This is a genomic window from Halorubellus salinus (assembly GCF_020567525.1).
In the GTDB taxonomy this organism is placed as follows: domain Archaea; phylum Halobacteriota; class Halobacteria; order Halobacteriales; family Natrialbaceae; genus Halorubellus; species Halorubellus salinus.
Map to the genome: position 1 here is coordinate 285123 of NZ_JAJCVI010000003.1, position 112261 is coordinate 397383.

114 protein-coding genes and 1 pseudogene (1 of these 115 running past the window's edge) are annotated in these 112261 nt (G+C 69.9%); 60 read left to right on the top strand and 55 right to left on the bottom strand.

Features of this window, described 5'->3' with window-relative positions; genetic code table 11:
• The 3 genes in view from LI336_RS09670 to LI336_RS09680 are tightly spaced (at most 3 nt apart) and all read left to right on the top strand, a layout consistent with a single transcriptional unit that may run on beyond the window.
• Window positions 1-783 carry the 3' portion of a methyl-accepting chemotaxis protein gene (locus tag LI336_RS09670; RefSeq protein ID WP_227132920.1) on the top strand. 543 nt of this gene lie to the left of the window's left edge, so only the last 783 of its 1326 coding nucleotides appear in the window; its start codon lies off the left edge, out of view; the stop codon is at window positions 781-783.
• Between the two features lie 3 nt (window positions 784-786).
• Window positions 787-1500 (top strand): bacteriorhodopsin, encoded by a 714-nt coding sequence (locus tag LI336_RS09675; protein WP_227132921.1) that lies wholly within the window; start codon window positions 787-789, stop codon window positions 1498-1500.
• A 3-nt stretch (window positions 1501-1503) separates the two neighbouring features.
• Window positions 1504-2352, top strand: coding sequence for an SHOCT domain-containing protein (locus tag LI336_RS09680; protein WP_227132922.1), 849 nt, complete (start codon window positions 1504-1506; stop codon window positions 2350-2352).
• Here the strand turns inward: LI336_RS09680 and gvpJ (LI336_RS09685) are convergent.
• From gvpJ (LI336_RS09685) to LI336_RS09720, 8 genes are read right to left on the bottom strand one after another with little or no spacing between them, the layout of a single operon-like run.
• Window positions 2349-2585: a gas vesicle protein GvpJ gene (gene gvpJ, locus LI336_RS09685; protein ID WP_227132923.1), complete on the bottom strand. Its 237-nt coding sequence runs from the start codon at window positions 2583-2585 to the stop codon at window positions 2349-2351. The two genes, LI336_RS09680 and gvpJ (LI336_RS09685), sit on opposite strands and share 4 nt — an antisense overlap.
• Window positions 2582-3397 (bottom strand): gas vesicle protein GvpL, encoded by an 816-nt coding sequence (gene gvpL, locus LI336_RS09690; RefSeq protein ID WP_227132924.1) that lies wholly within the window; start codon window positions 3395-3397, stop codon window positions 2582-2584. The genes gvpJ (LI336_RS09685) and gvpL overlap by 4 nt, the downstream gene beginning before the upstream one ends.
• Window positions 3390-3773: a gas vesicle protein K gene (locus LI336_RS09695; protein WP_227132925.1), complete on the bottom strand. Its 384-nt coding sequence runs from the start codon at window positions 3771-3773 to the stop codon at window positions 3390-3392. Before LI336_RS09695 ends, gvpL begins: the two co-directional genes overlap by 8 nt.
• Entirely contained in the window at window positions 3770-4165 is a 396-nt protein-coding gene (gvpJ, locus tag LI336_RS09700; protein ID WP_227132926.1) for a gas vesicle protein GvpJ, read from the bottom strand. Before gvpJ (LI336_RS09700) ends, LI336_RS09695 begins: the two co-directional genes overlap by 4 nt.
• Window positions 4162-4515, bottom strand: coding sequence for a hypothetical protein (locus LI336_RS09705; protein ID WP_227132927.1), 354 nt, complete (start codon window positions 4513-4515; stop codon window positions 4162-4164). Before LI336_RS09705 ends, gvpJ (LI336_RS09700) begins: the two co-directional genes overlap by 4 nt.
• A complete protein-coding gene (locus tag LI336_RS09710; protein WP_227132928.1) occupies window positions 4512-5027 on the bottom strand; it encodes a gas vesicle protein GvpH in 516 nt (171 codons plus the stop codon). The genes LI336_RS09705 and LI336_RS09710 overlap by 4 nt, the downstream gene beginning before the upstream one ends.
• Window positions 5024-5275 (bottom strand): gas vesicle protein GvpF, encoded by a 252-nt coding sequence (gene gvpF, locus LI336_RS09715; RefSeq protein WP_227132929.1) that lies wholly within the window; start codon window positions 5273-5275, stop codon window positions 5024-5026. Before gvpF ends, LI336_RS09710 begins: the two co-directional genes overlap by 4 nt.
• Entirely contained in the window at window positions 5275-5895 is a 621-nt protein-coding gene (locus LI336_RS09720) for a GvpL/GvpF family gas vesicle protein (protein WP_227132930.1), read from the bottom strand. Before LI336_RS09720 ends, gvpF begins: the two co-directional genes overlap by 1 nt.
• Before the next feature lie 389 nt (window positions 5896-6284).
• Between LI336_RS09720 and gvpA the strand changes: the two genes are divergently transcribed.
• The 4 genes from gvpA to gvpO are packed head-to-tail and all read left to right on the top strand — an operon-like array spanning window position 6285 to window position 9200.
• Window positions 6285-6515 carry a gas vesicle protein GvpA gene (gene gvpA, locus LI336_RS09725; RefSeq protein ID WP_227132931.1) on the top strand — a complete coding sequence of 77 codons (231 nt, stop codon included), beginning with the start codon at window positions 6285-6287 and terminating at the stop codon, window positions 6513-6515.
• Window positions 6516-6560: 45 nt separating this feature from the next.
• Window positions 6561-7811, top strand: coding sequence for a hypothetical protein (locus LI336_RS09730; RefSeq protein WP_227132932.1), 1251 nt, complete (start codon window positions 6561-6563; stop codon window positions 7809-7811).
• Window positions 7812-8846 (top strand): gas vesicle protein GvpN, encoded by a 1035-nt coding sequence (gvpN, locus tag LI336_RS09735; protein ID WP_227132933.1) that lies wholly within the window; start codon window positions 7812-7814, stop codon window positions 8844-8846.
• 6 nt (window positions 8847-8852) lie between these two features.
• Window positions 8853-9200, top strand: a complete 348-nt coding sequence (gene gvpO / locus LI336_RS09740; protein ID WP_227132934.1) for a gas vesicle protein GvpO — start codon at window positions 8853-8855, stop codon at window positions 9198-9200.
• 59 nt (window positions 9201-9259) lie between these two features.
• Here gvpO and LI336_RS09745 read toward each other — a convergent pair whose 3' ends face one another.
• The 3 genes from LI336_RS09745 to LI336_RS09755 all read right to left on the bottom strand — a co-directional run bounded on the left by LI336_RS09745 (window position 9260) and on the right by LI336_RS09755 (window position 12961).
• Window positions 9260-11086 (bottom strand): helicase HerA domain-containing protein, encoded by a 1827-nt coding sequence (locus LI336_RS09745; protein ID WP_227132935.1) that lies wholly within the window; start codon window positions 11084-11086, stop codon window positions 9260-9262.
• Between the two features lie 106 nt (window positions 11087-11192).
• Complete coding sequence (locus tag LI336_RS09750; RefSeq protein ID WP_227132936.1) at window positions 11193-12572, bottom strand: hypothetical protein; 1380 nt, start codon at window positions 12570-12572, stop codon at window positions 11193-11195.
• A 131-nt stretch (window positions 12573-12703) separates the two neighbouring features.
• A complete protein-coding gene (locus LI336_RS09755; RefSeq protein WP_227132937.1) occupies window positions 12704-12961 on the bottom strand; it encodes a hypothetical protein in 258 nt (85 codons plus the stop codon).
• A gap of 267 nt (window positions 12962-13228) precedes the next feature.
• Between LI336_RS09755 and LI336_RS09760 the strand changes: the two genes are divergently transcribed.
• Window positions 13229-13771 carry a hypothetical protein gene (locus tag LI336_RS09760; protein ID WP_227132938.1) on the top strand — a complete coding sequence of 181 codons (543 nt, stop codon included), beginning with the start codon at window positions 13229-13231 and terminating at the stop codon, window positions 13769-13771.
• 157 nt (window positions 13772-13928) lie between these two features.
• A complete protein-coding gene (locus tag LI336_RS09765) occupies window positions 13929-14597 on the top strand; it encodes an AIM24 family protein (protein WP_227132939.1) in 669 nt (222 codons plus the stop codon).
• An 11-nt stretch (window positions 14598-14608) separates the two neighbouring features.
• Here the strand turns inward: LI336_RS09765 and LI336_RS09770 are convergent, their stop codons facing one another.
• Window positions 14609-15619, bottom strand: coding sequence for a BtrH N-terminal domain-containing protein (locus tag LI336_RS09770; RefSeq protein ID WP_227132940.1), 1011 nt, complete (start codon window positions 15617-15619; stop codon window positions 14609-14611).
• A gap of 141 nt (window positions 15620-15760) precedes the next feature.
• Between LI336_RS09770 and LI336_RS09775 the strand changes: the two genes are divergently transcribed.
• The 3 genes from LI336_RS09775 (at window position 15761) to LI336_RS09785 (ending at window position 18912) form a co-directional block, all read left to right on the top strand.
• On the top strand, window positions 15761-16780 hold the full coding sequence (locus tag LI336_RS09775; protein WP_227132941.1) for a HEAT repeat domain-containing protein: 1020 nt from the start codon (window positions 15761-15763) through the stop codon (window positions 16778-16780).
• A 197-nt stretch (window positions 16781-16977) separates the two neighbouring features.
• Complete coding sequence (locus tag LI336_RS09780) at window positions 16978-18171, top strand: ABC transporter substrate-binding protein (protein ID WP_227132942.1); 1194 nt, start codon at window positions 16978-16980, stop codon at window positions 18169-18171.
• 3 nt (window positions 18172-18174) lie between these two features.
• Entirely contained in the window at window positions 18175-18912 is a 738-nt protein-coding gene (locus LI336_RS09785; protein WP_227132943.1) for an NAD(P)/FAD-dependent oxidoreductase, read from the top strand.
• 34 nt (window positions 18913-18946) lie between these two features.
• On the opposite strand, the gene LI336_RS09790 is transcribed toward LI336_RS09785, so the two are convergent.
• Genes LI336_RS09790 through LI336_RS09805 form a run of 4 tightly spaced genes read right to left on the bottom strand, consistent with a single transcriptional unit; the run spans window position 18947 to window position 21996 of the window.
• On the bottom strand, window positions 18947-19510 hold the full coding sequence (locus tag LI336_RS09790) for a COG1361 family protein (RefSeq protein ID WP_227132944.1): 564 nt from the start codon (window positions 19508-19510) through the stop codon (window positions 18947-18949).
• Window positions 19507-21237, bottom strand: a complete 1731-nt coding sequence (locus LI336_RS09795) for a b(o/a)3-type cytochrome-c oxidase subunit 1 (RefSeq protein WP_227132945.1) — start codon at window positions 21235-21237, stop codon at window positions 19507-19509. The genes LI336_RS09790 and LI336_RS09795 overlap by 4 nt, the downstream gene beginning before the upstream one ends.
• Window positions 21234-21836, bottom strand: a complete 603-nt coding sequence (locus LI336_RS09800) for a cytochrome c oxidase subunit II (RefSeq protein WP_227132946.1) — start codon at window positions 21834-21836, stop codon at window positions 21234-21236. Before LI336_RS09800 ends, LI336_RS09795 begins: the two co-directional genes overlap by 4 nt.
• Before the next feature lie 7 nt (window positions 21837-21843).
• Entirely contained in the window at window positions 21844-21996 is a 153-nt protein-coding gene (locus LI336_RS09805; RefSeq protein WP_227132947.1) for a cytochrome oxidase, read from the bottom strand.
• A gap of 143 nt (window positions 21997-22139) precedes the next feature.
• Here LI336_RS09805 and LI336_RS09810 point away from each other — a divergent pair, with 143 nt between their 5' ends.
• The 6 genes from LI336_RS09810 to LI336_RS09835 all read left to right on the top strand — a co-directional run bounded on the left by LI336_RS09810 (window position 22140) and on the right by LI336_RS09835 (window position 29051).
• Window positions 22140-22325, top strand: coding sequence for a hypothetical protein (locus tag LI336_RS09810; protein WP_227132948.1), 186 nt, complete (start codon window positions 22140-22142; stop codon window positions 22323-22325).
• Between the two features lie 6 nt (window positions 22326-22331).
• Complete coding sequence (locus tag LI336_RS09815) at window positions 22332-23072, top strand: sulfite exporter TauE/SafE family protein (RefSeq protein ID WP_227132949.1); 741 nt, start codon at window positions 22332-22334, stop codon at window positions 23070-23072.
• A complete protein-coding gene (locus tag LI336_RS09820; RefSeq protein ID WP_227132950.1) occupies window positions 23069-25606 on the top strand; it encodes a heavy metal translocating P-type ATPase in 2538 nt (845 codons plus the stop codon). Before LI336_RS09815 ends, LI336_RS09820 begins: the two co-directional genes overlap by 4 nt.
• Window positions 25603-26289, top strand: a complete 687-nt coding sequence (locus LI336_RS09825) for a DUF7546 family protein (RefSeq protein ID WP_227132951.1) — start codon at window positions 25603-25605, stop codon at window positions 26287-26289. Before LI336_RS09820 ends, LI336_RS09825 begins: the two co-directional genes overlap by 4 nt.
• A gap of 107 nt (window positions 26290-26396) precedes the next feature.
• On the top strand, window positions 26397-27314 hold the full coding sequence (locus LI336_RS09830) for a sodium:calcium antiporter (RefSeq protein ID WP_227132952.1): 918 nt from the start codon (window positions 26397-26399) through the stop codon (window positions 27312-27314).
• 183 nt (window positions 27315-27497) lie between these two features.
• Window positions 27498-29051, top strand: coding sequence for an SLC13 family permease (locus LI336_RS09835; RefSeq protein WP_227132953.1), 1554 nt, complete (start codon window positions 27498-27500; stop codon window positions 29049-29051).
• A 147-nt stretch (window positions 29052-29198) separates the two neighbouring features.
• Here LI336_RS09835 and LI336_RS09840 read toward each other — a convergent pair whose 3' ends face one another.
• A complete protein-coding gene (locus LI336_RS09840; RefSeq protein ID WP_227132954.1) occupies window positions 29199-29483 on the bottom strand; it encodes a hypothetical protein in 285 nt (94 codons plus the stop codon).
• A 132-nt stretch (window positions 29484-29615) separates the two neighbouring features.
• Between LI336_RS09840 and LI336_RS09845 the strand changes: the two genes are divergently transcribed.
• The 4 genes from LI336_RS09845 (at window position 29616) to LI336_RS09860 (ending at window position 35393) form a co-directional block, all read left to right on the top strand.
• Complete coding sequence (locus LI336_RS09845) at window positions 29616-30833, top strand: alpha-hydroxy-acid oxidizing protein (RefSeq protein ID WP_227132955.1); 1218 nt, start codon at window positions 29616-29618, stop codon at window positions 30831-30833.
• A gap of 180 nt (window positions 30834-31013) precedes the next feature.
• Entirely contained in the window at window positions 31014-31841 is an 828-nt protein-coding gene (locus LI336_RS09850) for a rhodanese-like domain-containing protein (RefSeq protein ID WP_227132956.1), read from the top strand.
• Between the two features lie 230 nt (window positions 31842-32071).
• Window positions 32072-34858 (top strand): lamin tail domain-containing protein, encoded by a 2787-nt coding sequence (locus LI336_RS09855; protein WP_227132957.1) that lies wholly within the window; start codon window positions 32072-32074, stop codon window positions 34856-34858.
• 88 nt (window positions 34859-34946) lie between these two features.
• Window positions 34947-35393, top strand: coding sequence for a universal stress protein (locus LI336_RS09860; protein ID WP_227132958.1), 447 nt, complete (start codon window positions 34947-34949; stop codon window positions 35391-35393).
• Between the two features lie 98 nt (window positions 35394-35491).
• Here LI336_RS09860 and LI336_RS09865 read toward each other — a convergent pair whose 3' ends face one another.
• From LI336_RS09865 to LI336_RS09890, 6 genes are all read right to left on the bottom strand, one after another.
• On the bottom strand, window positions 35492-36238 hold the full coding sequence (locus LI336_RS09865; RefSeq protein ID WP_227132959.1) for an NAD-dependent protein deacylase: 747 nt from the start codon (window positions 36236-36238) through the stop codon (window positions 35492-35494).
• A gap of 73 nt (window positions 36239-36311) precedes the next feature.
• A complete protein-coding gene (locus LI336_RS09870) occupies window positions 36312-36536 on the bottom strand; it encodes a hypothetical protein (RefSeq protein WP_227132960.1) in 225 nt (74 codons plus the stop codon).
• 125 nt (window positions 36537-36661) lie between these two features.
• A complete protein-coding gene (locus tag LI336_RS09875) occupies window positions 36662-36886 on the bottom strand; it encodes a hypothetical protein (RefSeq protein ID WP_227132961.1) in 225 nt (74 codons plus the stop codon).
• Between the two features lie 75 nt (window positions 36887-36961).
• Window positions 36962-37321 (bottom strand): DUF7964 domain-containing protein, encoded by a 360-nt coding sequence (locus LI336_RS09880; protein ID WP_227132962.1) that lies wholly within the window; start codon window positions 37319-37321, stop codon window positions 36962-36964.
• Window positions 37322-37371: 50 nt separating this feature from the next.
• Window positions 37372-37602 (bottom strand): DUF6199 family natural product biosynthesis protein, encoded by a 231-nt coding sequence (locus tag LI336_RS09885; RefSeq protein WP_227132963.1) that lies wholly within the window; start codon window positions 37600-37602, stop codon window positions 37372-37374.
• 87 nt (window positions 37603-37689) lie between these two features.
• On the bottom strand, window positions 37690-38886 hold the full coding sequence (locus LI336_RS09890) for a thiolase family protein (protein WP_227132964.1): 1197 nt from the start codon (window positions 38884-38886) through the stop codon (window positions 37690-37692).
• 138 nt (window positions 38887-39024) lie between these two features.
• Here LI336_RS09890 and LI336_RS09895 point away from each other — a divergent pair, with 138 nt between their 5' ends.
• Window positions 39025-41640 carry a heavy metal translocating P-type ATPase gene (locus tag LI336_RS09895; RefSeq protein WP_227132965.1) on the top strand — a complete coding sequence of 872 codons (2616 nt, stop codon included), beginning with the start codon at window positions 39025-39027 and terminating at the stop codon, window positions 41638-41640.
• A 449-nt stretch (window positions 41641-42089) separates the two neighbouring features.
• Entirely contained in the window at window positions 42090-42857 is a 768-nt protein-coding gene (locus LI336_RS09900; RefSeq protein WP_227132966.1) for a hypothetical protein, read from the top strand.
• Between the two features lie 297 nt (window positions 42858-43154).
• Here the strand turns inward: LI336_RS09900 and LI336_RS09905 are convergent, their stop codons facing one another.
• Both LI336_RS09905 and LI336_RS09910 read right to left on the bottom strand, forming a co-directional pair.
• Window positions 43155-45344 carry a hypothetical protein gene (locus LI336_RS09905; RefSeq protein WP_227132967.1) on the bottom strand — a complete coding sequence of 730 codons (2190 nt, stop codon included), beginning with the start codon at window positions 45342-45344 and terminating at the stop codon, window positions 43155-43157.
• A 280-nt stretch (window positions 45345-45624) separates the two neighbouring features.
• Entirely contained in the window at window positions 45625-46944 is a 1320-nt protein-coding gene (locus LI336_RS09910) for an MFS transporter (protein WP_227132968.1), read from the bottom strand.
• 179 nt (window positions 46945-47123) lie between these two features.
• Between LI336_RS09910 and LI336_RS09915 the strand changes: the two genes are divergently transcribed.
• Window positions 47124-47813: an SDR family NAD(P)-dependent oxidoreductase gene (locus LI336_RS09915; RefSeq protein ID WP_227132969.1), complete on the top strand. Its 690-nt coding sequence runs from the start codon at window positions 47124-47126 to the stop codon at window positions 47811-47813.
• Between the two features lie 156 nt (window positions 47814-47969).
• Here LI336_RS09915 and LI336_RS09920 read toward each other — a convergent pair whose 3' ends face one another.
• On the bottom strand, window positions 47970-48248 hold the full coding sequence (locus LI336_RS09920) for a DUF378 domain-containing protein (RefSeq protein WP_227132970.1): 279 nt from the start codon (window positions 48246-48248) through the stop codon (window positions 47970-47972).
• A 170-nt stretch (window positions 48249-48418) separates the two neighbouring features.
• Between LI336_RS09920 and LI336_RS09925 the strand changes: the two genes are divergently transcribed.
• A complete protein-coding gene (locus LI336_RS09925) occupies window positions 48419-49210 on the top strand; it encodes an alpha/beta hydrolase (protein WP_227132971.1) in 792 nt (263 codons plus the stop codon).
• Between the two features lie 80 nt (window positions 49211-49290).
• On the opposite strand, the pseudogene LI336_RS09930 reads toward LI336_RS09925, so the two are convergent.
• Window positions 49291-49815, bottom strand: a pseudogene (locus LI336_RS09930) (NUDIX hydrolase); the annotation flags it as partial.
• A 98-nt stretch (window positions 49816-49913) separates the two neighbouring features.
• Between LI336_RS09930 and LI336_RS09935 the strand changes: the two are divergent.
• The gene (locus tag LI336_RS09935) at window positions 49914-50321 is read left to right on the top strand and encodes an NUDIX domain-containing protein (protein WP_227132972.1); all 408 of its coding nucleotides are present in this window, start codon (window positions 49914-49916) and stop codon (window positions 50319-50321) included.
• 32 nt (window positions 50322-50353) lie between these two features.
• Here LI336_RS09935 and LI336_RS09940 read toward each other — a convergent pair whose 3' ends face one another.
• Window positions 50354-50677: an antibiotic biosynthesis monooxygenase family protein gene (locus LI336_RS09940; protein WP_227132973.1), complete on the bottom strand. Its 324-nt coding sequence runs from the start codon at window positions 50675-50677 to the stop codon at window positions 50354-50356.
• Window positions 50678-50800: 123 nt separating this feature from the next.
• Between LI336_RS09940 and LI336_RS09945 the strand changes: the two genes are divergently transcribed.
• Window positions 50801-51565 carry a helix-turn-helix transcriptional regulator gene (locus LI336_RS09945; protein WP_227132974.1) on the top strand — a complete coding sequence of 255 codons (765 nt, stop codon included), beginning with the start codon at window positions 50801-50803 and terminating at the stop codon, window positions 51563-51565.
• Window positions 51566-51892: 327 nt separating this feature from the next.
• Here the strand turns inward: LI336_RS09945 and LI336_RS09950 are convergent, their stop codons facing one another.
• Together LI336_RS09950 and LI336_RS09955 are read right to left on the bottom strand one after the other, a co-directional pair.
• Window positions 51893-52132 carry a DUF6199 family natural product biosynthesis protein gene (locus tag LI336_RS09950; RefSeq protein ID WP_227132975.1) on the bottom strand — a complete coding sequence of 80 codons (240 nt, stop codon included), beginning with the start codon at window positions 52130-52132 and terminating at the stop codon, window positions 51893-51895.
• Complete coding sequence (locus LI336_RS09955) at window positions 52132-52935, bottom strand: M48 family metallopeptidase (protein WP_368408370.1); 804 nt, start codon at window positions 52933-52935, stop codon at window positions 52132-52134. The genes LI336_RS09950 and LI336_RS09955 overlap by 1 nt, the downstream gene beginning before the upstream one ends.
• Window positions 52936-53012: 77 nt before the next feature.
• Here LI336_RS09955 and LI336_RS09960 point away from each other — a divergent pair, with 77 nt between their 5' ends.
• The 6 genes from LI336_RS09960 to LI336_RS09985 all read left to right on the top strand — a co-directional run bounded on the left by LI336_RS09960 (window position 53013) and on the right by LI336_RS09985 (window position 60291).
• A complete protein-coding gene (locus LI336_RS09960) occupies window positions 53013-53231 on the top strand; it encodes a hypothetical protein (RefSeq protein ID WP_227132977.1) in 219 nt (72 codons plus the stop codon).
• A gap of 58 nt (window positions 53232-53289) precedes the next feature.
• Window positions 53290-54540 (top strand): molybdopterin molybdotransferase MoeA, encoded by a 1251-nt coding sequence (locus tag LI336_RS09965; protein WP_227132978.1) that lies wholly within the window; start codon window positions 53290-53292, stop codon window positions 54538-54540.
• Window positions 54537-56423: a molybdopterin biosynthesis protein gene (locus LI336_RS09970; protein WP_227132979.1), complete on the top strand. Its 1887-nt coding sequence runs from the start codon at window positions 54537-54539 to the stop codon at window positions 56421-56423. The genes LI336_RS09965 and LI336_RS09970 overlap by 4 nt, the downstream gene beginning before the upstream one ends.
• A gap of 277 nt (window positions 56424-56700) precedes the next feature.
• Window positions 56701-57531, top strand: coding sequence for a molybdopterin synthase (locus LI336_RS09975; RefSeq protein WP_227132980.1), 831 nt, complete (start codon window positions 56701-56703; stop codon window positions 57529-57531).
• Between the two features lie 90 nt (window positions 57532-57621).
• Window positions 57622-58542 carry an arylamine N-acetyltransferase family protein gene (locus LI336_RS09980; RefSeq protein ID WP_227132981.1) on the top strand — a complete coding sequence of 307 codons (921 nt, stop codon included), beginning with the start codon at window positions 57622-57624 and terminating at the stop codon, window positions 58540-58542.
• A 69-nt stretch (window positions 58543-58611) separates the two neighbouring features.
• Window positions 58612-60291, top strand: coding sequence for a histidine kinase N-terminal 7TM domain-containing protein (locus LI336_RS09985; RefSeq protein ID WP_227132982.1), 1680 nt, complete (start codon window positions 58612-58614; stop codon window positions 60289-60291).
• 68 nt (window positions 60292-60359) lie between these two features.
• Here the strand turns inward: LI336_RS09985 and moaA are convergent, their stop codons facing one another.
• Window positions 60360-61334, bottom strand: coding sequence for a GTP 3',8-cyclase MoaA (gene moaA / locus LI336_RS09990; RefSeq protein ID WP_227132983.1), 975 nt, complete (start codon window positions 61332-61334; stop codon window positions 60360-60362).
• A gap of 134 nt (window positions 61335-61468) precedes the next feature.
• Here moaA and LI336_RS09995 point away from each other — a divergent pair, with 134 nt between their 5' ends.
• Window positions 61469-62128 carry a hypothetical protein gene (locus tag LI336_RS09995; RefSeq protein WP_227132984.1) on the top strand — a complete coding sequence of 220 codons (660 nt, stop codon included), beginning with the start codon at window positions 61469-61471 and terminating at the stop codon, window positions 62126-62128.
• Window positions 62125-63450, top strand: coding sequence for a hypothetical protein (locus LI336_RS10000; RefSeq protein WP_227132985.1), 1326 nt, complete (start codon window positions 62125-62127; stop codon window positions 63448-63450). Before LI336_RS09995 ends, LI336_RS10000 begins: the two co-directional genes overlap by 4 nt.
• Window positions 63451-63466: 16 nt before the next feature.
• Here LI336_RS10000 and LI336_RS10005 read toward each other — a convergent pair whose 3' ends face one another.
• Window positions 63467-64150, bottom strand: a complete 684-nt coding sequence (locus LI336_RS10005) for a TOBE domain-containing protein (RefSeq protein ID WP_227132986.1) — start codon at window positions 64148-64150, stop codon at window positions 63467-63469.
• Between the two features lie 51 nt (window positions 64151-64201).
• Here LI336_RS10005 and LI336_RS10010 point away from each other — a divergent pair, with 51 nt between their 5' ends.
• Genes LI336_RS10010 through LI336_RS10025 form a run of 4 tightly spaced genes read left to right on the top strand, consistent with a single transcriptional unit; the run spans window position 64202 to window position 67017 of the window.
• Window positions 64202-65119 (top strand): substrate-binding domain-containing protein, encoded by a 918-nt coding sequence (locus LI336_RS10010; RefSeq protein ID WP_227132987.1) that lies wholly within the window; start codon window positions 64202-64204, stop codon window positions 65117-65119.
• A complete protein-coding gene (locus LI336_RS10015) occupies window positions 65116-65928 on the top strand; it encodes an ABC transporter permease (protein WP_227132988.1) in 813 nt (270 codons plus the stop codon). Before LI336_RS10010 ends, LI336_RS10015 begins: the two co-directional genes overlap by 4 nt.
• Before the next feature lie 48 nt (window positions 65929-65976).
• Window positions 65977-66774, top strand: coding sequence for a GNAT family N-acetyltransferase (locus LI336_RS10020; RefSeq protein ID WP_227132989.1), 798 nt, complete (start codon window positions 65977-65979; stop codon window positions 66772-66774).
• 54 nt (window positions 66775-66828) lie between these two features.
• Window positions 66829-67017 carry a DUF7129 domain-containing putative zinc-binding protein gene (locus LI336_RS10025; protein ID WP_227132990.1) on the top strand — a complete coding sequence of 63 codons (189 nt, stop codon included), beginning with the start codon at window positions 66829-66831 and terminating at the stop codon, window positions 67015-67017.
• Between the two features lie 5 nt (window positions 67018-67022).
• On the opposite strand, the gene mobA is transcribed toward LI336_RS10025, so the two are convergent.
• Window positions 67023-67718 (bottom strand): molybdenum cofactor guanylyltransferase, encoded by a 696-nt coding sequence (gene mobA / locus LI336_RS10030; RefSeq protein WP_227132991.1) that lies wholly within the window; start codon window positions 67716-67718, stop codon window positions 67023-67025.
• Window positions 67719-67894: 176 nt separating this feature from the next.
• Here mobA and LI336_RS10035 point away from each other — a divergent pair, with 176 nt between their 5' ends.
• Together LI336_RS10035 and LI336_RS10040 are read left to right on the top strand one after the other, a co-directional pair.
• Window positions 67895-68395 carry a hypothetical protein gene (locus LI336_RS10035; protein ID WP_227132992.1) on the top strand — a complete coding sequence of 167 codons (501 nt, stop codon included), beginning with the start codon at window positions 67895-67897 and terminating at the stop codon, window positions 68393-68395.
• Between the two features lie 132 nt (window positions 68396-68527).
• Window positions 68528-69184 carry a GNAT family N-acetyltransferase gene (locus LI336_RS10040; RefSeq protein ID WP_227132993.1) on the top strand — a complete coding sequence of 219 codons (657 nt, stop codon included), beginning with the start codon at window positions 68528-68530 and terminating at the stop codon, window positions 69182-69184.
• 93 nt (window positions 69185-69277) lie between these two features.
• On the opposite strand, the gene LI336_RS10045 is transcribed toward LI336_RS10040, so the two are convergent.
• A complete protein-coding gene (locus tag LI336_RS10045; protein ID WP_227132994.1) occupies window positions 69278-69676 on the bottom strand; it encodes a universal stress protein in 399 nt (132 codons plus the stop codon).
• Window positions 69677-69770: 94 nt separating this feature from the next.
• Here LI336_RS10045 and LI336_RS10050 point away from each other — a divergent pair, with 94 nt between their 5' ends.
• Together LI336_RS10050 and LI336_RS10055 are read left to right on the top strand one after the other, a co-directional pair.
• The gene (locus LI336_RS10050) at window positions 69771-71213 is read left to right on the top strand and encodes a S8 family serine peptidase (protein ID WP_227132995.1); all 1443 of its coding nucleotides are present in this window, start codon (window positions 69771-69773) and stop codon (window positions 71211-71213) included.
• Window positions 71214-71259: 46 nt separating this feature from the next.
• Complete coding sequence (locus LI336_RS10055) at window positions 71260-71868, top strand: ArsR/SmtB family transcription factor (protein ID WP_227132996.1); 609 nt, start codon at window positions 71260-71262, stop codon at window positions 71866-71868.
• Window positions 71869-71930: 62 nt separating this feature from the next.
• On the opposite strand, the gene LI336_RS10060 is transcribed toward LI336_RS10055, so the two are convergent.
• The gene (locus tag LI336_RS10060) at window positions 71931-74198 is read right to left on the bottom strand and encodes a GAF domain-containing sensor histidine kinase (protein ID WP_227132997.1); all 2268 of its coding nucleotides are present in this window, start codon (window positions 74196-74198) and stop codon (window positions 71931-71933) included.
• A 148-nt stretch (window positions 74199-74346) separates the two neighbouring features.
• On the opposite strand from LI336_RS10060, the gene LI336_RS10065 reads away from it, so the two are divergent.
• Window positions 74347-75006, top strand: a complete 660-nt coding sequence (locus tag LI336_RS10065; RefSeq protein WP_227132998.1) for a DsbA family oxidoreductase — start codon at window positions 74347-74349, stop codon at window positions 75004-75006.
• A gap of 35 nt (window positions 75007-75041) precedes the next feature.
• Here the strand turns inward: LI336_RS10065 and LI336_RS10070 are convergent, their stop codons facing one another.
• A complete protein-coding gene (locus LI336_RS10070; protein ID WP_227132999.1) occupies window positions 75042-76067 on the bottom strand; it encodes a BGTF surface domain-containing protein in 1026 nt (341 codons plus the stop codon).
• A gap of 242 nt (window positions 76068-76309) precedes the next feature.
• Here LI336_RS10070 and LI336_RS10075 point away from each other — a divergent pair, with 242 nt between their 5' ends.
• A complete protein-coding gene (locus LI336_RS10075) occupies window positions 76310-76486 on the top strand; it encodes a DUF7501 family protein (protein WP_227133000.1) in 177 nt (58 codons plus the stop codon).
• Between the two features lie 53 nt (window positions 76487-76539).
• Here LI336_RS10075 and LI336_RS10080 read toward each other — a convergent pair whose 3' ends face one another.
• The 3 genes from LI336_RS10080 to LI336_RS10090 form a co-directional block, all read right to left on the bottom strand.
• Complete coding sequence (locus tag LI336_RS10080; RefSeq protein WP_227133001.1) at window positions 76540-77427, bottom strand: universal stress protein; 888 nt, start codon at window positions 77425-77427, stop codon at window positions 76540-76542.
• Window positions 77428-77489: 62 nt separating this feature from the next.
• On the bottom strand, window positions 77490-77942 hold the full coding sequence (locus LI336_RS10085; protein WP_227133002.1) for an Hsp20/alpha crystallin family protein: 453 nt from the start codon (window positions 77940-77942) through the stop codon (window positions 77490-77492).
• Between the two features lie 272 nt (window positions 77943-78214).
• Window positions 78215-78442, bottom strand: a complete 228-nt coding sequence (locus LI336_RS10090) for a hypothetical protein (protein ID WP_227133216.1) — start codon at window positions 78440-78442, stop codon at window positions 78215-78217.
• Between LI336_RS10090 and LI336_RS10095 the strand changes: the two genes are divergently transcribed.
• On the top strand, window positions 78383-79861 hold the full coding sequence (locus LI336_RS10095; protein ID WP_368408371.1) for an MBL fold metallo-hydrolase: 1479 nt from the start codon (window positions 78383-78385) through the stop codon (window positions 79859-79861). The two genes, LI336_RS10090 and LI336_RS10095, sit on opposite strands and share 60 nt — an antisense overlap.
• 236 nt (window positions 79862-80097) lie before the next feature.
• On the opposite strand, the gene LI336_RS10100 is transcribed toward LI336_RS10095, so the two are convergent.
• The 9 genes from LI336_RS10100 to LI336_RS10140 all read right to left on the bottom strand — a co-directional run bounded on the left by LI336_RS10100 (window position 80098) and on the right by LI336_RS10140 (window position 92521).
• Window positions 80098-80634 carry an NUDIX hydrolase gene (locus tag LI336_RS10100; protein WP_368408366.1) on the bottom strand — a complete coding sequence of 179 codons (537 nt, stop codon included), beginning with the start codon at window positions 80632-80634 and terminating at the stop codon, window positions 80098-80100.
• Between the two features lie 127 nt (window positions 80635-80761).
• Complete coding sequence (locus LI336_RS10105; protein WP_227133004.1) at window positions 80762-82000, bottom strand: outer membrane protein assembly factor BamB family protein; 1239 nt, start codon at window positions 81998-82000, stop codon at window positions 80762-80764.
• Window positions 82001-82105: 105 nt separating this feature from the next.
• Window positions 82106-83539 carry a hypothetical protein gene (locus LI336_RS10110; RefSeq protein ID WP_227133005.1) on the bottom strand — a complete coding sequence of 478 codons (1434 nt, stop codon included), beginning with the start codon at window positions 83537-83539 and terminating at the stop codon, window positions 82106-82108.
• Window positions 83536-84282: an ABC transporter ATP-binding protein gene (locus tag LI336_RS10115; protein ID WP_227133006.1), complete on the bottom strand. Its 747-nt coding sequence runs from the start codon at window positions 84280-84282 to the stop codon at window positions 83536-83538. The genes LI336_RS10110 and LI336_RS10115 overlap by 4 nt, the downstream gene beginning before the upstream one ends.
• A gap of 99 nt (window positions 84283-84381) precedes the next feature.
• Window positions 84382-85011: a DUF7344 domain-containing protein gene (locus LI336_RS10120; protein ID WP_227133007.1), complete on the bottom strand. Its 630-nt coding sequence runs from the start codon at window positions 85009-85011 to the stop codon at window positions 84382-84384.
• Between the two features lie 180 nt (window positions 85012-85191).
• The gene (locus LI336_RS10125; protein WP_227133008.1) at window positions 85192-86763 is read right to left on the bottom strand and encodes a hypothetical protein; all 1572 of its coding nucleotides are present in this window, start codon (window positions 86761-86763) and stop codon (window positions 85192-85194) included.
• Complete coding sequence (locus LI336_RS20395) at window positions 86764-88158, bottom strand: DUF58 domain-containing protein (protein WP_227133009.1); 1395 nt, start codon at window positions 88156-88158, stop codon at window positions 86764-86766.
• Between the two features lie 2 nt (window positions 88159-88160).
• On the bottom strand, window positions 88161-89000 hold the full coding sequence (locus tag LI336_RS10135; protein ID WP_227133010.1) for a DUF7269 family protein: 840 nt from the start codon (window positions 88998-89000) through the stop codon (window positions 88161-88163).
• Window positions 88997-92521: a transglutaminase TgpA family protein gene (locus tag LI336_RS10140; RefSeq protein ID WP_227133011.1), complete on the bottom strand. Its 3525-nt coding sequence runs from the start codon at window positions 92519-92521 to the stop codon at window positions 88997-88999. The genes LI336_RS10135 and LI336_RS10140 overlap by 4 nt, the downstream gene beginning before the upstream one ends.
• 327 nt (window positions 92522-92848) lie before the next feature.
• Here LI336_RS10140 and LI336_RS10145 point away from each other — a divergent pair, with 327 nt between their 5' ends.
• The 6 genes from LI336_RS10145 (at window position 92849) to LI336_RS10170 (ending at window position 98323) form a co-directional block, all read left to right on the top strand.
• Window positions 92849-93142, top strand: coding sequence for a PadR family transcriptional regulator (locus LI336_RS10145; RefSeq protein ID WP_227133012.1), 294 nt, complete (start codon window positions 92849-92851; stop codon window positions 93140-93142).
• A 122-nt stretch (window positions 93143-93264) separates the two neighbouring features.
• Complete coding sequence (locus LI336_RS10150; protein ID WP_227133013.1) at window positions 93265-93912, top strand: class I SAM-dependent methyltransferase; 648 nt, start codon at window positions 93265-93267, stop codon at window positions 93910-93912.
• Window positions 93913-94118: 206 nt separating this feature from the next.
• On the top strand, window positions 94119-94640 hold the full coding sequence (locus LI336_RS10155; protein ID WP_227133014.1) for a P-loop nucleotide/nucleoside kinase family protein: 522 nt from the start codon (window positions 94119-94121) through the stop codon (window positions 94638-94640).
• A gap of 170 nt (window positions 94641-94810) precedes the next feature.
• Window positions 94811-95689: a lipase family alpha/beta hydrolase gene (locus LI336_RS10160; protein WP_227133015.1), complete on the top strand. Its 879-nt coding sequence runs from the start codon at window positions 94811-94813 to the stop codon at window positions 95687-95689.
• A gap of 124 nt (window positions 95690-95813) precedes the next feature.
• Window positions 95814-96617, top strand: coding sequence for an ABC transporter ATP-binding protein (locus LI336_RS10165; protein WP_227133016.1), 804 nt, complete (start codon window positions 95814-95816; stop codon window positions 96615-96617).
• Window positions 96614-98323: a hypothetical protein gene (locus LI336_RS10170; RefSeq protein WP_227133017.1), complete on the top strand. Its 1710-nt coding sequence runs from the start codon at window positions 96614-96616 to the stop codon at window positions 98321-98323. The genes LI336_RS10165 and LI336_RS10170 overlap by 4 nt, the downstream gene beginning before the upstream one ends.
• A gap of 25 nt (window positions 98324-98348) precedes the next feature.
• Here LI336_RS10170 and LI336_RS10175 read toward each other — a convergent pair whose 3' ends face one another.
• Window positions 98349-99557, bottom strand: coding sequence for a hypothetical protein (locus tag LI336_RS10175; protein WP_227133018.1), 1209 nt, complete (start codon window positions 99555-99557; stop codon window positions 98349-98351).
• 181 nt (window positions 99558-99738) lie between these two features.
• On the opposite strand from LI336_RS10175, the gene LI336_RS10180 reads away from it, so the two are divergent.
• The 3 genes from LI336_RS10180 to LI336_RS10190 all read left to right on the top strand — a co-directional run bounded on the left by LI336_RS10180 (window position 99739) and on the right by LI336_RS10190 (window position 102632).
• Entirely contained in the window at window positions 99739-100548 is an 810-nt protein-coding gene (locus tag LI336_RS10180) for a cytochrome b family protein (RefSeq protein WP_227133019.1), read from the top strand.
• A gap of 65 nt (window positions 100549-100613) precedes the next feature.
• The gene (locus tag LI336_RS10185) at window positions 100614-101483 is read left to right on the top strand and encodes a universal stress protein (protein ID WP_227133020.1); all 870 of its coding nucleotides are present in this window, start codon (window positions 100614-100616) and stop codon (window positions 101481-101483) included.
• A 177-nt stretch (window positions 101484-101660) separates the two neighbouring features.
• Entirely contained in the window at window positions 101661-102632 is a 972-nt protein-coding gene (locus LI336_RS10190; protein ID WP_227133021.1) for an AAA family ATPase, read from the top strand.
• 57 nt (window positions 102633-102689) lie between these two features.
• On the opposite strand, the gene LI336_RS10195 is transcribed toward LI336_RS10190, so the two are convergent.
• From LI336_RS10195 to LI336_RS20505, 6 genes are all read right to left on the bottom strand, one after another.
• On the bottom strand, window positions 102690-103115 hold the full coding sequence (locus LI336_RS10195; RefSeq protein ID WP_227133022.1) for a universal stress protein: 426 nt from the start codon (window positions 103113-103115) through the stop codon (window positions 102690-102692).
• 92 nt (window positions 103116-103207) lie between these two features.
• A complete protein-coding gene (locus LI336_RS10200) occupies window positions 103208-103645 on the bottom strand; it encodes a DUF2267 domain-containing protein (RefSeq protein WP_227133023.1) in 438 nt (145 codons plus the stop codon).
• A gap of 188 nt (window positions 103646-103833) precedes the next feature.
• The gene (locus LI336_RS10205) at window positions 103834-104112 is read right to left on the bottom strand and encodes a hypothetical protein (protein WP_227133024.1); all 279 of its coding nucleotides are present in this window, start codon (window positions 104110-104112) and stop codon (window positions 103834-103836) included.
• A gap of 35 nt (window positions 104113-104147) precedes the next feature.
• Entirely contained in the window at window positions 104148-104273 is a 126-nt protein-coding gene (locus tag LI336_RS20155; protein WP_264475361.1) for a hypothetical protein, read from the bottom strand.
• A gap of 1 nt (window position 104274) precedes the next feature.
• Window positions 104275-105006 carry a meso-2,3-butanediol dehydrogenase gene (budC, locus tag LI336_RS10210; protein WP_227133025.1) on the bottom strand — a complete coding sequence of 244 codons (732 nt, stop codon included), beginning with the start codon at window positions 105004-105006 and terminating at the stop codon, window positions 104275-104277.
• A gap of 99 nt (window positions 105007-105105) precedes the next feature.
• Window positions 105106-105375: a hypothetical protein gene (locus LI336_RS20505; RefSeq protein ID WP_438267276.1), complete on the bottom strand. Its 270-nt coding sequence runs from the start codon at window positions 105373-105375 to the stop codon at window positions 105106-105108.
• A gap of 103 nt (window positions 105376-105478) precedes the next feature.
• Between LI336_RS20505 and LI336_RS10220 the strand changes: the two genes are divergently transcribed.
• From LI336_RS10220 to LI336_RS10235, 4 genes are all read left to right on the top strand, one after another.
• Entirely contained in the window at window positions 105479-106123 is a 645-nt protein-coding gene (locus tag LI336_RS10220; RefSeq protein WP_227133026.1) for a phosphoribosyltransferase, read from the top strand.
• Window positions 106124-106309: 186 nt separating this feature from the next.
• Window positions 106310-107527 (top strand): CBS domain-containing protein, encoded by a 1218-nt coding sequence (locus tag LI336_RS10225; RefSeq protein ID WP_227133027.1) that lies wholly within the window; start codon window positions 106310-106312, stop codon window positions 107525-107527.
• 150 nt (window positions 107528-107677) lie between these two features.
• Window positions 107678-110425: a cation-translocating P-type ATPase gene (locus LI336_RS10230; RefSeq protein ID WP_227133028.1), complete on the top strand. Its 2748-nt coding sequence runs from the start codon at window positions 107678-107680 to the stop codon at window positions 110423-110425.
• Between the two features lie 133 nt (window positions 110426-110558).
• Window positions 110559-111086, top strand: coding sequence for a phosphopantetheine adenylyltransferase (locus LI336_RS10235; protein WP_227133029.1), 528 nt, complete (start codon window positions 110559-110561; stop codon window positions 111084-111086).
• Window positions 111087-112261 lie beyond the last annotated feature (1175 nt).

Genomic DNA, 112261 nt, shown 5'->3' on the forward strand with positions numbered 1-112261 from the left:
GGTGAGGCGATCAACCTCACAGCGGCCACCCTCGAGGATGCGACCGAGAACATCTCGACGCAGATGGAGCAGCTCTCGGCGAACGCCGAGGAGGTCGCGGCGTCGACTCAAGAGCTCGGGGCGACCTCCGAGCGCGCCGCGACCGTCGGCCAAGACGGGCGGTCGGCCGCCCGCGAGGCGATCGCGGAGATGGACGAGGTCGAGTCCGAGACGGACGCGGTCGTGCGCCGCATCGAAGCACTCGAGGACGAGATGGAGGACATCAACGACATCCTCCAGCTCATCGGACAGGTCGCTCAGAAGACGAACATCCTCGCGGTGAACGCCCGCATCGAATCGTCCCGTGGCGGCGACTCGGGCGAGGGCTACAGCGTCGTCGCGGAGGAGATCCGCGAGCTCGCCGAGGAGACCAAGGCCGCCGCGGAGGAGGTCGAGGGACGGCTGACGTCGCTCCGGGAACAGATCGAGGACACGGGCGTGGACGTCCGCGAGACCCAGCAGCGCGTCGACAGGGCGTCGGAGGCCGTCGAACGGACGGTGGCTGCGCTCGACGACGTGGCGTCGCTGGCGGACGACGTCGACGAGAACGTCAAGAACATCGGGCAGGCGACAGACGACCAGGCGCAGTCCGTCCAGGAGGTCGCCGACCAGGTCGACTCGCTGATGGAGATCGACGGCGACGACCCTGGCGTCGAGCAGGCTACAGGGGTTGTGGGGGGCACAGGGGAGGCGTCGGAAGCGACGTTCGACGCTCCGAATCAGGAACCGGTCACGCGGAACTGACACATGGACGTAATCACGATATACTACCTCGTCGGGTTGGCAGGGATGACGATCGGGACGCTCGCGTTCTCGCGAGCGTTCCTGAACGACGCACGGAACCGAACGTATCACGCACTCCTGGTGGGTATCGCGGGCATCGCCGCGGTGATGTACGCACTCATGGCGGTCGGCGTCGGCCGCATCACGGTCGACGGCGTGCCCGTCGAGCTCGCGCGGTACGCGCAATGGTTGCTCGCGACGCCACTCATCGTCGTCTACCTGGGGTTGCTCGCCGGACTCACTCGCCGGTACATCGCGACGCTCGTCGGCCTCGACGTCCTGGTGATGGCGTCAGGGCTGGCCGCGGCGCTGTCGGACGGCCTGGCGACGTGGGCGTTCTTCGGCGTCGGGAGCGTCGCCTACCTCCCACTCATCTACGGGCTCACGATCGGGTTGACGGACTCGGTCGCGACGCGGCCGTCGCCGGTCGTCGGGCTCTTCCGGAAGCTCCGGAACCTCACCATCATCATCTGGACGTTCTACCCGATACTGTGGGTGCTCGCGCCGACCGGTGTCGGCCTCATCAGTCGCGAAGTGGAGATACTGCTCATCACGTACGCGGACGTCATCGCGAAGGTCGTGTTCGGGTTCATCGCGCTCCGCAGCCAGGCGAGCCTGGCGCGGCTCCCGAACCTCGACGCGGTGAGTGCGCTCGAGTTCGGGAACTCCGAGGGGTGACCGATGGGCGACAGTACGGACCGTGCCGAGCGTCTCGTCGCGAGCGCACGCACGGAGACGGTCACGACGCGCCTGCTCGTCGGCGGCGACGAGTACACCGGCGAGTTCTTCCTGTACGGTGACCCCCCGATAACGCGGCTCGAGGACGGCGAGCAACCCCATGCGACCCTCTTCAACGACATGAAGGGCGTCGGCATCGGCTCGAAGCGCGACACGGTCACGCCCGACGGCGGCGCGCGCTCGGTGTTCGTCGTGACCGACGAGCGCCTCCTCTTGCTCGTCGGCAAGCAGGACGGGGACTGGGAGCGTGCGGTTCCGCTCGCGGACGTGACCGGCGCCGCGTACCACACTGGGTTCATGAAGCACCGCGTGGTCGTCGACACGATCGATTCCCGCTACCACCTCTGGGTGGACGCGTCCTACGAGGAACGGGACCTCGCGGCCACCGTCGAACTCCTGACCGCTGCGGTCGATCGCGCCACCGAGGGCGACCCCGCACGAACTGGCGCTCCCGGTACCGCGACCCCCCGGAGCGACACATCCACTGGGACGGACGCGACGGCCGACGCGGGCGACCGCAGCGACGCTGGGACGATTGGGGGCGCAGGCGCCGTCGACGCCGACGAGAGCGACGCTGGGACCGTCGAGGCCGACGGTTCGGGCAGCGGAAGCGCCGACGGCGATGGGTCCGGGAGCGGTGGTCCCGACGGCGATGGGTCCGAAAGCAATGGCTCGGCGGACGGTCCCGACCCGCTCGACCAGCTCGAGCGGCTGAAGGAACTGCACGACCAGGACGTCCTCACCGACGAGGAGTTCGAGCGGAAGAAAGCGGACCTGCTCGACCAGATCTAGTCGTCCGCGGCGCCGGTCGACCGGTCGGCGCGGTTCCGGATCTCTTCGTCCCAGGCTTCGAAGATGCCTTCCTCGGAGAGGCGAGTCATGCCCGCGAGGAGGACGCGCGCCTGCACGCCGACCAGCGGGACGTCGGCGACGGTGATGACGACGTCCGCTGCGAGGACGGCGCCGTCGGCGAGCAGGACGTCCACCAGGTCGACGACGGCCGTGGCGTCCTTCGTCGGCTTCACGCGTCCGCACCTCCGTCGTCGAGTTCCGGTGCGAACGAGTACGGCGCCCACGGCCCGGTGAACTTCACCGTCACGCCCTCGCGGTCGGCGACCCCATCGAGCGCCTCGCCCAGCGCGTCCTCGTCCTCCAGCGCGGTGAGCGCGGCGAGGCGCGTCACCGCGTCCGCGTCTCCGGCCGCGAACGAGACGCCGTCCGTGGTCGCGCGGTCGACGACCGACCGGGCCACGCTGGCGACGTACTCTCGGGTCTCGGCAGCCAGCGTCGCCTCTCGGTCGGCGACGGCGTCCGCGAGCGCGGACTCGTACTGCTTCTCGCGGAGGTACGCCTCGCCAGGGCTCGCCGCCTCGACGGTCGCCTCGAGCGCGTCGAGTTCGTCGTCGGCCTCGTGCGCCGCGGCCGCCGCGGCCTCGTCGGCCCACTCCACCGTGACGTGGTACTCGCGGTGCCCGGCCAGGTCGTCGAGTCCCGCGCGGACGTCGTCGGCGCGAGCGGCGAGCCACTCGCGGACCGCCGCGCCGTCGCCCTCGATGGCGGTCGTCGCCTGCACGGGAAGGGGTGCACCGTAGGCGTCCATCGCCGCGTCGACGACGCGCTGGTGGGCGACCAGAAGGCGCTTGACCGCCAGCTCCGAGTCCGTCTCGACCGCCGCCGGCGCCGGCGACGTGACCGCGCCCACGCCGTCGGTCGAGACCACCGACACCGTCGCTCCCTCGACGCCCTCGACGTCCAGGGTCGCGTCGGACTCGGCCGTCACCAGACAGTACACGTACTGGCTCTCCGCGTGGTCGCTCTCAGCAGTCGGCTCACTCATCCACGGGCTCACCTCCACCGTCACCGGTGGCGTCGACGTCCGCGTCGAGCGTGGTCGTCGCGCCAGGTTCCTGCTCGAGCCCGGTGAGCGCGTCGTCGACCACGCCGTCGAGTTGCCCGCGGAGTTCCGCGACGGCGTCCTCGACGTTCTCCCGTCGTTGGAGCGCCGTTATCTCCTCGTCGAGCGTCGCCAGGTGCTTGCCGAGCCGCTCTATCTCTTCGGGGTCGAGCTCGCCCGACTCCATCCGGCGGACCGCCTCGCGCTCGAGCGCCTCGTCGACGATCTCGACGAGCGACAACACGAGCGTCACCAGTCCGGACCGGAGTTCCGCCGCCTCGGGGTCCTCGTCGCCACCGATCTCGATGCGTTCGCTCATTGCTGGTCGTCGCGCTCCGTCCGTCCCGTCGACTGCTCTCGGTCGTCCGTCGGCACCGAGTCACCCGTCTCGACCGCGTCGCTCGTCGTCCGGCTCGAGAGTGCGTCGCTGTCCTCCAGGAGGACCTCGCTGACGTTCTCGTCGTCCGCCGGAATCCGGTCGACATCGGCCGCGCGCGCCACGCGATCCATGTCGGTCCCGCCCGGGAACTCGAGGCCGTACTCGGCGGCGGTCTCGAAGCTGGCGACGGCCGCGCGGAGCTTCACGCCGAGCAATTCCGTGTCCCCGACCGACACCGCGATGTCGGCGTTGATGACGACGCCCTTGTCGAGGAGGGTCTCGAGCATCTCCGCGAGGTCTCCCTGGTCGCGCGTCGGTTTCGGGCCGCTCATCGCGTTCCCTCCGCGTCCTCGTCCTCGGCCGCTCGCTTCGCTGCACGACGTAACCGCTGGCCGTACAGGCGAGTCGGCGGGTCGTCCTCGCCCCCGCGAACGCGTCGCGGGACCGTGGAGTGCCGTGGCCCCGTCGCGGCCTCGTCCTCCGTGTCGGTCGACGGCACCGTCGAGTGCGGGCCGTCCTCGCAGTCCTCGTCCGCGTCGGCGGTCCGCCGTCGGTTCTGCGCGCGCGAAGCGGCGAGCTTCCGGTGCTGGACGAGGAGCTTCGCCCGCGCATCGTCGCGGTTCCGGCGCGCCTGCTCGACTGCCCGTCGACGCTTCAGACGACGCTCGCGCTGGTCGCTCACGTCCCGTCACCCCCGCTGTCGTCGTCGCGGCCGTCACCGTCGACGGTCACGACCATGACGCCGTTGTTCTCCGATCGGTCCGCGACGCGCCCGCCCTCGAACGGGAGCGGGACGCGCTCGACGGTCTCGCCGTCGCGACCCAGACGGAGCTCGCCGTTCGCGACCGCCGCTGTCGGCACCGGGGCCGACGTTCCGCCGAGGTCGACCGTGACCGTCGCACCGTCAGCCCGCCCGCGCACCGCGACGGTGTAGTCGACCGTCGGCCGGTCCCGCTCGCTTCGTTCCGGTCGACCGCGCCGGGGACGACGGCTCGCTCGCGACCACCCACTCGGTCGGTCGAGCGCGTCCTCGAGCGTACCGAACTCCACGTCGACGTCGACGTTCACGCCGCTGCCCTCGCCATCCACGCTCCAGCGTTCGCCCCCATCGTCGAGCTCGTCGAGCGCTTCCAGTAGTCGTCGGAGTCTGTCGGCCAATCCGTCGTCGCTGTCGTATGAATCCCTCTCAGTCATCCTTTCACCTCGACGCGGCCACTGAGCTGGGACTGGACCTCCTCGGCCAGCTCCAGCTGGGCCTCGATCTCTTCCTTCCGTTCCTCGTACTCCGCCTCCGAGCGCTCGCCGAGCTCGTACAGGAGCTGGTTCTCCTTGAGTTGGTCGCGGAGCTCGCTCCGGTCGAACAGCTCGTTGAGCGCCATCGCCTGGAGCAACCCGACGAGCGAGAACAGCGGCCGTACGAGCAGGTCGTCCAGAACGAACATCAGCGCCCTTCCGCCCCGATCTGGATGTCCACGAAGCTGTACGGCGCGAACGGCCCCGTGTACTTCACCACGACGTCGTCCCCGTACTCGGCTTCGATGTCGTCGATGACGGCGCCGAACTCGTCCCGGTCCTCGCGGTCGACGAGGTACGACCGGTTGAGGAGCAAGCGGTCCGAGAACAGGTCGTCGTCGGTCTCGTTCATCGCCATCGCCGACAGGGCCTCGCGGATGCCAGCGAGGTCCGCGGGCTCCTCACCGGTCGAGACGAGCTTGACGCCGAGTTCGACCGTGCCCTCGATGTCGTTCAGCGCCTTCCGGAACGCGCGGCGAGCACCCCTGACGACGCCCTTGAGCGTGCGAGCGTTCTTGAACGCCATCCCGAAGCTCATCGGGACGACGGTCCGGCCGCCGTCGTGGTCGAGGATGGTCTGCAGGACGTCGTCGTGCGCTTGGACGTTCTCGTCGGTACGCTCGACGTCGTTGGTGTCGATGTCCGTGACGGCGACGGAGAGCCCCTTGTAGTCGATGGTGTAGAGGTCGGTCGCCCCTTCGACGCCGTCGACCGTCAGCGAGAGCTCCTGTTGTTCGAGGACCCCGTACGCGTACACGTGCTCGCTCACCCCTCGGTCACCCCACGCGAGACGGTACTGCAAGCCCCTTGCATACCTGAGATTACGATGCTGGATGTATAAGGACATAGGCCGCGGCGAGGGGTGTGAGCGACCGAAAATCCGCGGTTGCGATGCGTACGATTCGACGCCAGGTTGAATTATCTCGTGGCGAACGGTCATCGACCGAGTCCCGCGCGACGTCCGCGTCGACCGTCACTACCGGTGCCAGCCTCCCGCGATAGCCGATAACGGATGAACAAAACTCTACTGGCCGTTACCTGTCATCTGCGCCCGATTTCCACCGATATTTTCTAAATATATAAACTCAACCAACGACGAGGTTCGTTCCTGCTGTGAGTCATTTACGTACCGGTAACCCTCCCCTCCGCTCGTAGCACATGGCACAACCCGACTCTTCAAGTCTGGCAGAGGTACTCGACCGCGTTCTCGACAAGGGCATCGTCGTCGATGCGTTCGCCCGCATCTCCCTGGTTGGCATCGAGATCCTGACGGTGGAGGCCCGCGTCGTGGTGGCGTCGGTCGACACCTTCCTGCACTACGCGGAGGAGATAGCGAAGATAGAACAGGCGGAGCTGACGGCACGCGCGACCCCCGAAGCCGAGGTCTGACCCGGCTCGCGGTCCCGTGCGCACTGCGGTTTTTGACATACATGCATGAAAGACGATACTGACATCGAGACCGAGTTCGAGACGACCGCCGCATCGTTCGAGGCGTACGCGGCGGCGTTCCAGCGAGCCGTACAGGACCGACGGGCGGAGGTCGAGTCGTTCGACGACCGCGTCGACGCACAGCACGAAGCGACCCAGGAGACGGCCGACCACTTCCAGACGTTCGCCGCGACGTTCCTCGAGGACGTCGCCGCGAAGCGCCACGCGTTCGAGCGCGCCAGCGACGACGTCACCGAGTACGTCACCGCGTTCGAGAACGACGTCGACGACCGGCGCGATACCGCCGGGTTCGACGACGACGTCGACGCGCTCCGCGCGGAGTTCGCCGCAGCCGTCGACGCGTTCGAGTCGTACGCCGCCGCGTTCGAGGACGCGGACCCGGTGACGCTCGACGCGAGCGCGTTCGAGGCCGCGGTCGCCGAGACGCGCACCGAGTTCGCCGACGCCGCGTCGGCGTTCGCGGCCGACGTCGACCGCATCGGCGCGGACGCCGCCGCGATGACGCCGGCCGCAGCGGCCGAATCGGCTCGCGCGACGACCCCGGACGCGGCCACGACGCCACCAGCGACCACGTCGACCGACGGGACAGCGGGGACGGCGGGGGGCGACGGTTCGACGACCAGTTCCGATCCGACGAGCGCCGGCTCGCCGGCGGAGGCCGGCGCGACGAGGACCGCGAGCGCGACCCCCACCGGCAGCGGGGCGCGCAACGACGGTGCCGACACGGACGAGGCTGGGTCGAGCGACGCGACGGAACTGGACTTCGACGACGACACCGACGACGCCGAGACGACCGCAGCCGGTGACGTGGGTGACCTTGCGGACGGCGCTAACGACGACGACGTCGACGCCGCCAGCGAGGCCGGGTCGCTGGACGGCAAGAGCAAGGACGCCAGCGAGGCCGGGTCGGCGAACGGTGAGAGCAAGGACGCCAGCGAGGCCGGGTCGGCGGACGGCGAGAGCAAGGACGCCAGCGAGGCCGGGTCGGCGGACGGCGAGAGCAAGGACGCCAGCGAGGCCGGGTCGGCGGACGGCGAGAGCAAGGACGCCAGCGACCTGGACCGCGAGGAACTCGTGGCACGCCTCATGGACGTCCAGTACGCGAAACTGAAGAAAGCCGCCAACGGCATCGGGTACGACGGCAACCTCAACGCAGCGACCAAGGACGAACTCGTGGAATTCATCGCGGACAACGGCGACCGTCTCCAGGACGCCTTCGACAGCGAGGACGGATAGATGACGGGAGGGAACCGCCGCGAACGGAAGGTCCGCGGCTCGCAGATCCGGTCCTCGCGCGAGGAACCCACGACGACGCCCGCGGGTCGACGACACGCGACCGACCGGGCGACAGACCGCGACACCGCCGAACGCAGCGACCGCTTCGTGCCGGACGACGACGCGTTCGTCGAGACGTCCGCAGTCCGAGCCCTGAAATCGCGCATCGACCGGTGGCTCGAAGCCGACCGTCCCGTCCACCTCGTCGGCCCGACGGGGTGTGGGAAGACCGCACTCGCGATGGCGGTCGCGCGCGAACGCGACCGACCAGTCGTGTTCATCAACGGCGACGCGGACCTCGAGACGAGCGACCTCGTCGGCGAGTTCGCCGAGTCAGAGCGCCACACGGTCAACGACAAGTACGTCCACAACGTCCAGAAGCAGACCGAGGTGGTGCGCGACCGCTGGGTCGACAACCCACTGACGACCGCGGTCGAGGACGGTGCGACGCTCGTCTACAACGAGTTCTCGCGGACGAAACCCGTCGCCAACAACGTCCTGCTGTCGGTGTTCGAAGAAGGTGTCCTGGAACTCCCCGGGCAGCGCGGCGAATCCCGGTACGTCGACGTCCACCCGGAGTTCCGGGCGGTCCTCACCTCGAACTCCGCGGAGTACGCCGGCGTCCACAGGCCACAGGACGCACTGCTCGACCGGCTCGTCGGCATCCACATGGACTTCTACGACGCCGACACCGAGCGCGCCATCGTCCGGGAAGCGGTCGACGACGCCGACCCAGCGGTCGTCGCAGACGTCGTCTCGACCCTGCGAGCGCTCCGCGACGAGGTCGACCTCACGGTCGGCACGCGCCAGATGGTGATGACCGCGGAAGGCCTGTCGACGGTCGACGCGGTCGACGCCGACACCGTCGCCGACGTCGTCGTCGACGTCCTCGGGTCGAAGGTCGCGACACGCGACGAAGCCCGCGCCCTCCGCGAGACCGTGCTCTCGGTACTCGCCGCGGGAACCACGGGACTTACCAGTGACTCAGCCGAGTAAGAGACAATGAGTCCAGACACCAACAACCCGGGCGACGGCAGCGACGACAGTCCCCCGGCGGAGACCGACGCGACGGCCGACGGCGACACCGAACCCATCGGGCTCGCCGCCGCGAAGGACGAGGCGCTGGCGGCCGCAGAGGAACTCATCGACCACCCGATAGACAGCGTCATCCGGATCGAGCGCAGCGGCGACGCCTGGCGAACGCTCGTCGAGGTCGTCGAGCGCAGCGCCATCCCGGACACGCAGGACATCCTCGGGCGCTACGAGATCGTCGTCGACGACAGCGGCCAACTCACCGAGTACGGACTCGAGGAGCGGTACCGGCGCGGCGAATCACGCGAGGAACTGTAGACCCGCGGTCCGCCGACGCGGCCCCGCCGGTGGTGCAGAACGCGGTCCGGGTCGAGGGGTCACTGCCGCGACCGGTTCTTCAACGCGGCGAGCCCTTCGCGTTCGGCCTTCGTCTCGAGGATCCCCTCGACGTACCGGCGGTTGATCTCGTGGCGGCCCTTCTCGTCGCGTTCGAGGACGTTCACCTTCCGGAGTTCGATGATCGCGCTCGAGATACGGTGGCCGCTCGCGTCCACGAGCGGTTCGACGTCCCGCGTCCGGATGGGGCCGCGGTCGGCGAGCACGGCGAGGACGTCCCACGCGTGCTCGCGGCGACAGTTCGACTCGCGGATGGCGGCCTCGACCTTCTCCTCGATGGGGTCCTCGTGCAGGAGGTCGATCGTCGACACGGACTCGAGGCTCCCGCCGACGCCGCTCTGGTCGTCCGACAACCGGCGCTGGAGCTGTTCGAGCGCCATCTCGAGGAACGCGATGCGGTCGGCCTGGTTCGAGATGACCTCGCCCTCGTCGGTCTCGGACTCGAGCTGTTCGGCCTTCTGGCGTTCGTCCCCCAGCTCCGCGTGCATCGACTCCACCTCCGCCTCCAGTTCGTCCACGCGCGTCGCCAGCTCGTCGCGTTCCGCGCGCAACTCGTCGCGTTCGTCGGCGAGCTCGCTCTTCTCGGCCGCGAGCGCCTCCACGCGGTCCTCGAGGTCCGCCTTCGTCGTCGCCAGGTCGTCGAGTCGCTCCTCGAGTTCGCGAGCGCGCTTCCGGAACTCGTTGCGTTCGTGCTCGATCTCCGCGTTCGACTTCTCGTGGTCGGACTTGTCGCCCTCGACCTCGTCGAGCGTCTGCTGGTCGTCCTCGGTCGGCGCCGTGATGCCGGTGTTCCCCGCGATGGCGTCCGCCATCTTGGTCGCCGCCTGCGAGATGTCCCTGGCGTCGTCGAGTTCGTCCTCGAGCGTCTCGATTCGTTTCTCCTTCTTCTCTATCTCCGCCTCGAGTTCCGCGATGCGGTTCTCGTGCTCCTCCTTGTCCTCCGTGATGGACTGGAGGTCGCCGACGAGGTTGTCGCTCACCGACTTCAACTCCGGGCGCTCGAAGTCGTCGAGCCCCGGCGTCGCGCCCGCGTCGAACGTCCGCTTCCGGCGGAACTGCACGGTCCGCAGGTCCGCCTCCGCCCAGTCAGTCTGCATGAACGCCTGCCCGTCGTCGAGGTCTGTCACGCGGTCGGCGTACTCGCTCCCGATGATGCGCCCGACGACGTTCGTGTCGTTCTCCCACGTCAACCGATGCCAGACGAGCCAATTCGCCTGCGTGATGAAGTCCTTCTTGACGTCCGCGGGCCGCTGACTGATGCCGACGATGCCCAGGCCGTGCTTGCGGCCGCGCTTCCCGATCTTGATGAGCATCTTCCCCGTCTCGTCCATCCCGCCGCCCTCCGGGATGTACTCGTGGACCTCCTCGCAGACGAGCAGGAACGGCTTCTTCAGTTTCTTCTCCTTCGCGAACAGGTGCCTGGCGGTCTGCAGGATGAGTTCGTTCGAGGTATCCTCGTCGAGGTACCCGGAGACGTCCAGGATGACGGGGATGTTCTCGTTCAGCGCCATGTCCGCGACCTTCTCCGCGTGCTCGGGCGCGACCTGGATGTCGCACTCCTCGTCCGCCCCGACGTGTAAGAGCTCGTACTCCTCCTTCAGCCCGTAGTACTCGCCCTCGCAGTCGATGATGAGCATCGGGAATCCCGCGTCCAGGAGTTCCTCGCAGACGACGCTCGCCGTGTTCGACTTCCCGCTCCCGGACTTCCCGGTGACGAACCCACGACCGGTCAACAGCTCCACGACCGGTAGCTCGACGGCGTCCCCGTCGACCGTCTCCCCGACGCGAATCGTCCGCGTCTCACTCATCGACGTTCACCCCAGCACCCGGATTCATTACGCGCAGACAGACACCCCCACAGGTTGTATCTTTCCCTACACGAGACTCGCCGCGAAGAAGATTCCGCGTCGACGGTCAGACGTCGTAGACGCTCGCCTTCGACTCGCGGTACTGGTCGGGGATCTGCCCGATGCCCCAGCCCTCCGTCGTCGTCTCCACGTAGTAGTACTTGCGCTCGTCGTAGATGTACGCGAACCCGTCGAAGTCCTTCTGCATCAACAGACCGACTGCCATGTGCCCCGGCGGCTCCAGGAGCACGGCGTCGTAGTTGAACGGCTCGGACTCCAGGATGGACGCGAACAGGATGCTCGTGTCCTCGCAGTCCCCGGAGAGCATCGTGAGCGTCTCCATGATGAACTGCGTGTAGTCGTCGTATCCGCTCGACACCGAATCCTCGACGTACGGCAGGCGCTGCACGAAACTCAACGCGAACTGGATGCGCTCGAACTCGCCCGTGAACCCGTTGTTCTCCGCGGCCTCGTAGAGGAACTCCGCGATCTCGTTCGCCGCCCCCTCCAGGAGTTCGAAGGAGACGTACTCCGCTCGCGCCCGCCCCCGAGACCGCAGCGACGCCGCCGCGTACGCACTCTCCAGGGCCAGGTAACTCACCGCCCACGACCGACCGTTCGTCCGTCCACGCAGCGTCTGCACGTACCCGCCCTCGACGGGTTCGCGCTCGAACGCGCTCCCCGAGGCCGCGTCCAGGGGCCCCTGGCGGTCCGTCCGCTCGATGTGGCCGTCCGTGACGACGAACGGGTCGGTCTCCATGAACGCGTACAGGTCGCCCTGGTCGACGTCAGTTCGGTCGACGCTCTCGGGGACGACCGCAGCCGTGTACTGTAACGGCACGCCCTCCGGCGCCGCGGAGAGGTCCATCGGGACCGTCACCTGCTCGGCCGACGACTCCGGGCGAACCGGGTCGCTCGACGCGCTATCGACCAATCCACCGCGTGGATACACCGACGCGGCGACGACCACCTTCACGGGCGTATCGGTCGCCGGTTCCGTCGGGAACACCGTCGTCGTCACCTCGTCGAGCGCGTACCGGTGAACGTGGGTGCGGTACCGCCAGAAGTCGTCGGTGACGTAGAGACCTTGCTCCCCGAAGTCGCGGTCCGGGGCGTCCTCGGTCGCCCGAACCGGCGGCGCACTCGTCGACTCGTTCCCGGTCGTGGCCGCTGTCGGTTCGGCGTCGACCGACTCGTTCCCCGGCGTCGGTGCGACGCGAGAGTTCTCGCCGTCCGGGTCACTGGCGGCAGTCGAGACCGGAAGGAGCGAGATGTTCGGCACCACGGCGTCTCGCTGTGCGTTCTCGTCGTCGGTGACGAAGTCCTCGCGAGCGAGCGGCGGCCTGGTCTCCTTGCCGCGGAACGACGGGGTCTCCACGGTACTGAGGCATCCGCTGGTCGCGACCAGGCTCGCGGAGATGGCCCCCAGAAGCCGCCGTCGCCTCATGTTGAACTTCGATAGTTTCCCGACCAATATAAAAGGTGCTGTTATTCGTTCTCACACGAACGCCCGAACGAGCCGTAGACGTCGCTTACTCCGGAACGAGCGGCCTGTCCGGGACGCGGTCGCCCGTGTACTTATGAGGTGATCTCCTGGGACTGCTCGACGAGCCGTTCGAGGTCGTCGAAGCGATCGGTCTCCTCGACGACGTCGTCCAGGTCGAAGCCGGCGTCCTCCGCGCGCTCGACGAGTTCACGCAGCTCGTGCGGTGTGACGTCGTGTTCCTGCATCACGTCCCGGATCGCTTCGCGGTAGAGCCCGGACGCGTTGATGTGGGAGTTCCACTTCAGGAAGAGGAGGTCCATCTTCTCGACGGTGACCGTCGTCGACTTCATCGTCGCTCACCGACGATTCCGGGTTGTCGAACCAGACACATATCTACTAACTATTCAGTAATGTGTATCCATAAAATTAACTCCTCGCGCCCGCGGGCTCGTCGCACCAGTCGGTTGTCGAGCGCGTCGACGGGCCGACTGCGAGGGCTGGGTGTGGTGGGGTGTCGACTGCGAGGGCCGGGTGTGGTGCCCGGCCGCGTATCGAACGGTGAGTTCGAACGAACGCTTTAGCGGTCGGCGGGCGAGGTTCCGACCTGACACGGCGTGATGTTTCCCGTATTCGTCGCCGAGAACCTGCCGCAGTGGGTTGGCGCGCCACTCCTCCAGCTCTCGCTCCTCGTCGTCGGCGTCCTCCTCGAACGAACGTACGTCAACCGCCTGACGACCATCGCCGGCGCGCTCGCGCTGCTCAGTCACGTCCTGTTCGCGGAGGAAAGCGCGCTCTGGGTGGGGCTCTACCTCGACGTCGGCTTGCTCCTCGGCGCGTACGGGGTGTACTGTTACGTCGAGGCGCTCCCGGTGGTGTCCTCGCCGGTGAAGCTCGTGTCGTACTTCGCGTACGCGCCGCTGTCGGTCCTGCTCGTCATCGTCCTCCCGCACTGGCTGTTCCCCGTCGCGCTCCTCGTCGGGGCCGCACTCAACTACAAGCTCGTCGAGGAGCTCGCGCCCGCGAAACCGTACTTCTGGGGGACTGGGGAGCGCGACCCTGAGGACGGCGTCGACCTGGAGGACGTCCAGGCGTACGCCGCCGTGGCGCGAGCGTTCGTCGAGGCGCAACTGGACGACGCCGGTGGCGACACCGCCCGGTGACGGTGGTCGCGCGACCGCCCGGTGGTTCCCGTGACCGTCGCTGGACGTCGCTCGACACCGCTCGACGAAGAACCTGTCAGATGGCCGCAACGGGAGTTATGATACCGGTGGGCGAACGGAGCCAGTGAGCCGCAGTGACGTGGCTCGTGACACCATCATGGACGTCCAACGATTCGTCAGCGAGAACGCGCCCGAGGAGAGTACAGAGACGTTCGAACTCGAGAACAGCAAGCTACTGGACATCGACGTCGACGGGTCGGTGATGACAAAAGCTGGTGCGATGGTCGCGTACGACGGCGACCTCACGTTCACGGGCACGTCCAACGCCGAAGGTGGCCTCACCGGCTTCATCAAGCAGAAGGCGACCGGCGAAGGCAGTCCCGTGATGGAGGTCGAGGGGAACGGCCACCTCTACGTCGCCGACCAGGGCAAACGCATCCAGCTCCTGCAACTCGAAAGCGGCGAGTCAATCTCCGTGAACGGCCCGGACGTCCTCGCGTGGGAGGACGGCGTCGACTACGAGATCAAGACCGTCGGGAGCATCGGCGGCGCCGCCGCCGGCGGGCTGACGAACGTCTTCCTCACGGGGCCCGGGATGGTCGCCATCACGACCCACGGCGACCCGCTCGTCCTCTCACCGCCCGTGAACACGGACCCGCAGGCGACGGTCGCCTGGAGCAGCGACCTCTCGCCGAGCATCTCGCGGAACCGGAGCCTCGGCGACGCCATCGGGACGTCGAGCGACGAGACCTACCAGATGAGCTTCGAGGGGTCGAGCGGGTTCGTGGTCGTGCAACCCTACGAGGAGGCGCCCGGCGAGGAGTAGTTCCGTCGCGTTCAGACGCGTTCGAGCAGTCCCGAGAACAGCGCTTCCTCGTCGTCGGCGACCGCGAGGAGTCGGTCGCTGGCGTCCTCGTACGCGGCCCGTGCCTCGCTCGAGTCGTCCGCGAGCCCGGCGCGCTTCAGGGCGTCGCCGACGGCGTGCCACTGGTCCTCGACGTCGCGCATCGCCTCGACGTCCCCGTCCGTGACGCCGTCGACGACGTCGCTCGCGGTCTCGAGGAACGGCCGGAACAGGCCGCGGAACGCCGCCCCGCCCGTACCGCGCTTCTCGACGTTCTGGTACGCGAACCGCGTACACCAGTCGGCGTCCTCGAGCGACGACCACTCCGGGAGCTCTCGGGCCATCGCGCGCATCCCGTCGAGGCCGTTCGCGCCGTCGCCGGCGTCCGGGATGCCGTCGTACGCGTCGTCCGGCGAGAGCAAGCCGTCGGCGGTCGCGCGGATGCCGGCGCGCATCGCCGCGGCCTTCGTCGCGTCCGGTTCACCGCGAGCGACCATCCGCCGTCGGTCCAGTGGCCCGAAGAACCCGACGTCGCTGCTCCACGCCGCGTCGAAGTCCTCGCGCGACACCCGCTGGAGGTCGCCGAACTCGCTGTCCGCGATCGAGACGCCGTCCTCGTCGGCGTCCACGACGACCACCACGTGCGGACTGAAGTGCACGTCCGAGTCGAAGTACGGCAGGTAGAAGATGTCGACGAACGCGACGACGGGACGCCCGCCGTCGACGTACGCTCGCAGGTCCGCGAACGCGGTCTCGGCGTCGTCGCCCCGCCCTTCGTCCACGTCGACCCCGAGGTGATCGAAGAACGCGGACTCCAGCCACGGCGTCCGCCCGACGAACTCGCGGCTCGGCGACCGATTGCGCTCGTAGTAACTGAACCCGAGGCCGCCACCGATACCGAAACACACCGGTTCGGGGAGGTCCCACGCGCCGTACGTCGCGACGTCGTGCAGCGACGTCGACCCGCAGTGCGCGCCCTTCGCGTGCGAGAACGCATCCAGCATACCCCAACGCACTCCCGCGACCGATAAGACCCTAGCGGTTCCACACCCCGATGCTGGGTGGGGGAGGTGACGCGGTCGCCTGCGAGCGTCGACCACGTACGTATTTGTCGAGCGCACTGGTTGGTCGATTCGAGAACGCCGATGACTGGTCCCGACGAGACGCCGTCGACCGCCAACGTGACCGACCTCCTGAAAGCGGGGGACCTCGACGCGGCGAGTGCACGTCTGTCGGCGCTCCTGGACGAGGACGAGGCGACGCGGAAGCGAGCACTCCAGGAGCTCCGAGACGTGGCGACTGCCAACCCCGGTGGCTTCGAGGCGCTCGCTGACCCGCTCGCGGCGTTCCTGACGGACGAGGCGCGAGCGGTCAGGCTCACGACCGCGAAGGCGTTCGTCGCGCTCGCGAGTGAGGCCCCGGCGGTCGTTCGTCCCGTGGTGGAATCGCTCGCTGCACGGGTGAGCGACGACGACGAGTTCTACTACGTTCGAGCGCGGTGCGCGGAGGCGCTCGGGTACGTCGGGCTCGACCACCCGGAGGCGGTGAGCGACCCGGAGACGCTGGCGGAGTTCCGCGTCGGCCTGTCGTTCGACGAACCCGAGGTCCGGGAGAAGCTGGCGAAAGCGCTCGCGTACGTCGCGCTCGGCGACCCGAGTCGACTCAAGCAGCAGGTCGCGTCGCTCGCCGAGCACCTCGACGACGAACGCGAACTCGTCCGGTACCACCTCTGTACGGCGCTCGTCGTCGTCGGCTGCGAGCACCCCGAGCGCCTCGCGCCCGCGGTGCCCGCGCTCGCCGAGCGCGCGACCGACGAGGACCTCTACGTCAGGGGTCGCGCGGCCGAAGCGCTCGGGCTGTACGCGGCGACGGACGCCGAGGAGACCGTTGACGTCCATGCAGACGACTTCGCGCCGCCGGGAGACGACGACGTGCCCGGATTCCTATCCGAGCGCCTCGCCTTCCTCCGGGCTCGGCTCGACGACGGGATTGCTGCCGCGCCGACGCCGGACGGGGTCGGGTCCGTCGAGTCGGTCCGCGAGGGAACGGCGGACGCGGTCGAGGCGATGACGTCGCCCGACAGCGACGAGGCGTGTCCGGCGTGCGGGCTCGAACTACCCGAAGACGGACCGCCGATGTGTCCTCGATGTGGCGCCCCGCACTGAACGCGACCTCCCGTGGTTCGGGCTGCCGTCACTTCGTGATTCCGCGTCTCTGGCCGGCAACGATCCGACGCTCGTTCGTACCGTCCTCCCCGGCGTAACGCATACTTTCACCGGTGCGAGCTCGTTGCATGAACTCCGAATTTAGGCCTGCCTAATAATCCGAAGGCCTTATGAGTTGTTAGGCTGGCCTAAAACGTATGGAAGAAGACTCCACCAATCGCGGGACATCGACCCGACGAGACCTCGTGAAGTACGGCACGGGCGTCCTCGGCGCCAGCCTGCTCGCGGGCTGTGCCAGTCAGTCCGAACCCGAGACGACCGGGGACGCGCCGGACGGCGAGTCCGCGACCGACAGCCAGGCGACCACGACGGCCGGCGACGACTCCTACACCGTCGAGATGGCGCCCGTCGGCGAGGTCGAGTTCGACGCGCCCCCCGAAGCTGTCACGCACTACTTCCCGGACTACGCCGACATGGCGGTCGCGCTCGGGAAATCGGACACCATCCTCTCGATGGGGCTCCCCTCGCGGTTCCACACGAGTCACTACGACGAACTCGTCGGCGTGAGCGTCGACACGGACTCGATCACGAAATTGAACGGCGACAGCGGCATCGACAAGGAGACCTTCTACGAACTCGACGCCGACGTCCACCTCATCGACCCGCAGTGGCTCGTCAACAACAGCTTCTTCGGCCTGAACGAGAGCGACGTCGACGAACTCACGGACAACGTCGCGCCGTTCGTCGGGAACACGGTCTTCCGCCGGACCGATGGCTGGCACGACTACCGGTACTACGACCTCTACGGCGCGTTCGAGAAGGTCGCGCAGGTCCACCAGGAGGAAGAGACGTTCCAGGCGCTCAAGTCGCTCCACGACGAGTTCATCGCCGACGTCCAGGCGAAGCTCCCCGGCGCGGACAGCCGCCCGAACGCGCTCCTCACGTTCGCGGCCGGCGACGAACCGGAGGCGTTCTACCCGTACCGCGTGAGCGACCAGGGCACGAACAAGAAGCACTTCCACGACCTCGGGCTCACGGACGCGCTCGCCGGCACCGGCATCGAGGGCCTGTCGACGACCGACCGCGGCCAGATCGACTACGAGACGATGCTCGAGGTCGACCCGGACTCCATCCTCGTCCGCGGCCACGAGGGCAAGAGCCGCGAGGAGTTCGAGAACACCGTCCTGGCGTTCATGAAGGACCACGGGACGGCGTCCGAGCTGACCGCGGTCCAGAACGACATGGTGTTCCGCGGCGGCCCCATCTACTCGGGGCCGCTCCACAACCTCTTCCTCACCGAGCGGTACGCGAAGCTCTACTTCCCGGACACGTACAGCGGCGAGCTGTTCGACCGGAGCCGCGTTGCGGACATCGTCACGGGGGAGAACTGAGCGATGTCGAGTACGGTCCCGAGGGACGTGGTCGTCGTCGGCGGTGGCGTCGCGGGGCTCTCCGCGGCGACGTTCACCGCTCGCCACGGGCTGGACACGCTCGTCGTCGATTCGGGCGAGTCCATCCTCCGGCGGAACGCGCACCTGGAGAACTTCCCGGGGTTCCCCGCGGGCGTGAACGCCCGCCAACTCCTCGACCTGCTGGAGGAGCAGGCGACCGAGGCGGGTGCCGAGCACGTCACTGGAACCGTCGAGCGCGTCACCGACACCGAGGACGGGTTCACCGTCGAGACGGACGCTGGCGAGCGCTACCGGTCGCAGTACGTCGTCGCGGCGACGAAGAACGAGGTCGGGTACCTCGACGACGTCGACGGCGTCGACGTCATCGACCGCGGGAAGGCGTTCGTCGACACCGACGAGCGCGGCCGCACCGGCGTCGACGGCCTCTACGCCGCCGGGCGCCTCGCCGAGAAACCCCATCAGGCAGTCGTCTGCGCCGGCCACGGCGCCGAGGTCGGCGTGACGATACTCGAGGACGACGACCGACCGTTCTACCACGACTGGGTCGCGCCCGACGGCTACTTCACCGACCGTGGTCGCGACCTCCCACCGGGCTGCGAGGAGGTAGACGACCGCGAGCGCGCGGACCGCGAGCAACAGTCGCTGGACGTGATGCGCGAACGATTCGCCGAACCGCACCCCGACGCACAGGAGACGCACCCGAGCCTCGAAGAGGACTGACTCGGAAGCGTCGGCGACGACGTCGCCCGCGCCGCTAGTCGTCGAACGCCAGTTCGACGGTGCTGGCGGCGACGACCTCGGCGGTCCCGTCGCCGTACTCGCGCGCGGTGACGACGAGCGCGGTCGGCGTCGCGCCGTCCGGGAGCGACCACTCGCCGGCGAGCGTCCCGGTCTCGCCGGGGGCGATGGGGCCGACCGACGCGCCATCGCTGAGGGCCTCCCCGTTCGAGAGCTTGACCTCGGATATCGAGACGCCGTAGTCGACGTCGCCCGTGTTCTCGACGGTCACCGACAGCTCGAACGTCCCGTCCGCGACCGCGAGCGTGTCGACGGTCTCCGGGCGAGCGGTCTCCGCGAGCAGGTCCTCGCCGACGGACAGCCCTTTCTCGTCGCCGACCTGTCCCTGCAGCAGCCCGAAGAACGTCCCGGCTTCGAGCGCTACCGGGATGCCGACCGCGAGCGCGATCAGGTACTTCAGGTACTTCCGGCGGTCGCCCGTCATCTGGCCCGCCTGCACGGGCTGGCCGCCGTCGGTCCGTGGGTCCCGCGGCTCGGAGCCTGCGTCCTCGGTCGACCGTTCGAGTGCGTCCTCGCTCACAGCAGCACCTCCCAGAGCGGTTCGAGCGCCGTCGGCTGGGGCGGCTGTCCCGGATAGAACAGGCCGTCCTGGATCATCGTGTACAGCGGCGGGCCGTACGCGAGCGCGACGAGCACCACCGCGATGACGAGCCACAGGCGGAGATTGTTGATGGCACGCGGTGCCTCCTCCGGTCCGGAGAGCGCCGGCGGGAGGTCGCCGTCGACCGCGATGGCGCTCCGGTCGACGAGCCACGTTCCGACGACCACGATGAGGAACAGCGTGAGCGAGAGCGTCAGCAGGATGCCGCCGAGCGCGATCTGCCAGCGGATCTCGCCGATGGTCCCGAACAGCGCCTCGAACTCGAAGTTCTCGTACTGCGGTTCCGCGGTCCGACGCGGGATGCCCGCGAGACCGCCGCGGTGCATCGCGTTCGACATGAGCGTCATCCCGACGAACCACAGGTACGGCTGGATGGTCGCGAGCGTCCGATGCTGGAGGCGCTTCCCCGTGAGCTGGGGCCACAGCCAGTACGTGACGCCCATGAACGTGAGCGCGACCGCGGTGCCGACGGTGAGGTGGAAGTGCCCCGGCACCCAGAGCGTGTTGTGCACGAGGTAGTTCACGTTCATCCCGGCGTTCACCATCCCACTGAACCCGCCGGCGGCGAACATCAGCCCGGCGAGCGCCATCGCGGCGAACGCTGGCTCGCCCCACGGGAGGTTACGGAGCCACGACAGGTAGCCCGTGCCGCCGTTCCGCCGGGCGCCGTACTCCATGCTCGCGACGACCGTGAACGCCGTCAGGAGACTCGGGAGCAGGAGGAACATCGTGTTCGACATCGCGAGGAACTTGAAGCCCTCGGGGATGCCGGGGTCCATGTACTGGTGGTGGAACCCGACCGGGGTGGATAGCACCAGGAAGAGCACGAACACGATGCGCGCGAGCGGGTCACTGAACAGGCGTCCGCCGGCGAGCTTCGGGAGGATGGTGTACCAGATGAGGTACGCGGGCATCAGCCAGAAGTACACGACGGGGTGCCCGAAGTACCAGAACAGCGTCCGCATGAGGAGCGGGTCGACCGCCTGGATGAGGCCGAGCGACCACGGGATGAGGAAGAACACGACCTCGACGGCGACGCCGAGCGTACTCAGGTACCACATCAGCATCGTCATGAGGACCATGAACGTCCGGAGCGGCGGCGACTGACCGGGATTGTCGCCGCGCCAGTTCCAGTACGTGCGGAACCAGTCGATGCCGGCGAGCCACGTCCCGATGATGAACAGCGCCAGGCCGATGTAGAAGATGGGGTGCGCTTGAAGCGGCGGGTAGAACGTGAACAGGACGTCGGCCTGGAACGGTATCTCGCCGACGAACCCGGCGAGGATGGCGACGCCCGCCATCGTCGACCCGGTGCTCATGATCGCCACCCACGTCTTCGTGAACGTCACGCTCTCGAGTGGCCGTTCGAGACTGTCGACGATCGACCACGTGAATATCCCGCAGAGGAAGAAGATGGTGAACACGAGCGCGAGCAGGACGCCGTGCCCCGTCAGGACCGTGTAGTAGTCCTTCGACGGGATGAACCGGAAGACGCCGGTGCGGTGGAGCGCCTGTATGAGCCCGAAGAGGCCGCCGATGCCGAGTGCCGCGAACGACACCGCGAACAGCTTCCGGACGACGTTCGCCGCGTCCGGGTACTCGTCGCGGAACGCGCCGAGTTCGCCCTCGATACGTTCGGTACTCATGCCGTCACCTCCGTGGCGCTGCCGGCTACCTGCTGGGCCGCTGCGACGGACGCGTTCGTCGTGGTCTCGTTCCCGCTGGTCGCGTTCGTCGCACCGGGGCCTTCGTACTCGGATTCGGGGACGACGACGATCCGGCCCTCCATCGCGTGATGGGCGGCGCCGCAGTACTCGTTGCAGACGATGCCGTACGTCGCCGCGTCACCGAACTCGACGGTCATCTTGCTGACCTGGCCCGGGATCGCCATCGTGTTCAGGTTCGTGCCGACGACCTCGAACCCGTGGACGACGTCCTGACTCGTCACGTAGAACGTCACCTCGGAGTTCGCGGGCACGCGGATGACGCCGTTCGCTGGCGTCCCCGGCTCGAACGAGAACTGCTTCGCGACGACGTACACCTCGTACTCGTCCTCGCCGACCTGCTCGACGCCGGGGTCCGCGAACTCCGTCTCGTCGAGGTTCTGCGGGTCGACCGTGCCGCCTTCCGCGTCTATCATCTCGATGCCGGGGCCGACGGCGCCGTACGCGATAGTCGAGATGAGCCCGAGGATGAATACGAGCGCGAGCGCGAGCCATACCTTCTCGAAGCGGTGAATGTGCACGTCTTGGTCACCCCACGATTGTCAGTCCACGACCGAGGAACTCGATGAAGTACGTGAAGATCCACATCAGGACGACGATAGCCATGTAGATGCCGATGAGAGTTGCCGTACCGATCGGGTCGAAGTGTTCGTCGTCTTCGCCCGCTGTCTCCGTACTCATCTGCGTCCCACCTCCACGTAACTCAGGTCCGAATAGTCCATCACGGACCCACTGTTTGAGCCGTAGAATATAACGTTGTCCCTGGATTCTCACGGCCTGGGAACGGGGTTGGGTTTTTGGTGGTTCGGATGGCTAGGCCCCGTATGAACATTCGGCCTGGATACATGGCGGCGCTGATAGCGCTGGCAGCCGCGGTTCCGGCGGCAGCGTACCTGATAACTGGGGAGTGGCTCGCGCTGGGAACGTTCGCGTGTATCACCGTCATCGGCGTGTTCTTCTGGTACCTGTTCGACGGGAGCGAGCAGGACCCGAGAGCGGCAAATCACTGAGCGGTGATGGCCTCGCTGCCGTCGCTGGAGCTCGTCGGGTTCTTCGCGTTCGGACTGCTCGGGAGCGTGCACTGCCTGGGGATGTGTGGCCCCGTCGTGACGCTGTACGCCGACCGGGTCGGTGACCGCGAGGACGTCTCGTGGTTCGCGGTCCGCCAGCAGTTCCTGTTCAACGCGGGGCGGACGGTCGCGTACGCCGCGGTCGGTGCGACGCTCGGCCTCCTCGGGGGGTTCGTGGTCGCCGGTGGCGTCGCGGTCGTCGGCGAGGCGGCGCGCGGCGTCGTCGGCGTGCTCGCGGGCGCGGCGGTAGTCGCCGTCGGCGCGTGGTACGTGCTCGGCCGGCAAGTCCGCGGGCACGTGCCGTCCACGGGTATCTTCCAGCGGGTCGTGGGGGCGAGCGCGGAGCGGCTCGACGAGTGGGTGCGCGGCCCGAGGGTCGCGGTCCTCGGTGCGGCCCACGCCGCGCTCCCGTGCCCGATACTGTATCCGGCGTTCGCGTACGCGTTCGCGACGGGGTCGCCGACGCGCGGCGGGCTCGCGCTCGCGGCGCTCGGGCTCGGGACGTTCCCGCTCGTGTTCGCGTACGGCGCGGCCCTGGGCTCCATCGGTGCGTCCCGTCGCCAGCAACTCCACCGCGTCCTCGGCGTCCTCATGGTCGCGCTCGGGACGATGCCGCTCCTGTCCGGGCTCGCCGCGCTCGGCGTCGACGTCCCGATGCATCCGCTGCACCCGTGGGTGATGCCGTGAGCGAGACCCCGCCTCCCGTCGGCGACGCGGAGACCTGTACGCTCTGCGGGCTGGACGTCCCCGACGCGCCCGTTTCGGGTCCGGACGGAACGTACTGCTGCGGGGGCTGCAAGCAGGTGCACGAGACCGTTGGCGACGTCGCCGTCGACGGGCCCGTCGACTCCGGGGACGTCGCGAGTGCGCTCGATGGGGCCGCTGCACCCGAAGCGGACGCTGACGGAACAGCGGACGCGGTGGGGGGTGCTGGGGCTGACGCGATGGCGGATGCGGAAGCGGACGCGGAGGCGTACCTGCGCGTCGACGGCATGCACTGCACGACGTGCGAGACGTTCGTCGAGGGCGTCGCCGAGCGCGAACCCGGCGTCGCCGCCGCGGACGCGTCCTACGGCTCGCGGCTCGTCCGCGTCGCGTACGACTCGACCGCGCTCGCGGCGGACGCGCTCCCCGACCGCCTGACCGGGTACGGCTACCGCGCTCGCGGGATGGACGACGCGGACGACGTCGAGCGCTCCAGCGGCCGCCTCATCGTCGGCGGGTTCTTCGGGATGATGACGATGCTCTGGTACGTCCTCTTCCTCTACCCGGACTACCTCGGCTGGGACGTCTCCTTCCTCGACGTCGGCGGGAGCGCTGGCTGGTACCTGCTCGCGAACGTCTGGGTGATGGCGACCATCGTCCTCGCGTACACCGGCTATCCCATCCTCCGGGGCGCGTACGTCAGTTTCGCCGCCGGGAAACCGAACATGGACCTCCTCGTCTCCCTCGCCGCGGTGAACGCGTACGTGTACTCGACGGCGGCGCTCCTCGTCGGCCGCACCGAGGTGTACTTCGACGTCACGGTCGCCATCGTCCTCGTCGTCTCCATCGGGAACTACCTCGAACGGCGCGCCACCGACCGCGCCGCCGACCGCGTCGGGGAACTCGCCGAGGAACGCGTCACCGAGGCGACGGTCCGCCGCGAGGACGGCTCGACCGAAATCGTGCCGGTCGACGCGGTCGACGCGGACGACGCGGTCGTCGTCGGCCAGAGCGACCGCGTGCCGCTCGATGGGACGGTCGTCGAGGGCGAGGCCGCGGTCGACGAGTCCCTGCTCACGGGCGAATCCAAACCCGTCGCGAAGTCGCCGGGCGACCGCGTCGTCGGCGGCTCGACGGTCGTCGACGGCGGCGTCGTGCTCGAACCGGACCACGACACCGCGAGCACGCTCGACCGACTCGTCGAGACGACGTGGAACCTCGCCGCGTCGCGCTCGGGCGCCCAGCGGCTCGCGGACAAGCTCGCGGCCGTGTTCGTCCCGCTCGTCGTCACCGCCGCCGTGCTCGCGACCGCGTACTGGCTCGTCGCGACCGGCGACGTCGCCACCGCACTCCTCACCGGCCTCGCCGTCCTCGTCGTCTCGTGTCCGTGCGCACTCGGGCTCGCGACGCCGCTCGCGGTCGCGTCGGCGGTCTCGCGCGGCCTGGACCGCGGCGTCGTCGTCCGCGACGCGAGCGTCTTCGAGCGCGCCCCGGACGTCGACACCGTCGTCTTCGACAAGACCGGGACGCTCACGACCGGTGAGATGACCGCCGACCACGTCGTCGCGACCGACGACGCGACCGAAACCGACGTGCTCGCGTCGGCCGCGGCCCTGGAGACGTACGCCGACCACCCTGCCGCGGAGGCCATCGTCGACCGTGCCGGGGAACTCGCGGCCCTGGACGCCATTCCGACGGCGTCGAGCGTCGAACGCCACCCTGGACGTGGCGTGGCTGGTCGCGTCGACGGGGAGCAGGTGCTCGTCGGGAACCGCGACCTGCTCGCCGAACACGACGTCGCGGTCCCCGCCGCGCTCGCCGACGCGGGCGACGCGGCCCGCGGCGACGGCGCGCTCCCCGTGTTCGTCGTTCGCGGCGACGAGGCGGTCGGGCTCGTCGTCGTCCACGACGACCCGCGTCCCGGCTGGGAACGCGCCTGCGAGCGACTCGCTGCCGACGGCCGCGACGTCGTCGTCCTCACCGGCGACGACGCCGCCGCCGCCTCCCGGTTCGAGCGCCACGACGCCGTCAGCGAGGTGTACGCGGACGTCCGCCCGGAGTCGAAGACGCAGGTCGTCCGGACGCTCGCGGCCGACGGCCCGGTGGCGATGGTCGGCGACGGCTCCAACGACGCGGGCGCGCTCGCCGCGGCCGACGTCGGCGTCGCGATGGGGTCCGGGACCGCGCTCGCCGCCGACGCCGCCGACGCGGTCGTCGTCGACGACGACCTCGCGTCCGTCAGCACGACCTTCGACCTCGCGACCACCGCCCACGACCGGGTTCGCGGGAACCTCGCGTGGGCGTTCCTCTACAACGCGGTCGCCATCCCCGTCGCCGTCGCCGGCCTCCTGAACCCGCTCGTCGCCGCGGTCGCGATGACCGCGAGCAGCCTGCTGGTCGTCGCGAACACGCGCCGCGACTGGGAGCTCGACGACGAGACCGACGACGCCGCGGCCGCGACCCGCGACGACGGCGACGCCGCGCCGGTCGACCACTCGGAGGTGAGCGCCGCGTGACCGAGGAGGCCACGACCCGCGCCGACCGCGCCCTCGACCGTGCCGGGACCGCGCTCGCCGCGTCGACGCCGTGGCTCGCGCTCGCGGTCGTCCTCCTCCTCGCGATCCTCGGGTACGCGGTCCTCGCGGACGTCGCCGTGACGAAACCACGGTACGCGTTCTATCCCGTCGTGTGGCTCGTCGTCGGCGCCGCCGCCGTCTCCCGCGCCCCACGAGCCGTCGGGAGCGTGCGCCGTCGCGCGCTCGCCGGCGGCGTCGCCACCGCGTACCTCGGACTCCTCCTCTGGTTCACCGGGACGGTCTACGTGATGCCCGAGTGGATGTACTCGCTCTCGGTCTTCGCCGACGGCCTCCCCGGGTGGGCGCCCATCGTGACGTTCATGCTCGGACCCCTAGGCGGGAGCGTCGTCCCGTTCGTCCTCGTCGGGTACGTCGCCCTCGCGTACCTCACCTACGTCGCGCTCACGCGAGCGACCCGCGGGCTCGCCGCCGCCGTTCTCGGCCCGGTGACCTGCGTCGGGTGCGTCGCCGCTGGCGTCTCCGGCCTCCTCGCGCTCGCCGGCGGAACCGGCGCGACCGTCGCCGTCGCCGGCGCAAGCGGCGGCGCACTCGCGACCGTCGCCTACGACGCCGCCACCGTCGTCTACCTCGTCGCCGTCACCGCGCTCGCGACCGTCGACTGACCGTCACCGCGCTCGCGACCGTCGACCCACCGCCTCACGGTCGACGAGACCGCGGGCCGGAGCACTCACGCCCCAACTTTACGCTCCCGTCGGACGAACCAGGGACCGTGTACCTCGAAGCCATCCTCTTCGTCGTGGGGTTGGCAGCGCTCGTCGCCGGCGCGAACCGGGCCGTCACCGCCGCCGCGGACCTCGCGCTCTACTACGGCGTCAGCCAGTTCTTCATCGGCGTCACGCTCATTTCCGTCGGCACGAGCGTCCCGGAGATGGTGACGAGCGTCTACGCGTCCTACTACGGCGCCGGCGACCTCGTCGTCGGGAACATCGTCGGGTCGGAGACCGCCCAGATAACGCTCGCCATCGCCGTCGTCGCGTCCGTCGCCCCGTTCGTCGCCGACCGCCGGAACGTCCTCGTGTACGGGAGCGCGATGCTGCTCGCGATGATCGTGATGCTCCTCGCGCTCGACGACGGCGTCGTCGGGCGCTCGGAGGGCTTCCTGATGATGCTCGCGTACGTCCAGTTCGTCTACGTCCTCTACACGAACGAGGGCGGCGAGGAGATTGCCGAGGAGGTCGTCGAGGACCGCAAGCCACCCCGCGAAGCCATCCCACTCATCCTCGTCGGGCTCGCGCTCGTCGCCGTCGGCGGCCAGGTGATGGTGACCAACGGCGTCGCGCTCGCTCGACTCGTCGGCATCCCCGAGTACCTCGTCGGACTGCTGACCGGGCTCGGTACGACGCTCCCCGAGATCGTCGTCGCGGGGATCGCCGCACACGAGGGACGTGGCGGCATCAGCGTCGGCGCGATCCTCGGGAGCAACATCACGGACCCCGTGTTCTCCCTTGGAATCGGTGCCGTGTTCTTCGACGTCGTCGTCGACGACATCGGCGCGCTCTGGCCGTCGCTCGTCTACATGGTCGTCGTCTCCATCGCCGTCCTCGCGCTGTTCTACTGGCGCGAAGGCATCGACCGTCGAGCGGCCGTCGTCTGTCTCCTCCTCTACCTTCCGTCGTTCGTCGTCTGAACGCGTCGTCGCCCGTCGAGTGACCGTTGGAGTGGCTCGTCCAGTGTGCGTCGGCGTCGCACGTCGAGTGTGCATTGGAGCCGCCCGTCGACGACGCCGTTCGCGGCCGCTCGAAGCGAGCGTCCCCGGCGAGGGATACGCTGAAGACGGACGCGTTCGACGGCTCGCTCGGAGGAATCACTGGTGTCGCTCTCGCGTACTCGCACGCTCTCCCTCGTCGCCGCCGTCCTCGCGACCGTCGTCGTCGCCGGCATCCCGACCCCCGACGGCCTGACGGTCGCCGGCCAGTACGCGCTCGCGACGATGGCGTTCGCCGCCGTGCTCTGGGTGACGGGCGCACTCCCGCTCGCCCTCACCGCGCTCCTCGTCCCGGTCTCGCTCACCATCCTCGGCGTCTACCCCTCTTTTGCGCAGTCCGTCGCCGGATTCGCGGACCCCGTCGTCTTCCTGCTCCTCGCCGGGTTCGTGCTCGCCGAAGCCCTCCAGGCCCACGGCATCGACCGGCGGGTCGCACTCGTCGTCCTCGTCCGCTTCGGGTCGAGCGCGCGCGGCCTCGTCGGCGGCGTCATGGTCGCGACCGCACTCCTCTCGATGGTCGTCTCCAACACCGCCACGGTCGCGATGATGGTCCCCATCGTCCTCGGGATCGTCGACAGCGTCACCGACCTCACGACCGCCGACGCCGCCGACGCCGACCCGGACGCGACCGCGTCGAACCTCCAGATCGCGATGCTCCTCGGCGTCGCGTACGCCGCGAGCCTCGGCGGCGTCGGCACGCTCGTCGGCACGCCACCGAACGCCATCGTCGTCGGCCAGCTCGACGACCTCGTCGGCGTCGAGATATCGTTCGTCGACTGGCTCGCCATCGGCCTGCCGATGGTCGCGGTCACGCTCCCCGTCGCGTGGGCGCTCCTCACGTACGTCGTCTACCCGCCCGAGCCCTACGACGTCTCCACCGCTCGCGAGAACGCTCGCGAGCACCGCGCGGAACTCGGCTCGCTCTCACCGGCCGCGAAACGCACCGTCGCCGTGTTCGCCGTCACCGCCGGCCTCTGGCTGCTCGGTGGCTTCGACTTCGCGTTCGCCGGCGTCCTCCCGACCGAATGGTACGTCACCGTCTTCGGCGGCGACGGCGCGAACGCCCTCGGCACCAGCGGCCACGAAGGCGTCCTCTTCTACGTCCTCGTGGGCGTCCTCGCCATCCCGGCGCTCGTCATCACCGGCGCGAACGAGTTCGACGACCTCCTCGACGTCGACTGGGGGACGCTCCTCCTCCTCGGTGGCGGCATCTCGCTCGCGAACGCGCTCAAGGACACGAACGCGACCGCGTGGCTCGCAGACGTCACCCTCGTGGCGCTCGGCGACGCCGGCATCGTCGTCGTCCTCCTGACCGTCGTCGCGCTCGTCGTCCTCGTCGGCGAACTCGCGTCGAACACCGCGATGGCCGCCATCCTCGCACCGCTCCTCGTCGAGGTCGGGCCGACGTACGCGAGCGCGCTCGGCACCACGAACCAGCTCGCCGCCGTCCTCTTCGCCGTCACCGGCGCCGTCGCCGCGAGCTACGGGTTCGCGCTCCCCGTCGCCACGCCACCGAACGCCATCGTCTACGGCGCCGGGTACGTCGAACGCGAGCACATGCTCCGCGCGGGCGTCCTCCTCGACGTCGTCGTCGTCGTCCTCGCCACCGCACTCGCGCTCGTCCTCGGGTACACGCTCTGGCCTATCGTCCTCGGCTGACTCGGCGCGGCCGCTACGGGCGCTCTGTGGAGAAGACGGCTGTCGGAGAAATGCGGTCCGTGGCGTTCGATTCGAGACCCTGGTCCTTCGGCGAGTCCGCGTGCAGGTACCGGTCTTCCAGCGGGTCTGCGTGCGTGTACTGGACGTTCAGCGGGTGTGCGTGCGGGGCTGGTAGCGGTCGATGCCCCAGAACAGGCCTGCGACCAGGAGCATGAACACTGCGGGCGCCCAGAGCTGTGCGTCGACCGCGAACGCCTCGAGGCTCGACGCGAGGCTGTACGCGGCCGCCGCGATGAGCACGAGCACGAGGAACCCGAGGAACGCGGCGATCCCCATGAAGGGAACGTCAGGGAGCGGGCTCTCTTCGCGTTCGGTCGACTGCGTCTGCTGGGTCTGGGGCGTCCGAGTGCTGGTGGCCGAGTCCTGGTACATCCTGTTTCACCTACTACGTTCTATGCATCCGGTATATAAACGAAGGGGCGGTGATTCCTACGGAATGAAAACGACACCCGGCACGCTGCCGGCATGCCAACTTCCAACACGCTCGGGTGCGAGGGCGGACCCATGAGCGACGACGACTTCCGGCCGTCGACGCCGTACGGTCGGTACCGACAGACGGAGGTGTTCACGACGGGGATGCTGACCGGCGAGACGCCGTCGGTCCCGGTCGCCTACGCGGACCTGAAGGCCGCTGCGGAGGACGCGATGAGCGACGAGGCGTACGCGTACGTCGCTGGCGGCGCCGGCGGCGAGTCCACGAAGCGAGCGAACCGCCGCGCGTTCGACGACCACCGCCTCGTGCCACGCGTCCTCCGGGACACGAGCGAACGCGACCTCCGGGTCGACGTCCTCGGTGACACGTGGCCGGTGCCGTTCGCGCTCGCGCCCATCGGCGTCCAGGGCGTGATGCACGACGACGGCGACCTCGCGAGCGCCCGCGCCGCCGCCGCCGAGGACGTCCCCTACGTCACGTCCACGCAATCGAGCGAGTCCCTCGAGGACATCGCCGCGGAACTCGACGCCGACAGCGACGACGGCCCGCCGAACTGGTTCCAGTTGTACTGGTCGAAGGACCAGGCCGTCACGGCGTCGCTCGTCGACCGCGCCGAGGACGCGGGCTACGACGCCATCTGCCTCACGCTCGACACGCCACACCTCGGGTGGCGCGAACGCGACCTCCAGGGTGGCTACCTCCCGTTCCTCGACGGGAAGGGAATCGCGAACTACACGACTGACCCCGCGTTTCGCGACCGCCTCGACGCCGACCCCGAGGCGAACCCCAGGGAGGCCGCTCGCGAGTTCGTCGACGTCTTCGCGGACCCGAGCCTGACGTTCGAGGACCTCGACTGGCTGTTCGACCGCACCGAGCTCCCCGTCGTCTGCAAGGGCGTCCTCCACCCCGAGGACGCGCGCCGGTGCGTCGCCGCGGGGGCGTCGGGCGTCGTCGTCTCGAACCACGGCGGCCGCCAGGTCGACGACGCCGTCGCCGCCCTCGACCAACTCCCCGCGGTCGCGGACGCCGTCCACGACGAGGACCCAGACGCCGCGGTCCTGTTCGACTCCGGGATTCGCCGTGGCGCGGACGCGCTCGTCGCACTCGCGCTCGGCGCGGACGCCGTCCTCCTCGGCCGACCGTACTGCTACGGGCTCGCGCTCGACGGCGAAGACGGCGTCCGCGCGGTCGTCTCGAACGTCCGCGCGGACCTCGACCTCTCGCTCGCCCTCACGGGATACGACGCGGTCCGGGACGTCGACGACGACGCGCTCGCGGACCCCGATTGATCGCCTCCCTGGGTCGCGTCGACCGACTGGGAGAACTCCGGACGTGGTGGCTGGGAGAAATCCGGACGTGGTGGCCGGGAGAACTCCGGACGTGGTGGGGTGGGTCGCTGGCCGTCAGCGCTCGAACCGTTCGGTCTGCGTACCAGAATCCTCTTTTCACGCGGATTCCTAGGCGAAGATATGAAGCGACGCACATTCGCAACGGCGGCCGCGGGGTCGCTCGCGGGCCTGGCCGGGTGCCTCGGCGGTCAGTTCGGTCTGGGTGGCGAGTCGACCAGCGGGACGAACGACGACGGCGGCGAGTCCTCCTCGCCGGGGACGGTCTCGGACCTGCCCGCGGACGTCGACGGCTACCCCGACGCGGTCGACTCCAAGCCCGAGGACCGCGAGGTCGACACGAGCTCGCTCGACACCGTCCGCGAAGGCGGCGTCGACGTGCCGCTGCTGCCCGTGGACGACGCGCACCTCTGGTGGGCGTACCGGCGCGCCCGGTTCGCCGACGCGCGCGGCCCCGACCAGTACGAGAACAGTCACATCGACGGTGCCGTGTTCAGTTCCGCCGCCGAACGCTTCCGCGACAGCGACGACCCGACCAAGCGCTGGGGGAAGCAGGACCGCATCGTCTGCTACTGCGGGTGCCCGCATCACCTCTCGTCGATCCGCGCGAGCCAGCTCGTCAACGCCGGCTTCGAGAACGTCTACGTCATCGACGAGGGGTTCTTCGAGTGGACCGACCGGGGCTATCCCGTCACCGGGAACGACGGGGGTATCAGCGAGTTCGTCGTCCGCGGCGAGGTCCACGCGAAGCACGCCGGCGAGAACGCGTGGGTGACGCCGGTCGACTCCGACCAGCTCGAATCGACGAACGTCGGCGCCGACGGGTCGTTCGCGCTCCACTGCAAGTTCGTCGACGTCACCGCGGAGACGCGACTTCGCGTCGACACGCCCGCGTGGTCGACCACGGGAACCGTCCAAGAGCTGACGTCGAGCGTCGTCCGCGAGGCCTGACTTACGGCGGTCGGCCGCCGGAACCGAGGACCATGCCGGGTGTCGGTCGAGCGAGGATCGTGCCGGGTGTCGGTCGAGCGAGGATCGTGCCGGGTCGGAGATCGGCCGAGGCACGGCAACCGCTCGCACGCATTTAATCCTCTCGAGTGGTCAGGCGGCCCTACCTTGACTACGTTGAACTACCAAAAGTAATTACCAAGTATTTTAATCCCGGACTCCGGCTTCACGATATGCGACGACGTACCTTCCTGGCGTCGCTATCGGGCACTGCAACCACACTCGGGCTGACAGGGGCACTCGGTAGTCAGCAGGCACAGGCCGCGTCGGGCACGGTCGACTTCCTGGAGTTCGACTCGTCGGCGAGCCTCCTCGACGCGAACCGCGACCGCCTCACGGACGACGCGCGCATCGCCGTCAAAGCGGAGACGTCCGCGTTCAACGTCGACGACGACTCGAACGGCGACGCCGTCGACTACGGGTCGACGGACGTCCCGCTCGTCGCCGTCGACGAGCGCGCCGGCGGCGGCGCAGTCGTCGGGTTCGGCGCGGAACTCGTCAGCGACGACGCGAACTTCGAGAGCGGGAACGAGGAGTTCCTCCTGAACGTCTGGGACGCGTACCTCGGCGGCTCCGGGACCGTCCTCTACGACGAGGGCCACGACCAGTACGACACCCTCACGACGTTCTCGAACATGGCGAACTACGCCGAGACCCAGGCGAACTACGCGGTCTCGGCAACCTCGACGCTCGCCGACGACCTCTCGACCGCCGATGCCGTCTGGATCACCAGCCCCTCGGCGGCGTTCACGGCGAGCGAGCAATCGGCACTCAAGGGCTTCGTCGACGACGGCGGCGTCGCGTTCGTGCACGACACCGCCGACTACTCGAACTTCGACGAGACCGGGAACCTCAACGACCTCGCGAACGGCCTCGACCTCGCGTTCCGCTTCAACGACGACCAGGTGCTCGACACCGAATCGAACACGAACGGCACCTCCTACCGCGTGCAGACGACGCGGTTCGACACGACGTTCGACTTCTTCGCGGACCGCACGGGCATGGAGATCGACCCGAACGCGTCCCACGTCGTCGACGTGAAGGACGTCACCGACGGCGACACCGTCGACGTCGAGTTCGACAGCGGCCGCCGGGAGAACATCCGCGTCCTCGGGATGGACACGCCCGAGAAGGAGCAGTACCAGCAGTACGAGCGCACCCAGGAGTGGGAGGGCCTCGAATCGCTCACGTACCTCGCGGACTGGGGTGCGAACGCGACCGACTGGGCGCAGGGCGAGCTCTCCGGGAAGACCGTCGAGATCGCGTTCGACGACGCGGAACCCGGTATCTTCGACCAGTTCGACCGCTTGCTCGCGTACATCTACTACGACGGGACCGGCGACGGCACGCGCAGCGAGTTCTACAACCGGCGGACGGTCGCGAACGGGTACGCTCGCGTGTACTCGTCGTCGTTCAGCAAGCACGACTCGTTCATGAGCGCCGAATCGCAGGCGCAGGCCGACGGCGTGAACGTCTGGGGGGCGAGCGACCCCGACGCCTCCGACCCCATCCGGAACCGCGATGCGGACGACCTGTTCTTCCCGACCGCGGCGAGCGTCCGCACCAGTAGCGGCGCCATCGACCCGAGTCGCGTCCCGGTGGTCGCCGAGAGCGAGGCGACCCAGACGGGGAGTCCGTCGGTGTCCTACGGCGACGTCCCGCTCGTGGGCCTCGACGAACCGAACAACGTCGGGCTCGTCGGCGCGCCACTCGTCGACGAATCGTACGAGCAGGCCGAGGACTACGCGGTCGACACGAGCACGTTCGAGAACTTCGTGTTCGCCGCGAACCTCGCGAACTACCTCGGCTCGCGCTCGGGGAAGGTCGTCGTCGACGGCGGGCACGGCCAGTTCTCCGCGGACTACGCGCTCTCCGCGGAGGAGACCGCGTACTTCCAGCGGTTCCTCGAGGGCGTCGACACCGACTACGACCAGGTGAACGACGTCACGAGCACGAACCTCGCGGACGCGAAAGCCGTCGTCGTCAGTTCCCCGCCGCAGGCGTTCACGTCGACGGAACTCGACGTGCTCTCGTCGTTCGCGGCCGACGGCGGTGCGGTCGTCCTCGTCGGCGGAAGCGAGACGACTGCGACCGCGCGCTCGAACCTCCACGACGTCGCGAGCGCGCTCGGCAGCGACCTCCGACTGAGCGACGACCAGGTCGAGGACGGCACGAACAACGTCAACGACGACGCGACCGTGCCGACGACGACGCGCTTCGACGCCTCGTTCCCGCTGTTCTCCGCGCTCGAGACCGACGGCGGCACCACCGGCACTGGCGACGTCGAGCTCGTGCAGGTGCACGCGGACGCAGAAGGCACCGAGAGCGAGAACCTCAACGACGAGTACGTCGTGTTCGAGAACGTCGGCGACGCCGCGGTCGACGTGACGAACTACGAGGTCAGCGACGCCGCCGGGAACACGTACGTGTTCTCGGAGTTCTCGCTCGACGCCGGCGCGCAGGTCACGCTCCACACCGGGAGCGGCACGGACACGAGCACCGACCTGTACTGGGGCGAGAGCGGCGGCGTCTGGAACAACACCGGCGACACGGTGACGCTCGTCGACGACGCCGGCTCGACGGTCCTCTCCGTCACGTACGACGGCGACGGGTTCGACGACACCGACGACGGCGGGTCGACGGTCGACGGGATGACGATCACGAACGTCAGCGAGGACGGTGCGACGCTGAACGACGAGTACGTCGTCGTCGAGAACGGCTCGACCAGCGCGGTGGACACGACCGGCTGGTCGCTCTCGGACGCCGCCGGCTACACGTACGAGTTCCCCGACGGGTTCACGCTCGACGCGAGCGCGAGCGTGACGATCCACACCGGGAAGGGGACGGACACGAGCACCGACCTCTACTGGGGGTACGAGTCCGCGGTCTGGAACAACGCCGGCGACACCGCGACGCTCACCGACGACGCAGGTAACACCGTCGACACGTACTCGTACTGACGAGACGCGGTGCCCCGAGCCGGTCCCGTCCGGTCTCTCCTCGGGAACGGCCGAGCGATTGTTACCGGTCGATGTCCAACTACCGACCATGACCTTCGTCGTTCCGTTCGACGGGACCGAGCAATCGTGCGTCGGCATCCGACGTGCGGTCGAACTCGCACCGCGGTCAGTTCGCGTGGTCGCGTTCAGCGTCGTCCCGCGCAAACACGCGGAGTGGGCGCGCGAACGCGATCTCCTCGACCCCGGGGAGTCCTGGGGGAACGAACTCGTCATCTCCCGGCTCCAGGAGCGCGCGCACGAGGAGAGCGATTCGGTGTCGTTCCAGCACACGACCGTCGACCGGTACGCGCCGACGGGGAAGATCAGCCACGAGATCCGCTCGTTCGCTCGCGACGTCGACGCGACGATGGTGTTCGTCGGGAGCATCGACGCTGGCGGCATCGTCACGAGCCTCCAGAGCGTCGGGTCGAGCGTCGCGAGCGACGAGGCGTACGACGTCGTGCTCGTCCGTCGAACCGAGTCGGTCCTCGACTGACTGGTTCGTTCCCGGCTCCACCGGGGGGTCGGCCGTGGCTCCACCGCTCGCGGTTTACTGCGGACGTGGTGGTGTTCGGCTGGTCGGGTCGACGCGCTTCAGAGCGCGTCGACGACCGCGGGGAGGACGTCCTCGACGCGGTCGCGGAACACGAACTCGGCGCGGTCGGCGTACCGCGTCGCCTCGAGGTTCACGACCGCGACCGCCCCGCCTTCGCGCTGCGTGACCGCTGGGAGCCCGGCGGCCGGGTCGACGGTGAGCGACGACCCGGCGGCGACGAGCACGTCCGCGCGCGCCGCCCGCCGTCGCGCCGCCGCGAGCGCGGCCTCCGGGAGTCGTTCGCCGAACAGGACGGTGTCGGGCTTGTAGACGCCACCGCAGTCGCACTCGGGAGCAGAGTCAGTGGCCTCGACGACCGCGTTCGCCGTCTCGACGTCGACCACGTTACCGCAGTCCTCGCAGGTCGCGGTCGACCCCGTCCCGTGCAGGTGCACGACCGATTCGCTGCCGGCCGCGACGTGCAGGCCGTCGACGTTCTGCGTCAGTACCGCGTCGAGGACGCCTTCGCGCTCCAGCGTCGCGAGCGATTCGTGCGCGGCGTTCGGCGCCACGGCCTCGTCGAAGAAGTGCTCGTGGAGCGCGAGCCAGTCCCGCCAGAACCCGTCTGGGTCCGCGTGGAACCGACGGAGCGCGAACGCCGACTCGTCGAACTCCTCGTAGAGGCCGTCCTCGCCGCGGAACGTCGGGACGCCCGACGCTCGCGACAAGCCAGCGCCCGTCAACGCCACCGCCGACCGCGCGTCCCGGAGCGCGTCCGCGAGCGCGGTCACGTCGCTATCGTTCATGCACGACGCGTCGAACCGAACCCGCAAGAAGCCGTCGGCGAACCGCCGAGAAATCCGGCGGTCCCACCAGTGATCACGTCAGGGAGACGAGGACGGTCGCGATGCCGAGGACGACCGCGCCGAGCGCGAACGCGCGGTTCAGTGCGACCTTCATCACTGGTCCGTCATCGGGTGCGCCCGCGACGCCGGCCGGGAGCGCTCGCGTCCGCACGCCGGCGAGTCCTTCGGCGTACCGGTACACGAGCACGCCACCGACGACCAAGGCGAGCCCGAGGACGACGCCCTGCAGCGAGTTCATAGCCCGACTAGGCCATGGCTGGGTTTGAACGTTCGCATCCACACGCCCGCAGTCGTGCGAATCCAGGCCACACCACGTGATTCCTGCGGGACTAGTGACGCGACTGCTCGTGGAGGTCGTCGCGCTCAGCTCGCCAGCGCAATCCCGGCGATGGCCACGCCGAACGTCGCGATGAGGATACCAGCGCCCTTGAGCAGGACCGTTCGCATCCCATCGAGCGTTCGCGCGTCCTCCGGCTCGACGGAGATGACGCGACCGTGCAGCGCGGAGAGCGAACTGGCGGCTCCCGCGATGGCGCCGCCGACGAGCGTCACGACGATACCGAACGCCACGCCTTCGATCGCGACCATACCACCCTTTCGTTCAGGACCATTGAAATGTTTTTGTTTTCTCGATAGACGGACTCAAAGAACCGGGGTCGGGGTCTACCGTTCGTCGAGGTCGTCGACGACCGCGTCCGGGTCCTCGAAGTCCACGGTCGTCTCGCCCTCGACGTACTCGTCGTCGAACTCGGCGTCGTCGGCCCACGCCCGCACCGCGTCCTGGAGCACCGCGAACGCGTTCTCCACGTCGTCGTCCACGGCCTGCAGCACCCGCCAGCCCCCGTCGGCCTCGTCGAACACGACCGCGTGCCCGCGAGTGCTCCGGATGAAGTACACCGCGAACACGCGGTCCTGCTCGGGCACGTAGTTCGCGGGCGCCACCGACAGGTCGTTGTCCTGCTCGTTCAGCGACTGGACCTCCCCGCCCGTCATCGGGCGGTCCGGGAGCGACGACAGCGTCATGCGCGACGAGACGGCCGAGGCGGACAAAAGCCCCGCGTTCCCAGCGGCGTTCAGAACACCACGCTCGAAATCATCGCAAGCCCCACGAGCGCGAACGCGTACCCGCCGTACCGGTTCGCCGTCACGTGCGACTCCGTGGCCTCGACGTCGGTCCCGTCGCGGTCGCTGCCGATCGCGTCGAGCTGCTCGCTGAAGTTCGCCCAGGCTCGCGGCTTCGCCACCAGCCACGCGCCGTAGAGGAACAGGCAGACGCCGAACGCGAACCAGGACGCGTCACTCATGTCAGCTGAATAGGCGGACCGAGGCAAGTACGCTTCGGCCCGTCGGTTCCCCGGGACCGACGACCCGCCGTGGACGCTCGGTCGCGCCTACGGCGCTTCCAGCAGCGTCGCGACGCCCTGCCCGAACCCGATGCACATCGTCGACACCGCGGTGTCGGCGTCGCCGCGGTCGATCATGTGCGCGAGCTTCGTCATCAGTGCCGCACCGGTCGCGCCGAGCGGGTGGCCGTGCGCGATGGCGCCGCCGTCGACGTTCACGCGGTCCCAGTCCGCGCCCGTCTCCTCGAGCCACGCCGCGAGCACGCTCGCGAACGCCTCGTTGACCTCGTAGCGGTCCACGTCGTCGACGCCGAGGTCGTTCGCCTCGAGGAGCCGCTGAGTAGCCGGAATCGGCCCGGTGAGCATCGTCGTCGGGTCGACGCCGACGACCTGCGTGTCCACGATGCGCGCGAGCGGCTCCCAGTCGTTCGCCTCGGCGGTCGCCTCGCTCGTCACGAGCAGCGCGCTCGCGCCGTCGACGATGCCAGACGAGTTCCCGGCGTGCACGACGCCCTCGCCCTCCTCGCGGAACGCGAGCGGGACGCCAGAGAGGCTCTCGACCGTCGACTCCGGACGCGGATGGCCATCCTCTTCGACCGTTATCGCGTCGCCGTCGAGTTCGGTGTCGACGGGGACGACCTGGTCGTCGTACCGGCCGGCGTCCCACGCCGCCTTCCAGCGCGACTGGGACTCCGCTGCGAGTTCGTCGAGGTCGGTGCGCGAGAACCCCCAGCGTTCCGCGATGCGCTCGGCGGACTCGCCCTGCGGTATCAGCTCCTCGAAGTGCTCGAAGTACGTCTCGGCCATCGACCCGCCGTCGCTCCCCATCGGCTCGCGGGTCATGTGCTCGACGCCGCCCGCGACGACGACGTCCTGGAACCCGGCCGCGACCTGACCGGCCGCGAAGTTCACGGCCTGCTGGCCGCTCCCGCACATCCGGTTCAGCTGGACGCCCGGCGGCCCGTGCCTCCCGGTGTAGGAGTCCCCGGCCTCGGGGTCGTCGCCGAGGTCCTCGCCCCAGCCGGCTACGAGCGGCGCGATGCGCGCGATGTTGCTCCCCTGGTCGCCCTTCGGCGTCACGCAGCCGTACACGACGTCCTCGACGACCGCGGGGTCGAAGCCCACGCGGGATTCGAGCGCGGACAGCGGTGCGGCGGCGAGGTCCTGCGGGTGCGTGTCTCGGAACGCGCCGTCGCGGTCCCCGAAGGGCGTCCGCACGGCGTCGACGATGACGGCGTCTGCCATACTCGAAACTAGCAACGCGTTCACTTGTCGCTTGCGCCCAGGGTTACTAATCCACCGCGGCTGAATTGTTAATATCTATCCATCAGCGGCGCTCTCGTAGTAGCGGGATTAATATGCGGTCGTCGTCTACCCCCGTTCATGACACGTGCGGACGCCTCGGAACCACCGGACGAGCCACCCGACGAGCGCGAGGAGAGCACCTCGACCAGTCGAACCGTCGACCTCGACGTCCCGGACATGGACTGCTCGTCGTGCGCGAACAAGGTCGAGGCCGGCCTCTCCGGGGTCGACGGCGTGGAACGGATCGAGACCAGTCCGACCCAGGGACGGGTCGCCGTCACCTACGACGGATCGCGCGCCACCGCCGACGACGTCACGGACGGCGTCGAGGGAGCAGGCTACGAGGTCGCCGGCACCAGCGTCTCGACGGTCACGTTCGACGTCCCCGACATGGACTGCTCGTCGTGCGCCGACAAGGTCACGGCCGCACTCGACGGCCGCGCCGGCATCCGCGACGTGAGCACGCGCCCCACGTCCGGGACCGTCCGCGTCGAGTACGACGACGACACCACCGTCGACGCACTCCGCGACGCCATCGAATCCGCTGGCTACGACGTCACCGGGAACGACGCCGACGCCGCCAGCGGCGAGGACGCGACCGGCACCGAGAGCGTCTGGCGGAGCACCCGCGCGAAGAAGACGTACGCTGGTGCGGTCTTCCTCACCATCGGGCTCGTCGCGCAGTTCGGGTTCGACGGATTCGCCACCGTCGCGACCGTCCTCGGCGCCACGTTCACCATCGCCGACGTCGCGTTCCTCGCCGCCACCGCGAGCGCCGGTCAGGCCATCCTCCGCGGCGGCTACTACTCCGCGCGGAACCGCCAGCTCGACATCGACTTCCTGATGAGCGCCGCCATCGTCGCCGCCGTCACCGCCAGCGTCGGGTTCGGCGAACACCTCTACTTCGAAGCGGCGACGCTCGCCGTCCTCTTCAGCGTCAGCGAACTGCTGGAAGGGTACGCGATGGACCGCACCCGGAACAGCCTCCAGGAGCTCGTCGAGCTCTCCCCCGACGAGGCCACGCGGAAGCGCGCGGCCGGCGGCACCGAGACCGTCCCGGTCGAGGACCTCGCCGTCGGCGACGTCGTCGTCGTGAAACCCGGCGAGAAGGTGCCAGCGGACGGCGTCGTCGTCGACGGCGACACCGCAATCAACCAGGCCCCGGTGACGGGCGAGAGCGTCCCCGTCGACAAGACCATCGGCGACGACGTCTACGCCGGCACCATCAACGAAGCCGGGTACGTCGAGGTCGAGGTTCGCGCGGAAGCGAGCGACAGCACGCTCTCGCGCATCGTCTCGCTCGTCGAGGACGCCGAGGCGAACCAGACCGAGCGCGAGCAGTTCGTCGAACGGTTCGCGAACTACTACACGCCCGTCATGGTCGCGCTCGCCATCGGCGTCGCCGTCGTCCCGCCCGTCGCGTTCGGCGCCCCGTGGACCGAGTGGTTCGTGAACGGCATCACGATGCTCGTTCTCGCCTGCCCGTGCGCGTTCGTCATCTCGACGCCGGTCTCGGTCGTCTCCGGCGTCACCGCCGCCGCCAGGAACGGCGTGCTCGTCAAGGGCGGGAACCACCTGGAGGCGATGGGCGACGTCGACGCGATAGCGATCGACAAGACCGGGACGCTCACGAAGGGCGAACTCACCGTCACCGACGTCGTCCCGCTGGGCGACCGCACCGAAGCGGACGTCCTCCGGTGCGCGCGCGGTCTGGAATCGAAGAGCGAGCACCCCATCGCCGACGCCATCGTCGCCGCCGCCGACGGCGCCGTCGGCGTCGACCACGACGGCTCCGGCGCGGACGACTTCGAATCCGTCACCGGGAAGGGCGTGACGGGCGCGCTCCACGGGACCGCGCACTACGCCGGCAAACCCGCGTGGTTCGACGACCTCGGGTTCGAACTCGAACACGCGCACGTCGTCGACGGTGCCGGCGAGCACGCCGAGCACGCCGAACGCTCCGGCGGAGCACGCGGCGACCACGGCCGTGCGGGCGTCTCCGCGGAGGTCACGGACCTCTGCGACCGCCACGGCTGCCTGAACCTCGCCGAGGAGACCATCCCGCGCCTCCAGCGCGAGGGGAAGACCGTCATCCTGGTCGGGACCGAGGACGAACTCGAAGGGCTCGTCGCGGTCGCCGACGAGGTCCGCCCCGGCGCTCGCCAGGCCGTCAGCGCACTCCAGGCGTTCGGGCTGGAGGTCGTGATGCTCACCGGCGACAACGAGCGCACCGCCGCCGCGGTCGCCGAACAGGTCGGCGTCGACGACTACCGCGCCGGACTCCTCCCCGAGGACAAGGTCGACGCGGTCCGCGAACTCGACGCGAAGTACGACGGCGGCGTCGCGATGGTCGGCGACGGCGTGAACGACGCGCCCGCGCTCGCTACCGCCACCGTCGGCGTCGCCATGGGTGCCGCCGGCACCGACACCGCCATCGAGACCGCCGACGTCGCCCTGATGAGCGACGACGTCGCGAAGCTACCGTACCTCTACGACCTCTCGCATCGCGCGAACGGCGTCATCCGCCAGAACATCTACGCGAGCCTCGGCGTGAAGGCCGCACTCGCGGTCGGCGTCGCCGTCCCGTACGTGAACGTCAGCCTCGCGCTCGCCGTCCTCGTCGGCGACGCCGGCATGACCCTCGGCGTCACCGGGAACGCGCTCCGCCTCGGCCGCATCAAACCCGACGCCTGACCGGCTCTGCGACCCGCTGCAGCGACCGACTGCCGCCGTGGACCGGTCGCTACCGACTGCTCCATGCCGTAGCGGGCCGCTACCGGAATCTCGCGTTTTCTCCCCGGGAGCTGACGATTCTCGGAGAATGGAACCAATCGACAGCCGTATGCTTCCGAACGGGGGTCAGAGTAGTAAAAATTAAGTACTCGGTCCCACAATGTGGGAATAGAGATGACCCGCCGCGCTCCCACCCGGAACGAGGCCCGTACTGGTGGCGACCACCAGTACGCCGCACACGGCGACGAGCCGGCGGTCACGTCACGCATCCTCATCGAGCTCTGACCGTCGACGCTCGCCCGCGTCGACCCGCGAACCCTGTATCCACCAGCCCCGGCCTTCGCGCCCGCTGGTGGATGCACGAGGGGAATCGCGTCGCCCGATCGCCACACCACCAAGTCACACATCCAATGTCAGAGCCAGCGTTCATCGCAGACCCGGACGTAGCGCCGTACAACGTCGCGTACCTCGTCGACGACCGCTCGCACCTCTACCACGAGTACGACGTGGACCGCGACCGCGACCACGGGCCAGCTGCGCCCGACCGCGACGCCCCCGTCGACTATCCCGCTCGCCGCGAGGCCATCCTCGCGTTCTACGGGCACCGCTGTGGTCGCTGCGGGACCAAGGTCGCGCGTCAGTCCGACGAGGAGACGTCGCTCGGGTACGTGCACTCGGTCGCGACCGAGGACGAGCCCGAGTGGGCGCTCTCGAACCTCGTCGCGGTCTGCGAGCCGTGTTACGACGTGCTGTCCACGCGGTGCTGCGACGACCTCGGCGCGTTCGGCGACGGCTACCGCGAGGCGCCGCAGTTCCCGACGTGGACGTGCGACCCGCGCGTCGCCGTGGAGCGACTGCCGCTCACGGGCCGCGAAGCGTGGATGCGGCACGTGCTCGCCGAGCGGGTCGACGACGCGCCGTCGTGTCGTGCGAACCACTCGGTCGTCCGCCGGGCGTGCCTGGCGCGCTCGACACCCGCCGCCGAGGCGGTGGCGCTCGGGAAGGCGCTCGTCCGCGACGAACGCGGCGCGCTCTCCACGTCGAACCGCCGGCTCCGCGAGCGCTGGCAGACGCTCAGCCCGCACGAGCGAGAGGACTGGGAGTCCCGCGCCGTCGACCCCGAGACGTCCCTCGTCACGGGCGGGTTCGAGCCCGCGCTCGAACGCCACCCCGTCTGACGCCACGCAGCCGTGATTCCCTCGACGGCCCCACTGACGCACGGCCCTCCCGATTCCGCTGACGTGCAGCCCTCCCGATTCCGCTGACGTGCGGCCCTCCCGATTCCGCTGACGTGCGGCCCTCCCGATTCCGCTGACGTGCGGCCCTCCCGATTCCGCTGACGTGCGGCCCTCCCGAACTCGTTGAGGCACCTCTTCCTCCCGCCGGTTGCCTGGTAGCGACCGCGATGGCTCGCTCGATACTCAGCGGTCGCTCTCGGGTTCTTCGACGAGACGCCCCAGGAGCCGCGGATGCCGTCAGTCGTCGGCTTCGTCGTCCGCGGTATCGTCGTTCTCGGCGTCCACGGTATCGTCGTTCTCGGCGTCCACGGTATCGCTGTTGTCGGCGTCCGCGGTGTCTGGGGCGGTCTCGGTGGTCTCGGCAGCGGCGAGTTCCGGCGGTGATTCCGCTTCCTCGTCGGGTGCTTCGAGGACGGTCTCGTCGGCAGCCGGTCGTGGGGCGAGTTCGCGCCGGTGCAGCCAGTACCAGGCTGCGAACGCGACGAGTGCGGCGACGACGAGCACGCCACCGGTCGAGACGCCCGTCGCGACCAGCGCCGTCCCACCGCCCGCCGCGACGCCACCAGCGATCAGGAGCGTGCGCGACAGCAACGACCGCTGCATCCGCGCCTCGATCGCGTCCGTGATGTCCGCTTCCGTCACGTACTGGCTCTCGAGCGCCGACTCGACGGTGGCGACGCGGTCAGCGTCCGCCTTCGATGCCGCGAGCTCGTCGACGCGACCCGACGTCTCCGACAACGCCGCCGCGTCCGCCTTCGACGCCGCGAGGGCATCGAGCTCGTCGTCGACCTCGGCCCGCTCGCGCTCCATGCGGTCGCCCAGCAGCGTCTCCAGGTCGTCGACCTCCGACCGGATCGATTCGGACTCGGCTTCGAGGTCGTCCGAGAGCGACGCGGATTCGGCCTCGATGTCGTCCGCGAGCGCCTCGACATCGGCCTCCAGCGTCGCTTCCACGTCGTCGACGGTCGATTCGAGGTCGTCGTGGTCCGCGCGCAGGGATTCGAATGCGTCGATCGCTGGCGTCCGCCGGTCGAGCGACGCCACGTCCTCGGCGACCGCCTCGAGTGCGTCCGCGGTCGCTGCCGACGCTTCGAGCGCCTCCAGGTCCGCCTCGAGTGCCGCCACCTCGTCGTCGAACGCCTCCTCGGTGGCTTCGAGGTCGCTCTCCATCGCCGCCGCGTCGTCCAGCGATTCGAGCGCGTCACCCACCCGCTCTACGTCCTCGACGTCGGCCTTCGAGTCCGCGAGCGCGGTCACGTCCGACGCGAGCGCGTCCACGGTGTCCGCGTCGGCCTTCTGCGAGTCGAGCGACGCCACCGTCGACGCGTCCGCCTTCGTCCCGTACAGTTCCGCGACCGAGTCCTCGAGGGACTCGAGGTCCGCTTCCAGTTGGCCGCGCTTCTCCTTCGCGCGAGACTGGAGGTGCTCGACGAACTGCGACGTCGACGCCGACAACTGCACGTTCAGCGCCTGCCCGAGAGCCGCACGCGTCTCCTCGTCGACCGACCCGGATTCGAGCGCCGCCACGAACCGCTCCACGACGGCCGCATCGCCGTCATCCACGCCGTCGCGGCCCGAGGTCTCGGCTGCGGATGCGTCCCCGGCGACCGCGAGGTCCGCTTCGTCGTCGCCCGCCGCCGTCTCCAGAATCGACGGGCTCGCGTCGTCACCGCGCCCGTCCCCGCCGGCGACGTCGTCGTCCAGGTCGTCGTTCAGGTCGGCGTCGTTCAGGTCGGCGGTGTCTTCGCTGGCAGTGGCGTCGCTGTCGGTGTCGTCGCTGTCGGTTTCGGCTTCGGTGGTCGGGTCGGCGAGCGAGAGCGTCGACCGGGGGTCGTCGTCGACGACGCTGGAGCTCTCAGTGTTCCTATCGTCCTCCGGCGCGGACTTGCCGTCGTCATCGAGTGCGACCGCGTCGACGGTCGAATCGTTCGCGTCCGAATCGTCGTCCGCGTTCTCCGCGTCGGCGTCACTGCCGGCCGCCTCCTCGTCACCAGCGGCGTCGTCGTCGGTGGCGGGGGCCTCGTCGGCGCCGTCCGTCGCGCTGGCGCTCGAGGAGATGGAGAGCTCGGGTCGAGAGAGGAACGTGGACGGGTCCTCGATGGCCTCGCGTCGGACGCCGTAGACGGTCGTGACCGTCTCTCCCGCCGGAAGCTCCGTCTCGAACCGGAGCGCGTTCGCCCCGGCGTGCTGCCAGTGCTCGCCGCGGTACTCGTCGTGGAACCCGACGTCGTCGAGGTCGAGTCCGTCCGGGATGCGGTCCGTGAGGGCGACGCGGACGTCGTCCTCGCGGACGGACCGTATCTCGTACTTCACTATCGGGACCGTGGACCCGGTTTCGGTCATCCACTTCGAGACGTGGACGCCGCCTGCGGTGACTGCCACCCTGTCGTCGTCCGCGTCGACGGACGCGTGCTCTGACCCACTCATTTACGGTAATTACCGAATGCACTGTTATCATCTTGCCGATTAGCTACCCGATAAGTTCAGATACGAAACTAAAACTGCGAGAGAACTTTCGAAACGCTCTCGCCGTCCCTCGAAGCGGCGCACTCGCAGCCTACCTCCCCACTCGCCGCCACCGGGTTCGAGAAATCCGGGTCGTGGACGTCACTCGGCCGCGACCTCGCCCAGTTCGCTGTCGTTCAACCACCAGAACGCGAGCGCCGCCACCCCGAGCACCACCACGTCCGCTGGTGGGGGCGCCCGGTCAGGCGTACGGCTCGAACTCGTCCCCTCGCAGCAGGAAGTACCCGGTCCCGACGAGGCCCACGACCGACGCCACCTGGAACGCCAGCACGGGCGAGGCCTCGTAGAGGACGCCACCGAGCACCGCGCTCGGCACGACGACGACGTTCCGCACGAGGTAGTACGTTCCCGTGACGCGACCGCCGGCGTCCGCCTCGGCGGGCCCGACGATGAGCGCCTTGTGTGCCGGCAATCCCGCGAACCGCAGCCCGGAGAACGCGAACAGCGCGACGAGCGCCCACTGGTCCGGCGGCGAGAACGCGAGCAGCGTCGGGAAGACGGCGTACACGGCGAACCCGAGGCCGACCACGGGCTTCAACCCGACGCGCTCGGCGAGCTTCGCCACGGGAATCATCGACGCGAGCGCGACCACCATCTCCACCGCGAGCAGCACGCCGAAGAACGCGTCCGGCCGCAGCGCGACGCCGAACGCCTGGAACCCGACGCCGAGCCCGTCGGTGACGAACAGCACGAAGAACCCGTACACCATCCCGTTCGCGAACCGGACGAACGTATCCCCGACCAACAGCGGGCGGAGCAAGGCCGGGAGGCCCCGGAGGTCCGAGACGACCTGCGAGACGCCCGCGAACGAGGCCCCGACGGTGTCCTCGCTCGCGTCGTACAGGTAGTGCTGCGCTATCGTGGCGACCGCACCGAACGCCACCGCGACCAGGAGGATCCGCTGGAAGCCCTCGACGAACCCCGTCGTCGCCGCGAGCAGCGCCGTCGCGAGCAGCGGCCCGACGAGGAACCCGATCCGCCGGAAGGTCTCCGTGCTCGCGAACCCGGACGCCAGATGCTCGGGCTCCACCGACTGTTTGACGACCGCGAACGTCGCGCCGAGCCCGAACGACTTCCAGGCCTGCGTGAACAGCAGGCCGACGGTCATCAGCACGAACGCCGGGAGCGCGAGTCCCAGCGGTGTCCACGTCGAGACCGACTCCACGGCGTACCACACCAGGAACCCGAGCGTCGACAGCACGCCGAACGCGGTCAACGCCGTCCGCGACCCGACGCGGTCGCTCACCCACCCACCCGGGTAGGGGTACACCGCACTCACGAGGTTCCCGACGCTCAGGTACACGCCGATGAGGACCGGACTGATACCGAGAACGCGCATGTACTCCGGGACGTACCGGCTCGTCATCTGGAACGCCAGACTGAACGCGAGCATCGCCATCGACAACACCAGCACGTCCCGCCGGAGCGAGAGGAACTGGCGGAACGGGTCGAGGAGGTCGACGTCGTCCGTGGCAGTAGACTCGCCGGGGCCCGCTGTCATTGCGCGAACGCTCTCGGGCCGTCGAGAAAAACGTGTGCCTCTCGGGTCGTCGAGGATAACGTGTGCCTCTCGGGCGTTCGGCACGTGGCCTCCGCCCACCTCGTGGCGGCGCCCGCGGACTCTCACCGGGCGACGAAGCGGAACACACGGCTTTGTGTCCAGGGCCCGTGTGTCATCGCATGGCACGAACTGCGGTCGTCGCTGGCGTCGGTCCCGGCCTCGGTGCATCGCTCGCCCGTCGATTCGTCGACGAAGGCTGTCAGGTCGCCCTCTTCGCGCGGGAAGGCGACTACGTCGACGTGCTCGCGGAGGAACTCGGCGACGCCGCCATCGCCGTCCGGACGGACGTCGCGAACCCGGAGGCGGTCCGTGAGGGGTTCGACGCGGTCCGCGACGCGTTCGGTCCCGTCGACGTCCTCGTGAACCACGCAAGCGGTGGCGCGTGGAAGGGCGTCCGCGACATCTCGGTCGACGAGTTCGACCACGCGCTCGACGTCTGCGCTCGCGGCGCCCTCCTGTGCTCGCAGGAAGCGGTCGAGGACATGCTCGACGGCGACGGTGGCACCATCATCTTCACCGGCGCGACGTCGGCGGTCCGTGGCCGCGACGGCGCGGTCGGGTTCAGCGCAGGGAAGTTCGCGGCACGCGGCATGGCCGAGTCGATGGCGCGCGAACTCGGCCCCGAGGGCGTCCACGTCGCACACGTCGTCATCGACGGCGGGATACGACCGCCGGACGTCGCCGACCGCGACGCCGACACGTACCTCGACCCCGACAGCATCGCGGACACGTACTGGCATCTCGTCGAACAGGACCGGTCGTCGTGGACGCTCGAGTGCGACGTGCGACCGCACGTCGAGGACTTCTGAGCGCCCCACAGCGATTCGCTTCGCTCGACGGCCGGTGATTCGCTTCGCTCGACGGCCTTCGTCACGGGCCCGTCGTCGGGATGGAATTCGTCGACCGATAACCCACCGCGAAAAGTCGATCTCACCCGATAGAACGAGGTCGTCGTTCGACTGGGGTTACTTGGGAGTCACGCGTTCGGTCATCTCGTCGGTCTCGTCGATGCGGACCCCCGAGATGCGGGTGGCGAAGTAGACGCCGTAGATGCCCGCGAGCCCGACGAGGGCGTACACGAGGAACTCGAGTTCGGGGATGGAGCCGAGCGCGATGTTCACGAGGTTCCAGTTGGCGGCCGAGTCGACGAAGTAGCCGACGCCGACGAGACCCCAGTTGATCGCGCCCACGATGACGAGGGCGAGGACGCTCCAGTCGAGGACGGTCATCTTGAATTGTTTCATTACTATTCTCCACATACCTTGTCGTGCGGTCAGCATATAAAATGATATCCGTGTATGGCGGCGCTTGCTAGGGGTTTCAGGACGAACGACCGTCCGTCGCTCATCCGAGGTACGCCCTGACGCATCAGCTTCGAAGAATATAATCGATCCGTGTCCGGCGCATCTTGTAGATGGCAGCCATCACCGAGGACCGGGACGTCCGATTCAAGCGCCCGCCAGAGGGCGACCTCCACGCGAACCTGTTCGCGCCACCCGAAGACGCCACAGACCGGCGCAACACGGTCGTCCTTCACGTCCACGGCGGCGTCTGGAACCGCGGGGAACGCGAGTTCTTCGACGACCGCTGCCGCGCGCTCGCCGCTCGCGGGATCCCGACCGCGACAATCGACTACCGCCTCTCCGGCACGGCGACGTACCCCGCAGCGCTCCAGGACGTCAAGACCGCGATCCGCTGGGTTCGCACCGGCGACGCTTTCGACCGCGTTCCCGACCGAATCGTCCTCGTCGCGCACTCTGCGGGCGCACACCTCGCGGCGCTCGCCGCCACCACCCAGGACCACGGCGGCGACCTCGCGCCGGACGACGCGTACGGCGACGCCTCCACCGCGGTCGACGGCATCGTCTGCTTCGACGGCCCCTACGACCTCATGGGAGCCGAACCCGGCGGCGAGACCGCCGACTTCGTGGGTTGTGACCCGACCGAGAACCCCGACCGCTACCGCGCAGCGTCGCCGCGGGAACGCGTCACGTCCGAACACCCACCCGCACTGCTCTACCACGCCGACGACGACGAGTGGCTGACCCGACGGGAGACACGCGCCTACCGCGACGTCCTCGCCTGCGAGGGCGTCGACGTCGAACTGAAGACACCACCCGGCGACCACTGGTTCTTCACCGAACCGCCATGGTTCGACCGCACCGTCGAACACGCCGTCACATTCGTTGACGAACTCGACGATTGACCGTGACCATGGACCGTGTTCACGTCAGAAGAACGTATCCGCGCGAACTCGGCCTCCTCCATGAGCGCTGCCGGTGCGTTGGCGAACCACGCGGCGCCGTCGACCTCGCCGGGTTGGACGGTGATCGATCCGCCGACGTAGTTCGCGTCGAAGAACGCGTGCAGTGAGATGGTCTCGCGGTCGTCGTCGGGGTCGGTGCTCCGCCAGGTCTTCCGGTCGAGCAGCCAGAGGGCGGTTATCTCGCACCCGACGCCGGTCTCTTCGAGGGTCTCGCGGCGGGCGGCGCGCTCGAACGATTCGTCGCGTTCGACGCCATCGCCCGGGATGCCCCATTCGCGTTCGCCCCGCGGCAGGACGAGGAGCGCCTGCTCGCGTTCTATCTCCCCGCCCGCGTAGGTCTCGCTCGGGTAGCCCGCTTGTGCTGGGCGACGCGACACCCAGGCGTACGCACCGCCGACGTAGCCCTCGTGGGCGTGCGTGACGCACTCGTCGAAGTCGTCCGCCGGGACGTCCATCGTCGTCTCCACGACGTCGACGGACCGATACTCGTCCTGGAGGGCGGCGACCTGCTCGTCGACGAACGCCTCGTTGATGCGTTCGGTCATGGGACCGCATCGACGACGCTCCCGATGAAGTCGTTTTCGGTGCCGAGCGGCGATCTCGATGACGTACCCTTTTGCGGAAACCCCGCGAACGCAGAGATATGAGTCACGACGTGCGCGCGCTCACCGCCGACGGCGTCGTCTTCGTCGACGACGCGGTCGTCCTGCTCGAACGCGACCACCCACCGTACGAGGGGTCGTGGGTCCTCCCAGGCGGGTTCGTCGAACCCGACGAGCGTGCGGCGACCGCCGCCGCGCGCGAGGTCGAGGAGGAGATCGGGATGACGGTCGAACCGACCGCGTTCGTCGGCCTGTTCGACGCACCCGACCGCGACCCGCGACACACCGCGAGCGCCGCGTACGTCTGCGAGCCGGTCGACGCCGACGCGACGCCGGAAGCGCGCGCGGAAGCGACCCAGGTCGGGACGTTCGACCCCGAGAATCCGCCCGAACTCGGGTTCGACCACGCAGAGATACTCGGCGCCGCGCTCGACGTCCACGAGAACTGACCCGCTCGCCCATCGTCCGCGGCCGCGCTCGCCTATCGCTCGCTGCCGGCCTCGAACCCGACCTCGTGGATCTCCACGTTCCCCTCGCGCTCGAACCACTCCTCGGGCGCGGGATTCCGATGCGCTTCGCGGAACGCCTCGCTCTCCGTCCACGCCTCGAACGCGTCCATCGACTCCCAGTACGTCACCGCCGCGTGCGTCTCCGTGTCGATGTGGCCGTGGTCGACCGGGCGATGGAACTCGAACCGCACGAAGCCATCCATCGACTCGACCTCGCCCATGCGATTCCGGAACCGCTCCTCGAACTCGTCGACGTACTCCTCGGCGACGTGGAACCTGTTGGAGACCACTAGCATGCGTGGTGCTACTCGCGGCGACGGCATAACTCCCGGGTCGAAGGGAGCCACGGTGCCTGGCGCGGTCCCGGGTGTCGCTGGCCGGTGGACTGATAGGCGTGACCTCGGACTGTTCGGACGACCATGACCGAACGGACGGAAGCGGTCGAGGCCGTCGAGTTCCTCTCGCGGTCGTCGACTCGCGTTCGACTGCTCGAGACGCTCCGTGACCGTGGACGGGTGACCCGTGACGAACTCCGCTCGGAGTTGTCGGCGTCGCGGACCACGGTATCGCGGAACCTGGAGGCGCTCTGCGAGCGCGGCTGGGTGGGCACGACCGACCGCGAGTACGCGCTGACGCCGGGTACCGACGCGATCGTCGAGCGGTTCCTCGACCTCGAGTCGACCGTCGCGACCGCGGAGCGACTCCGGCCGTTCCTCGAGCACGTCGACCGGGAGGCGTTCGACGTCGACCTCTCGCTCCTCGACGACGCCACCGTCACCGTCCCCAGAGCGGGCGACCCGCTCGCGATGGTGAACGCGCACGTCTCCGCCATCAAACGCAGCACCGACGCCGTCGCGGCGGTCCCGTTCCTCGGCCTGCACGCGTGCGAAGCCGTTCACGAGACGGTCGTCGACGGCGACGCACGCGTCGAACTCGTCGCGAGCGACGACGTCGTCGCCACCTTCCTCGAAGGCCCCAGCTACGCCGAACTCGCCGCGGACCTCCAGGCCGCGGACGGCTTCACGCTCACGCGCGCGAGCGCTGACGTCCCGTTCTACGTCGGCGTGCTCGACGACGTGGCGCAGGTCGGCGTCGACGATGACGGCGAACCGCGCGCGCTCCTCGAGACGACCGACCCGGCGGTCCGCGAGTGGGCGCGAGCGACGATCGACTCGCTTCGCTGACCGACGGCGTCGACGCCTCACTCCGCGCGCAGACCGTCGTCGCGCGCTCCAGTGGGACTGACCAGTGACACCCTCGGTCAGTCGAGAAGAGGCGTTCGACGACGTGGCGGTGGGCGAGGAAACAGTGCCGCATCGGGCGTCCCCCGACGCCCGACGCGACGCTTCAAGCGACGGTTCGATAGGCACTTCCCCCCTCGTCGGGCCGGGTCCCCGAACGTGGCCCGCACGTTCACGGAAGGCCCGACCACTTTTCAGTGCACTCCGTGCACGACGTGCAACCCGTGCACGCCCGGGCAGGCCGTCCCTGTCGGCCGGACCGGGTGGTCGTCAGAGGAACAGCGACGCGAAGTACAGACCAGCGAGCACGAACCCGACGCCCGCGACGCGGATCAGGGTCACCCAGATGCTGCCCTCGGTCGGCGCGTCCCCGCTCGGCCCCGGCTGACGGTCAGGGCGCGTCCCCGCGGTCTGCACCGCGAGCACGATACCTGGTTTGGCGATCATGAACGCGCCGAACGCGACGCCGAGGACGGCCGACAGCGCCTCCGTGAGACCCGGTTCGACCATCAGTTACGGAGCCGCTCGATGCGCTTCTCCATCGGCGGGTGCGTCGACACGAGCTTCGAGAGGAACCCGCCGCCCGTGCCGAAGATGCAGAGCGCGGAGACGTCCTCGTCGATCTTCGATTCGCGGCCTTCGGCGCCGCGACTGATCTTCGAGAGCGCTCGCGCGAGCGGGTCGCCGCTCCCGATGTGCTTGCGTGCGTCCGCGTCGGCGACGTACTCGCGGTACCGCGAGATGGCGAGCACGAACAGCATCACGAGGAACTGCACGAGGTTCCCGACGATGATGGCGAGGAAGAAGTCCGCGAGGTCGTTGTCGCCAGCGAGCAGTACGACGAACTGGGCGACGAGCCCGACGATGCTCGCGATGCCCTGCCCGAGCACCATCATGACGACGTCGCGGTTCGCGATGTGCGCGAGCTCGTGCGCGAGCACGCCCTCGACCTCGTCGTCCTCCAGGAGGTGGAGGAGTTCGCGCGAGACGACCACCGTCCCCGCGCCCTTCCGACCGACCGCGAACGCGTTCGGGACGCCCATGTCCGCGATCATCAGCCGCGGCTTGTCGATGCCCATGTCGCGACTCAGGGACTCGACCTGCTGGTGGAGGCGCGCGTACTCGCCACCCTCCGGCATGTCCTCCGCGCCGACGCTCCGGAGTGCCGCCCACTTCCCGACCTTGTACTGGAACCCGATGAGGAGCACCGACCCCACGAGGACCAGCGGTATCGCGCCCTGCCCGAACATCGCGTAGACGACTGCACCGGCGGCGGCGTAGAACGCGAACAGGAGCGTTCCGACGACCGCCATCCGTATCTTCAGGCCTGTGTGTCTCATGTAGTGGCCCGCTAGCCTGCCGCCGCTTATCAATTCCGTGGTTAAAACCCATGGCGCTTCGGGGTGCCGAACCACCGGAGTGTGGGTCGCCGACCGCGGTCCCGCTCCGGCACCTCGTCGTCGCGCTTGCCGCCGGCCGGTTCGCTGACGCGGTCGTCGTCGCTCGCGTCGGCGGTGCGCTCGTCGTCCTGGGTGCGCTCGCGCTCGACGGGTTCGAGGTGATGCGGAAGAACCCTGAAACGTGGCTGGTACGAACGAGACGTCAATGAGCGACGTAGCTGGCGCGCACGAGCTGTTCACCGTCGACGAAGCCGCGACGAGGCGCCCATGACGGTCGGTCGTGGCTTCCGCGACCGGACGCGACTCGCCGCGGCGCGCGACGCGCTCCTCGACGCCGTCGCGCCCGTCGGTCGTACCGAGGCTGTCACCGTGGCCGACGCCGACGGCCGCGTCCTCGCCGGCCCCGTGACGCCCGCTCGTCCGGTCCCGCACTACGACCGCGCGGCGATGGACGGCTACGCCGTCGTCGCGGAGTCGACGTTCGGGGCGAGCGACCGGTCGCCGACCGTCCTCCGCGTCCGCGAGCGGGGCGACGGCGACGCGCCCGCGGTGGACTCCCGGACCGCGGTCCCCGTCCACACCGGGAGCGAACTCCCCGAGGGCGCGGACGCGGTCGTGATGGTCGAACGCACCGAGCGCTTCGGCGACGAGGTCGAGGTCGAGGCGAGCGTCACCGTGGGCGAGAACGTCTCGCCGGTCGGCGAGGACGTCCTCGGCGACGTCGACCTGTTCGCGGACGGCCACCGCCTGCGACCCTCGGACCTGGGGCTCGTCCGGTCGGTCGGTCGAACCAGCGTCGAGGTCTACGAACACCCGGTCGTGGACGTCGTTCCGACGGGTGACGAACTCGTCCCCGCCGACGCCGAACGCGCGCCCGACCCCGGCGAGGTCGTGGAGACGAACGCGCTCACCGTCTCGCGGTACGTCGACGCCTGGGGCGGGACGGCGAACTACCGGGACGTCGTCCCCGACGACGACGCGCTGTTGCGCGACGCGCTCGAGCGCGGCGTCGCCGACAGCGACCTCGTCGTCACCATCGGCGGCTCGTCGGTCGGCGAACGCGACCGGCTCGCCGCGGTCGTCGCCGACGCCGGCCGCGTCGTCCATCACGGCCTCGCCATCAAGCCCGGGCACCCAGCTGGGTTCGGCGTGGTCGACGACACCCCAATCCTGATGCTCCCCGGCTCCCCCGTGTCGTGTATCGTGACCGCCGTCTCGCTCCTCCGGCCCGCGCTCAAGCGCGCCGGCCACCTCCCGACCGTCCCGCTCCCGACGACCACCGCGACGCTCGACCGGAAGGTCGCGAGCGAACCCGGCGTCCGCCAGTTCGTCCGCGTCGCCCTCCAGGACCCGGACTCGGACGCCGACCACCCGCCCGCCGTCCCGGTGCGCGCGTCGGGCGCGAACGTGCTGTCGAGCGTCACCGACGCCGACGGCTGGGTGACGATACCCGAGTCAGTCGAAGGCCTGGACGCGGGCGCGACCGTCGCCGTCGAGGACTGGGAGTACCGCCCATGAGCGACCACAAGGAGTTCCGGGACCTCGAAACGCCGGACGTCCTCCGGGAGACGCTCGCCGGCCTCGACATCGAGCCGGGCACGGAGACGGTGGCGCTCGACGACGCTCGCGGCCGCGTACTCGCCGAGCGCGTCGACGCCGGCATCGACGTCCCCGGGTTCGACCGGGCGGCGATGGACGGCTACGCGGTCCGTGCCGCCGATACGTTCGGGGCGAGCGAGACCGACCCCGTGGAACTGGAAGTGGTCGATTCGGTCCACGCCGGTGACCGTCCGGCGGTCGCCCTCGAATCCGGCGACGCGGTGGAGATATCGACCGGCGCGGTCGTCCCGAGTACCGCGGACGCGGTGGTGATGGTCGAGGACACGAGCGACCGCGAGCCCGACGCCGACGGCGACGACGCCCGAGAGCGCGTCGTCGACGTCCGGACCGCGGTCGCGCCCGGGACGCACGTCATGGCCGCCGGCGCCGACATCGCCGCCGGCCAGCGCGCGCTCGGCCCCGGGACGCTCGTCACGCCCCGCGAGATCGGGCTGCTCTCCGCGCTCGGCGTCGACGCGGTCCCGGTACACGCCCGACCCAGGGTCGCGGTCGTCTCCACGGGCGACGAGCTCGTGCCGCCGGGCGAAGACCTCGACCACGGCGCCGGCGAGATACACGACGTGAACACGCACGCCATCGCCGCGGGCGTCCGGGAAGCCGGCGGCGTCCCCGTGGTGTACGAGCACGTCGGCGACGACGAGAGCGAGATGGCGGCGACCATCGAGCGCGCTGCCAGCGAGTGCGACCTCGTCCTCACGTCCGGGTCCACCTCGGCGAGCGCGATGGACGTCGTCTACCGCGTCGTCGAGGAGCGCGGCGAGCGACTCCTCCACGGCGTCGCCGTCAAACCCGGGAAGCCGACGCTCGTCGGCACCATCGACGGCACCGCGTACGTCGGCCTCCCCGGCTACCCAGTGAGCGCGCTCTCCATCTTCCGGACGTTCGTCGCGCCGCGGATCCGGGACGCCGCGGCGCGGCCGCCGACGCGGACCGCGACCGTGGACGCGACGATGGCGACCCGCGAACGCAGCGAAGAGGGCCGCCTGCGACTGATACCGGTCGGCCTCGTCGAGGACGGCGCGGGCGCGACGCTCGCGTACCCCGTCGACAAGGGCAGCGGTGCGACGACGACGCTCACCGCCGCCGACGGCGTCGTCCCCGTCGACCCCGACACGAACTACGTCGACGCCGGCGACCCCGTCACCGTCGAACTGTTCTCTCCGTCGGTGCGCCCGCCGCGCGTCCTCGTCGTCGGCGAGGACGACCCGACGCTCTCTCGCGCGCTCGACGACGTCGCCGCGCCGCGGTACCTCGCCGCCGGCACCCGGAGCGGCCGCCGGTCGCGCCGGGACGGCGTCGCCGACGCCGCCGCGCTCGCCGGGCCCGACGCCGACGACGCGCTCGCGAGCGACGACGTCCTCGGCACCTGGGAGCGCGACTGGGGCCTCGTCGTCCCTGCCGGGAACCCCGACGCGGTCGACGGTCTCGCCGCGCTCGTCGACGCTGACGTCTCGTTCGCGAACCGCGACGCCGAATCCGGCCTCCGTGCGCGCCTGGACGACGCCCTCGATGCGCTCGCCGCCGACCGCGACACCACGCGGGACGCGCTCGCCGACGAGATATCGGGGTACGCGCTCGCGACCCGCGGCCACCAGAGCCCCGCGCGACGCGTCGCCGACGGCGTCGTCGACGTCGGCCTCGGCTTGCGCGGGACCGCCGCCGCACTCGACCTCGACTTCGTCGAACTCGGGGTCGACCGCGTCGCCGTCGTCGCCGCCGACGACCGCCGCGACAAACCGGGCGTTCGCGACCTCGAACGCGCGCTCCCCGACGGCGGCTGACGGCGACGACGCCCCCTCGAAGGCGCCGCCCACCCAGGCACACCGATGGTCGAGACGTCCGGTCGCAACCTCGTCGGCTGGAAGCGAGACCGCGGGTCTTCACCCTGGACCGCCAGGCGTCGAGCACGACCAGCAGCGCACCCACCGCCACCGACGCGGACGCTGACGCGACCATGCCAACGCCCACGCAGTGGCGCGACGGTTCCACGACGACCACGACGACCACGCCGGATCGAGCGACCACAGGCTTAGGACCCACCGTCGACTAGCGACGCCCATGCAGGTCGTGAGCGTCGTCGGTGCGTCGAACTCGGGGAAGACGACGGTCGTCGAAGCGCTCGCCGAGCGTCTCGCCGAGCGCGGACGCGTCGGCACCGTCAAACACCTCACGCACGCGCCGGACGTCGACACCGACGGGAAGGACACCGCCCGGCATCGCGCCGCCGGCGCGAGCGAGACGTACGGCCTCGTGGACGACGGCGACTGGTTCGCGACCGGTGCGGACGCCACGCTCGCCGACGTCCTCGACCGCCTCGCACCACGGCACGACTACGTCGTCGTCGAGGGCTACTCGGGGAGCACGCTCCCGAAGATAGCGCTCGGCGACCGCGACGTAGCCGACCCGGTCCTCGAACGCGCCGACTCGCCCGACGCCCTCGACGTCGACGCGGTCGTCGACGCCATCGACGCGCTCGAACCGCACCACACGCTCTCCTCGCTCGTCGCCGACGTCGAGTCGTCGCCGCGCGCCGACCGCGCCGGCGCCATCGCGACGTTCACCGGTCGCGTCCGCGCGAAGGACGACCCCGAGGACGTCGAGACCACGCACCTCGAGTTCGAGAAGTACGACGGCGTCGCCGACCAGCGCATGGCCGCCATCCGCGAAGCGCTCGAAGGCCGCGAGGGCGTCCTCGACGTCCGATTACACCACCGCACGGGCGTCGTCGACGCCGGCGAGGACATCGTGTTCGTCGTCGTCCTCGCCGGCCACCGCCGCGAGGCGTTCCGCGCCGTCGAGGACGGCATCGACCGTCTCAAGGACGAGGTCCCGCTGTTCAAGAAGGAGGTCACCGTCGACGACGAGTTCTGGCGGCACGACCGACCCTGACGACGACCCCCCGCCGCAGACGTGTCGAAAGGGTAACTCGAAGCGCGTTCACCGGGCGCTCAAGTGCCGCGCCCTCGAACTCGCGTCCAGATGACCGACCGCGACCGACCGGACGCCATCGACGTCGACGCGTACCTCGACCGCATCGACGCCGACGTCGACAGCCTCCCCGACCCCGACTACGAGACGCTCTCGCGCCTCCAGGCCGCCCACGTCCAGCACGTTCCCTTCGAGAACCTCGCCATCGTCGGCCACCCACACCGCGAGGACGACCGCACTGGCGACGCCGACGACGGAACGGTCCTCGGCGACGGCGTCGCGCTCGACACCGACGCGCTCTTCGAGAAGATAGTCGAACGCGAACGCGGCGGGTACTGCTTCGAACTCAACGGCCTCTTCCACGCGCTCCTCGCCTCCCTCGGGTACGACGTCGACCGCGTCGCCGCGCGCGTCGTCGGCCGCGACGGCGACGCCCGCCCACCCGCGAACCACCACGCGAACGTCGTCCACCTCCACCGACCGTTCGTCGTCGACGTCGGCACCGGCACTCCACAGCTCCGCCAGCCAGTCCCGCTCGACGGCACCGAGGTCACCGACGACGCCGGCGTCGCGTGGCGCGTCGTCGACAGCGACCGCGTCGACGCCGAGTACGAGACCCAGTACCGCGAACCGCATCAGCGCGACTGGACGACCCGGTACGTCTTCGACACCACGCCCCGCGACCTGTCGTACTTCGACGCCACGAACGACTACCTCCAGACGTCCCCGGAGTCGCCGTTCGCCACCGCGCCGACCCTCGCCATCGCCACCCCCGACGGCTACCGTCGGCTCGACGCGAACACCCACACGCTCGTCACGTTCCACGACGCCGACGACGGCACCAGCCCCGGCCCGGACAGCGTCGGCCGCGACGACCGCACGCGCATCGAGAAACGAACCAGGGAACGCCCCGTCCCACCCGGCGACTGGGCGCTCGTCGCCGCGTCCACGTTCGGCGTCGACGTCGAGTGACCGATAGACCCACGACCCCGTCAACGCCCGCCATCAAGCATAAATCGTCGGTCACCCTAGACGACTCGAATGGAGTTCGTCGTCCCCGCTATTGCATACCAGACGGCGTTCGCGCTCGCGGCCCTCGGCTGTGCTCTCGCTCTCCAGCGCGCGATGTGCGTCACCGACGGCGACACCAGACGCAGCCTCGTTGGAATGCTCGCCACGAGCGCGATCTGGTCGGGGTCGCACGCGGCGCTGTTCGCGCTCCCCGACGCGCAGTTCGCCGTCCCCGTCTACCTCGTCGGCCTCGTCGCCGGGTTCGCCACCATCTTCCTGTGGCTCGCGTTCGCGTCCGCGTACACCGGCCGGACGTACCACCGGAACCCGACGCTCCGGCGCGCCGCCGTCGGCACGTACCTCGCCGTCGTCGCCGTGAAGGTCACGAACCCCTTCCACGAGCTCTACTTCAGAGCGACGTTCGTCCAGGAGCCGTTCCCCCACGTCGCCTTCCAGCAGGAGGTGTTCCACTGGACGGTCACCGGCCTGTCGTACGCGCTCGCCGCCATCGGCCTGTTCATGCTGTTCGAACTGTACGGGAGCGCCGACTACGACACCCGCGGGCTCGTCGGCCTCGTCGGACTCACCGTCATCCCCGTCGGCTTCGACCTCCTCGGGTACTCGACGACCGCGCTCGTCGACGTCATCTACGCGCCCCTCGGCGTCGCCGCGTTCGCCATCGGCGTCCTCTACGTGTACGAGGACCGCTTCCTCGCGGTCCAACTGACGAACGACGTCGACGAACCCGTCGTCTTCCTCGACGACGACGACCACGTCAGGGACTACAACGCCGAAGCCGCCGCGCTGTTCCCCGCCCTCGACGACGCCATCGGCGACCACGTCGACAACGTGTCGTCGCTCGCTCGCGCGCTCGAGGACGTCGACGACGTCCACGAGCACGTGGTCGACGGCGAGACGCGATACCTCCTCGTCAGTCGCGAATCGTTCGACCTCGGGCGCGTCACCATCGGGCAGCTCGTGCTCGTCACCGACGTCACCGCCGTCGAACGCGAGCGCGCCGAGGTCCGCCGGCACGACGACCAGCTCGAGGACTTCGCGGTCGGCATCCGGCACGAACTCCGGAACGACCTGACCGTCGTCCGCGGGCACCTCGAGAACGCCGCCGCCGCGCTCGAGGACGGGGAGGTCGGGACGGCGAACGACTCCCTCGCCACCGCGAGCACGGCTGCCCGAGGCATGACCGACACCGTCGACGGGCTCGCGACGCTCGCGCAGTACGGCCAGAGCGTCGCCGACACGGCACCGGTCTCGCTCGGCGCGGTCGCTCGTGACGCCCGGTCGCGAACCGACCTCTCGGCTCTCGACGTCGACGTCGCGGGGGACGCGAGCGTCGTCGCCGACGGCACGCGCCTCGAAGCCCTCCTCCGGAGCGCCTACCGGTTCGCGGCCGCGAACGGCGCGACCACCGTCCGCGTCGCCCCCACCGACGACGGGTTCGTCCTCGAGGACGACGGCGACCCGATCGCGCCCGAGGACGTCGAGCGCGTGTTCGACCACGGGGACGCCGTTCCGACCGCCGAGGCGGGCATGGCGCTCCCGAACGTCCGCAGTCTCGGGCGCGTCCAAGGGTGGAGGGTCGACGTCGACCCCGAGTACGACGACGGCGTCCGCGTCGTCGTCGCGAACGCCAGCGTCCACGACTCGACGGCAGATTCGGTCGCGGAAGCGACCGACGCCGCTGACGACTGAGTACACGACGCTCGACGCCCCGGTCGAACGCCGGCCGCTCGCGTGCGCCTGGCGCCCAGCGCCCGCGGTCAGTCGCCGCCCGTCGGCGTCGGCAGGTACGCGTCGTTGACCACCCACTCGCCGTCGCCGTCCTGGACGAGGTACTCGCCGTAGTACGGCACGCGGTTCGCGACCGTCTCCTCGAACGTCTCCCGTATCTCCTCCCGGGTCATCTCGCCCATCGACCGGTGGTCGTCGCCACGATTGAGACAGCCCTTCAGCTTCCCGTCGTGGGTCACGCGAACGCGATGACAGTTCGCACAGAAGTCCTCGTTCCCGACCGGGTCGACGACCTCCACCATCCCACCGTCGACGAAGTACCGCTTGCGGTCGTGCATCTCGCGGTGCTCGACGCGGTCGGCTTGCTCCGCGAGCCAGCCGTGGACGCGCTCGACGTCGATCGCCCACTCGGGGTTGCCCGCTATCTCGGGCATGTACTCGATGAGCTGGAGTTGGAGCCCGTCGCGGTCGGCGACGCGCTCGACGAGCTGCGGGACGTATCCCGCGGTCCCCTCGAACACGACCATGTTCAGCTTCACCGGCGCGAGGCCAGCGTCCAGCGCGGCATCGACGCCTTCGACGACGCGGTCGTACGCGCCGGACTGCGTTATCTCCGCGAACGCCTCCGGGTCGACCGCGTCCTGACTCACGTTCACGCGCTCGACGCCCGCCGCCGCGAGTCCTTCGGCGCGCCCCGGGAGGAACGTCCCGTTCGTCGTCACCGACGTCTCCATCGCGTCCGGCGTCCGACGAACGATCTCCTCCAGGTCCTCGCGGAGCATCGGCTCCCCGCCCGTGAACTTCACCTTCCCCACGTCGTACTCCGCGGCGACCTCGAGGAACCGCACCACTTCGTCCGCCGTCATCTCGTCGTCCTGCGGTTCCTGGGGGCCGCGCGTATCACCGAGGCCCTCGTTGTGACAGTAGACGCAGTCGAAGTTACACCGGTCGGTGAGGGACACGCGAACACCCGAGACCTCGCGGCCGAACGCGTCCTCTAGCATCTGGTCACGATTGCGTGCGAACGTAGTTAAACCGTCCGTCGAAGGTCGTCGACGACCAGGGCGCGTTCGTCGAGTTGCAGGAACTGGGACGAGTGACGAGACTTATGGAACGTGGCGATGCAACGTGATGGACGATGTCGCCCTCCAGACGCGCCCTCCTCTCCGCAGCGACGGCCGCGACAACGAGCGTCGCGCTCGCGGGCTGTAGCGGCACCGGTTCGTCCGAATCGGACGTCGAATCGTCCCCCGAAGCCGTCGACGGCGGCCTCGGTGACCCACCGCCGTACGCGTACCTCCGGGTCGACACCGACCTCGCGGCCGTCTGGCGCTCCCGCGACGACCAGTCCAGGCGCGAGGCTCGTCGGCATCCGCGTCCGCTCGTCGTCGACTCGCAGTCGCGTGCCGACGACCTCGCGTACGCGGACGTCGACGGCGCGGACGCCGTCCGCGAGTTCGTCGCCGACACGGACTTCGACGCCGAGACCGTGTACGTCGACCAGCGCGAGGTCCAGTCGTGCTATCGCCTCGAACTCTGCGGGGCGTCCTGGACGAGCACCGACATCGACCTCGAGTACTCGCGCGTCGGCCTCGCGTACGACGTCCCGTGCGAGGCGGACGTCGAAGTGATCGAAGCGCGATTCCTCCGGCTCCCGGACGCGCTCAGCCACGAGGACGTGACGAGCATGGGGTCGAGCACCGGCACCGGCGGGTGTCCCGACGACCACGCGCCCGTCGCGGGGAGCGAGAGACCCGGGCACGATGGAGGGACGACGACGGAGGTCGAGTCGGCGTGACCGACGACGACGCCCGGGGCTCGCGCCGCGGGTTCCTGTCGACGCTCGGTGCGACGGCCGCGACCGGTGGTCTCGCGGCGCTCGCGGGCTGTGCGACGCTCTCGGACGGCAGCAGGTCCGAGCAGGTGACGTTCCACGCGTCGGAGCTCCCGGCGGTCGACGACCACCCGGTCGTCGCCCTCGGCGCGACGTACCCCATCACGATTCCGGGCTCGCACCGGCGAGACGCACAGACCCGGGCGAACGACGCGCTCGAGGACATCCCGACCCCGCTGGGTAACCGACGCGTCCCGAACGGCCACGTCCGCGAGCACCTCACGGACGCGGTCACCGAGGCGCGCGACGACCTCGACGATGCGCTCCGCGCGCCCACTGCCCGCGAGACCCTCCAGTCGCTTCGCTCGGCGCGAGCTCGCGCCCGGTACGCGTCCGTGGGCTGGGCGGCAATCGAGGACGACCTCACCGTGGCCGCGCTCGACGACGAGGCGACGGACGTCACCGACCGTGCCGCCGACGCTCGCGACGCGATGGCGTACGTCGGCACCGACCCCGCGCCAGCGGTGGTCGTGCACGCCAGCCGCGAGCGCTTGCTCGATGCGGCCGCGTCCGTCTCCGAAGACGTCTCGCACGATGACGTTCGCGTGCTCCACGTCGCCGAGTTCGGCGAGCACGTCGAGCGCGCGAGGGCGTCGCTCGCCGACGCGACGACCGTGGGCGAGCGGTTCCGGGACGCCCAGCCCGACGACGCCGGGTCGCTCCGACCGACCATCGAGACTGCACGCGACCGGCTTCGCGAGGAACTCGAGTCGGCGCTCGCCGACCTCCCGGACGAGGACGCCGCGTCGACCGTCACCGGCGCCGACATCGCGGACACGAGGACCGAACGCCTTCTCTACGAGTTCCACTACGAGGCCACCGGCGGCGACCCCGCGTCCTCGCGCTACGGGCCCGCGTCCGGCGTGCTCGACGCCGTCAGGCAACTCGCCGCGATCCGTGCGTATCGCGCGGTCCGGGAGCGCGTCGCCTCGGGGACGCGCTACGAGGTGACCGACGCGGCCGCCGTTCGCGACGCGTACGCGACCGCCCACGAGGCGCTCCGCGCCGCGCCCCGTCGGAGCGACGCACCCGGGCTCGCGCGCGTCGCCCTCCAGTACGCCGCGGGTCACGTCCGGTTCGCGGACGAGCGACTCGCCGAGCTATCGGGCGAAGTCGACGCGCGCGACGTCGACGGCGCGTACGAGCAGTACGTCGTCCAGGGGGGCATCGCGGCGGCGACGCCGGTCGCCGTCGGCACGGCGCTCGACGCGCTCGACGCGAACTAGCGTCTCGCGACCGAACTCAACGCGGCGTCGCGCGCGTCGCCGTCGATTTGAACGTCGCCACGACGTCGCGTTCGGGTTCGAGCGCGAGGCGCTCCAGCGAGTCGACCGTCACGAGCACGGGTAGGGTCACGTCGCCGTCGCCGACCGCGACGTCGACGAGCGCGACGGATTCCCGGCGGTCGACGCTCTCGACGACGCCCGCGAACCGGTTCCGGGCGCTGGAGGCGTCCGCGCCGGGGGCGACGGCGGGGTCGTGGAGCGTGACCGCGTCCGCACGCACCGCCACCTGAACGTCGTCCGCGGACTCGAACAGGAGCGCGCGGACGTCACCCACGTCGGTCGCGACCGTCGCCAGTTCGCCGTCGCGCTCGCCGACCCGGCCGGTGAGGACCGCGACCTCCGTGCCGGCGGTGTCCGCGAACGCGGCGCGGACGCGAGCGAACCGCGCGAGGAGCGCGCGAGCGTCGTCCGTGAGTCGACTCCCGCCACCGCTCGCGCCACCTCGCTCGCGCTCGACGAGTACGCCGAGTTCCTCCTCCAGCGCGCCGATGCGCTTGTGCGCTCGCGAGTACGACCGCCCGAGCGCGTCCGCGGCCGCGGACAGCGATCCCTCGCGGTCGACCGCCGAGAGCAGCGCGACGTCGCGTTCGTCGACGGTCACGTCCCCGACCCGCAGGTGTGCTTCGAAGCCGGCGTCCATGCCGAACGCTTGCGGCGAAACCGTTATGTCTATTTCGACACAACGGTCGCTATGCGCCGGTCACGTCGCTCGTTCCTCGCAGCCGCAGGTGCGACGGCCGCGACCACGGCCAGCGTCTCGCTCGCCGGCTGCAGCGCCCTCTCGACCGGGCGTGACCCAGTTCGCGTGCTCGCAGCGGGCAGCCTCCAGCACGCCCTCGACGACGGGCTGCGGGCCGCCGTCGACGCACCCATCGCCGTCGAAGCACGTGGGTCCGCGGCCGCCGCACGCCTCGTCGCCGACGGCACGCGCACCCCGGACGTGCTCGCGCTCGCCGACGTCGCGCTCTTCGACCGGCTCCTCGACGACCACTGGCACGCCTCGTTCGCGTCGAACGCACTCGCCGTCGCCACCGCCGACACCCCCGGCGGGCGCGCCGTCGCGGCCGCGGCCGACCGCGACGACGCCCACTGGTACGACCCCGTCCTCGACGGCGACGCCGCACTCGGTCGAACAGACCCCGACCTCGACCCGCTCGGGTACCGCACCGTCTTCCTGCTCGACCTGCTCGCTGCCCGCCACGACCGCCCCGGCCTCCGCGACGCCGTCCTCTCGCGCGACCAGGTCTACCCCGAGACCGCGCTCCTCTCGGGGTTCGAGACCGGCGCGGTCGACGCCGCCGTCGTCTACGAGAGCATGGCCGTCGACCGCGGCTACGACGCCGTCGACCTCCCCGCCGCCGTCGACCTCTCCGACCCCGACCGCGCCGACGCGTACGCCGCCGCGTCCTACGACCTCCCCGACGGCGGCGTCGTCAACGGGAGCGTCGTCGAGTACGGCGCGACGCTCCGGTCCCCCGACGACGGCCGCGCCCGCGCGGTGTTCGAGACGCTCGTCGCCGGCGACTACCTCGACGCGCACGGGTTCGAGGTCCCGAGCACGTTCCCGCGATTCACGCGGGACGCGCCCGACGCGCTCGCCGACCGATGACCGGCGACGCGCCAGCGGTCGCCACGCCACGGCCGCGCCGCACCGTCGACTGGCCGCTCGTCGCCGCCGTGCTCGGGGTGGCGCTCCTCGCACTGTACGCGCTCCCCGTGCTCGCACTCGTCATCGCCACCCCGCCCGGCGAACTCCTCGCCCGACTCGGCGACCCCGCGACGCTCCGCGCCATCGGGAACTCGCTCCTCACCGCGAGCGCCGCCACCGCCGTCGCGACCGCGTTCGGCGTCCCGCTCGCGTACTGGCTCTCCCGGACCGGCGGCCGCCTCGCCACCGCCGTCACCGGCGTCGTCGTCCTCCCCTTGGTCCTCCCGCCCGTCGTCGCCGGCATCCTCCTCGTCAGCGTCTTCGGGCCGAACGGCCTCGCTCCCACCGCCACCGCGTTCGGCGTCCAGTTCACGCGCTCGTACCTCGGCATCGTCGCCGCACAGACGTTCGTCGCCTCCCCGTTCGTCGTCGTCACCGCCACCGCCGCGTTCGACCGCGTCGACCCGGCACTCGCAGACGCCGCCCGTAGCCTCGGGCACGACGAACTCGCGACGTTCCGCCGCGTCGTCCTCCCACTCGCGTGGCCGGGCGTCCTCGCCGGCGTCACGCTCACGTTCGCCCGCTCGATGGGCGAGTTCGGCGCGACCATGCTCGTCGCGTACTACCCGCGGACCGTCCCCGTCCAGATCTGGCGCGAGTTCGTCGGCAGCGGCCTCGACGCCGCACTCCCCCTCGCCGCCGTCCTGCTCGCCGTCTCGCTCGCGGTCGTCGTCGCCCTCCACGTCCTCGGCGCCGACCCCTGGCAGTGACGCGGTAGCCTGCCAACAACTAACAACCTGGGCGCGGTCGGTTCGAGCATGGCCCGCTCGCACGAGTTCGACCACGACCGGCGACGACAGATCTACGAGTACGTCGAACGCAACGGCGCCGTCGACCCGGAGGACGCCCGGCAGGCGCTGCTCGTGCAGCCCGACAGCAGCTCGAAGCCCGCGCGTTCGGGCGCCGAACTCAAGCCGTCGGTGCCGATGGCGAGCGAGGAGTTCGACCACCACGTCAGCATCCTCGAACGCGACGGGCACGTAGAGGAGCGCGACGGGAAGCTCCGCGTCGCCATCCCCATCGACGCCGACGCCACCACTGTCGACGTCGGCGACGTAGAAGCGACCGTCCGCCCCGCCCAACAGGAGGACATCGCGGGCATCCTCGGCGTCATCGAGACCATCGCGAGCGACGAATCGTACGTCGTCGCGCGCCGACTCGCCGCCGACGTCACGCGCGACGAGGTCCTCCTCCGGCACAACGAGAGCGAGGACCGCGTGTTCTTCGTCGCCACCGTCGACGACGACGCCGTCGGCTGGCTGCACGTCGAGGTCTCGCAGGCGCCGAACATGTCCCACACCGCCGAACTCACCGTCGGCGTGCTCGAAGCGTATCGCGACGGCGGCCTCGGGTCGACGCTCATGGAACGCGGGCTCGACTGGGCGCGCTCGACGGGCGTCGAGAAGGTCTACCAGAACCTCCCCGCGACGAACGACGCCGCCATCTCGTTCCTCGAAGGGACCGGGTGGACGCGCGAAGCCACGCGCGAGGGCCACTACCGCATCGACGACGAACTCGTCGACGAGGTCCAGCTCGCCATCTGGCTCGACGACTGACGAGGCGGCGAAACGGCGGAGGCTTTTCCGACTGGCACGCGTTGGCCGACGGACATGGGGCTCTTCAGCGAACTCGGTCGGAGCGTGGAGCAGTTCAAACGAACCGTCGAGTCGACCGCGGCGGAGACCGCCGAGTTCGAGTGTCGCGCCTGCGGGACTCGACTGCACACGGACCACGAGACGTGCCCCGAATGCGGCGCCGACGCCGTCCGCGAGCGCGCCACCGACGACGCGGACGACTGACGCGGTCAGCGCTCCAGGTCCGCTCGCGAGTCGACGTCGGCGAGCGACCGCGTCGAGAACCCGCTCTCTCGAACGTCGACCTCGCGGATTGCGAGCGCGTCGAGGACGTCGCGGAATCGGCGCGACCCGGCGGCGAGCGTCTCGTCGACCGCGGCCGCGAGCGCGTCGGTCCCGTACGCAGCGCACGTCGGTTTCGGGTAGCCGCCGACGACCGGAACGACCGCGTCGACCGCGTCCTCGGCCGCGGATTCGGGACTCGCAGCGTCGCCGCCTTCGAGCGCTCCCGCGAGCCACTGGACGAGCGCCGGGTCGAGCCACGGGAGGTCGCACGCCGCCACGACGACCACCGGCGCGTCCACGCAAGCGAGGGCGCTCGCCAGTCCCGCCACCGGGCCCTCGTCCGGGCGCTCGTCGAGCGCGAACCGAACGCCGACGTCGACGCCGGTGTCGTCGAGGGCGGCCGCGAACGCGTCGCGTTGGTCCGCGCGGCAATTCACGACGACCACCCTGGTCACGGTTGCCAGGGCGTCGACGACGCGCGCCAGCATCGGCTCCCCGTCGACGGTCGCGAGCGCCTTGTCGCCGCCCTCGAAGCGCGTCGACCGGCCACCCGCGAGCACCACGCCTGCTACTGGTCGGGAGCCGCGACGCTCGGCGGCGTCGTCGTCGCCGGACGCGTCCCCCTCGTTCGAGTCCGCCATCTGTCCGCGCTTCGACCACCACACCCGTAACGCCGTCGCTCCACGCGCCCATCGAGCACCACGCCGGTAACGTCGTCGCTCCACGCGCTCATCGACCCACCAGAGTCGACAGACGACGACCACCTACCCCCGAACGTATCAGAAAGAATTTACCAATCGGCGAGGGCGGAACGGCCATGGAACGTCCGAGCCCGCGCCACGTCGTCGCGACGCTCGTGCTCGCCGCCATCGTCGTCTCGCTCGCCCTCCCCCCGCTCGGCGGTCCACCGACGGTCACCGTCGAGAACCACGACCAGAACCGGACGTATCGCGTCACCGCCTACGCCGTTCAGGACGTCGACCAGCCCTCCTCGGTCGACTTCCTGGCCACCACCGACGACCGACGCGAACGCGTCCGCTTCGAGGCCGTCTTCTGGCAGAACGACGCGGACTACCGGAACGTCACAGTTGCTAGCCCCTACGGTGCGAACGGGAGCGCGCTCGTCCCCGCCGGCGGGAACGCGACCGTCGAACTCGACGGGTACGACCGCGAACCGACCATCGTCTACGTCGTCGAACTCGCGGACAGCGAGCGCGTCGTCCACGTCGACGCGACGCGCTGCAGCAAACCCGACCAGTCCGTCACGGTCGCCATCGACGACGGCGACTTCCAGAACGGGTCCAGCGTCTGCGCGTAACCGACGCCGTCACGCAAACGCGACTCGCCGGACCTGGACGGAACGAGCCCGGGCCACCGCTGCCACTCGTTCTCATTGAGGGAGAATCACACGGCCATTTCAGGGGCGAGAACGTCGTACGATAGACCAGTCATGGCTTCGAATGCGTGCAGCGCGTGGTGGCACGGCGACTGCGAGGGCACCAGCGCGTGCCCACCACGATGTCCGCGGTTCCGCGACAGCGACGGTCGCCCGTACCTCGTCCAACTCGTAACTGACGAGACAGACGCCCAAGGCGCGACCGGTTCGACCGATTCGACCGATTCGACCGACGACCTCCTCGACGGCGCCGTCGCGATGTACCGCGACTACCCCGCCGAACACCGCTCGATGGGCATCCCACCAGTCCACGAAGTACGCATCCGCGAGTGGCTCGACGGGCTCGCAGCACGCGGCCGGAACGTCGTCGCCACGCTCGACGGCGACGTCGTCGGCCACGCCGCGTACGCCCCCCGTGACGCCGCCGTCCCCGAGATGCTCGTCTACGTCGACCCCGACCACCACGGCCGCGGCCTCGGCACCGAACTCACCAAGCACGTCCTCGCGCACGCCGCAACCGACGGCTGCGACGGCGTCGCGCTCGACGTCGCCCGCGACAACCCCACCGCCATCCACGTCTACGAATCACTCGGGTTCGAACCGACCGACGAGACCCCCATGGAGGTCGAGATGCGCGTCGACACCGACCACCCCATCGTCCTCCACGTCCGGCAGCCACCCGCGGACCGCGACCTCGAAGCACCGAACTGACCGACTCCGGCGCCGACCCTGACGCGCCGAACCGATCGATTCCGACGGACGACCGCGCTACCTCTCGGCGACCGATGGCCGCTCCCGCGGGCGCTACTCGTCCTCGATGTGCGCGAACAGGACCGGGCGCTGGCTGTCGAGGATGACGTTCTGGGAGACGCTCCCGAACAACGCCTTCCCGGTCGGCGACCGCTTCCGGCCCGCGACGCAGATACAGTCGACGTCCAGCTCGTTCGCGCGCTCGACGATCTCGTCCGACGGACTGCCCGACTCCTCGTCGAGGTTGTACTCCACGCCCGCTTCCTCCAGGATCTCGGTCGCGCGCCGCACCGACCCGACCTGATTCACGGACGCCCCCGACGGGTTCTCCTGGAAGATGTGCAGTACCGTCACCGACACCTCGCTGTCCGCCGCTGGCAGGTCCGCGACCGCGTTCGCCTGCGCCGTCGCTCGCTCCTCGCTCTGGTCGACCGGGATGAGAACGTGATACATACGCCTCGCTTCGAGGACGGGTGGCTTATGCGTTCCCCCGTCATGGACGGCTCGTACCCGAAGACGTATGCCGAACGCGGTCGAGGCCCCGACGATGTCGAGCGTCTCGGCACGAATCGTCCTCGCCGTCTCGGTCGTCGTGCTCGCGCTCGTCTCGAGCCTCGTCGTCGTCGCCATCCCCAGCGGCGACCGAGCGGCCGCCGAGCCCGCCACGGCACCGCCTGACGACGACGTCGTCGCCGTGCACGCGGACGGCGTCACCGGCGACGGCGTCGACGTCGCCGTCCTCGACCCGACCGGGTTCGACACCGACGCCGACGCGTACGCCGACGCCGTCGTCGCCGCTCGCGCGTTCGGCCCCGGGCCGACCGTCGGCCCGAACGCGGGCGACGTCCACGGCACGCGCTCCGCGCGCCAGGTCGCGGCGGTCGCGCCGAACGCGAGCCTCCACCTCGCCGGGTTCGACGGGGAGACCGGGTACGGGCGCGCGATGGCGTGGGCGGTCCGACAGGACGTCGACGTCGTCGTCGTCCCCGCGGCGTTCCACGGCAAACCAGGGACGGGCGAGTCCGTCGTCGAGAACGTCACGTCGCGCGCGGTCGCCCGTGGCGTCGTCGTCGTCGTCGCCGCCGGGAACACCGCCCGCGGCACGTACCGCGCGACGTACGACCGCGTCCGGAACGGCGCGCTCGTCGTCGAGGACGGCGTCCGGAACTACCTCCGCGGCGACGACCGCGTCGTCCGCGCGTGGCTCTCCTGGACCGACGCCGGACCCGAGGAATCGTACGCGCTCGAACTCTACCGCGTCACCGACACCGGGTCGCGACTCGTCGCGCGCTCGGTCCCCTACGAAGCGGACCGGGAACCGAACGCGCGCCTGAACGTCCGCGTCGAACCCGGCACGCACTTCCTCGTCGTCCGCGGCCCCGACCGACCCACGGGGTCGACCGTTCGCGTGACGAGCGCGACGAACGGACTCCAGCACGTCACCGTCCGCGGGAGCCTCGTCGCCCCGGCGACCGCCGACGGCGTCCTCGCGGTCGGCGCGTGGAACCCCGTCCAGGGGCGACTCGCGGCGTACTCCTCCAGCGGTCCGACGCTCGCGGGTCAAGGGGTCGACGTCGTCGCGACCGCACGCGCCGACGACGGCTTCCGCGGGTCCTCTGTCGCCGCCGCACGCGCTGGTGGCGTCGCGGCGCTCGTCCGCGCCGTCCGGCCGAACGCCACGCCAGCGGTCGTCGAATCCTACCTCGAGCGGACGGCGCGCGACGTCGGCGTCGAGGGCGTCGACGCCCGCACCGGCGGCGGGCTCCTCCGGCCCGAACGCGCCGTCACCGCCGCGCTCGCCGACGCACGGAACACCACCGTCGACCCCGGAACCACCAGCGCCGCGCTCCAGGCCCGAGCGGACAGCACGCCCGACGCCCCGGGTAGCTCGACGCCCGGCGCACCCGATACCTCCACGCTCCCCTTCGTCGCGAACGCCGCGGTACTCTTCGCCTACGCCGGCGCTCGAACCACTCAAGCGCGGGTTTGAGCTACGACCACGGTTAACTTCGCGCCGTCTGAACGCTCTGGTAGCCATGGGGAGCCTCATCGAACGCGTCCAGGGGGAGGTCGCGGACAGCGACGAGGGCCCGCTCGTCCTCGACGTCGTCGACGGCGAATCCGACGTCGTCCTCGACGCACTCGCCGCCGACACCCGGCGTCGCGTCTTCCGTGCGCTCTTCGACGAACCGGGGACCGCGAGCGCGCTCGCCGACCAGCTCGACGAGAGCGTCCAGACTGTCCACTACCACCTCTCGGAACTCCAGGACGCCGACCTCGTCGAACCCGTCGACACCCGCTACTCGGAGAAAGGCAACGAGATGACGGTCTACGGCCCCGCGAGCGACCCGATCGTCTTCGTGGGGAACGAGGAGTTCGCGCCCGCCGTCGAACGCTCGATGACGCGCATCATCGGCGGCGTCGGCCTGCTCGCCGCCGCGAGCCTCCTCGTCCAGTTCGGCGTGGAGCGCCTCGCGCGCGGCACGCGGCTCAGCGGTCGCGCCGCCGAACCCGCGAGCGCGGTCGACGGCGTCGCCCCCGACGGCACGCTCGCGAACCTCCTGCTCGACGTCGTCGAGCCCGGACTCGCGTTCTTCCTCGGGACGCTCGTCCTCGTCGCCGTCCTCGTCGTCGCACGCCGCTGACCACGACCGAACGCGCCACCCCAGTCCTCGCCCGAGCGCGGTCAGTCCTCGTCCGAGCGCGGTCAGTCCTCGTCCGGCGCGCCGTCCTCTCCGTCCGGCGCATCGCGCGGGAGCGACACGGTGAACGTCGCCCCGTCGTCGTCGTTCTGCACGGACACGCTCCCGTCGTACGCGTCCACGATCTCGCGGACGAGGTACAGCCCGAACCCCGTCCCGGGACTGTCGAACCCGCGTTCGCCCTTCTCGAACACCGCCGGCAGGACGTCCTCGGGGATACCCGGGCCGTCGTCGACGACCCGAACCGTCGCCGTCGACGCGTCCGCGACCACCGAAACGGAAACAGAGGGCGACGCACGGTCGTTGTGCTGGACGGCGTTCGCGAGCAAGTTCTCGAACACCTCGCCGAGCAACCGGTCTGCGCGCACCGTCACGCGCTCGTCGGGCACCGACAGCGAGAACGCCGCGTGCCCGAACGCCTCCCGCGCCCCCTCGACCTCCGCCTCGACGACCGCCCGCAGGTCCACGGGCTCCGTCTCCCGGCTCTCGTCGACGACGAACGCCTGCATGAGCGCCCGTAGCGTCTCGATGAGCTCCACCATGTCCGCAGTTCGGCCCTGTATCGTCTCCAGGTGCGACCGGCCGGCGTCGTCGACGTGCGCGTCGAGTATCTCCGTCCGCGCTTCGACGACGTTCAGGCTGTTCAGGAGGTTGTGGCGGATGAACCGGTTCACGAACTCGAGGCGCTCGCGTTCCTGTTCGACGACCGCGCCGCGTTCGACGGTCGCGATGGCGAGCCCGAGTATCTCACCGACCTGCCCGAGCACCGCGAGCTCGCGGCCCGAGAACCCCTCGCGGCGGTACGTCGCGACGTTCAGCACGCCGAAGGACTCCTCGTCGAACGCGACCGGGACCGCCGCCCAGCGCTCCAGGCCGCGGTCCGCGAGCACGCCCATTCGACCGTCGCCAGCGACGACGTCCCGCGTCCGCACCTCGTGCCCGTCGAACGCCGCCACCGCCAGGTCGACCGCGTCCTCGTCGCCGTCCGCGGTCCCGTCACGAGACCCCTCGCCGTCGCTGTCGGTCCCCTGATGGCCGTGGGCGCCGTCGACCGGGAGCGCCAGTTCGGCGTCCGCGGCGAGCACCGAGTCGTCGGCGTCCGCGTCCGCGAACGCCACCGTCCGCAACTCCTCGCCCGTCGCCCCGTCGAGGGCGTCCACCCACGCCAGCGCGTACGACCCCGTGTCGGCGAGCTGGTCGACCACCGTCCGCTCCATCTCCAACCGGTCGGACCGATGCATCACCGCGTCCGTCAACGTCCGCACGACTGAGTGCAGGTCGTTCAACGCCGCCAACCGGTCGACGTACCGCTCGCGCTCCAGTTCGTGACTCACCCAGTCGCCGAACAGCTCCACGAACGTCACCTGCCACTCCGAGAACGCCTCCGAGCGCGCCTCCTTGTCGTAGAAACAGAACGTGCCGTACGCGTCGCCGTCGACCGTCACGGGCGCGCCGAGGTAACACGAGATACCCCACTCGGCGTTCCCGGCGCGGTCGGCGAGCTCGGGCGCGTCCCGCTCGACGTCCTCGAGGACGAGCGTCTCCTGGGTCGACACCACCTCGTCGCAGTTCGTCGTCTCCAACGCCACCGTATCCCCGGCCGCGACGTCGTCCTTCCCGGGCGCGTCCACGTACTCGAACGTGTAGTCGCCGCCGTCCACGTACGACAACGTCGCGTACGACGTCCCGACGGCTTCGCGGACGATACCGAGGAGGTCCTCGACCTTCTCGCCGAACGGCCGGTCCGCGTCCGCGACCACCTGGTACGCTCGCTGGAGCGCGCGCTCGCGGTCCTCGACGGACGCCCGCGTCGGCGGCATCGACCCGGCCGCTGGGTCCTCGGCGTCGTCCGGGTCGTCCGTATCGCCTGCAGGGTCCGCGTCCGAGCCACCGTCGGTGACCGCGACGGCGAGCGCGCGGTCGCGGACCACGTCCGGAACCCGGTCAGCGGGTGCGTCCGCTGGTATCGGGACGTAATCGTCGGCGCCCGCGCGCACCGCCTCGCTCGCGACGTGCTCGTCGCCGTCCCGAGCGTACACGACCACCGGGACGTCGCCCGCGACCGATTCGACGACCGCCACGCCGTCGGTCCTCGGCAGCTCGTACGCCGTCACGACGACCGACGCGTCCGCGGGCACCGACCCGAGGCCGTCCTCGGTCGCCTCCACCGTCCGAACCGACGCCCCGACGGCGTCGAACGCCGAGGCATCCACCGACGACGCGGCGTCCGTCACGAGCACCACCCTGGGTGTCCCGCTCCACTCCTCGTGCATTCGTCGCTACAACGACCTGCGGATACAAATGCCTAGCGTGGTCGAACCGCCGGTCGAACACGAACCACTGGAATGGGCGCGTCCCGATCGTGCACGGGTCGCTACCCGTGTCCGGGTCGTTATCCGTCCTCGCCGCGAACGCTCTCGCATGACAGATCCGTCCGTCGACGAGGCGCCCGCCGCGACCGTCCTCACCGTGTACTCGGACTACGTCTGCCCGTTCTGTTACCTGGGCCGGGAGAGCTTGCGCCGGTACCAGGCGACGCGCGACGACCCGCTCGAGATCGACTGGCAGCCGTTCGACCTCCGGAGCGGCCAGCGCGGCCCGGACGGCGAGATAGACCACTCCGTCGACACCGGGAAGGACGACGAGTACTTCGAGCAGGCGAAGGAGAACGTCCGACGGCTCCAGGAGCAGTACGACGTCGAGATGAACCTGGACCTCGCGACCGACGTCGACTCGCTCGACGCACAGGTCGCGTCGTACTACGTCAAGGGTCACTACGACTACGAGACGTGGCTCACGTTCGACGAGGCGCTCCTTGCCGCGCTCTGGCAGGACGGTCGCGACATCGGCGACGAGAGCGTGCTCGTCGACCTCGCCGCGGACGCCGACGTCGACCCCGACGAGGTCCGGGCTGCGCTGGACGACGACGCGCTCCGCGCCGAACTCGACGAGCAGTTCCGCGCCGCCCAGCAGGCCGGCGTCACGGGCGTCCCGACGTTCGCGTACGACGGCTACGCCGCACGCGGCGCCGTCCCACCCGAGCACATCGAACGGCTCGTCGAAGGCACGCACGACGCCTGAAAAAGGGAACGCGTCCCGCGGCTCAAGCTGACGGGTCAGTCGAAGTCGCCGACGAGCGCGACGACGCCGAGTATTGCCAGCACGCCACCGACCGCGAGCGCGCCGACCGTCGTCATCGAGACGCCGCCGTCACCGTCCGGCGTGCTCGTCGCCGCCGTCCCGTAGATGGTGCCGACCGTCGTCGTTCCCGCGTCGCCGCCGCGCGTCGTCGGCGGCGCGTCGGAGCCTTCCTGCAGGATGACGGTTGCGACGTCCACCTCGACGGGCTCGGTCCGGGTGTCCAGAGAGAGCGACAGTTCGTACTCGCCGGCCGCGAGCGAGTCCGGCCGGTCGACGTCCTGCGGGACGGTGACGGTGTCCGCGTCGGCCTTTGCGGACATCCCGTGTGCGTTCGGCGCGTCGACCGCCGTCTCGAACTGGAGGACGACCGTCCCGTCGCCGTTCCCGTCCTCGACGGTCACGGGAATCACGACGTTCGTCGCGTCGCTCCCGAACCGAACCGTCGCGTTGTCACGACCGGTCATATCGACCCCGATCTCGACGGTGTCGCCCGCGGCCGTCTGGTAGATGTTCTTCGTGAACGCTGCGTCGCCCGTCGGTTCGCCGCAATTGGGCGCGCATTCACCGACGACGCCGGGCGCACTCGCGAGCTCGGTGCCGTTCTTGTAGACGGAGACGGTGAACTCGGTCCCGACCTGGACGTCCCCGAAGTCGAACGTCGTCGCGAACGACCCGTCGTCGTTCACGGTCGCGACGGCGGACCGCAGGAACGGACTCCCGCCGTTGCTGGAGCGAGCGCGAACCGTCACCTGCGTGCCGCTCTCGAGGTTCGAGGTCCCCGAGATGCGTTCGTCGGCGGCCTGCTCGACGACGAGTCGCTCGCCGTCGGAGTCGATGGTCGCGTTCGGCGGCGCGTCCGCGACCGCTCCGACGCTTCCAGGGCCGGACGCGCTCGCCGGGGAACTCGCGGCGACGTTCGCCGCGGCGACCCCGCCGAGGGCGGCGATGGCGGCGAGCGCGACCGCGAACGCGACTGTCTCGCGAGCTGGTCGTCGACTCACGTCGACCACCCCTGCTCGCGTCCGCTGCAACGACCGTACCGGCGCGCACGAGGTCGTGCGCTGGAGGGCAGAGTTCGCATTGCACTCGAGACCACGGGTGGCGTACTTGTAGGACTCCCGTAACCTCAAACCGAGATTTGAACGCGCACCCCCACCACGACTGGTGTGTAATATTAGGGCATGAAAGGTCTCCTATTACTTACTAGGCGGGTTTGAAGGGGGATGCGCGCCACTGTATTCGTATGTCCGTCGGAACGCCCACCGCCAACTGGACCACGGAGTACAACTGCCCGTTCTGCGACGACACCCTCGAGGACCCCGGCGCCGCGTTCGTCGACCACATCGCCGACAACCCCGAGTGCAAGTCCGGCCACGACGCCTGGAAGTTCCACCTAACCGACGACTTCGGCGGCGCCTGACCGGACCGGCCCCAGCGAGCGCACGCGACGCACCCGACTCAGTCCCGACCGATTCAGTCCCCGACCGACTCGACTTCTCCGTCACCCGTCCCGCCGTCACCCACCGTCAACACCGGTACTGTCGACGTCCGTAACGTTCGCTCGGCGACGTTCCCCAGGAGGTACTTCGCCACCCCGCTCCGCCCGTGGGTTCCCATCGCGACCATGTCGACGTCGTGTGCCGCGACGTACTCTTCGATCTCCGCACGTGGAACGCCAGCCGTCACCGTCGTCGTCGCATCGACCCCCGCCTCCGTCGCGAGCGCGTGAACGTCGGTCACCGCGTCCGCGGCCGGTCCTCGCTGCTCAGCCTCGCGAATCTCCGACCGGACGTCCAACCCGAGCGCCGCCGTCTCCACGACCGAGAGGACGTGCACGCTTGCGTCGCATCGCGCCGCGAGCGACACAGCCACGCGCGCCGCCGCGAGCGCCTCCGGACTCCCGTCGGTCGCGACGAGCACGGTATCGTACGGGAACGACACCGTAGCGTCCTCGCCGACCGGCACCGTCAACACCGGCACGTCCGAATCCCGAACGACCGCCTCCGCGACGCTCCCGAGTTCGAAGTGCTCGATCCCCGTCCGGCCGTGCGTCCCCATCACGACGAGGTCGACGTCCACGTCCGTCGCGCACGCGACGATCGCCTCCCACGGCTCCGCCGTCCGCACCGCCGTCTCGACCGGCACGCCCGCGGCCTCGAACGTCGACGCGACCTCGGTGACGAACTCGGTCGCTTCCTCGCGCGCCACCTCGCTCTCCGGCGCCGTCTCCAGCCCTCTGACGTCGACGACGTGCAGGACGTACACGGACGCCGACAGGTGCTCGGCGAGTGCTCTCGTATGCGCGACCACGTCCCGCTGGAACGCGTCCTCGTCGACCGCCAGTAGTATCGACTCGACCATGGTTCGTCCTTCAGTGTTCGCGCCACGAGATGAAGAGGATTGGCCACCGAACCCGAGGACTCTCAGGCCTCCTCGATCTCGATGCGCGTCGAATCCTCGACGTCCTCGCGGGGGACCGTCACCGTCAGCACGCCGTGACGCATCCTCGCGGTGACCGCGTTCGCGTCCACCGGCTCCGGGAGTCGCACCGAGCGCGACGCCCGCCGATGCCGGCGTTCGTGCCGGATGAACTCGCCGTCCTCCTCGTCGACCGCCTGCTCGCGGTTCGCCGCTATCTTCAGCGTGCTATCGGTCACGCGGACGTCGACGTCCTCGCGCTCGAACCCCGGCAGGTCGACCGTCACGACGTACTCGTCGTCGTGCTCGACGAGGTCCAACGCCATCGACTCGTCCTCGGACTCCCGGGACGCGAACGGCGTCCCGCTGCTCCACGACCGCGACGCTTCCTCGAACTGTCGGCTCATCCGGTCGAACAGTTGCTCCAGTTCCTCGAACGGATTGTTCCGTGAACTCATGATGGAATCACCGGCGAGACGTACGTTCCACGCGGAGAAATACGGCCTGGACGGTTCACGGTCGACGGTGAACATACGAACCGATTGCGGTGACGAAACCGCTTCCTTCCGTCGGTATCGACGACGAACCCGTCGGTGACCGGTTACAACCCCGTCAGGAGTAGCGGACGGACGCGGCGTCAGGCGCGAGCGCTCGCGGCAGTTCCACCGCTCGGCCGCCTGTCGTAGCGACGACCAGTTCGGTAATCGCCCCCCGGTAGCAGTTCCAGGCATCACCATCGCTTTGGGTTAACTCTATTGCCTTCGCTTTCAAGGTCGATGACATGGAGGTCCGATTTCAACGCGCGAATCATCGGACCGGAAACGAGTCTGTGCTCCTGAAGTTCGAGGGCGTGCTCGACGAGCAGACCGCGTGCGTACTCGTGGACTCGGGGCATGGGGTGGACGTTTCGGCGCTGATGGGTGACGACGAACAGCTGGCTTCCGTACTCGTCACTCACGCTCACCTCGACCATTTCCGGTCTCTGGGGGAGAACGTCGTCGACGGTGCACCGGTGCTCGCGTCGGCACCGACGGCGGCGGTTCTCGAGGAGTCGCTGAGCGAGAACGAACGAAACGACAGGGCGACGGGGGACGTCGAAGGGGCACTGGATGCGCTCGAACCCGTGACGGGGTGGCGGACGCTGCTCGGCGACGACGCCGTCCGCGTCCATCCGGTACCGGCGGGTCACGCCCCCGGTGCGGCCGGGTTCGTCATCCAGTTCCGCGACGACGGCGTCGCCAGACACCTCCTCGTCACGGGCGACTTCACGCGGACGCAGACCGCCGGCTATCCGGCGCTCCCGGATTCCCTGCCCGTGGACGTGGAGGCGATGATCGTGAACGTCGCGACCGCCGACGAGTACGAACGCCGACTCCAGGAGACCCTCGAGACGACGCTCGCTCGCGTCCTCGACGACGATACGACGCTCCTGACCGGGGGGAGTCTCACCGGCGTTCACCTCGCGCGCCTGCTCGCCGCCGCGGCGAGCCGGTTCTCGCTCGACGTCCCGATCCGTCTCGTCGGACAGCCCGCGAAGCTCTACGACGCGCTGTCGCTCCCGACCGACCGGGTCGAGCTGACGCCGGAGTACGCGGACCCGGCGGCCGTGCTCGACTCGGGTGCGGTGACGATCGCGGCGCCGGAGACGCCGGTCGACGGTGGTGCGAAACGACTGTTCAAGGCTATCGAGGGGGACGCGGACGCTGCGCTCGTCCAGGCGACGACCGGTGCGCTCGACCCGGTGACGGGTGCGGCGTGTCGGACGGACGCGTTCGAGGTGCGCGCGCACCCGACTGAGGGGGTCGTCGACGGCGTCGTCGAAGGTTACGACCCGCTGCACGTCGTGGTCGGGCACGAGAAGGGTTCGGCGCTGGACGCGTACAAGGACAAGTACGCGGCGTTCGTGTGGGCGAACCAGGACGCCATCGAGCAGACGCTGTACGCCGACGGGGAGTGGCAGGCGCCGCCGTGGGTGAGCGAGCGCGCCGAAGAGTACGTATACGGGAACACGGCGACGACCGGCGGCACGCCGCTCGCGGACGACGCGGCGGCCGTCGACGCGTCGCTGCCCGCGGTGGAAGCGGGCGACGTCCTCCTGCACGCCGAAGGTATCGACGTCACGCGCCTCGGCGAGCGGTTCGGGTCGGCGTCGTCCGGCGACGCGACCGCGGGCGCCGACGCCGAGGGGAGCGAGGACCTGTCGACGGTGCTCGCGCGACTCGAGGAGATAGAGGCGCTGCTCGCGGCACGTGGCGTCCTCGACGACCGCGTCCCGGTGACCGTCGACGAGTTCGGCGACCGCACCGTCCTCGTTCTCCCGGAGGGCGTCGACGTCGACGACGCGGACGACGTCCACGTCTTCCTCGACGACGAGTGACCGCAGGCGTCCCGTCGAGCGGCCGCCGGCAGTCCCCCGTCACTCGACTGGCAAACGTTGCACCGTCACGCATCACCAAGGTAACCCTGCTCGTAGACGTCGGTGGCGCCACGCGAGAGCGTGCGAAGCAAACCATCACTTCCATCGATGCCATGCCCGCCGGCGTCGGCGCGGGTGCCTGCCCGCGCCCGCCGGGAGCAACCTGACGCCCCCGAGCGACAGCCAGGTTAGCCTCGTTACTCGAACTCGTCCCGTTCCACCGACGCGAGCGCCGCGAGCGCGCGCTCTCGCTCGTCACCGGCGAACGTCTCCTGTTCACCGAGCCACGCCGGCGACCGGACCGCGAGCGCCGCCGCCTCGCCATCAACTGGTTCGACCTCGCCGGCAGCGGCCGTTCGCGCGACGACGTAGTCGTGAACGACGTAGTGACTCCCGTCCGCGTTCGCCTCGCGACGCACCCCCAGCGGCCGCAGGGACTCGCGACCGACGACGAGCCCGGTCTCCTCGACGAGCTCGCGGACTGCCGCCGCCTCCGGGTGCTCGCCCGCTTCGACGTGGCCGCCCGGGAACCCCCACGTGCCCCGGTCGCGACCCGCCGCGCGCTCCATCGCAAGCACGCCGCCGTCGTCGACGACGAGCACCTCGACCGCCAGCACCGGCTGCTGGAGGACCGGTCGGTCGCAGCGCTCGCAGTACGCACCCGGCGGGTCCCCCGACGGGTCGTCGAGCGCGCGACCGCAGTACGGACAGAACGAGGGCTCGAAGACCGTCACGCCCCCCTCTCCGGGACCGCCGGACAAAGGCGTTCGGCACGACGGGTTTACACGAGACGTAAACCCAGCGGTCGCGGCCCGCTCCGAGAGGCGGTCAGGGGAGGCCATGACGTGCTCCGAAAGGCGGTCACGGGAGGTCGTAGCGTCGCATCGAGTGTGTCGCGACGTACGCGCTCCCGTCGCGCACGGTCAGGAACCATCGCGGGAGGAGGTCCTTGCGGACTCGACGCCCGCAGGTGTCGCCGTAGTTCGCGTCGTCGGTCACGAGCCGCCCGGTGCGCGCCCCGTCGTCGAGGTCGTGGACGTGCGCGAACCCGCGAGCGTCGAGCGCGAGCGCGACCCCGCGGTCCGCGTCCGCGTGCACGGCCACCGCGGGCGCACCGGCGTCGGACCGCCATCGCTCCTCGCCCGAGCCGCGGTCGACGGCCACGACCTCGCCCGACGCGGACGCCGCGAGCGCGCGCTCGCCCGCCACGGCGACGCCCCGGACCGACGCGTCGTCCGCGTCCAGCCCCTCGACCCGCTCGGGGGCGACGCGCTCGCGCCAGTCTAGCTCGCCGAACTCGGCGTCGATACCGCCGAGGACGTGCCCGTCGAGCAGCACCACGACCACGCCGTTCGCGACCGTTCGCGCAACGTCGGTCACCCCGGTGCCGATGGACAACCGCCAGTCGACGTCGCCGGTACGACCGTCCACCCGCCGGACGGTCCCGTCCTCGCACGCGACCACGACGTCACCGTCGCCGACGCCGCGGACGCGTCCGCGCGCCGGGAGTGCGTGCGTCCACCGCACGTTCCCGTCGGCCGCGTCGACGCCGGCGAGCACGTGATCGCCGTCGAACCCCGAACTGGTCGGGCCCTCGAACGCCTGCACGACGACGCCCTCGCCCGTCGGCACCGGCTTCTCGAGCGCGAAGCTCTCGCCCTCGTCGAAGTCGTCCTCGCCCGCGTCAACGCGCCAGCGCTCGTCGCCGTCGCTCGCCGCGAGCGCCAGGAGTTCGTTCCGCCCGGTCGGCACGTACACCACGTCGTCGTCCACCGCGGGCGTCCCGACTCCAGCGGGTTCGCGCTCGACCACCCACGAGGCCGCGCCCGTCTCTCGGTCGAGGCGCGCGACGCTCCCGGCCCCGCCGGCGACGATGCCGTGTCCGGTCGTCACGTACACCGTCCCGTCGTCCACGACCGGCGGCCCCCAGTAGCCGAACGCGTGCCCCGCCACGCCCCCATCGGTCGCCCGCTCGGCGTCCCAGACGGGCGCGTCCGGGTCGGGGCACAGCAGGTGCTCGTCCCAGAGTGCGTTCCCCACGACCAGGCCGCCGACGCCAGCCATCGCGGCGGCGGCGACGTGCCGTCGCGTGAACTCCATGTCGTCCGGAGCCAGCACCCACCCAGGCAAGTATCTTCTGCTCGACACCTTCGCCGCAGCGAGAGCGTCGCCGGCCGCTCCGAGCGCCAGCGAGAGAAAAGCGCGCTACGTCCGCGTCGCGCGCTCCCACTTCGGCGTCGCCCGCCGGACGAGCACGCCACCCGCGAGCGCGAGGACGACGCCGCCGACCGCGATGCCCGCGAGGACGGCGGGCGTCCCCGCGCTGACTACGAACCCGGCGACGACGATGGGGACCACCGGTCCTGCGACCGCGAGCGTGAACGCCGCGAACAGCACCGTGTCGAACAGGAACTCGTTCGGCGAGAACCCCGCGAGGTAGACCGTGACGCCGAACAGGTACACCTGGAGTCCCACGTGCACGACCACCCCGGCGAGTGCGTCCCAGACGGTCGGGGACTGCCACGCGACGGCGAGCGCGTAGAACCCGACGCCCGTCGGCACGCTCACGAGAAGGAACGCGCGGCGCTTCGCGCGCAGCACGTCCGCGACGTCCAGCGGGTAGAGGCGGTACTCGTCGAGGTCGTCGAACTGCGTCAACCAGTTGTACGTCGTGAACGCCGACAGCCCGAGGATGGCGCCGAGGGTCACGCCCGGCGCCGGGTCGACCGACGCGATCTCGCCCGCGAGCTCCAGGAGGAACACGCCCACGGCGAGCAGGATGCTCCCCGAGAACACGATCTTGAACAGGCCACCCGAGGACCGCGAGACGTCGATGAGCGTCTTCGCGGTGACCGCGTCGTCGCGGAACGGCAGGCGATCCCGCCACCGACCGTACGCGTCCCCCGCCGTCCGCGCGGGCGTCGAGTAGTTCGGGTCGTACACCGCGATCCCCAGCACCGCGAGCAGCGGGATGGCGGCGAGGACGACCGTCGTCTCGACGACGGTCGCACCCTGGTAGATACCGTACGGCGTGTACCCGACGACGTCGATGCCGGAGACGACCGCGGCGGCGAGGCCGACGCCGAGCGCGAGCGCGACGACGCGCCCGGACACGCCGCGGGTCGCGAGCGAGATGCCCGCGAACGTGACCGCGACCCCCAGCAGGAACGTCGTCGTCGCGGTCCCCCAGAGGAGCGCGACGTCGCTCGCGGCGAGCTGGCCGGCGGCGACCGCGGGCGTGAACGAGAGCGCCATCGGGACCATGAACAACCCCGAGTAGTAGACCGCGTCCTTCAGGAGGAACACCGCGAGGAGGCGACGCTGCGACACCGGGAGGGTGCGTGCGGTGAACACCAGGAGCGTCATGTCGCCGAGGAGGTTCCGCGCGGCGTCCCGGCCGAGGAACGCGGTCGTCCCCGTCTGCAGGCCGAACGCGAACACGAGCGCGTGCACGCCGAGGACGAGCGTGCTCACGGTCGCCACCGCCGTCGTCGTCAACAACCACACGGCGCCCGCGCCGAGGGCGAGCACGAACAGCGGGAACGCCGCGAACCGCGCCCCGCCGAAGAGGTTCGCGTGCATCCGCCACTCCTCGCGGAGCATCCCGACGAACAACCGCCGGTTCAGCGACCCCGTCATGGACCCAGCAGGCCCTGTACCTCGGCCGTCGCCGAGCCGACGTTCTCCAGGAACGTGTCCAAAAGCGACTCGTTCGGGCCGAGCTCGCTCGGGCGGCGCTCCGCGATGAGCTCCCCGCCGGAGACGATACCCACGCGACTACACACCTCCTCGGCGACCTCGATGTGATGCGTCGAGATGAATATCGTGTTCCCCGCGTCCCGGTACGCGACGAGGAAGTCCTTCACGCGCTCCTGGACGATCGGGTCGAGGTTCGCGAGCGGCTCGTCGATGAACACCACCTCGGGCTCGTGGAGGAACGCCTGCGTTATCATCACCTTCTGCTGTTGGCCCCGAGAGAGATCCGTCGACACCGTGTCGAGCTTCTCCGCGAACGACAACCGCTCGGTCCACGCGTCGACGCGCTCGTCGACGACGTCGCTCGGGATGTCCCGCACCGTTCCGACGAAGTCGAAGTACTCGCGCGGCGTGAGGAACGAGGGCGGGGACTCCTGCTCCGGGAGGATACCGATGTGGCGTCGCGTCTCCACGGGCTCGCTCACCGGGTCGAACCCGAGGACGGACGCGGTCCCGCTGTCGGGCTGGAGCTGGCCGGTGAGGATCCTGATCGTCGTCGTCTTCCCGGCACCGTTCGGGCCGAGCGCGCCGAACAGTTCGCCTTCGTCGATCGATAGCGAGAGGTCCGCGAGCGCGGTGACGTCACCGTAGGTCTTCCTGAGGTTCGACGTACTGATGGCGACCATCTACTGGCCGGAAGGTGGGGCGGTGCGCTCTTATCGTTGTTGGGCATGGTCCCGTCCGAGGCAGCGGTCTCGCGACGAGGAACGCGCCGACGTGGGGATTCAGTCGTCGGCTGGCGTCGCGTTCTCGGTGTCGTCGCGACCCGACGTGGGGTCGTCGAACGACGGGAGCCAGTCCGGGACGACGCGAAGCTTGGAGCGTCGACCGAGCTCCTGCTGGCCGTACTGGAGGAGTATCGCGACCGCGAACACGGCGAGGAACGCGACCGCCCACGCGGGCGCCGAGACGACCGACAGTAACGGTACGTTCGCGGCGGCGAACCCGACGGTCGCGATCCCGACGACGCCGATGACCATGTACCGGAACTGCCAGGACCCGCCGCGTGCGGTCGTCACGTTCAGGTACGGGTCGAGGTCGCGAGCGCGCTCCGCGAGCCGTATCTCCTTGCCCTGTCGCTCGTACTCGACGACGTCGTGTCGTTCGAGCATCGGGAGGTGCGTCTGGTGGAGCGACGCGTACACGCTGTCGCGCGCGCCCCGCGGCGCCGGCGACTCGCCGGTCTCGGCCTCCGCGATCGTCTCGCTCAGCGAACGCAACGTTACTGGCTCGTCGCCGCTCCGGAGCTCTTCGAGCGCGAGCGCCCGACGTTCGTTCCGGAGGACGTTGTGGATGTCGTTCGAACTCAAGCGCGCGGCCGGCTCCGCCTCGGTTCCTCCGCTCGCCGTCTCCATCTGTGATGACACGGTTACCTTCCTCTACATCTAGCTAGGCTACTTCTACCACAACTGTTCGCGTTTAGCAGTACGGGTGTTTATTACGGAAGCCTTGCGGGAATATCCCTGGCGTTCGTGGTGCGAATCAATGGATAATCAAACGTTAGTAAATGGATTCCTTCTCGCCGCGGTCGGCGGTCAACCCCGGAGCGTGCTCATCAGTCCGAGCGTCGCGACGACCAGCAACGCCAGCCCGAGGAGGCCAGGGCCGTCGATACCACCACCAGCGGCGAGCCGGCGAGACGCCCACAGCGCCACGAACGCGCCACCGACCAGGACGACGCCGACGGTCGCACTCCCCGCGGCGTGCAGCACCTCCACGACGCGCGACGTCGTCCCGTCCAGCTCCGCCGTGACGTCCACGCCGTAGTTCCCGACGTCCCACACGACCATCGACGCGACGACCGCCGCGAACGTCGCGAGCGCGTACTCGCCGTCCCAGACGCCCGCCGCGACCGCGACCAGGAGCACGCCACCGGCGGCGACGCTCGGCGCGGCCGTCCGGTTCGGGATGAACCCGACACCGGCCGCCGTCGTCAACGCGCTCAGCGCCGTCGTCGTCCCGAGCACGAGCGCTATCAGGACCGCGAGCGCGAGCGCCTCCACGCCGAGTGCCTCCACGCCGGCGTCGACCACCCCCGATATCGGTCCGATCCGAAGCCGGGACAGCACCAGCTCCGGTCGGAGCACGCCGACCGCGAGCAGGATGGCGCCCCCGGGCGTCGTCGTCGCGAGCACGCGGAGGACGCGACGGCCGTCGACGTTCGCGACGCGACGCACCCCGACCGCGACCGCCGACGCCGCGAGCGCACCCAGCGCCACCGCCGCGAGCGTCCGACGCAGGACCGGGACGTCGACGACCGCCGCCAGCACGCCCTCGACGCCCACGTCCGCGAGCACGCCGTGAAGCGCCTCCGCTGGCCACGCCGTCAGCACAACCGCGAGGAACAGCGCGGTGACGCCACCGCGGACGAGCCACGACCGTGCACGACCGACGCGACGCGCGACCCCGCCACGCCGCGCCCTCGCGACGAGGTTCACGACCGGGAGCGTCCGGAGCGCGACCGCCACCGAGAGCGCCGCCGCGCCCGAGAGCGCGAGGAACCCGCCGACGTTCGCGTTCGGACCCCGGGGCGCGAGGAGCGCCGTCACCCCCTCACCGACCGCCGACTCGACCGCGCTCACGGCCTCCCCGCCGCCACCGACCGCGCCGAGCACCGCGACGACCACCACCACGCCCGGGAGTCCCGTCGCCGCCGCGGCCTGCGCGACGGTGCGAGCCCACTGCCCGTCGCCGAGCGACCCCGGTATCGCCGCGGTCGCACCGAGGCCAGCGACGAGCGCGCCGACCACGAAGATCGCGGGCCCCACCGTCAACGGCACGTTCGGGTCCGATATCGGTCGCGAGAGCGCGTACGCCGTCGCGACGACGCCGACCGCGACGCCGACGCTCCCCGCCGCCATCCACAGCGGCGAGTCCCTGTTACAGAGCGTCGACGCCACCGCGAGCGACGCACCCGCGGCGAGCCCCACGACCGCGAGTTCGAGGACGCCGAGCACCCACCCGACCGCCGCCACCGCGACCGCCGTCGTCCCGAGGACGACCGCGCCGCTCACCGCCGTCGCCGCCACCGCCTCCGTCACCAACCGCCGCCCCGACCCCGCCGCCGCCCCGGCGACCGAACTCGGCGTGCGGTCGTCGCCCGCCATCTACCGCACCTCCCTGAACGCCGGTGCGAGCGCCAACGGCAGCGGGTCCGAGAGCGACCAGTCCACGACGTGCGCCCCGGTCTCGCGGAGTCGACGCACGCGCTCCGTGCGCGTCACGTGCGTCACGCGGCCACCGAGCGTCTCCCTGTCCGTCACGTCCGGCGACACCACCGTCACGGCGTGCCCGTGCCCCGCGAGCGTCTCCGTCACCGTCACCGGGAACTCGTCGAGCGCCGGCGTCACGAACACGACCTGCGTGTGCCGGTCGAGGTACGCACGCAACCGCCGCGTCGCCGCGTCCGCATCGTCGACCCCACCGTCGGGCGACGGCGACCCCGCCACCGACGCCCGCGCGCCGTCCGCAGCCGTCGATTCGCGCGCCGACGCCCCCCGGCCAGCGCCGCCGCGACCCGCCGACGCAGCGACGGACGGGTCGCCCTCCGCGACCGCCGAACACACCGCCGACACCTGCGCGCGGAACGAATCCCCGCCCGACGGCTCCAGGACCGACGGCGACCCGGACCCGCGGGTCCCCGGGAGCGAGAGCCCGAACACGCCGATACCGACCTCGTGGCCCTCGTCCAGCAACACGCCCGTGAGGAGCTCCGCCGCGTACGACGACAGCTCGCGCGAACTCGGGTACGCCGGCCCGCACGACACCGCGACCGACTCGCGGGCGTCCACCACGACCATCACGCGCGCCGCCTCCTGCACGCGGTAGTCGATGGTCGTCAGCTCGCCCGTCTTCGCGAGCCGCCGCCAGTCGATGCGGTTCATCGGGTCCCCGCGCCGGTAGTTCCGCGTCGAGTGGAACTCGATGCCGGCACCGCCGGTCTGCGTCGGGATGGAGCCGACGAACTGCATCGTCTGGTCCCGGACCGGCGCGTCCTCGACGTGCACGCGACAGAACATCCCCGAGTCACCCGACGGCGTCACGTCCGCGCTCGACACCGCCGCGGCGCTCAGGCTCCGCGCGCGCACCGACACGTCACCGAACTCGTGCGCGCCCCGCTGGGCCACCAGCTCGTAGGTCACCTCGTGGGTCTCCCCGGCACGCAGTCCGAACACCGCCTCGGGACGCCCCGACACCGGCTCGACGCCACCAGGAACGTCGTCAACCAATCGGACGTCCGGGAGCGCGCGGTCGCTCTCGTTCGTCACCGCGAGCGTCACCGTCACGTGCTCGCCAGGGAAGGGGGTGTCCGACGACAACGAGCGCTCGACGCGCACCGCCCGCGACACGTCCGGGACCGACGACAGCGCGCCGTACGCCAGGTACCCGAGCGGGAGCGCCGCCGCGACGAACAGGACGCGGTCACCGGTCCACAGCGCCACCGCGACCAGCAGCGCCGCCGGCGCGACGGCCGTCCGCCACCGCGGCTCGTGACGACTCACGCTCACGACGCCACCTCCGACCCGTCCGGCGACCGCCCGCCGTCGCGCTCCCGGGCACCGTCGCCGTCGCGCCCTCGGGCACCGTCGCCGTCGCGCCCCCGGGCACCGTCGCCGTCGCGACCCGCCGTCGACTCGCCACGCTCCGAGTCGTCCTCGGTCGTCCCAGCAGCCGACCCGTCCGCGGTCGTCTCGACCACCGACCCCGCTGCCTGCTCCTCGACGACGGCGACGACGCACTCGACGCGCCGTCGGAACGCACGCGCCGGATACAGCCACGCGTACACGCGCCGCCACAGCGACACCCCCGGTGCCTCCGGGCCACCGAGGAACGCCGCGGCGACGCGGTCGTCGGTCCACGCACCCGACTCGACCGCTGCCCGCGCCGCGTCCGGGTCCATGCCACGGGCGGCCTGCACCGCGACCGCCGCGATCTCCAGATCCTCGCGGACGCGGTCTGCCTCCCACGCGTCCGCGTTCGGATCCGCCTCCAGCTGTGCGACGGTCCGCGCCACCGCGTAGTCGAACGCCCGCCCCGGTCGCTCCGGGTCGAAGTCGACCGACACCGCGTCCAGGTCGGGCGCCGCGGCGTCGTCGTCGCGAACGAGGCGCTCGACGGTCCCGTCGTCCGCTCGCCAGAACCGATAGACGGCGTACGCGAACACGAGAAGCGACAGCACGAGGACGACGACCCACGGCTCGACCGCCGACTCGACCTCGCTCACCGCCGCCGTCACCGGCGCAGGCAGGAGGTCAGGCGCGAACGCGGCCACGAGCCCCACCGCGAACGCGACCGTCCCGACTGCACCGACGAGCTCGCGGACCGACGGTCTGCGGCGGCTCACGCCCCCACCCCCTCGTCGCCGAACCGGTCCTCGCCCGCCTCCTCCCCACCGCCCCCATCGCCCTCGCTGGGACCGTCCCCGACGCTCGCATCGTCGCCGACGCCGGCCGTGGATTCGAGCGACTCGGCCGCCGCCCGCGCCCGCTCGACGTCCTCGTCGCTCGCCCCGTTCGGCCCGTACACCGCTCGCTCGTACGCGTCCGTCAACGTCCGCACCGGCTCGTCCGGGAGCCCTCGCTCCAGCGCCATCCGACCGACCTCGGCGGGCGTGCGCTTGCTGAGTCGCGACGGCGACACCAGCGACACGAGCACCAGCCACGCCTCGACGAGCGACCGCGGCGTCGACTCTTCCGCCGCCCCCGACGCCGACGAACCGCCCGCCTTCGGCGCCCCGACCGCGTCCCCCGGAGCGTCACCGCGGAGCCCGCGGAGCGCCGCGACGACCGCCGCGAGCACGCCCGTCACCCACGCCACGACGCGACGCCACGCCGCACCGAGCGCGCGCGCCGGCGACTCCACCAGTCGCTCGACCGCACCCCGGACGAGCGCCGGGAGCGACGGCAACCACGCGACGAACGCGTCCACGCGGTCCGCGACCGCGAACAGCGCGTTCATCGCCGCCGCCGTCGCAGCGCTCGCGTACCGCCGCAGCGCTCGCACCGCCCGCGCCGCACGACTCCGCTCGAACACCGAGCCGACGACGACCACGACCGCCAGCACGCCCACCGCGAGGACGCCGAACGCGTTCAGGAACAACCAGTCGAGGCGCGCCGACCCCGACGCACCCATCGACGACGCCAGCACCGTCGCCGCGTTCCCCACCGGGAGCGTCACCTCCGCCGTCCCGGACGCGTCCGTCGTCGTCGCGTTCACGTCGGCCGCGTCCGCGAGACTCGCGTTCGCGCCACCGACCACGCGAACCGTCGCGTCCGCCACCGGCGCGCCCGCGTCGGTCACGTTCACCGACATCGGCGTCCCTGGGAGCGCCACCAGATAGGCCGGCGTCGTCGACACGTTCGGCTCGAACAGGTCCACGTCTCGCGTCGTCGACAACGTCCCCAGGGTCGCCGACACCGTCACGTTCCCCGTCGCGTTCGCGGGAACCGACAGTTCGACGAGCCCCGACCGGTCCGTCTCCCCCATCGCGCGACCGTCGACGCGCACCGTCGCCCCCGTGACCGACTCCTCGGCCGCGCGAACCGCCGCCACCACGTCCTCGCCCGGCGACAGCGGGTCCTCGAACGACAGCGTCGCGTTCGTCACCACGTCCTTCGTCGCCTCCCCCGCGACGACGCCGCGCTCCACGCGGACCGTCACCGTCCCGGACGCGTCCGTCGGCACCGGCACGGTCGCCATCCCCGCCGCGTCCGTCCGCGCGACGCGCTCGCCGTCCAGGAGCACCGTCGCGTTCCCCAGCGCCGCACCGTCGTACTGCGCCGTCACCCGCAGGTCACCGCCCGGCACCGCGCTGCCAGCGGCGGTCACCGCCGCCGTCGTCACCAGCTCCACGACCGCCGAATCGGACACCTCTCCACGCTGCGCTGCCACCGTCACCTCGCTCGCGTCCGTCGGCAGCGATAGCCGCACCCACCCGGACTCGTTCGTCACCCCGACGACCTCGCCGTCCCGACGCACCGTCGCGTCCGAAACCGGACGTCCCTCGATACTCACCTGCATCCACACCGTCGCCCCGAGCGTCGGCTCGTCCGCCAACGCGAACGTCATGTCAGCCGCCATCGCGAACTCGCGCGTCGCCGTCTCGTTATCGGGCGACCCAGGGTCCTCCGCTGGTATCGTCGCGGAACTCCCAGGGTCGCTCCCCGCCACCGCGCCCGGGAACGCGCTCGCCGGAACCGCAGCCACGTCGAACCGCACCGACCCCGAGTCGCCCGCAGCGGGCGGCCCCGGAACGGACCCAGTTGGTCGCGTCACCGCCCCGAGATCCGCCGCTCGCATCGACTCGTTCACGTTCTCGACGCGCACCGTCAGGTTCCGCGCGTACGGCACCGTCCCGACGACCTCGCCGTCGTAATCCGTCGTCCCGACGTACTCGCCGTTGAAGAACACCGTCGCGAACGACACCGGCTCCCCGTCCCGAGTGACCGTCACCGTCACGTCGATGCCCGGCGCGGCCGACCGGTTCAGCGAGACGTTCACCGACCGCGGACCATCCACCTCCGAGGCCGACCCGTCGCCGTCGCCACCGCTCCCGTCACCACCCGACCCGTCCGTGCCGTTCGTCGACCCGCCAGTCGTCCCGTTCCCGCCCGACCCCGTCCCGGTCGACCCGTTCCCGGACGGCTCGAACGAGGACGCGTTCACCGACTCGCTCAACGCCGACTCGGCGAACGACTCCTGAACTGCCGATTCGTTCGCAACCCCCTCGTCGGCCGCCTCGCGGCCCGCGGCCGGCGTCGGGTCGAACCGAACCCACCCGACGCCCTCGAAGTACGCCTCCACCCACGCGTGCGCCTTCGACCCCGTCACCGCGTACGTCTCCTCGCCGATCTGGGTCCCCGGCGCGTACCCGACGACGTACCGCGCCGGGATGCCCTGCGACCGCAGCATCACCGCCATGCTCGACGCGAAGTACTGACAGTACCCCGCGTCCATCTCGAAGAGGAACTGGCGGGTCACCGGTCGACTCGGGTCCGTCGTCGCGTTCAACGAGTACTCCTTGTTCGCCTCCAACCACGCTTCGATGGCCTTCGCCTCAGCGTAGGGGTTCGTCGCGTCCGCCGTCACCTCGTCCGCGAGGTCGACGACGCGGTCCGAGACGTTGTCGTCGACGCCGAGGTACGTGCGCTCGATAGCGGACGGATAGTCGTACCCGGACTTCGAGAGCACGCTCGCGTCGCGCGTCGGCCGCACCGCCGTCACGGTGAACGACTGGTTCGCCGACAGCGACTCGCGCGGCACGATACCGCCGGTGTCGCGGACCGAGAGCGGCGTCGGCCCCTCGACGCTCGTCGGCTTCCACGGCACCGGCACCGCGTACGCGGACGTGTTCAGTGTCACGCGCGCCGTGACCCGCTCACCCGGGGGCGTCGTTCCCGGGACCGCCCCGGAGAACGCCGTGCGCGCGTCGTCGCGCGTCCACCCGAACCCGTCGAAGGACTGGTACGCGCCGACGCGATAGTACGAGTTCGACGCCGCCTGCACGACGAACTGGATGCCGCCCGACTGCTCGCTGAAGTTCGCGAGCGACTGCGCGCCCCCGACCTGGTAGTTCTTCGGGGACCCGACGACGTTCGGCGGGGCCGACGCCCCCTGACTCGCCGCACCCTCGGCCGCATCGGTCCCGTTCTCCGGGAGCGAGCCATCGCTCCCGTTCCCCAGCGCCTTCGCCACGTCGCCGTTCGCGAACGACGACGCGTTCACCGCCGGCCCGTCCTCGAACGGGGACCCGACCGACGGCGCGATGGCGCCGGCGAGCACGAGCGCGAGCGCGCACCCGACGACCACGACGACCTGGGCGACCCGTCGTCCAGCGCCGTCAGCGTCCGCGCTCGTCCCTGTCATTGTGGGTTCCCCAATCGCCCGACGTAGTACTTGTGTGACGTATCGGACGGGCGCGCATAAGCCCTTGGGCTGGGTCGGTCGCGCGGACACTGCCAGTATCGTTCCGTCTCGTCCCGTCGCGTCGCGGTTCCGGTCGGCGTTCACCGAGCAAGTGATGACATACCGGTAACAAGAACGGGGAACCAGTACGTTTCCGGGACAACTCGAACGCTACCGTAACAGGCCTTTGATACGAAGAGGATACCAGGTAAAGATTGCTGATTACCATGGCCAACTGGCGACGACAGGTCAAAACACTCAAACCAACTGGACCCCAGAAACTACCACATGCACGACCTGACCGGATTCCAGAGGGACCTGCTGTACACCATCGCTGGCCTCGACGAACCACACGGCCTCGCGATCAAGGATGAGCTCGAACAGTACTACGAATCGGAGATCCACCACGGCCGGCTCTACCCGAACCTCGACACGCTCGTCGACAAGGGCCTCGTCGAGAAGGGCGAACTCGACCGCCGCACGAACTACTACACGCTCACCCGCCGCGGCCGCCGCGAACTCGAGGACCGCCGCGAGTGGGAAGACCAGTACGTCGAACAGGTCGAAGCGGCCTCCCAGTAACGCCGCCCCTCGGTCCCACCCCGGTCCCCTCCGCCTTTGATTGACTTTTCGGACGCCAGCTCGACAGCGTCGGCGCTCGCGGAAGCACGCGTTTCATGGCGCAGTGGCGCGAACGCGAAACCATGGCGGCCCACGACAACCCGTTGTTCGCCGCGATATACGACCCAGTGACCGCACTCGCAGAGGCGACGGTACTCGCTCCACATCGACGCTACATCACGAACGGGCTCACGGGCCGCGTCCTCGACCTCGGCGCCGGCACCGGCGCGAGCGTCCCGTTCCTCGTGGCCGCACGCGACGCCGCTCGCCGGAACGGCGACGCCCTCGACGTCCACCTCCTCGACCCGGACCGACACATGCTCTCGCGTGCTCGCAGGGCCGCCGACGAGCACGGGCTCGACGCGACCGTCGTCTGCGGCGACGGCGAATCACTTCCGTACCCCGACGACAGCTTCGACGTCGTCGTGTCCGCGCTCGTCGGCTGCACCATCCCGGACCTCGACGCCGCCCTGGACGAGGTCGCACGCGTACTCCGTCCCGGCGGCCAGTTCCGGTTCTTCGAGCACGTCGCCGCCGACGGCCTCCAGGGGCGCATCCAGACCACCATCGACCCCGCGTGGACGCGCCTCGCCGCGGGCTGTCACCTCGACCGCGACCTCGAAGCCGCCTACCACGCACACCCCGGGTTCGACGTCGTGACCGTCGAACGCCACGGCGGCGTCCCACCGGTCGCCCCGCTCGTCCGCGGCGTCGCCGTCGCGACCGGGTAGCGAGCGCCCCCTCGGTCGCTCGACGACGACCCACGGGTATGCACGAACGTGTCCTGAACTGGTCCTCGAGCACGAACGATTCTACACCTTTATTGTGACCAAGCGGCGACTGTTCGCTGTCAGATGACCACCGAACGGGCGCCACGGGCTCACTCGCAGACCGGTCAGACCGTCGCGCGAGCGCGAACACCGCCAGCACCGACATCATGTTCGTCCTAGTCTGTGGCCTCCCCGGAGCCGGGAAGACCACGGTCGCCGGCGAGGTCGTCGACCGCCTCGGCGGCGTCCGCATCCGCACCGACGTCGTTCGCAAGGACCTCTTCGAGGACCCCCAGTACAGCGACGCGGAGACCGACGCCGTCTACCGTACCGTCGTCGAGCGCGCCGACGCCGTCCTCGACGACGACCAGCACGTCGTCCTCGACGGGACGTTCCGGGAACGTGACTTCCGGACGCCCGCGTACGCCGTCGCCCGCGACCACGACGTCGACATGGTCGTCCTGAAGGTCGAAGCGGACGACGCGGTCGTCAAGGAACGCATCCGACAGCGCGAGGACGACGCGAGCGACGCCGACGTCTCCATCTACGAGCACTACCGCGACAAGTTCGATCCCATCCAGACCGACCACGTCGTCGTCGACAACTCCGGGAGCCTCGACGCCACGCGCGACCAGGTCGCCGACGCCATCGCGAACCCGACGGCAGCGCGCCCGTCGCCCGACGCCTGAGCGACCCCTGGGTCGTCCCCTCCGTCTTCCTCCGGTGCCCGACTGCTTCTCTATTCGTCGCATCCCTGACCTCTCGGCGGTTCTCGTCCGGAACCGACGCGAGAAACTGCACGTTCGTTCCTCGAAGTTCCACAAAGCCTTTTCCGCTGGGGATTACCGTTGGCTCTGTCATGCGACGACGTACCATCCTTCGAGGGGCAGCGGCGACGGGAACCATGGCGCTCGCCGGGACCGGCCTCGCCAGCGCCGGCGGCGACGGCAACGACGAACTCGACGCGCCAGACGACTACCCGGGTGTCTCCACGCGTGAGCACTTCGACATCAACTGGTACGGCGCCGTCGAACTCGACGAGGGCACCTACAGCTACGACTCCCGCGGCGACTGGGCGAAGTACGACGACGGCGACGAACTCACCCTGTTCGTCCACGGCTGGCGCACCGAGAACGAGGACGACGGCGACATCAACGGCGCCTACACCGCCGAGAAGGCGCTCCAGGAACAGGGCTACGACCCGACCGGTGCCGTCTACACGTGGGACGCCGACAAGGGCGGCGGCATCGACGACGGCTGGTACGAAGCCCAGGAGATCGCCGCCCAGAACGGCCCGAAGCTCGCGAACTTCCTCCTCGACTGGCAGGCGAGCGACGGCCGCCCGGTCCGCCTCGTCGCACACTCCCTGGGCGCACAGGTCGTCTGCTCGGCGATGAAGAACCTCCGGGCGTGGGAGTACCCGAACGTCGTCGACAGCCTCGTCCTCGTCGGCGGCGCCGCCGACAACGAAGCGTGCGCCATCGACGGCGAGTACGGCCCTGGCCTCGAGTACGCCGCCGAATCCGTCCTCAACTGCTACAAGACCGACGACACCGTCCTCGAGTGGGCGTACTCGCTCGGCGAACTCAACACCGCCGTCGGCGAATCCGGCGTCGACGGCACCCCGCCCGCGAACATGACCGAGAGAGACGTCACCGACGTCGTCCCCGACCACTACTCGTACCCCGAACTCAAGGAAGACGGCGGTTGCATGGACGTCGTCGTCGAGAACTGGTAATCCGTAGCGTCTCGTCTCGATCCGTCCAATCTCGTCCCGTCTCGTCACGGTGCCGGCTTGCGGCGACTTCCAGCCCGGAAACTGTTCGTCATCTTTTAAGAATGCCGGCGTCGTAGTCCCGGGTATGTCAGCAGGTCCCCACGACACGCCCGACGACTCCCTCGCCATCGAGACGCGCGGCCTCACGAAGCGATTCGGCGACGTCGACGCCGTCACCGACCTCGACCTCGCCATCCCCTCCGGCGTCGTCTACGGCTTCCTCGGCCCGAACGGCTCCGGGAAGACGACCACGATGCGGATGCTCACGACGCTCACGCGCCCCACCTCCGGCGACGCGTTCGTCGCCGGGTCGCCCATCACCGACCGCGACGCCGTCATCGACCACATCGGGTACCTCCCCGAGAGCCCGCCCGTCTTCGAGGAACTCACCGCGCGCGAGAACCTCCGGTACGTCGCCTCGCTCCACGACATCCCGCGGAGCGAGGCCGACGCCGAGATCGACGAGTACCTCGACCGGTTCGGACTCGCCGACGCCGCAGACCGCCGCGTCGAAGGCTACTCGAAGGGGATGCGTCAGAAACTCGGGCTCGTCCAGGCGATCATCCACGAGCCCGACGTCATCTTCCTCGACGAACCGACGAGCGGCCTCGACCCGCGCGCCGCACGCACCGTCAAGGACCTCATCGCCGAACTCGCCGACCGCGACGTCACCATCTTCCTCTCCACGCACATCCTCAGCGTCGTCGACGAACTCGCCGACCGCGTCGCCGTCCTCCACAACGGCGGCCTCGTCGCCGAAGGCTCCCCGGACGAACTCAAGCACCGCGCCGAAGCCACCGTCGAGAGCACGCTCGAGGACGCGTTCCTCCAGCTCACCGACGACCACGACGACGAACCCGTCGAACCCGAAGACGAGGTGATGGCGTGAGCACGCCAACCGAGTCCACCGACGGTAACAGCGGCCTGCGCACGCTCCGGCACGGACTCACGCTCGGACGCGTCGACGTCAAACGAAGCGTCCGGAAGTCCATCGACCGGAAGTCACAGATACTCGCGTACGCCGTCGTCGTCCTCCTGTTCGGTGGCCTGGGCGGCTACGGCTCGTACATCTTCGGGCGCGAGGTCGGTCTCGGCGGCGACCTGCCGTTCGACTATACGATGCTCGAGGTCGCTCGCGGTGCGTTCGCACTCCTCTGGCTGTTCTTCGCGGTCATCGTCGTCGTCCGAACCGTCGGCACCCGAGGGACCCTCGAGAACGACGTCGGCATCCTCTCGGTCGTCCCGACGCGCGAGGCCGTCCTCGGCGTCCTCTTCGGCGAACTCGTGCTCGCACTCGCGTACACGCTCCCGCTCCTCTCCGTCCTCGCCGTCGGGTACAGCGCCGGCGCCGGCACGTACACGCTCCTCGTGACCGCGCCGATAGTCGCCGTCGTCGCGGCCGCCACCGCCGTCTCCTTCGCGTACCCGATCGGGCTCGCGATCAGGCACGTCGTCACGCGCATCCCGTTCGTCGCCCGCCACAAGGGACCGCTCATCGTCCTCGTCTTCCTCGCGTACATGGGACTCATCCTCTCGGACGTGCTCGGGAACCTCGCCGCCACCATCTTCGAACCGATGCAGCAGGCACCGACCGCGTGGTTCGCGGACCTCCTCCTCCTCGGGAGTGCCGCCGGCGGCACGCCGCTGCGCGCGGCGCTCGCGCTCGCGCTCGTTCCCGCCTTCGGCGTCGCGAGCGTCCTCGTGACGACGCGCGTCGCCGACCACCACTGGTTCGCCGACCCCGTCCTCGCCGGTACCGAGGACGACGACACCGACGTCGACCCGAACACCGACCGGCACGACGACGGCTTCCTGCTGCGCGTCGAGGACGCACTCGGCGGCGTCGTCGGCCGCGGCACCGCCGCCGTCACCGTCCTCGCGTGGAAGCGCGCCGCACGCGCCCCCCTGAAACTCCTGTACGTCGCGTACCCGCTCCTGTTCGCCATCGGGTTCATCGCCGACATCGTCCAGACCGGCGAGGTCCCGGCGTTCGCACCGGCGGGCGCGCTCCTGTTCGCCGCGTGGGCCGGCGCGGTCGTCTTCACGCTCAACCCGCTGGGCGACCAGGGGTCCGCGCTCCCCGCGACCGTCCTCTCCCGGGTCGGCGGCCGCCAGTTCATCGGCGCGCACGTCCTCGCCGGCGCCATCGTCACCGTCCCGATCGGGGTCGTCCTCGTCGTCGCACTCGCGCTCGCGGTCCCGCTCGACGCCGACCAGCTCACCGCCGTCGCCATCGGCACGCCCGCGAGCGTCCTCGTCGGCAGCCTGTTCGCGGTCGGCATCGGGATGCTGTTCCCGCGCTACGAGGCCGTGAACATCACGCGCTCGACGAAGGCCGTCGTCCCGAGCCTCCTCGCGTTCCTCGCGTACTCGCTGTTCCTCGTGCTCGTCGTCGCCGCCGCCGGCATCGTCTACGAGCCCGCGGTCGAACCGTTCGTCGCCGCCATCGCGAGCTGGCTGCTGCCGTTCGGGTGGTCCGTCACCGCTGACACCGTCGGGCTCGCCGCTCGTGGTGCGCTCGTCCCGCTCGCCATCGCACCTTTCGCGTCGGTCTGGTACGCCGTCCGACGGTTCGACACCGTCACGCTGGACTGACGCGGACGGCCAGCCGACGACCACTTCATCGCGTCGCGAACGCGCCAGCGAGCAGGTAGCCGTACCCGAGTGCGCCGGCGAGGCCGACGAGCGCGCCCGCGGTCTCGACCGAGTTCAGTCCCCCAGCGGTGCCGACAGCCTGGAGCGCGACGCCCGATGCGAGTGCGGTCACGGCGACGCTCGCGGTTCGGTCGGTGCAGTACGGCCACCGGCCGACGGTCGGCGGATAGAACTGGAACGTGGCGCCGACCACGGTGAGCCCGAGGAATCCGAGGAGCGTGACGCGGCGGTGCGCGACGACGAGCGCGCCGTCGAGGTCGACGACCGCGAACCACGCGCCGAGCGCCACCGCGACGACGCCCGCGACCGCGCCGCCGAGGACGCTCCAGAACGCGACGCGGCGACGCGCCGATCGCCGGAAGCACCGGCCGTAGGCGACCGCGTACGCGACTATCGCGGTCGCTTCGAGGAGCGCGCCCGCGACGAGGAACTCGCCAGCGGGGACGGTCGCAGCGAGGACGACGGGACCGAGCGCGCCCGTCGCGAGCGCGAGCACGAACGCGCCCCTGGGCGGGTCGACGACGAGGAACCGCGGCCAGAGGCGCGCGCCGAGCGCGAGCACCAGCAGGGTCGCGGTCCCCGCACCGAGGAGGTGCGTCGCCCGCGGCGGATACCCGTCGAAGACCAGCGCGACGCCGGCGAGGAGGTCGACGGCCGGTGCGGCATTCCACGCGACCGCGGTGGCGTACGAGCCCGCGACCAGGTACAGGACCGCGACCGGGACGAACGCGTTCGCCGTCCGGTCGAGGCCCGCGAGGTGCGCCTTCCCGTCGCCCGTCGCGGTCTCGGCACCCGTCGGGTTCGAGCGAACCGTCCACGCGAGCGCCGCGACGAACACCCCCACGCCGGCGGTCCACGCGAGTGCGCCCACCGTGCCGACGACGCGAGGGATCGAACCGAACGACGCGGCAGCGGCCATCCCCGCGACGCCGAGCGCCGTGAGCGGCAGCTGGACGACCATCGCTCGCGGCGCGGCGAGCTCGCGGTCGAAGTACGTCGGCACCAGCGAGTACGCCTTCCCGAACACGACGTGGAGCACGAACCCGGAGAGCGCGAGTGTCACCACCGCCCGCGATGGCGCGTTCACGAGCATCGCGACGTGCGCCGCGACCAGCGCCGCGACCGCTATCGCGACGTACCGGCGCGCCCACCGCGACACCAGCGCTACAGCCATCGTCCCCGCTTCGCCCACCACCCTGAAATCGATGGTGCCGGACGTGTTCGCTCCGGCGACGGCCAAACCAGGAACTTGACTGGTCAATCGTAATGAATGTCTTGCTTGAATAACAGGCGTTGCAATCCGTCCCGTCCCCTCTTTTCGTTCTCGCCCGCAGTACCCCGCGTAGCCCTCCACCATGACAGCCACCGACGACGGCGACGATAGTGACGACTCAGCGGACCGAGCCGTTCGGACCGACGGCACGGGCGTCCTCGCGCCCGACGACGAGACCCCTACGTGGACCGAACGCAAGACACGAACGCAGGGCCTCTCCCGGTTGACCTACGAGTACTTCGAGCGCGCCCGCCGCGAAGACGAGGACCTCCGCCAGGAGTCCGACTACGTCGAGCGGGACGTGCTCGCGTTCCCCGCGTGGCCCCACGAGACCATCAGGAACCTCTCCCTGGCGTGCTTCTTCGTCGGCATGATACTGTTCCTCGCTGGAACGCTCCCACCGCACATCGGCGCGCCCGCGAACGGGAACGAGACCCCCGCAGTCATCCTCCCCGACTGGTACCTCTACTGGTCGTTCGGGCTCCTGAAACTCGGCCCGCTGAACCCCGAGCTCTCCATCCTCGGTGGACAGACGGCGGCCGAAGGCGCGAAACTGATGACCGACCGGACGTACGGCGTCGTCGCGAACCTCGTCGTCGTCGGCATCATCACCATCGTCCCGTTCCTGAACAAAGGCAGCGCCCGACGACCCGTCGAACAACCGTTCTGGGCGGCCGTCGGCGTCGCCGGCGTGACGTTCGCGTTCACCATCAGCGTCTACTCCCTCAAGAACATCATCAGCGGCCTCGTCGACCCGCACCTGCTCCTCGACCTCTCGTTCCTGCTCCCACCGATCGCGGGCGTCATCGCGTACGCCGTCCTCCGGTCCATGCAGGAGGGATACATGTACGACCTTAACCGCAGGTACTACCGACTACGGCCACCGAAGTAAACTACGGTCACGAACACGCTGGAATCGTAGCAAGGCATTTCGGGTTCCCCCTCGAAATGCAACCAATGTATCAGAACGTCCTCCTTCCGGTTACCGCGGAGACCAGCGACACGCGATTCCTCTACCACGTCGGCGAACTCGCGACCGCGCTCGACGCCGAAGTGACGTTGCTCGCGGTCGCGGACACGAACCGCGACAGCGTCACGCTCGTCGACGGCGACGTCGTCGACGCGCTCGAGGCGGAAGGCGAACGAGCGCTCGCGGACGCCGAGGGCGTCCTCGAATCCCTCGGTCTCGACCCGGACACCGACGTCGTCCAGGGGACGCCCGCTCGAACCATCGTCGATTACGCCGAGCGCTACGAGCACGACCTCGTCGCGATGCCGACGCACGCCCGCACAGGCCTCAGGCGGTATCTCCTCGGGAGCGTCACCGAGAAGGTCGTCCGCCTGTCGCCAGTCCCCGTCCTGACCGCGCGAACGGTCGAGGACGAGGAGCTCTCGTTCCCCTACGAGCGCGTGCTCGTCGCCGTCGACGGGAGTGCGCCGTCGCGTCGCGCGAGCGAGCAGGCGCTCTCGCTCGCCAGCGCGCTCGACGCGGGCGTCGACGTCCTCTCCGTCGTCGACACCGGCGGGCTCGGGCCGGACGTCCGCGCAGAACTCGTTACGGAGCGCGCTCGCGTCGACGCTCAGGACCTCGTGCGCGGCGTCGAGACCGACGCCGAAGAACGCGGGATATCGGACGTCCGCACCGAGGTCGTCGAGGGCGTCCCGGCCGACGCCATCGCGTCCTACGTCGACGACCACGCGGTCGACGCCGTCGTAATCGGAACCACCGGGCGGACCGGAATGGACCGCGTCCTCCTCGGGAGCGTCGCGGAGAAGACCGTTCGGTCCGCGTCCGTTCCCGTCCTCACCGTCCGCGGCGACGACTGAAGGCCGACCGACGGCTTCGGTCACCGGAGCGCCCCGAAGCCAGCGAGCGCGCCAGCGACGGCTCCGTAAACGCCTCGAACCCGACGGCGCGGTCCCGTCCCCCGGGGACACGACCCCGGCGGTCTCGGTCGGTGCTCGCCAAAGCGCTTTAACGCGACTACCTCCGATACGTACACGATGCCAACGGACGACATGTCGGTCCCCGACGCGGCCGCGCACGCTGGCGACGTCATCGACCGAATCGCAGCCGCCGTCATCACGGACCGTGCGTTCCTCGAAACCGTCCTCACGGGCGTCCTCGCTCGCGGGCACGTCCTCCTCGAGGACGTGCCGGGAACCGGGAAGACGCTCACCGCACAGGGGACCGCGCACGCGCTCGGGCTGTCGTTCAATCGCGTGCAGTTCACGCCCGACCTCCTCCCGAGCGACATCACGGGCTCGCACGTCTACAACGAACACACCCAGGAGTTCCAGTTCAACGAAGGCCCGATATTCGCGAACGTCGTCCTCGCCGACGAGATCAATCGTGCGCCACCGAAGACCCAGGCCGCACTCCTCGAAGCGATGGACGAGAAGCAGGTGAGCGTCGACGGCGAGACCCGAGCGCTCCCGGACCCGTTCTTCGTCATCGCGACCCAGAACCCAGTCGAGCAGGAAGGGACGTTCGAACTCCCGGAGGCCCAGCGCGACCGGTTCGTCATCAAGACCGCGATGGGGTACCCCGACCGCGCCGGGGAACTCGAACTCATCGACCGGCGCGCGAACCGCTTCACGCAGATGCCGACGATCGACGCCGCGGTCGACAAGTCACAGGTCCGCGCGCTCCAGGAGGTCCCCGAGCGCGTGCACGTCGAGGACGACGTCCGCGAGTACCTCGTCGACGTCGCGCGGGCGACTCGCGTCGACGACCGCGCCGAGATCGGTGTCTCGCCGCGCGGTATCCAGCGGTTCTTCGAGGCGGCGCGCGCTCGCGCCGTCATCGCCGGCCGCGACTACGTCACGCCGGACGACGTGAAGTTCGTCGCCGACCCCGTGATGCGGCACCGCATCGTCCTCACGCCCGAGGCGAACATCCAGGGCGTCACGAAGGCGGACGTCGTCGACAGCGCGCTCCAGAGCGTCGACGTCCCGAACGTCACCGGCCGCTGAACCCGCGCGCGTTCCCCGGCGCCCCTCGGGTAGCCGGCACCGCTCGGTGCGCGACGGTCACTCCGTGGAAGACGCCTTCACGACGCGGACCTCGCGCTCCGACAGTTCGTCGACGGTCCGACCGACGCCCGAGAAGTGCTCGTCGTGGTCGCCTTGCTCGCCGACGACGACGAGCGTCGCGTCCACCTCGTCCGCGTACTCGAGGATGACCTCGTGGGGCGTGCCACGTCGCGTGTCGCCGTCGACGGTGACGTCGCTCGCGTCCGCCATCTGCATGACCTCGCGCACGCTGACGTCGGCGTGATCCTCCGCGTAGATGGTGGCGAGCTCCCCCGAACTGAGCGCCGGTTCTCCGAACTTGCGTTCGTCGACCACGCAGATGACGTGGAGGTCGTGTCCGCCCGCGGTCGCGAGCTCGATGGCTTCCGTTGCCGCTTCGCGAGCGTACTCGCTCCCGTCGGTCGCAAGCAGTATCGTACCCATACTGCAACTACGGGTGGGCGTCGCATAACTCGGCCGTTCGGTGCAGGGACTCGAGAATCACGCGTCGGCGACTGGTCACCAGTCGTCGACGGCTAGGTCGCCTCCGCGCCCTGGCTCTCGTGCCAGCCGCCGCCGTCGACGACCTCGAAGAGCTCCCCCCAGTTCTCGTCGTCCTCGCTCTCGGGGAGCTGGTCGCGGAGCTGCTGGAAGTCGGATTCGGGCACGAGGTCGTGGACGAGGTCGACGATGAGCCGCGCGTGGTACGCCGCGTCCGTCCCCTTCACCTGCTCGATCTCGGCGACGCGCTCGACGAACTCCGACCAGTCGAACCGCTGGCCGTACGCCTCGGGCGCACCAGCGAGGTACCAGTTGATTTCCATCGGGAGGGACGCAGCGAGGTCCTCTGCCGCGTCCTTCGGGATGCGAGCGCCGAGCGTCGAGAGCGTCGCCCGGATCGCGCGAACCGTCTCGCCGGTCCCGGGGAGTTCGAGTCTGTGCTGTACCTCGCCGGTGAATTCGTCGAAGTTCATGATGTCTCGTCGTTCGAGCGCTGACCCTTTAGCGGATGTTTCCCGGTGCTCCGGGGTACCGACCACCTCGTGACGGCACTGCGACCAGTCGTCCACCGACGAGTGACGCCCACGGTCGGCGCCTGACGAACGGAACCTCGAAGCGTCCAGGTGGCACTCGTCGGGGGATACCACCACCGACCGGGCGCTCACTGCGGGGCCGGCGCACGGTGGAACGACGTCGAGTCCGCCGACCGGAACCATCGCGGAGCCTCGTCCTCCGGCATCGACGACGGGACAGCGTTCGTCCTCTCCGAGAGCCCCGGCGACCCCACGCCCACTCCCTTCCGGGAAAGCGCGTCCCCGCGGCCATCGCCGACCAGGGAGCGGCCGTGTTCGAGTCGCTCGCCGACGAACTCGGCCTCTCCGCGAGCACTGAGACGCATCATTACATCGCCAGCACGCGACGCCATCACCGCTCTCATCATGCCGAACGACGAGCGAGGCCCCGACGCCGCTCGCCTCACGCGCACACCTGACGCTCCTGGACGCGCTCGCGGACGCGACACGGACGGCCGCGTCCCTCCCGGACCGCGCCCGGGACGTCACGTCCGTCGACGTCGGCGAGACCCCGAGCGAGGTCGCTCACGTCAGTGCGCGGTCCACCCGCCGTCCACCGGGATGTTCGCGCCCGTGATGTACGACGCCCCCTCGGACGCGAGGAACACCGCGAGCGGCGCGATCTCCTCCGGCCGCGCGGGTCGGTTCATCGGCGTCTCCCCGAGCACGAAGTTGTAGAACCGCTCCGTCTCGAGGAGGTCCTCGGTCAACGGCGTCTCCACGAACCCCGGACAGATACTGTTCACGTTGATGCCGTCCTCGGCGTAGTCGACCGCGACCTGCTGCGTGAAGTTCACGACGCCGCCCTTCGCCGCCGAGTACGACGCCGCTCCCTTCCCGCCGACGAGCCCGTAGATCGACGCGACGTTCACGACGAATCCCTCCGTCTCCATGAGGTGCGGGAGCGCCGCCTTCGTTCCGTGCATGACGCCGTCCAGGTCGATGCCGAGGACGCGATCCCACTCCTCGAGCTCCATGTCGCCGACGGACGTCTCGCTCGCCACCCCCGCGTTGTTCACGATCACGTCGAGCTTCCCGAACTCCTCAACGGTCGCATCGACGAGAGCAACGACTTGCTCGTAGTCGCTGACGTCCGTCTGCACGAACTCGCACCTGAGTTCGGCCGCCGCGGCCTCTCCATCACTCTCGCTCCGGTTCGCGATGACGACGTCCGCGCCCTCGTCGACGTACGCCGACGCGATTGCGTACCCGATACCAGACGAACCGCCGGTGACGACCGCCGTCTTCCCCTCGAGTTGCATTGTCTCTCTCCGTGAGACCGTTCGACGGCCACGCCCTAAGCGACCGCCTTGACGGACACGATCGAGACGCAACTCGTTCCCACGTCTCGCCACGTCGCTCTACCACGTCGACAACCGGCCGGCAACCGTCCGGAACGCGTCAGCACGCGGACGCGCTCGGGGACGGGAACCGGTCAGGCGTTCGCGGACGCGCTCGATGTTCCACGCGCAGCCCCTCCCGTTCGTCGGGGTCTCCACTACCATCGGTTTGTCACCGAGGGGGTCGTGGCTCACGAGCCGCCGGAACCCGTCGACGCCGACCTCGCCCTCGCGCTCGACCGCCGCCGCGAACCCGTCGGTCATGGAGACGTGCGCACCGACCCGGAACACGCCCCATACCATCTCGAGGTCGGAGGTTAACGTTCTCCTGACGTCGGTCCGTCGCCTCGAACGTTCCCCGCAATCCAAGTCCCCGAACGACGAACACTCGAGCATGGCCGGACCCGTTCCCTTCCGGGACCGAACCGACGCCGGCGAGCGCCTCGCCGCGGCACTCCACGACCGCGGCGTCGAGGCGGACCTCGTCCTCGCGATCCCGCGCGGGGGACTCCCGCTCGGTCGCGCCGTCGCGGACGCTCTCGACGCACCGCTCGACGTCGTCGTCGCGAAGAAACTCGGTGCGCCCGGGAACCCCGAGTACGCCATCGGCGCCGTCGCGAGCGACGGGAGCGTCTGGCGGAACGACGCGGCGTTCCGGAGCGACCGCGTCGACGACGCGTACTTCGAGCGCGAACGCGACCGGCAGGTCGACGCCGCCCGCGAGAAGGCGCGACGGTACCGCGACGGCGACACCGAACCGGACGTCGCCGGCAAGCGCGTGGTCCTCGTCGACGACGGCGTCGCAACCGGGTCGACGGTTCGCGCGTGCCTCCAGCAACTCCGGAACGGCGACGCCGAGCACGTCGTCCTCGCCATCCCAGTCGGCCCACCGGACACCGTCGAAGCGCTCGCGGAGCACGCCGACGACGTCGTCTGCCTCGCGGAACCACCACGATTCCAGGGCGTCGGGCAGTTCTACGAGCGCTTCACGCAGGTCTCAGACGAAGAAGCGATGACGTACCTCGATGACGCGAACTGACCTCGTCGACGGTCCGCGACGACCCCTCGCGAGCGAGAGCTCGCGTCCCGACCAGTTCCCGTCCGGTTCGCTCCCAGTCGCCGGGAACGACGGGCGGGTTCATGTACGCTCGAACCGTACGTTCACTCGTAGGGAAACCGGCGGTCGTATCGCACACGAACCCACGCAGCCACGGACACTCCAACCATGGATATCGCCGACATCATCTCCACCGACTTCGTAGAACTAGCACCCGACGAGAAGGTCTCGCAGCTCGTCGGGGTATTCGAGGACCCCGCAGTGAAGGGCGTCGTCGTCCGCGACGACGCCTTCGAGGGCGTGGTCACGCGACGACAGCTCGCGAGCTCGCATCACCCGCCCGACGAGAAGGTCGGGTCGCTCGTCTGGCACGTTCCCCGGCTCTCGCCGGACGAGGACGTCCGGAAGGTCGCCCGACTCATGATCGACGCGGACTCGCGGATCCTCCCCGTCTTCGAGGGCGACGGCCTCGTCGGCGTCGTCACCGTCGACGACGTCCTCGGCGCCGTCGAACCGTTCCTCGACGCCGCGACCGTCCGGGAAGCCGCGACCACGGACATGGTCACGGTCGAACCAGACGCCACGTTCGGGCGAGCGCTGAACGTCCTCCGCGAGCACGGGTTCACGCACCTCCCGGTCGTCGACGGCCACGACGCGGTCGGTATCCTCAGTCTCTACGACGTCGTCGACGTCACGACGCGCGCGGAGACCCGCAGTCAGGGCGGGAACGCTGGCGGCACCGACGCGGTCGGCGGCCAGATCGCTGCAAGCACCGGTCGGTCCAGAGGTGGCGGGTTCGGCGCTCGCGAAGGCGAGCGCGCTCGCGTCCTCGACCTCCCGGTCCGCGACGTGATGGTCTCGCCGGTCAGGACCATCCATCCCGACGAGACGCTCGACGTCGCCGTCGCGGAGATGTTCGACGTCGACGGGTCGTCGCTCGTCGTCACCGAGAACGGCGACCCGTACGGTATCGTCACGAAGACGGACGTCCTGGACGCGCTCACGTGGGAGGCCGGCGGGAACCGGGCCGTCCAGGTGTACGGGACGGACCTCCTCGACGACGTCCAGTACGACGACGTGGTCGCGATGATCGAGAAGTTCGACGGGATGGACGGCGGGACGAACGTCCTCGACGCGAAGATACACCTGCACGAACACGACGAGACCCACCGCGGCACGCACCTGCTGCTCGCGCGCATCCGTCTGTACACGGACGACGGCCTGTTCATCGCGTCCGGCGAAGGCTACGGCGCGACCCACGCGCTGAACGAGGCCCGGGACGTCCTCGAACGACAGATCCGCGACGACAAGACGTACGGTCGGTCGAAGAAACCGCCGAGCGAGGAGTTCTGGGAGAAGCGCTTCGGGTGGATGCTCGAGGAGTGAGGAACGAGCCACTCCTCGGTGGCGTTCAGGACGTACCTCTAAGAGCGAGGCGTTCGAGGACAGTAGCATGAACGCGCTCGCAGCCGTCCCGGCTCGCGGTCTCGCACGCGTCTGGAGGAGTCGAACGTCGGTCGCGTGGCCCGTCGACAGATGAGTTCGGTGACGCCCGTCGAACAGGCGGGCGCGCCGACGGCGTGGCACGCTCGCTCGGTCGAGGACGTCCTCGACCAACTGGACGCGACCGAGGGAGGGCTGTCGAGCGAGGAGGCCGAACGCCGGCTCGACGAGTACGGCCCGAACGAGATCACCGGCGAGAACCAAGTCTCTCCGTTCGAGATATTCCTCTCGCAGTTCCAGGACGTCCTCATCTACCTCCTCGTGCTCGCTGCGCTCCTCTCGCTCGCCGTCGGGCTCCTCCCCGGCGAGGACGCGAACGTCGTCGACGCCGCCCTCATCCTCGTCATCCTCTTCGCGAACGGCATCTTCGGGTTCGTGCAGGACTACCGCGCCGAACGCTCCATGCAGCGACTTCGCGAGCTCTCCGCGCCCGCGGCGACCGTTCTCCGGGACGGCGAGAAGCGGGAGGTGGACGCCACCGCGATCGTCCCCGGCGACGTCGTCGTCCTCGAACAGGGCGACGCCGTCCCGGCGGACGCACGACTCGTCGACGTCACGAACCTCGAGACCGCCGAGGCCGCCCTGACCGGGGAGAGCGCGACCGTCGGGAAGGACGCGGCCCCCGTCGACGAGGAGGCGCCGCTCGCCGAACGCCGGAACATGGTGTACATGAACACGAACGCGGTGAAGGGACGGGCGCGCGCGGTCGTCGTCGGCACCGGCATGGACACCGAGGTCGGAGCCATCGCGACCCAGATGCAGGCGGCCGACGACGGCGAGACGCCCTTCCAGGGCGAGGTCGACGAACTCGGGCGTCGCATCGGCGTCGGCGTCATCGGGCTCATCTCGCTCGTCGTCCTCGTCCAGTTCCTGTTCACGGCGACCGACGCCATCAGCATCCTCCTGACCGCCGTCACGCTCGCCGTCGCCGCCGTCCCCGAAGGCCTTCCCGCCGTCGTCACGCTCACGCTCGCGCTCGGGTCGCAGAAGATGGTCGACCGGAACGCGCTCGTCCGCCGGCTCCCCGTCGTCGAGAGCCTCGGGAGCATCGACACCATCCTCACCGACAAGACCGGGACGCTCACCGAGAGCCAGATGACCGTGCAGCGGGTCGCGTTCGGCGACGGCGTCTACGACGTCACCGGTGCGGGTCTCGAAGCCGAGGGCGAATTCCGTCGCGACGACGAACCCGTCGACCCCGCGGTGCTCGAACCCGTCCTGCGCTGTGGCGCGCTCTGCAACAACGCCGAACCCGCGCCCGACACCGAGGACCGCGAGTACTTCGGCGACCCGACCGAGGTCGCCCTCCTCGTCTCCGCGCGCAAGGCCGGCGTCGAGCGGGCCGCCACCCGCGTCCGCGAGGTCCCGTTCTCCTCGGACCGCAAACGCATGACCGTCGTCGTCGAGGGGACCGGCTCCGAGGGCGGTGACGACGACGCCCACACCGCGTACATGAAGGGCGCGCCCGGCACCGTCCTCGACCGCTGCGACCGCGTGCTCGTCGACGGCGAGGAACGCGACCTCACCGACGCCGACCGCGACCGCGTCCTCGAACGCACCGAATCGTTCGCGAGCGACGCCCTCCGCGTCATCGGGTTCGCGCGCAAACGCGTCGCCGACCCCGACGTCGACGAGGACGCACTCGAGGCCGACATGGTGTTCCTCGGCCTCCAGGGGATGCTCGACCCGCCACGCGACGAGGTCCCACAGGCCGTCGCCGACTGCCGCGACGCCGGCGTCCGCGTCGTCATGGCCACCGGCGACAACGTCGAGACCGCGAAAGCCATCGGCGAACAGGTCGGGTTCGACCCCACGGGCGCGATTACCGGTCCCGAAGTCGAGCGCATGACCGACGCGGAACTCGAAGACGCCGTCGAGCGCGTCGAGGTGTTCGCTCGCGTCGCCCCCGAGCACAAGGTCCGCATCCTCGAAGCCCTCCAGGCGAACGGGCATCGCGTCGCGATGACCGGCGACGGCGTCAACGACGCGCCCGGCGTCCGGAACGCCGACGTCGGCATCTCGATGGGCGAACGCGGCACGGACGTCACGAAGGAAGCGAGCGACATGATCCTCCAGGACGACAACTTCGCGACCATCCGCGACGCCATCGCCGAGGGCCGCGGCATCTTCGACAACATCCGGAAGTTCGTGAACTACCTGCTGTCCGCGAACGCCGGCGAGGTCCTCGTCGTCTTCGTCGGCGTCCTCGTCGGCAGCGCGCTCTACCCGTCGCTGTTCGCCGGGAACACGGAAGCGCTCGTCCTCACGCCCGTCATGCTCCTCTGGATCAACCTCGTCACCGACGGATTCCCCGCACTCGCCCTCGGCACCGACCCGAAAGCCGACGACATCATGGCGCGGCCCCCACGCAGCGAGCACGACCCCGTCATCGACCGTCGGATGCTCCTCTCGATCGCCAGCATCGGGACCATCATGACAATCACCGGACTCGCGCTGTTCTTCTACGCGCTCGAGGTGACGCGAGACCTCGTCGTCGCACAGACGCTCCTGTTCACGCTCCTCGTCACCATCGAGATGGTCCGCATCCACCTCATCAGGTCCCGCTACGACCTTTCCCCGCTCTCGAACCCCTGGCTCGTCGCCGCCGTCGTCCTCTCGCTTTCCCTCCAGCTCGCCGTCCTCTACACGCCACTCCGCGAGTTCTTCGCCGTCGTCGCACCGACCGTCGAACACTGGACGTGGATCGGCGGCGCGTTCGCCGCGTTCGTCGCACTCGCACTCGTGGTCGAATCGCTCGTCGAACGCGCGCTCGCGGCCTGACCGCCCACGCTCCGGGGTAGCGTTCCTCTCCGCGTCCGCGCTCCACGAGGCGCCGTCCTCGAGCACTCCGGTCGCTCAGCCGAACGCGAACGCGACCCCCTACACCTACGGCGACAGAACGCCTGTACCCGGTATGAACGGCGACGAACGTATCACGGTTCTCGGCGGCACCTTCACGCCCATCCACAACGGGCATCGGGCGCTCCTCCACGAAGCTTTCCAGACCGCGAGTCACGTCGGCGCCGACGGCGGCCACGTCATCGTCGGCCTCACCTCGACCGAGCTCGCCGAGCGAACGCGGAGCGACCCCTCGCACGTCGAACTCCTCGGGTCGTTCGACGCGAGACGCGACGCGCTCGACGCCGAACTGGAACGGATCGCGGGCGCTTACACCGCCTCCTACGAGATACTCCAGCTCGAGGACACCGGCGGGCCCGCGGCGACGCGGGACGACGTCGACGCGCTCGTTGCCTCGCCGGAATCGAAGTCCCAGCGCCGCGCGTACGAACTCAACGAGCAACGGATCGCAGACGGGAAACGACCGCTCGAGATACACACCCCGCCGTTCGTCGTCGCCGAAGACGGAAACCGGATCTCCAGTACTCGCATCCGGAACGGCGAGATCGACGTTCACGGCCGGCTCCTGGACGACGGTCCGTAGAACCCCGTAGGAGTCGGCGGTCGCCTCCCACGCGGCGACGTCGGTGACCGCTCGAAGCGCTCCAGGACGCTGCTTCCACAGGACGAGCTTCTTACTACGAGCAGTACCGGTTCCGGGGACATCCCGACCGTGACGACGAACTCGGACGAAGGTCGGGGACGTCGTCACGTCGCTCCCCGACGTCGACGCCGACGACTGCTGGGTCCTCCCGACGCTCTACGACGCGGTCGACGCCGACGCGGTCGAACGCACGTTCTTCGGCTCGCAGGCGGGTGGCGTCGACCGCCTCGTCGAAGGATCAGCGTCCTTCGAGTGCATCGAACACGCCATCGCCGCCCCTAACGACGGTTTGACGTTCGTCTACAACTCCTGCCCGCAGCGCTCGCCCCCGTCGTGCTCGCACGACACGACCCAGTAGTTGAGACTGGCGCTCTCAATGCATACGCTCTGGGCGATACAGTATTATCCCAATCTAACATCATTTGTCAATATCGGGCGTTCTGCATGAACTGGAATGAATTTGTGCCTAACCTGTGGCCGATTTCGGCAATCGACTAAGTCAGTTCCCCGGACAGTACGATCTGTATGTCATCGGGCATCTCTCGGAAAGCGTTTCTTCGCGCAACTGGAGTCGCACTTGCTGCGACTATCGCAGGGTGCAATAGCACAACAGACAACAGCGGACCGAACACCAATACACAGACCTCTCCTGAGACTTCTCCGCAATCCGAACAACAGAATGACGACTCTCCGACGTTCGGAAATTTCTACGTCGGCAACGCAAACACAAGCAGTAGTACAGTCATCGACGGACGTGCTGAAGTCGTATATACACGGCCCGATACGGCCACCGACAAGTCACCCGTCGTAATGGTGCCTGGCCTCGGATTGTCACCGTACATTTACCGGACGACACCTGACGGTCGACGCGGCTGGGTGGAGTACTTTGCCGAAGCTGGCCATCCAGTGTATGTATTCAACCCGCCTCGAAACGTCGATTCAGGTGGCTTAGACACTGCTGCCCTCCAGAACTCTGACTCCGCGTCACTCTCTCGGTGGTCTATCGATCGAGCATGGCCGACGTGGGGGTTCGGACCTGAAGTCGGTGACCCATACGAGGACGTTCGATACCAGGTTGAGTCGGTCGACCAACTCGTTGCGTCATTCCCCGCATA

Excerpts from the sequence above, each read along its gene's own strand:
- LI336_RS10025 (WP_227132990.1), top strand. The coding sequence starts at position 66,829 with ATGGGGCTCTTCAGCGAACTCGGTCGGAGCGTGGAGCAGTTCAAACGA.
- LI336_RS10120 (WP_227133007.1), bottom strand. The coding sequence starts at position 85,011 with ATGGAGACGGCGAGCGGAGGAACCGAGGCGGAGCCGGCCGCGCGCTTG.
- LI336_RS09780 (WP_227132942.1), top strand. The coding sequence starts at position 16,978 with ATGGAAGAAGACTCCACCAATCGCGGGACATCGACCCGACGAGACCTC.
- LI336_RS10040 (WP_227132993.1), top strand. The coding sequence starts at position 68,528 with ATGGCTTCGAATGCGTGCAGCGCGTGGTGGCACGGCGACTGCGAGGGC.
- LI336_RS09760 (WP_227132938.1), top strand. The coding sequence starts at position 13,229 with ATGTTTCCCGTATTCGTCGCCGAGAACCTGCCGCAGTGGGTTGGCGCG.
- gvpF (WP_227132929.1), bottom strand. The coding sequence starts at position 5,275 with ATGTTCGTTCTGGACGACCTGCTCGTACGGCCGCTGTTCTCGCTCGTC.
- LI336_RS09950 (WP_227132975.1), bottom strand. The coding sequence starts at position 52,132 with ATGGTCGAACCGGGTCTCACGGAGGCGCTGTCGGCCGTCCTCGGCGTC.
- LI336_RS09940 (WP_227132973.1), bottom strand. The coding sequence starts at position 50,677 with ATGCTAGTGGTCTCCAACAGGTTCCACGTCGCCGAGGAGTACGTCGAC.
- LI336_RS09870 (WP_227132960.1), bottom strand. The coding sequence starts at position 36,536 with ATGAACTCGCTGCAGGGCGTCGTCCTCGGGCTCGCCTTGGTCGTCGGT.
- LI336_RS09810 (WP_227132948.1), top strand. The coding sequence starts at position 22,140 with ATGAACATTCGGCCTGGATACATGGCGGCGCTGATAGCGCTGGCAGCC.
- LI336_RS10005 (WP_227132986.1), bottom strand. The coding sequence starts at position 64,150 with ATGGACGCCGGCTTCGAAGCACACCTGCGGGTCGGGGACGTGACCGTC.
- mobA (WP_227132991.1), bottom strand. The coding sequence starts at position 67,718 with ATGGCGGACTCGAACGAGGGGGACGCGTCCGGCGACGACGACGCCGCC.
- LI336_RS10195 (WP_227133022.1), bottom strand. The coding sequence starts at position 103,115 with ATGGGTACGATACTGCTTGCGACCGACGGGAGCGAGTACGCTCGCGAA.
- LI336_RS10045 (WP_227132994.1), bottom strand. The coding sequence starts at position 69,676 with ATGTATCACGTTCTCATCCCGGTCGACCAGAGCGAGGAGCGAGCGACG.
- LI336_RS09850 (WP_227132956.1), top strand. The coding sequence starts at position 31,014 with ATGAAGCGACGCACATTCGCAACGGCGGCCGCGGGGTCGCTCGCGGGC.
- gvpA (WP_227132931.1), top strand. The coding sequence starts at position 6,285 with ATGGCACAACCCGACTCTTCAAGTCTGGCAGAGGTACTCGACCGCGTT.
- gvpJ (WP_227132926.1), bottom strand. The coding sequence starts at position 4,165 with ATGAGCGGCCCGAAACCGACGCGCGACCAGGGAGACCTCGCGGAGATG.
- LI336_RS10085 (WP_227133002.1), bottom strand. The coding sequence starts at position 77,942 with ATGAGTTCACGGAACAATCCGTTCGAGGAACTGGAGCAACTGTTCGAC.
- LI336_RS09805 (WP_227132947.1), bottom strand. The coding sequence starts at position 21,996 with ATGAGTACGGAGACAGCGGGCGAAGACGACGAACACTTCGACCCGATC.
- LI336_RS09785 (WP_227132943.1), top strand. The coding sequence starts at position 18,175 with ATGTCGAGTACGGTCCCGAGGGACGTGGTCGTCGTCGGCGGTGGCGTC.
- LI336_RS10230 (WP_227133028.1), top strand. The coding sequence starts at position 107,678 with ATGAGTTCGGTGACGCCCGTCGAACAGGCGGGCGCGCCGACGGCGTGG.
- LI336_RS09815 (WP_227132949.1), top strand. The coding sequence starts at position 22,332 with ATGGCCTCGCTGCCGTCGCTGGAGCTCGTCGGGTTCTTCGCGTTCGGA.
- LI336_RS09920 (WP_227132970.1), bottom strand. The coding sequence starts at position 48,248 with ATGAAACAATTCAAGATGACCGTCCTCGACTGGAGCGTCCTCGCCCTC.
- LI336_RS09970 (WP_227132979.1), top strand. The coding sequence starts at position 54,537 with ATGAGCGACCACAAGGAGTTCCGGGACCTCGAAACGCCGGACGTCCTC.
- LI336_RS10105 (WP_227133004.1), bottom strand. The coding sequence starts at position 82,000 with ATGGAGTTCACGCGACGGCACGTCGCCGCCGCCGCGATGGCTGGCGTC.
- LI336_RS10140 (WP_227133011.1), bottom strand. The coding sequence starts at position 92,521 with ATGACAGGGACGAGCGCGGACGCTGACGGCGCTGGACGACGGGTCGCC.
- LI336_RS09765 (WP_227132939.1), top strand. The coding sequence starts at position 13,929 with ATGGACGTCCAACGATTCGTCAGCGAGAACGCGCCCGAGGAGAGTACA.
- LI336_RS09710 (WP_227132928.1), bottom strand. The coding sequence starts at position 5,027 with ATGACTGAGAGGGATTCATACGACAGCGACGACGGATTGGCCGACAGA.
- LI336_RS10165 (WP_227133016.1), top strand. The coding sequence starts at position 95,814 with ATGTCAGCAGGTCCCCACGACACGCCCGACGACTCCCTCGCCATCGAG.
- LI336_RS09915 (WP_227132969.1), top strand. The coding sequence starts at position 47,124 with ATGGCACGAACTGCGGTCGTCGCTGGCGTCGGTCCCGGCCTCGGTGCA.
- LI336_RS10145 (WP_227133012.1), top strand. The coding sequence starts at position 92,849 with ATGCACGACCTGACCGGATTCCAGAGGGACCTGCTGTACACCATCGCT.
- LI336_RS10065 (WP_227132998.1), top strand. The coding sequence starts at position 74,347 with ATGACAGATCCGTCCGTCGACGAGGCGCCCGCCGCGACCGTCCTCACC.
- LI336_RS09880 (WP_227132962.1), bottom strand. The coding sequence starts at position 37,321 with ATGACGCTGTCGTCGCTCCCGGACCGCCCGATGACGGGCGGGGAGGTC.
- gvpO (WP_227132934.1), top strand. The coding sequence starts at position 8,853 with ATGAGTCCAGACACCAACAACCCGGGCGACGGCAGCGACGACAGTCCC.
- LI336_RS09980 (WP_227132981.1), top strand. The coding sequence starts at position 57,622 with ATGACCGACCGCGACCGACCGGACGCCATCGACGTCGACGCGTACCTC.
- LI336_RS09695 (WP_227132925.1), bottom strand. The coding sequence starts at position 3,773 with ATGAGCGAACGCATCGAGATCGGTGGCGACGAGGACCCCGAGGCGGCG.
- LI336_RS09775 (WP_227132941.1), top strand. The coding sequence starts at position 15,761 with ATGACTGGTCCCGACGAGACGCCGTCGACCGCCAACGTGACCGACCTC.
- LI336_RS10080 (WP_227133001.1), bottom strand. The coding sequence starts at position 77,427 with ATGGTCGAGTCGATACTACTGGCGGTCGACGAGGACGCGTTCCAGCGG.
- LI336_RS09935 (WP_227132972.1), top strand. The coding sequence starts at position 49,914 with ATGAGTCACGACGTGCGCGCGCTCACCGCCGACGGCGTCGTCTTCGTC.
- LI336_RS09875 (WP_227132961.1), bottom strand. The coding sequence starts at position 36,886 with ATGGTCGCGATCGAAGGCGTGGCGTTCGGTATCGTCGTGACGCTCGTC.
- LI336_RS10160 (WP_227133015.1), top strand. The coding sequence starts at position 94,811 with ATGCGACGACGTACCATCCTTCGAGGGGCAGCGGCGACGGGAACCATG.
- LI336_RS09730 (WP_227132932.1), top strand. The coding sequence starts at position 6,561 with ATGAAAGACGATACTGACATCGAGACCGAGTTCGAGACGACCGCCGCA.
- LI336_RS09905 (WP_227132967.1), bottom strand. The coding sequence starts at position 45,344 with ATGAGTGGGTCAGAGCACGCGTCCGTCGACGCGGACGACGACAGGGTG.
- LI336_RS10185 (WP_227133020.1), top strand. The coding sequence starts at position 100,614 with ATGTATCAGAACGTCCTCCTTCCGGTTACCGCGGAGACCAGCGACACG.
- LI336_RS09965 (WP_227132978.1), top strand. The coding sequence starts at position 53,290 with ATGACGGTCGGTCGTGGCTTCCGCGACCGGACGCGACTCGCCGCGGCG.
- LI336_RS09770 (WP_227132940.1), bottom strand. The coding sequence starts at position 15,619 with ATGCTGGATGCGTTCTCGCACGCGAAGGGCGCGCACTGCGGGTCGACG.
- LI336_RS10175 (WP_227133018.1), bottom strand. The coding sequence starts at position 99,557 with ATGGCTGTAGCGCTGGTGTCGCGGTGGGCGCGCCGGTACGTCGCGATA.
- LI336_RS09680 (WP_227132922.1), top strand. The coding sequence starts at position 1,504 with ATGGGCGACAGTACGGACCGTGCCGAGCGTCTCGTCGCGAGCGCACGC.
- LI336_RS09910 (WP_227132968.1), bottom strand. The coding sequence starts at position 46,944 with ATGACAGCGGGCCCCGGCGAGTCTACTGCCACGGACGACGTCGACCTC.
- LI336_RS09860 (WP_227132958.1), top strand. The coding sequence starts at position 34,947 with ATGACCTTCGTCGTTCCGTTCGACGGGACCGAGCAATCGTGCGTCGGC.
- LI336_RS09925 (WP_227132971.1), top strand. The coding sequence starts at position 48,419 with ATGGCAGCCATCACCGAGGACCGGGACGTCCGATTCAAGCGCCCGCCA.
- LI336_RS10200 (WP_227133023.1), bottom strand. The coding sequence starts at position 103,645 with ATGAACTTCGACGAATTCACCGGCGAGGTACAGCACAGACTCGAACTC.
- LI336_RS09890 (WP_227132964.1), bottom strand. The coding sequence starts at position 38,886 with ATGGCAGACGCCGTCATCGTCGACGCCGTGCGGACGCCCTTCGGGGAC.
- LI336_RS09755 (WP_227132937.1), bottom strand. The coding sequence starts at position 12,961 with ATGAAGTCGACGACGGTCACCGTCGAGAAGATGGACCTCCTCTTCCTG.
- LI336_RS10235 (WP_227133029.1), top strand. The coding sequence starts at position 110,559 with ATGAACGGCGACGAACGTATCACGGTTCTCGGCGGCACCTTCACGCCC.
- LI336_RS10020 (WP_227132989.1), top strand. The coding sequence starts at position 65,977 with ATGGCCCGCTCGCACGAGTTCGACCACGACCGGCGACGACAGATCTAC.
- LI336_RS09745 (WP_227132935.1), bottom strand. The coding sequence starts at position 11,086 with ATGAGTGAGACGCGGACGATTCGCGTCGGGGAGACGGTCGACGGGGAC.
- LI336_RS09840 (WP_227132954.1), bottom strand. The coding sequence starts at position 29,483 with ATGTACCAGGACTCGGCCACCAGCACTCGGACGCCCCAGACCCAGCAG.
- LI336_RS10155 (WP_227133014.1), top strand. The coding sequence starts at position 94,119 with ATGTTCGTCCTAGTCTGTGGCCTCCCCGGAGCCGGGAAGACCACGGTC.
- LI336_RS10220 (WP_227133026.1), top strand. The coding sequence starts at position 105,479 with ATGGCCGGACCCGTTCCCTTCCGGGACCGAACCGACGCCGGCGAGCGC.
- LI336_RS09885 (WP_227132963.1), bottom strand. The coding sequence starts at position 37,602 with ATGAGTGACGCGTCCTGGTTCGCGTTCGGCGTCTGCCTGTTCCTCTAC.
- LI336_RS10225 (WP_227133027.1), top strand. The coding sequence starts at position 106,310 with ATGGATATCGCCGACATCATCTCCACCGACTTCGTAGAACTAGCACCC.
- LI336_RS09955 (WP_368408370.1), bottom strand. The coding sequence starts at position 52,935 with ATGGCGGTCGTCGGAACGCTCCTGTTCGCGTTCTACGCCGCCGCCGGT.
- LI336_RS09750 (WP_227132936.1), bottom strand. The coding sequence starts at position 12,572 with ATGAGGCGACGGCGGCTTCTGGGGGCCATCTCCGCGAGCCTGGTCGCG.
- moaA (WP_227132983.1), bottom strand. The coding sequence starts at position 61,334 with ATGCTAGAGGACGCGTTCGGCCGCGAGGTCTCGGGTGTTCGCGTGTCC.
- LI336_RS09855 (WP_227132957.1), top strand. The coding sequence starts at position 32,072 with ATGCGACGACGTACCTTCCTGGCGTCGCTATCGGGCACTGCAACCACA.
- LI336_RS10125 (WP_227133008.1), bottom strand. The coding sequence starts at position 86,763 with ATGGCGGGCGACGACCGCACGCCGAGTTCGGTCGCCGGGGCGGCGGCG.
- budC (WP_227133025.1), bottom strand. The coding sequence starts at position 105,006 with ATGCAACTCGAGGGGAAGACGGCGGTCGTCACCGGCGGTTCGTCTGGT.
- LI336_RS09900 (WP_227132966.1), top strand. The coding sequence starts at position 42,090 with ATGTCAGAGCCAGCGTTCATCGCAGACCCGGACGTAGCGCCGTACAAC.
- LI336_RS09975 (WP_227132980.1), top strand. The coding sequence starts at position 56,701 with ATGCAGGTCGTGAGCGTCGTCGGTGCGTCGAACTCGGGGAAGACGACG.
- LI336_RS10205 (WP_227133024.1), bottom strand. The coding sequence starts at position 104,112 with ATGATGAGAGCGGTGATGGCGTCGCGTGCTGGCGATGTAATGATGCGT.
- LI336_RS10060 (WP_227132997.1), bottom strand. The coding sequence starts at position 74,198 with ATGCACGAGGAGTGGAGCGGGACACCCAGGGTGGTGCTCGTGACGGAC.
- LI336_RS09945 (WP_227132974.1), top strand. The coding sequence starts at position 50,801 with ATGACCGAACGGACGGAAGCGGTCGAGGCCGTCGAGTTCCTCTCGCGG.
- LI336_RS10110 (WP_227133005.1), bottom strand. The coding sequence starts at position 83,539 with ATGACGGGGTCGCTGAACCGGCGGTTGTTCGTCGGGATGCTCCGCGAG.
- LI336_RS09985 (WP_227132982.1), top strand. The coding sequence starts at position 58,612 with ATGGAGTTCGTCGTCCCCGCTATTGCATACCAGACGGCGTTCGCGCTC.
- LI336_RS09865 (WP_227132959.1), bottom strand. The coding sequence starts at position 36,238 with ATGAACGATAGCGACGTGACCGCGCTCGCGGACGCGCTCCGGGACGCG.
- LI336_RS10150 (WP_227133013.1), top strand. The coding sequence starts at position 93,265 with ATGGCGGCCCACGACAACCCGTTGTTCGCCGCGATATACGACCCAGTG.
- LI336_RS09845 (WP_227132955.1), top strand. The coding sequence starts at position 29,616 with ATGAGCGACGACGACTTCCGGCCGTCGACGCCGTACGGTCGGTACCGA.
- LI336_RS10115 (WP_227133006.1), bottom strand. The coding sequence starts at position 84,282 with ATGGTCGCCATCAGTACGTCGAACCTCAGGAAGACCTACGGTGACGTC.
- LI336_RS10190 (WP_227133021.1), top strand. The coding sequence starts at position 101,661 with ATGCCAACGGACGACATGTCGGTCCCCGACGCGGCCGCGCACGCTGGC.
- LI336_RS10035 (WP_227132992.1), top strand. The coding sequence starts at position 67,895 with ATGGAACGTCCGAGCCCGCGCCACGTCGTCGCGACGCTCGTGCTCGCC.
- gvpL (WP_227132924.1), bottom strand. The coding sequence starts at position 3,397 with ATGAGTGAGCCGACTGCTGAGAGCGACCACGCGGAGAGCCAGTACGTG.
- LI336_RS10010 (WP_227132987.1), top strand. The coding sequence starts at position 64,202 with ATGCGCCGGTCACGTCGCTCGTTCCTCGCAGCCGCAGGTGCGACGGCC.
- LI336_RS09960 (WP_227132977.1), top strand. The coding sequence starts at position 53,013 with ATGGCGCTTCGGGGTGCCGAACCACCGGAGTGTGGGTCGCCGACCGCG.
- LI336_RS10075 (WP_227133000.1), top strand. The coding sequence starts at position 76,310 with ATGTCCGTCGGAACGCCCACCGCCAACTGGACCACGGAGTACAACTGC.
- LI336_RS09895 (WP_227132965.1), top strand. The coding sequence starts at position 39,025 with ATGACACGTGCGGACGCCTCGGAACCACCGGACGAGCCACCCGACGAG.
- LI336_RS09995 (WP_227132984.1), top strand. The coding sequence starts at position 61,469 with ATGTCGCCCTCCAGACGCGCCCTCCTCTCCGCAGCGACGGCCGCGACA.
- gvpN (WP_227132933.1), top strand. The coding sequence starts at position 7,812 with ATGACGGGAGGGAACCGCCGCGAACGGAAGGTCCGCGGCTCGCAGATC.
- LI336_RS10055 (WP_227132996.1), top strand. The coding sequence starts at position 71,260 with ATGGGGAGCCTCATCGAACGCGTCCAGGGGGAGGTCGCGGACAGCGAC.
- LI336_RS10015 (WP_227132988.1), top strand. The coding sequence starts at position 65,116 with ATGACCGGCGACGCGCCAGCGGTCGCCACGCCACGGCCGCGCCGCACC.
- LI336_RS09675 (WP_227132921.1), top strand. The coding sequence starts at position 787 with ATGGACGTAATCACGATATACTACCTCGTCGGGTTGGCAGGGATGACG.
- LI336_RS10180 (WP_227133019.1), top strand. The coding sequence starts at position 99,739 with ATGACAGCCACCGACGACGGCGACGATAGTGACGACTCAGCGGACCGA.
- LI336_RS10050 (WP_227132995.1), top strand. The coding sequence starts at position 69,771 with ATGTCGAGCGTCTCGGCACGAATCGTCCTCGCCGTCTCGGTCGTCGTG.
- LI336_RS09795 (WP_227132945.1), bottom strand. The coding sequence starts at position 21,237 with ATGAGTACCGAACGTATCGAGGGCGAACTCGGCGCGTTCCGCGACGAG.